The following is a 115,343-nucleotide window of genomic DNA, read 5'->3' on the forward strand; positions in this document are numbered from 1 at the left end:
GCAGATCAGTATGAGCCGCAAAGGGGATCCTTACGACAACGCGTGCATTGAATCTTTTCATGCCACCATCAAAAAAGAACTTGTGTATCGAAATAGGTTTTCCACACGGGCAGAAGCGCAGAAAGCCGTCGCAGTGTACATCGATTCCTTTTATAATCACCGCAGAAAACATTCCACCATGGACTACTGCACGCCAAACAAAATTGAACAGGAATACCGCATACTCCCCACAAAGAAAATCTCTTAATTTCCGCTCCTAAATGTAAACAGGCGATCTTCTTTTCCACGTCCTGTGTCAGAAAGCTCCACAAAATGAAAGGCGAGAAGAGAAAAGAGAAAGAATTTTTGAAAAGTAGTGTCCACTTTCTTGACTAAAGTCCAATTTTACTCCGCTCTGCCTATACTTTAATAAAACGCCTCGCTCCCCATACAAAAAAAGGACGCCCATTACAGGCGCCCTTTCCCACTATATTCAATTAGCTGAAGCTTTTACATTACTGAAAGGCAAGATGGCTTCATCGCGTTCACATGTTACCCACTCGTTGCGGATGGCATGCACCACGACTCCGGTGCGGTCCGTCACGCCAATGGAGCGGATCAGGTTACTGATATACCGCTTCACGGTTTTCACAGAGTAAAACAATTCTTCTGCCATTTCCGCTGTGCCTTTTCCGTCCAGCAGCAGCTGTAAAATAGCAAACTCTGCCTTTTTCAGCGGGACATTCACTTTTTCTTTATCAAGTACGAATCTTTTCACTGGCGACTGCCGCTGTTTTCTTTTTTTCACTTCTTCGGCAACTTTAAAATTAAGCACGGGTTCTAATATAAAGGAGTAATCCATCAGAGTTTCCATCGCTTTGCTGCCATGGGCCAGAAACTGCTCACAGGAAATTAACCCTGCCACTTCATATTCCAGTACCCCTGCAGCAAGCTCCAGATTTTTTTCCGGAACGATAAAAACAATTGCTTTCTTACTCCAGTCAACACTGGTCGGTCGTGTCTGCTGCTCTTGAACTGCATTCACAGGATCATCGCTGAAAATAAAGAGGGAATCAAAGGTAGAAACATATTCTTCATCTTCGTAGGTTATATAATCGTATTTAACGTCTTCCGGAGCTTTTACATTTCCCAAAACTTCCTTGTACGCTTCGTCCATACAGATTAATGCTATGCTTCGCTGGTTCGCATTTTTCATTCGCATTTACTTCACCCGCAATCAAATATCAGATACCCATTGTACAAGGGTTGTAACACCATTGTAAATCTTGTTGCAGTTAAACACCAGCTTATAATACTAAAATATATAGAGTTACATATTGTCGCAGGAAAATCAGCACCCATCTCATAAAATTCTCCTATATATCAGGATTTTAATGCCACTTTCTTACTCATTTTCTGGAAAACGCCTACGCAGGAGTTGACGAGCCCCTCAAATAGAACCTTCTTTCTCCCCCGCCCATCTTTTTCCCGGGAAGAAAGGAGGAGAAGCTCCTCTGCACCCAAATAAAAAAACCGCTCCCGGAGGAACGGCCTGTTTTTAACGATAATTTGTAAACTGCACCGGCACACTCAAGTCAGCTTCACGGATCGCTGCCATCGCCGCCTGCAGATCATCTTTGTTCTTACCGGTAACGCGAATCTGCTGATCCTGAATCTGTGTTTTCACTTTCATTTTTTGATCCTTAATCAGCTTGGTAATTTTTTTCGCGTTATCCTGGTCAATGCCCTGCACAAGCTTTGCGCGCTGGCGCACCGTACCGCCGGATGCACCTTCCAGCTTTCCGTAGTCCAGGCTTTTCAAAGATACTTCCTGCTTGATCAGCTTGCTCACGAGCACTTCTTTCAGCTGATCCATTTTAAATTCATTATCAGAAATAAGGACAAGCTCTTCTTTTTCAAGCTTTACTTCACTTTTGCTGCCTTTAAAATCATAGCGGTTCTGTATTTCTTTTTCCGTCATGACCACGGCGTTCTGAACTTTTGAAAAATCCACTTTGGAAACAACGTCAAATGAACTTTCTTTTGCCATATAAAACCCTCCTGCCAATCAATCTGCTTTTTATTATAAGGGAAACTTCCTTTAATTAAAACCTTAACGAGAGACAGCTGAGGCCGCCGTCCTGTTTTTGGAATTCACTCATTTCCAAAGGAATTACCTGATAGCCCGCTGCTTCGATTTTTTTCCTTGTATCTGAAAATCCTGCCGGGATGAGCACTTCATCATTTATCCGGACACAGTTCGCTGCATATTCTTCTTCTGGCAGTACAGTTATTTGTTCGTACTCCTGGAAGGCCGGATGATCAATGAATTCACCGGCTGCTAATACACGCCCCTCTCCCAGATAGGAAATTCCCGTTTTCAAATGGAAAAACTCTTTTACCTCCACCAGCGAAGCTGTATATCCTTCTTGTTTCAAAATTTCCTGCAGCTGTTCGGCTCCTTCTCTATTCGTGCGCGTGGAAAGACCTATGTAGAAGTGATTTTCCGCCTGGAGCACATCTCCCCCTTCCAGCGTCCCCGGCGCTTCAATATAATAAATTCTTTCATGAAATTCTTTCAGGACTTTTTCTATTGCTGTTGTTTCCCCTTTCCGCGAATCCGCACCCGGTCTTGTAATTACAGCAAAGCTGTTTGTCACTATTGCAGGATCTTCTACAAATACTGCATCAGGATAAGCTTCCTCTGCCGCTGATTCTTTTACTTTTACTCCTGCTGTTTTCAGCGCAGCAACATATTTATCATGCTGTTCAAGTGCTCTTGGGAAATCGGCTTTTCCGAGCGAAGCTGTCGTCAGTCCATTTACGTAGGATGAAGACGGTTTCTTTACAATTACCTGTGTAATATTCATTTTTCTCCTCCTTTTCTTTATATCGAAATTTATTTTTCTGTCTTCCTTCTATAGTACTTTATTTCTGAAAAAAATAACTACTATAGCAGTTCTTATTTTTGGAAACCGGGATTTTTCTTTGTTATAGTTAGGTAAAAGGACTCAACCATGGGGGTATTATATGTATGACTCTATTATCGATACACCTTTTTTCAAGCACGTTATTTCTCCAGATAACGAAGAAGAGATTGCATCGATAAGTAATTTAGTCACCTTTAAAAAAGGAGAAGTTCTCTATCGCGAAGGTGATGAGGGGAACTGTATGTATATCGTGCGTACAGGTGCCTTAAAAATTTATCGTGAGCATGAAGGACAGGAATTTATTTTAGGGCATCAGTTCCCGGGAGAAGCTATCGGAGAACTGGAAGTATTTCATTATGACAGTGCGCGCACCGCTACCGTAGCTGCAATAGAACGTGCTTCTTTGTGGAGAATTTATAAGGAAGATATGGTGAAGCTTGCGCTGCGGTATCCTAAACTGCTGCAGAAAACAATTTATATTCTGAGTGAGCGCCTTGCCCAGGCGGATCGACAAATTGAATACCTGGCGTTTCTAGATGTGTATGTCCGGGCAGCGAATCTGATTCTTGATCTTCACGCAAACTTTTCTCTTTCTACAGAAAAAGGAGATCTGATCCAGTGGAAAATTACCCAGCAGCATGCGGCAAATATGATCGGCGTTTCAAGAGAATCAGCGACCCGCGCCTTTCATGAACTGCAGCGCGAAAAAATTATCCGCTTTGAAAACAGATATATTTATGTGCTTGACCTGGAGCAGCTGAAGGAAATCAGCAAATCTGCTAAAAAAACCTCCTACCGTAAATGGCACAGTTCCAAAAAGTATTCGCTCGATTATTTGTAGCCTGTTTTTAAATTTTTACAAGCGTTCAGAGCGAGCGCTTTTTTTTTGAAATTTTTTTGATTACCTTGTGATCCGGTGACCTTCATCACATACTTTTGCACGCATTTGCTATATACTAGTAAACAGATATGTTTAATTAAAGCAGATAAAGGAGGGTCGGCTCTCCATGAGTTTCCTTGTGATTTTATTCAGTATACTGTTTCTTTCTGCCTGCTTTGATGCAGAAAATCAGACAGAGGCAAATACAGCTGGTTCCGCAGCCAGCAGTTCCGATGCTCCTTCTTACATAAAAGCGAATGAAACGTCCCGTACAGACGCTTCTTTCTCAGAATCTCTTACTGCCTATCACGCCAAAAATAATCATCCGCAGCATGAGGAATTTTCCAGAACGATGCACCATGAAGGAAAAAAATGGCGCTTGCTGCTGCATACAGATCACGATAACTTTGAAAACTGCCTTCATTTATACGATGACGCTGATACGCTTGTTGCTACACAATACCTGGAAGTGCAGGCAGAAGAAAAAGAGATAGGGTTAGCTCAAATAGAAATCATTCCTACGAGCCAGGGAGATTATGCTGCACTGATTTTTGGGGAGCGCTCCTATCAGGCGGATATTTATAAGTTGCAGAACCAGCAGTTAGAATACGTGCAGTCCTTTACTTCTATCGGAGAAATCCGGTTTCTGGATCCTGAAGAAAACGGAATGTACGAATATCTGAGTGTAGAATTTATTCACTATGACGGAACAGTCGAGAGTTACGGGGAATACTGGTTGACTGAAGATGAAAATAAGTGGGTGGAGGCAGAGAATCAGGGATAAAGCGTGATTACAATTTTAAAAAACGAAAAGCCGCAGGTTGCAGCTTTTCGTTTTTTTCCCTTTTTACATCCTGAATTCGTTAATTTGATCCTGCAGTTCCAATGCGATCTCACTCAGCTCTTCCGAAGTTTTCGCAACTTCGCTCATGGAAGCAAGCGACTCTTCAGAAGTGGCAGCTACGGTGGAAGTACTTTCCGTCATCTGCATGGCAAACGAAGAAAATTCATTCATCTTCAACTTCAGCACTTCGCCTTTCTCATTCAAATAAGAAACAATCTCCTCTACTTCTTCAATATGCCCGTCCACTTCTCCATTAATACTTTTTACATTTGCAAACAGCTCTTTCATGCGCTGGATAGAATCCACCCCGGCTGCTACATCTGTCGTAACAGTATCCATCGCTTTCACTGAATGATCGGTATCTCTCTGGATATCACAGATCATGTCATTAATCCGGTCTGCGGAATTTCCTGACTGCTCTGCAAGCTTTCTTACTTCCTCCGCTACGACAGCAAAACCTTTGCCATGTTCGCCGGCACGTGCTGCCTCAATAGAAGCGTTTAATGCAAGCAGATTTGTCTGATCGCTGATATCCGTCATCGTACGGATGATTTCATTGATTTCTTTCGAACGGCTTTCCAGCTTGCTGATCAGCTGCATTGTATCCTGCACAGAAGACGCTATCCCTTCCATCTGGCGGGAAGTCGACTCCACAGCTTCCGCACCTTCCGTAGAAACGGACACAGATTCATCTGATTTCTCTTTCAGCACAGCAGTTGCTTTTACGACTCGGGCTAAGCCCTGCTCCTGGTCCCCAACCGCCGTCATGCTTTCTTCCGTGCGCTGCTGGAGCTGTTCCGCTACATCGGAAACACCCTGGATTTCCGCTGCCGTATGCTCACTGGAAGAAGTGTTTTCCTGCGCGCTTGCTGTCAGCTCTTCAGAAGAAGCAGCAACCTGGCTTGATTTTTCCTGAATGCTTGTGATCATCCCCTGCAGCCGCTGCTGCATCGTGTTAATCGCAGTAGAAAGCAGTGCAATCTCTGTTTTTCCTGTTTCATTCAATGGTTCCCCGCACAAGTTTCCGGCTGCTACCTTTTCTGTAGCTTCCCGCACTTGATTAATCTGCCTGCTCATAAGATTAACGATAAAGAAAAGTGTGAGTGAAGCAAGCAAGGCTGCCACTGTGCCAATAATTATCGCGATCATCCCTATCGTATTCGCTGCCTCAAAAAACTCTTCGCTGTATGCCGCCAGGCCAAAATGCCAGCCCCACTCTTCAAACGTAGCCACATAAGCATTTTTTTCGCGCGCTGCAGTTTCCCCGGCATTCACCCACATATACGTATAGTAGCGATCTTCCGGATTCCCCTGCTGTGCCGCTTCAATAATCCCTCGGATCATATACGTCCCGTCATCATCCTGCAGATCAAACAAGTTCTGTCCTTCCCGTCCCATCGGATGAAGAACTGTGGTGCCGTCATCGAGGAAGCCGTAAAAATACCCTTCAGCTCCATAAGTAAAAGGACTCTCCTCAAAATTCCGGATAGGCGCCCCTTCCTCCGATTCATCTATCACCGGTCCCGCCAGCCTGACTCTTGCTTCCTCCTGCGCTTCTTCTAAAGTTAATTCCCCTGCTTCCACACGGTCGTGCAGTGCATCAAGCAGTTCTTCCGCCGCAGAAACCCGCGCTTGTAAATCCTCCTGCCCGGCTTCCGTTAAATGATGTTTCGCCAGTCCGTAGCTCGTTACTCCCAAAACAGCTACGGCCACTATAATGAACGAAACCGCAATCATAAATATCCGATTCGAAAGTTTGTTATACCACTTCATTAAAATCGCCCCCCTTATCACACACAAATTGTAAATACTTAAACCCATGCCTTTAGACTTATATTACCACAGCTAAAACTTTATGCCTATGTAAATTGCGAAAATTAAGAAAATTAGTAATAGGTCCTAATTTACTTACTTTATTAGGGGGATATTATGAACTATTCTCTGCGTAAAAAGAGAAATTCGTAAGCAGTTGAATACATTGGGGAATACATACAAGAAGACTTGCTGAGTCGGATACTCTTTTTTCTCTATGGTTCTTTTAAAGGCTGGTGCTGATATAAGAAAAGTACGCCTGCGGCTCTTTTTTCTTCGCTTGCCGCGGAGAAATCCTTCAGCTATCCCTTCCTTTCGTCCGGGATGATCTTCACGCTTTCTTTTTCCGCAGGCGTCTCGAAAAATCGCCTTGCCTTCTATATTCTTTTAAAAAAGAAAGAGTAACTTATAAAAGCTGCCTTCCTTCTGCTCATCAAATGTAAGACGAAGCGAAAACCGGCGGGAGCCTGTATTAGAGAGAGCATTGCTCCACTCGACCAACAGTGAAAGTTCACATCTCCTTTGGCAGAAGGAGGTCGGAAGATCCCGCAGGACATGAGTCCACCCGGATATCTCCTTCAAGACAGGTCAGTTGCAGCGGAGTCTTCTATTATTATCAATACTGAACATTAACAGAGACACTCATGCAAAATTTTTGCACCATGAAGTATGAAAATTAATACTGCTGTGTAACGAAGGAGAGGACACCCAAAGGATCAGCGCCGTTCGAGAATCCATTTTGGCGGACGTTCTTTCTGTCAAAATTAGTCGAGAACAAGCCCTTGGGTAAGCCGCTCCGAAAGTGAAGCAGCAGTATTACTTCTTTTTAGTGGAACTTTTATTTTCAAGGTAGCTTTCTCTATAAAAAATCGAAGGAGGCACTCCCCCTTCGATTTACTCTAAATTTGCATGACGGTTTTTCCAGCTGTCATGATTATCTTCTTGCTGCTTAGATAGATAGATAATAAATGCATCCAACAGCAGATGAAGACTTTGATCGAACTGATTTCCGAGCGGCTGAATGGTTGCAGGTTCATTCTCTCTTCTATACTTCGTAGCTGCCGGTACACGAATTACCTGATCACTTGAAGCTGCAATCGGGGAATCCGGATCTGTAGTGAAACTCACTACCTCCGCTCCTGTTTTCGCTGCAGTTGTTCCCATTGATGCGAGACTTCCTGTCGTCCCGGAACCTGAGAGGATAAAAAGTAAATCTCCTTTTTCAATACTTGGAGTGATCGTCTCTCCTGTTACATACACGTGATATCCTCCGTGCATCAGCCTCATTGCAATCATTTTTCCTACAAGTCCAGATCTGCCTTCTCCTGCAATAAAAATTCGTTTTGCCTGTGCTGTTCTTTCTGCCAGTTTTACAAAATCATTATTTTCCAGGGAACGCTCCACCACCTGTGCTACTTCTTTTATTACAGCTGAAGAAATTTCTTTCATTCTGAGAAAGCCTCCTTTATTTTTTCTGCCGCCTTTTTAGGATGCTGCACCCCGGTAATCGCACTTCCTACAATTACAGCTTCAGGCTGGTGCGGCCGCAGCAGTGGAATAGAATCCAGAGAAATACCGCCGGCTACTGCAGCTTTCATATGCGGATATGGAGCCAGAGGCTTAAAAATGTCTCCGCTGATACTTCTGCTACCCTGCTGATCTTTTCCTATATGAAGAGAAACAAGCCTGACTCCCAGTCCGTCCAGTTCCGCTATTCTTTCCTCCGGAGCGTTCAGCAGATCAATCATGACCCTGCCGTTAAGTTCCTCCGCCGTTTCTAGTGCGGTGCGAATACTGTTGTCGTCACTGAAAGCCATGACTGTGGTAATATCGGCTCCAGCTTCCAGTGCCTGTCTGGTTTCATGGGCGGCTGCATCGCAAGTTTTCATATCTGCAACAATAGTTTTCTCCGGATAGTCTTTTTTTATTTCACGAATGATTTCCATTCCATATTCCTTGATGACACCCGTTCCAATTTCAATCCAGTCGACTGCGTTTTTTGTTTCTGCAAGAATGTGCCGGCATTCTTCTTTGCTTAAACGATCCAGTGCAAGCTGTAAGTTCATTACGGTTACCTACCTTTCGATTTTTTCTTTTTCTCCAAGCGCCTCCGCTACTTCTTCGAGAAGCGGCAGTCCTTCATTATCACCAGAAACTGCGACTACCATGCTCCCTACCTGATTTGCAAACTGCAGGGTCTTTTCCAACGGCCAGTCCTGAAGAATTCCGTATAAAAATCCTGCATTAAACCCATCGCCGGCACCTACTGTATCCACGACTTTGGCTGCTTTTACAGAAGAAGCATAAACTACTTCCTCATCTGCTGTTTTACCGGCAGCACCTTTTTCTCCACGTTTTACAGCGACTGTCTCCACTCCATAACTTTGGAATTCCTGTATATGTGCTTCGAGCGTCTGATCTCCAAAAAGCTGTGCAGCTTCTTCTTCGCCGCTCAATACAATATCAACGTGAGGCAGAAAACTCAGTAATGCTTCCCTGGCGCTTTCCACAGACCACAGCTTTAAACGGATGTTCGGATCCAGCGCAATTTTCGCCCCGTTTTCTTTCGCTATACTTATTGCTTGATGCAGAAGGCTTACATTTTCCGGCCGCAGTGAAGGAAATACGCCGGACAGGTAGAAAATTTTCGCTTCTTTTATTTTGGAGTTCTGTAAGGTCTCTGCAGTAATCGTTTCTGTAGGAGACGGGAAGCGGTAATAATGTGTACTGCCTGATCCGTCCTCCCTGATTTCTTTAAAATTTAACGGCGTATTATATCCATCTTCCTTTACAACATCAGTAACATCTACACCTTCACCACGCATAAAATTAAGAATATACTGACCGAATTCATCGTTTCCCACACGGCTGATCCATCCGCTTGCAAGGCCAAGCCGCGCTGCTCCGACAGCAAGATTCAGTTCAGCTCCCCCCGCTTTTCTCTCAAACTCATTTGAAAAACGCAGCGGTCCTCTCGTTTTTGGATTCATCGTAATCATACCGTCTCCAATTGTTATAATGTCCAGCATATAAAAATCTCCTCCGGTCTATTCATGACACTTAAATTTAATTTAATAACATTGCCTTCACGTCTGTTGATTATCCATTTATTTGAAAAAACGCCCTCAAGTTACGGTAATGCAGTGTCTTCGGTTTCTATTTCTTCCCTAGTCGTGGAGAAAGCTTTTGGCTTTCTTAAAAGAAAGCATTGCCGACTTTTTCAAAAAAGAGCGGCGCGCAGCCGGTGACTCCAAGAGGAAATAGGACGATTCGAAGATCCGGCTGCCGAAGGCAGACTAGCTGAGAAAGTCCCCTCCGGAAAGCGTCCGGCGGAAGCAGAACGTCTTACCGCATTCCAGATAAGAAGCTCTTTCGTTTGTTTTCAGATAGGAAACTCGAAATATTATTTGGATAACATCAGCTAATCAACAGACGAGCATTGCCTTTATGAAATCTGGTTTTGATATAAGAAAGGTATGCTTCCGGCTCCTCCACCTCTCGAGGAAAAATCCAGCAGAGGCCTGTTTTAGCGGAAACTGGGTAGATCCCTCAGCAAAGTTTTTCTTATTAACAAAGCTTAAACATTAAAGGTATTCGGAAGCCACATGAAAATACCAGGTACAAACGCAATAATGATAATTACAAGAAGAATAATAATAATGTAAGGAATGGTGGAAAAGAATGACCTTCCAATCGGCAGATCCGCAATTTTACTCGCGAGAAGCAGACACAAGCCATAAGGAGGCGTGACTAGCCCAACTGCCAGACACATCATAATTACAATTCCAAAATGAATAGGATCGACACCGAGTGTCATCGCTGAAGGCAGTACAATCGGCACAAACAATATTATAGAAGGAACTGTATCCATAAACATTCCTACAAATAAGAAAAGCAGAATTACTGCAACGAGAAACATCCAGTCGAAAGGCAGTGCATTGTCGAAGAACCCGGCAATAATCGCAGGAACGTTATAGTAGCTGATCAAACGTCCAAGAGAGGTTGCAGTTGCCAGTGCAAAAAGTGTTAAAGAACTAAGCTTTAACGTATCGTAGACAATGGCTGGTAAGTGCTTGATTTTAATTGTTCTATAAAGAAAAAAGGAAATCAGAAATGCATACACACATGCAAGTACTGCTGCTTCTGTCGGTGTTACGAATCCACCGACGATTCCTCCTAAAATGATAACCGGAGTGAGCAGCGGCGGAATACTTTTTAACCCCTGTATCACAATATCTTTTAATTTCACTCTTTCATGACGCGGATATTGATGACGGTGGGAAATAAAAGCAACAAGCACCATTAATGAAGCACCGATTGCCAGCCCCGGAATAATTCCTCCAAGAAACATACGCCCTACCGAAACACCCGCAATGCTTGCGTAAATGACCATCGGTATACTCGGCGGTATAATCATTCCCATCGTAGAAGAAGCGGCAGTGACGGCTGCGGCTGTTCCTTTACTGTAATTTTCCTTTATCATGCTGGGGATTAATATTTTTCCTACTCCAGCAGTATCCGCTGTGGAAGCTCCTGAAATCCCTCCAAAAAACATGGACACTACAATGTTTGCCTGGGCAAGTCCACCACGAATATGCCCGACAAGGGAAACTGCAAATTGGATTAATTTCTCGGAAATCTGTCCCTGGTTCATAATATTAGCGGCAAGAATAAATAAAGGAACTGCAAGCAGAATAAACGATTCCAGTCCTGAAAACATTTGCTGCACGACGGCCTGCAGGGGAATAGCATCCAAAATGAAGAAACCTACGTAACTAACGATACCTATAACAAAAGCGATCGGAACTCCTAACAGCATGAGTCCTAAAAATAATAAAACTAAGAATATGCCAGTCATGCTGCTTCCCCCTTATCACCGGCTTTGTATTTCATGAAATCTTCCCACCAGTTGGCAAGTGCAAAAAGAATCATGCCCGCCCCTCCTACAGGAATCGCAAGCCATGCATATCCCTGCCGGATCTGCGGAAGGTTGTTTAATGTCCAGTCCCAGAACTGCTGGGTCAACCCATAGCCATCTACTATCATCACAATTCCGAACGCCACTATCAGTACGTGTGTAAGCGACTGTACAAGAAATAAAGTCAGTCCTTTTACATTGTCAATGACGAGTCCTACGGTAAAATGCCCTTTTTCTCTGATCATAACCGCCGCACCGACAAATATCATCCAGATAAAAGCATAGGTTGCTATTTCTCCCGCCCAGAGCACCCGTATCCCAGGAATGTAGCGGGAAGCTACCTGTAAGATTACACATATAAAAAATATGAGAAAGAAGAGCGCTGCTACTTTTAAAAATATATTTTCAATGAGTCCGACCGCTTTTTTCAATTGCATCTTCCACCTTTCTTTTCCTCACTTTTAAACAAGGAAAAGGGCTTCGTAAAGCCCTCTCTGTTATTCTGATCTCATTGATTCAACTTCTTCATACTCATCAACCATATTAAGTGCTTCAGCCGCTTCTTCCCGTACACTCTGCGTTCTTTCCACAAACGGTTCTTTGTCTACTTCATTAATTTCAATTCCTTCATCTTCCATTGCCTGCCTTGATTCATCTGCCAGCTCTCTATCTGACTCTCTTGCAGCAGCTGTTGCTTCTTCAGAAGCATTTTCTACCGCCTGCTGCTGTTCCTCCGTCAAACCTTCAAATGTTTCATCAGACATAAAGAAGAATCGAGTCGTATAATCGTGTTCTGTTAAAGAAATATTTTCCGTAACTTCGTGATGGCTTGCCTGATAAATATTTGTAAAGTCATTTTCAGCAGCATCTATTACTCTGTTTTGCAGCGCCTGATACATTTCATCCCACGCGACACTCGTTGGGTTTGCACCAAGCGTTTCCCAAGTATTTGTTACCACCGGGGAATCCTGCGTACGGATCTGCACGTTCTGCAGATCATCCGGAGTTTCAATCGGTTCGAAACCATAATAATTACGAACTCCTGCAGACCAGTATCCAAGAATTTTGAAACTTGTATTTTCTTCTACCTGACCAGCGACAGTATCTCCAATCTCTCCGTCTACTACCTGCTCCCAGTGCTCATTGCTTTCAAAGAGATAAGGCATTGCGAAAAAATCAACCGCATCTGTTGCCTGTGCCATAAAGCCCGGTGAAGCTACTACTACATCCACGGACCCTGTTTCCATATTCTGCACCAGTTCATCTTCATTTCCGCCGAGCGCCCCATCTGTATGGATTTCCACGGTCACCGCCCCGTCCGTTTCTTCTTCCAACACTTCTTTAAATCTTTCAAAACCAACAGCAAATGGACTTTCCGCATCAAGCTGGGTAGCTGCAATTAGATTTACCGTTTCCCCGGAGGCTTCTCCGCCGCCATTGTTCCCGGCGTTTCCATTGTTCCCTGCATTTCCCTCATTCGCATTGTTGTTTCCACCGTCATTTCCACAGGCTGTCATTAACGCTGCACTTGCAAGTACATAAAATGGTACGCTCCACTTTTTAATCATGATATATTCCTCCTCGAATTTTTGATGACTCTCTGATATTCAAATTACCTTCAAATTCATACAGCAGCTTCATATCTTCTGCTTTGTTTCCATTAATCTGCTCCAGGAGCACTTCTGCTGCTTTCTTTCCCATTGCAAAGGCCGGCTGTTCCATCGTCGTAATCCTCGGACTGTAAAGCTCTGCAAACTCTACTTCATCAATAGTCATTAATGACAGTGTTGGCGGTATCCCGTTATATTTCTTTTTCAAAAAGGATAAAATACGCATTAATGACCGATCATTACTTGCCATAATTGCCTCTGGTATTTCTTCTCCATCGAAAACTTTTTCTAAAAACATTTCTACATCTTCCAGCGAATCTGTATAAATCCATTGATTATTTACGGGCATCTTCAGTCTTTTCAATGCTGCTAACAACCCTTCGTATCTTTCTGAACGTGGACTGATTGTTAGATCTGAGCTCACATATGCAATCCGCTCACTTCCTTCTTCTTTTAGATGCTGAATCGAACGCTCCATGGCATCTTGATTGTCCAAACAAATGGTCGGCACTGGTAACGCTTTCACTTTTCGATCTAAAAAAACGAGTGGATAATTTTCATCCAGCAGTGATTTGTACATTTCTTCGTTCGATGCAGTAGGAAAAATAATAAATCCATCTACCTGCTTCGCTTTCAGCATTTCTATATACTGCTGTTCTTTCTGTGGATCATCGTCTGCATTACAGAGAATGACGTGATACCCTTGAGAATGAAAAAAATCTTCAATTGCCCGCGATGTCTGTGTGGAGAACCGATGCAGAATGTTTGCCATGATCACTCCGATCGTAGTAGTTTTTTTCTGTTTTAAACTTCTCGCAATAACATTCGGCTGGTATTTCAACTCTTTCACCGCTTTTTCAATCCGATGCTTCGTTTCTTCTCCCATATAGGTGAAACGGCCGTTTAAATATTGAGATACGGTGCTCTTGGAAACCGCTGCATGATCCGCCACATCCTGCAGCGTTACCTTCCTTCTCATATGCTTCCCCCTTTGATAAATCGGTTTACTAAATCGTTTTATCAAATTATATATGAAAGCGGATACAGGATGCAACCCCTAATTTGAAATTTCTTATTTTTTTGAGCTGAATTTCCTGAAAAAACAGGCCAGTGCTTGAGCAGCACTGGCCTGGCGTGTTTTTTTATAACAGAGAAGATAAATAAGTGAATATAGGGACGAGGCATAGATAAAGCACAGATGTCGCAAGTATAACGGTGATCGCCACCTGCACGTTTCCTTTATAACGTTCAATCAGTACCAGCCCCAATAGCAGCGAAGGCATCCCTGCCTGAATAATGATTACCTGCTTGATCGTCAGGGGAAGGTCGAAAAGTGGTACCACTGCAAATGCAAGCATCGGCAGTAAGATCACTTTTGTAGAAATGACTATTATCAAAAATCTGCTGTAGTGCTCTTTTACTTCGAGTAATGACTCTTTCTTCCAGCTTCCGAGGAGCAGCCCTATGTAAATCATCGCAAGCGGAGCGGATAATCCGGCAAAGATTTCACTTAAATCCATCACGAAATTTACAGGAGTGAGGTTAAGGTAAACCATACTGATGCTGACGAGAAGTGTTAAAAATGGAGCGTTCAGCAAAGCTTTCAATTGATTTTTTTGGAATTTCCCGCTCTGCAGCAGCATAATTCCTACCGTGAAGGTCAACGACATTGTAGCTGCGTCGTAGATAGAGGCGAATGCGCCGGCTTCGGCCCCAAGCATCAGTGCCAAAAAAGGAATCCCGATAAACCCGGTGTTTCCCAGTCCGGAAAGCACGGCTGCCTGCCGGGATACGAACGGCGGGTACCGAAAAGCACGCGTGAGACCGTAACCGATGGCGAGACCAATAAGATTTAAGGAAAAACCGGCGATAAACACAATACTGAGATATCTCCAGATCTGCGTGTCCAGCTGCAGACTAAATATACTTTGGATGACAACTCCCGGAAGCGCCAGGTTTATGACAATAAATGTTACAAACTGTTTCACTTCATTTGTTACCGAAATTCTTTTAGAAATAATAAATCCAGCAACCGCTATTGTAATGAGCAGCAGCACTGGATTTAATATAGCAGCTAAACTCAATGTTACCACCCGATTCATTATGATTTTCACAACTAGTTTCTATTATACAAGTGTTACAGAAGGATGTCTTTTTTAGAGATAGAATCAGCTGATTTGGATAAGTAGATGATGAAAGATAATGGGATTTAATGAAAAGAAGCCTGGGTCGAGTGCAGCATAGGCCGATCAGAGTTTAGTATAGACGGTTTGGAAGTTAGTATAGAGGAATTTCATGTTATTATAGCGGGTTCGGATGTTAATATAAGCAATTCGGAGTAAAATAGCGGGCGCGACAGTAAAATAAGCGGGCACGAACCTTAGTTACCTGCTCTATTTTGCACTTCCTATGGGAATGGGTTTAGTTGAAGAAGGTAATATGCTCTTCGGGTTGGTGTTGCAGTACATCCGGGAGGAGAGTTCAGCAGCGGGACCTTTCATTTCAGCATAGCCGGTTGGGAGTTAAATATAGGCAGGTTTCATTAAAGTATAGCGACTTTTTATGGCAGTATAGCGGGTTCGGATGTCAGTATAGGCGATTCGGAGTAAAATAGCGGTCGCGACAGTAAAATAAGCAGGCACGAACCTTAGTTACCTGTTCTACTTTGCATTTTCTATAGGGAGCGGTTTTAAATGAAGAAGGTAATATGCTCTTCGGGTTGGTGTTGCAGTTCATCCGGGAGGAGAGTTCAGCAGCGGGGAATTTCATTTCAATATAGCCGGTTCGGAGTTAAATATAGCCGGGTTTCATTAAAGTATAGCGACTTTTTATGTCAGTATAGCGGGTTTGGATGTCAGTATAGGCGATTCGGAGTAAAATAGCGGGCGCGACAGTAAAATAGCGCGCCCTCCCCCACTCCACTTATCCCGCACAAAAAAAGACATTCCGGCGGTTCCGGAATGTCTTTCTATTTCGTATATGAACTTACAGACGCTTTGCACCCATGTAAGTCTTGCTCCAGTAAGGGTTGCTCAGGCTGGAGATGGTAACCCCTGTAGAAGAACCGGAGTGAATGAACTGGTTGCCGCCGATGTAGATTCCCGCGTGGGATGGGCCGGAACGAGTTTCAAAGAACACCAGGTCGCCTGTAGACGGGCTGGATACGCTGGATCCTGCACTCCACATTTGAGAAACTGTACGTGGGATACTCTTGCCGTTTTGTGCAAATGCATACTGAATGAAGCCGCTGCAGTCAAATCCGCGTGGAGAAGTTCCTCCCCATACATATGGGCTGCCAACAAGGCTTCTTGCAGTGGAAATAACACCGCTGTTGCTGCTTGTTGTGCTTGTCCCTGCTACTGCAGTTGATTTAGAAGTGCTTGAGCTTGTGCTGGAAGAAGCAGTGCTTGTGCTTGATCCAGAGGAAGATAATCCAAGTGAGCTTAATGTTGCCGGTCCTGCGACACCGAAGAAGTTACCAGCCGGGCTGGAAATACCAGTAGAACGCTGGTACGACTGAACCGAACGAAGTGTCATTGGTCCGAATACGCCGTCGACGTTGGAAGCGCTGTTGTGTCCTTTAGAAGCTAATGTCTGCTGCAGCTCAGTTACACTTGCGCCGCGGTCTCCCATTTTTACTGTTGCTTCCGAAACTGTTGGTGCGACTAATAATGCCCCTGCAAGTGCGATACTCATGACTAATTTTTTCATTATGTGAACTCCCCTTTTTTCTTTATAAAGTATATGTGAAAATCTCTTTTTTTATATTTTTCTAACTCACAAGTGTAATAATAATTGAAAACGGGTATAGAAAGATACCCTTTTTTGAAACTGTAATAGAATGACAAAGTTTGTTAACGTTCTGTAACATTCTGTCTTATTACATCCATATTATGTAAAATAATACATATCCAAGGAAAATAACTTGATTTCATCGCAAAAAAACCTGCCGGGCATCTACTGCCGGCAGGCTTTATTACTTTTAATGTAACATATTATTACTCTGTTTCTTCCTCGCCCATAAACCTCTGTACTTCCAGCTCATCCCAGAAAGTGATATCTGCTTCATTAATAGAAGCATCTGCAATGGCATTAATTGCAGCTTCCATGGATATTACAGCCTGCTGGATCAGGTAGCCGTTGCTTTTTTGGCCGAGCACCTGGTTCGGATTCGAATGGTCAATCATGCCTCTCATCTCAAAGAGAAGCGTAGCAATGTCATATTCATAGGCAAGTCCGTTTCGCGCAATAGTGTTTGCCGATCCCCCGTTGTATTTACCGAGCAGACCAAATCCACGCTTTTCCACTGCATCATACATAACGGACCCAAGCTGTTTGGACATTTCGACAACCTCGGGATCTACTCCTTCATTTGTCGGATAAAGAATAGAGCCGGATACTAATTTCCCATCAATACCGGAGCGTGCACCCTGATGATGAAAATCTACTAAGTAATCAATGTCATATGCGCGAAGTACATTGTGGTGCAGCGCATAAGTTTCAGGTTCTGCGAGCGTATTATGATCACGGTTTAAATCTACATTATTTGCGTTTGTTCTTGTAGCTATCCCGCCTGCGACATGATCGGATAAGTCGAAATTCACATCTCCCACGGCACCGTCAGGATTTAAGCGGGGCACAAAAAATACATTCACTGCTTCTGCAAGCTCGCGGTTATGTTTGTTATTATTGGATAACCCTTTAATCACGTTTAGTGCACCTTCAGTAATCATCACTTCGTTTCCATGCTGCTGGGTTAGAAATAAAATCGTTGGATTGTCAGGGTTGTTGCCGAATTTCACCAGCGGAATATCTCTTCCCTTTACAGACTGGCCAATAATCTCAACTTCTATATTGTCTGAACGCTCTGCTGCCCGCTGTACATCAGCCAGAAGATCTTCGTTACTGGTCAATCGTTCTCCCTTAATTGTTTCATTTCCATTGTAGTTCGGTCCATTTCCTACCGCACCCGCCGGCAGCGCAAACATAGAAAGAGTCAGCACAAAAATGAGGGTCATAATCGTAATTTTTTTCATAGGACACATCCTTTTTCAAATTTTAGATGAATTTATTCCACCTAAATTAATGCTATATTGAAATTAAAAATCAAACAACAGACCTTATGAATGATTTTTTAAATTAGGAAAATCAGGATTATATTAGCATATAAAGAAAATAATTACTTACTACCCGGTACAAAACTTCCTAATTTCAATATTTATGGAAAGCAGGCCTATGACTAATTGAGATTTTTAATTCCCAAACGTTCTAAAAGAATCATTTTTGCAGTAAAAAAAGACACCCCGAAGTTCAGGGTGTCTTGAAATATTTTAATTACAGACGCTTAGCTCCTAGATAAGCGTTGCTCCAGTAAGAGCTTCCCATGTTGGAAATTGTTACTCCAGTAGAAGCACCAGCGTGGATAAACTGGTTTCCTCCCAGGTAGATACCTACGTGAGATGGACCTCTGCGAGTTTCAAAGAATACAAGATCTCCAACGGATGGACTGGATACACGTGTACCCGCGCTCCACATTTGTGCTACTGTACGAGGAGTGCTTTTTCCATTCTGTGCAAAAGTATATTGTACGAAACCACTGCAGTCAAAACCGCGTGGAGTAGTGCCGCCCCATACATACGGAGTTCCAATCTGGCTTCTCGCTGTAGAAATAATGCCGCTTGAACTGCTTGATGTGCTCGCTCCTGCTACTGCAGTAGAATTGCTTGAGCTGCTTGAGCTGCTTGATGCAGATAGACCAAGTGAGCTGAGTGTTGCAGGACCAGCTACTCCATAGAAGTTACCTGCCGGGCTTGAAATGCGGTGTGCAAGCTGGTAAGACTGAACAGCACGCAGTGTCATTGGACCAAATACACCGTCCACATTGGAAGAACTATTATGTCCTTTAGATGCTAAAGTCTGCTGAAGTTCTGTTACACTTGCTCCACGATCTCCCATTTTTACTGTTGCTTCTGAAACTGTTGGTGCTACCAGCAGCGCCCCTGCTAGTGCAATACTCATCATAAATTTTTTCATTTTCAAACTCTCTCCCTTATCCCATGTTTTTTGAATTATGTAATATTCTATTTTTTAAAGTGTTTTTCTCTTGAACAAGTTTTATATTAAATCAAATCGGGTATGTTGTGTACCCTTTTTTACATTTGTAATTAAACTAGCATTTCTATGTAACATTATTGTAATATACATTCATCAAATTGGTTATTACTGTATTTTTAATATTACTTATACCGGGGACTTATACCTTTTATAATTAAATTTCACTATAAAGTACAACGATGTTATTTCGATATATAGTTCTTTTATTGCGTAATGTTCTCTATGATGTATCTTTACGAAATGAGGGTTTGTAATATTAAAATACCGTACTCTTTTTTCGAGTACGGTAGCCCTTCTTAATTTTGCTGAATCCATTTTTTCGCCTCATCTTCTTTTTCCAGGGGAAACTGGCGTACATTCGTATCTGCAAATATATCGATTCCTTTTGACAATGCCTGCATCGTGTTCTGCTCCCCGACAACCGCAAATTTATCGACCTGCTCCAGATCATTCTCTTTTATAAACTGAATCCGGTCTTTCATGGTAGACAGCTCCACCCCTTCTAAATCGGATACTTTCAAGAAAACATTTATTTTCTTATATCGATCGAGCAGCTCCTCAATTTCCGCAGTTGCTTCTTTATATTCCTTCTCTTCAATCTTGCTGTCCACTTCAAAAGCAATCACATTCCCGCTGCTCCAATCCAGTTTTCCATTCATACAATCTGCCTCCTTCTATGGATGTTACTCATTTAATTTCCTATGAAGAGAAGGTTTAAACCAGGGGATGCCTTTTCTTGTTTAACAAACAGGATACCGTGCCCGCTTATTTTACTCCCGCGGCCGCTATTTTACTTTAAATCGGCTATGCTTTACTCCGATCCTTCTATGCTTTACTCAAAAGCCCCTATACTTTACTCCAAACACGCTATGCTGACATTCGACTGAGCTTTAATACACTGACTCCCTCTCCGACCAACCTGGGAAGAGCATATTACCTTCTTCATTTAACCCTCCTCCCCCATCGAAAATGGAAATAGAGATGCTAATTTACGTTCGTGCCCGCTTAATATACTGCCGCATCCGCTATTATCCTCCAAATCGGCTATGCTTTACTCCGATCCTTCTATGCTTTACTCAAAAGTCCCTATACTTAACTCCAAACACGCTATGCTGACATCCGACTGAGCTATAATACACTGACTCCCTCTCCTACCAACCTGGGAAGAGCATGTTACCTTTTTCATTTAAAACCCCTCCCCCATCGAAAATGGAAATGGAGATGCTAATTTACGTCCGTGCCCGCTTATTTTACTCCCGCGGCCGCTATTTTACTTCAAATCGGCTATGCTTTACTCTGATCCTGCTATGCTTTACTCAAAAGTCTCTATACTTTACTCCAAACACGCTATGCTGACATTCGACTCGGCTATCCTGTAATCACCTAATTATCGCTTTCCTTCTATAGTAAGATGTCTCACTTCTGCTTCTTTCATCCGCTTACAAAAAATAAGTGTTTCTTTCGCTTCTCGAAAAGGAATATAGAAAGAAAACCTGTTTTTTTCACAGCGCAATGGAGGCACTATATGAAATTACTTGATTACTGGATGTACCTTGCTCTTGCCATGGGCAAGTTATATATTTTCAGTTTATATACTGACACTGCATATCCCGCTTCTCTTTTCATACTTAATTTATCCGGCATGCTGCTCCTTTCGAGCTGGGTGCTCTTGCTTCGAAAAGAAAAGCGCCGCTGGTTTTTTATATTATTAATGCTTATGCACAGCACGCTCCTCATTTCCGATATGTGGTATTACCGCTATTTTGAAAACTTTCTTTCCATTGCGCTTATTTCTGAAATCCCCCAGATGACTTCCGTCGGCGGTGGATTTGCGGCAATTATTCAGTGGACTGACTTTTTCCTGTATGCGGATGTGCTGCTCTTTATACTTCTTATTTTCCTGCTTAGACATTTCTTTACAAATTCACCCCGCAGAACAAGAATGCAAACTGCCGGCACAGCGTTCGGAGCGGGGCTCGTCCTTTTCATCGCCGCCATCTCATTTCAGACAGCGACAGAAGATGACTGGCAGAGAAATCAGGCAATTACGAATATGCGTGAATACTACGCGCTCGGTTTCTGGGGCTACCACGGGGTGGATTTGTTAAAGGGTATCGGAATTACGGTTTATGACCGAGGAAAAGCCCCGCCGGAAGAAATGCTGGCACAGCAGTCAGAAAGCACGGATATGCCGGAGGAGCAGCCAAATGTCATTATTGTGCAGCTGGAGTCCTTTCAGACTTCTGTTATAAATACGGAGATCAACGGGCAGGAGCTGACGCCGCACCTGAATCAGCTTCAGGAGGAAATGCTGTATTTTCCAAATTTTTATCATCAGACACATGAAGGAAGAACTTCAGACGCAGAATTTATCGTTAACAGCTCGCTCTACCCGCTAAAATCAGGTTCCGTTTACCCGCAGCATCCGGAGAATAAGTTTGATGCGCTGCCGGAGGAACTTCGTGAACACGGCTATGACACCGCTGCGTTCCACGCTTATGAAAAAGAATTCTGGAACCGCAACGAAGTTTACGGCAGCCTGGGGTACAATTCTTTTTTCAGTGAAGAAGATTACCCGGACGGTGAAATTATTAATATCGCCTTAAACGATAAAGATTTTTTCGATACCTCCTTAGCGTATATGGAAACGATGGAAGAACCTTATTTTTCATTTCTTGTTGCTTTAACGAGCCATATCCCCTATGACTTTCCTGAAGAAAAACAGGTGCTCGATCTTTCCGGCTATGAGGATCCGCTCCTGCGCGGGTATTACCATACTGTGCATTACGTGGATGAAGCAGTTGGGAAACTCGTGGACGATTTAAAAGAGCAGGAGCTGTGGGAGGATTCCATTGTTGTTTTTTATGGAGACCATGACAGCGGCTTAACCGCACCTGAGGGAGAAATGGCACGGACGAATGAGGTACAAAATGAAGTGGATTTATTTAAACTGGACCGCGCAGTTCCACTTTTTATCAAGGTGCCAGGAGAAGCAGCAGGAGAAGTAGTTGAACAAAGCGGCGGGCAGATCGATCTTGCACCGACGATTCTGGATCTGCTCGATATAGATACCCCCTTCATGCTCGGGCAGTCTCTGCTTGATGAAGAAGATAATCTTACCGTCTTCCGGGATGGGTCCTTCCGCCATGGCGAGCTGTATTATGTACCTGATTTAACCGAGGCGCCGGGGAAAGGGACCTGCTACGCAATGTCTTCCGGCGATGAAGTGTCTCTCCAGGACTGCCTGGAACAGGAAGACAGGGCAATTAACGAGCTGCTTCTTTCTGATATGATAATAGAGGGAAATTTACTGGAAGAAGCACGCAATTAAGAAAGGAGTTTTCGTATGACTATGACAAACGAAGAAATTCAGCAGTGGACCAAGAAGTATCCACTCCTGCACCAGATTATGAATGTAACGCCGGTGACCTGGCTGAATCCGAATCTCCGTAATTTGATGGACACTGCGGATATGCCGGTAACGTATGAGGATATGATAGATGCCGCAGAGCGCTGGCAACGGTTCGCGCCCTATCTGGCGAAGGAATTTCCGGAAACGAGAGAAACGGAAGGAATTGTGGAATCTCCCTTAAAAGAGATTGCTTCGATGAAACATCAGTTAAACGATTATTACAAGGCAGACATTGCAGGAGCCCTGTACCTGAAGTGCGACAACGACCTCGCTATCGCGGGCTCAATTAAGGCGCGCGGCGGCGTATATGAGGTGCTGTATTACGCCGAGCAGCTTGCGCTCGATGCCGGTTTGATTACCTTAGGAGACAATTACGAAGTTTTTGCAGAACCGCAGATGAAAGAGTTCTTTTGCAATTACTCGATCGGCGTAGGCTCCACGGGCAATCTCGGCTTAAGCATCGGAATTATGAGCGCGAAGCTCGGCTTTGATGTCTCTGTATTTATGTCTGCGGATGCTAAACAGTGGAAAAAAGATCTTCTGCGGGAAAAAGGAGCGCACGTGCACGAGTTTGAGGGTGATTTCAGCGAAGCCATTACGACTGGACGTGAGATGACAGTGCAAAAGCCGAACGGCTATTTTGTCGATGATGAATCGTCAAAGCACCTCTTTCTCGGCTACAGCGTCGCAGCTTTCCGTCTGAAGGAACAGCTGAACACAGCCGGGGTAACTGTGGACAGTGAACATCCGCTCGTCGTGCACCTGCCGTGCGGCGTCGGCGGCTCGCCCGGCGGCATTGCATTTGGGCTGAAGCAGGTATTCGGGGACGCCGCGCACTGCTTTTTCGTGGAGCCGACCCACGCACCAGCAATGCTGCTCGGTCTCCTGACAGGAGAAAAAGAAAAAGTTTCCGTGCAGGATTTCGGGCTTGATAACTTAACAGAAGGCGACGGTCTCGCCGTCGGACGCCCGTCCAGCTTCGCCTCCTCCATCAGTGAACAGCTCGTAAGCGGCGTTTACACGATGGAAGACGCAGACATGTTCCGCCTGCTTGCACTGCTTGGAGACAGCGAGCAGATTTTCGTGGAACCCTCCGCGGCGACGGGACTGCTCGGACCCGGGAAAATAAAAGCCTCCGATTACCTGCAGCAAAAGGGACTGGATGAAGCACAAGCAACGCATATCGTCTGGTCTACCGGCGGCGCGCTCGTGCCGGAAGAGGATATGCAGGAGTTTTATGAGAAAGGGAAGAAGCTATTATAAAGGAACACCCCCATCAGCGTCTGATGGGGGTGTTTAATAAGTTTTCATTATAAGCTTAACGCTACTTCTTTTTAGAAGAAATATCCAGATATACCGCTAATATTAAAATAAGACCTTTTACGATATACTGCCAGAAAGGCGCTACATTCATCATACTCATGCCATTATCAATACTGGCCATAATAAGAGCGCCAAGGATCGAGCCGACAATTGTACCGACGCCACCCATGAGGCTTGTGCCCCCGATAACTACAGCAGCAATCGCATCTAATTCATACATCTGCCCTGCGCCTACGGTGCCTGCATTCAGTCTGCTTGTCAGAACGATACCGCCGATTGCGGCAAGTCCCCCCATAAGTATAAATACACTCATGACGTTTCTTTTACTGTTGATCCCGGAAAGTTTCGCAGCTTCCGAATTCCCTCCGATTGCGTAGATATGCCGGCCAAAAGTAGTATTTTTGGAAATGAATATGAAAACAGCAGCTACTACTAATAAAATAAGCAGCGGTACTGGAACGCCCTGATATCTGCTCAGCATGTATACTAAAAATAGTATGGCAAGGGACGAGGCGGCTGCTATGCCGTAATCAACGTAAACACTGTTTAGTGCCAAGTCCAGTTTTTTACGCTTTTGCCTCTTTTTGAATGCTGAAATAAAGGTAAATATTATAAAAGCTGCCACCAGCGCATACCCGATGACATAGGGAAGATATGCCTGGCCAATTACCCGGAAAGAGTCATTCATCGGAGCGATTGTCTGCCCGCCGCTTATCCCTAAAAGAATCCCCCGGAAGATCATCATCCCACCTAAAGTGACAATAAATGCTGGCACCCCTTTATAGGCGACCCACCAGCCCTGCCACATTCCTAAGAGAATTCCAGCCAGAATAGTGACCACGATGACAGGAAATGTCGACCAGCCATACCAGACTTGCAATATCGCTGCAATTCCTCCGGTCAACCCCAAAAGAGATCCTACTGATAAATCAATATGCCCGGCTACAATGATCAAAGTCATTCCTACTGCTAAAAGTCCAATGACTGTCATTTGACGAGAAAGGTTCGCCAGGTTTCTTGAAGATACAAAATCCCCATTTGTCATCAATGCAAATATCACAAATATTGCGATCAATGCAAAAATGAGTGTATATGCTCTTACGTCCATTTTGAAACTAAGCTTATTTTTCATTGATTTCCCCTCCAGTTGCCAACTTTAATATAGATTCCTGGTTAGCCTCTTCTCTCGTTAATTCACCTGTTATCCGATTTTCAGCCATTACAAGAATCCGGTCTGACATTCCAAGCAATTCCGGCAGCTCTGAAGAGATCATAATAATGGCTACACCCTGAGCAGTCAGCTCATTTATTAGTTTATAAATTTCCTGCTTCGCCCCTACGTCGATTCCACGGGTAGGTTCATCTAATATAAGTATTTTTGGCCCTGACATTAACCATTTGCTCAGCACTACTTTCTGCTGGTTTCCCCCGCTCAGTGTCAGCACCTTGGTTTCTAAGGAAGGAGTTTTCACCCTCATTTTGCTGTTATAATTTTCCGTTTCGATAATCTCTTTTTCATGATTAAGGAAGGACAAACTGGAAACTTGATTGAGCGAAGCCATCGTCGTGTTTTTCGTAACATCCATTCCGAGCACCAGTCCAAATTTCTTTCTGTCCTCTGATACATACGCAAGTCCGGCTTTTATCGCTTCTTTCGGTCCTTTAATAGAGTAATCTTTTCCGTCAATCGAGATACTGCCCTTCATAGTTCCTTCGTAGCCGCCAAACAGGCTCATTGCCAGCTCCGTTCTTCCAGCTCCCATTAATCCACCGATGCCCAGCACTTCTCCTTTTTTTAACTCAAAGTTAATCCCAGAGGTTACTTCTTTCTTTGCCTGTTGGAGAATAAATGAGAAGTCTTTTACTTCCATCACTTTTTCTTCTATTATATTGTTGACGTAAGGGAACAAATCATTTAACTCACGGCCCACCATAAGAGAAATAATATCGTTTTCTGTGATTTCTTTAATATCTTTTGTAGCAATACTTTCTCCATCACGCAGCACCGTTACTTTATCTGAAATTCTCATGACTTCTTTCAGCTTGTGAGAAATATATATAACCGTAATTCCATCTTCACGGAGCTGCTCCAGGATCTCGATTAAAATTTCTACTTCCCCTTCCGCGAGAGCGGCTGTAGGTTCATCCATGATAATAATTTCTGCATTTTTAGCTAAGGCCTTCGCTATTTCCACCAGTTGCTGCTGCCCCACACCGAGCGAAGATATTTTTAAATTCGATTCAATATGAAGTCCTATCTTAGTGAGCCATTGATTTGCTTCTTTATACATTTCTTCCCAATTAATAATACCCGCTTTTTTCGGTTCATTATTTAGGAAAATGTTTTCTGCGATTGACATCTCCTGTACTAAAGCAAGTTCCTGATAAATAATAGTGACCCCTGCTAATTCAGAATCTTTAATTTCTGCAAACTGCTGTTCTTTTCCTTCGATTAAAATATCCCCTTCATAAGTACCGTGGGGATATACACCACTTAAAACTTTCATTAACGTGGACTTCCCAGCACCATTTTCCCCGCACAGAGAATGTATTTCTCCTCTTTCTACTTTAAACGTAACGTTGTTTAGTGCCTTTACTCCTGGAAATTCCTTTGTAATGTTTTTCATTTCTAAAATTGCCATCTGTTCCACCACCTTATAAAAGAAGAAGGAAGGTTGTCCTTCCTTCTTCTGAGTACTTATATATTTTATTCTTCCGGCTGTTCTGGACGATCTTCTTCAGGCACCCCGCTGTATACGTCTTCAAAATCCTGGAATCCATCTGCGATTACAGTATCTACCATGTTATCTCCATCTACAGATACAGGATCAAGGAAAATGGAAGGAATTTCTCCAACTTCATTTTCAATGGTGTCATCGAAATCAACGTCTTCCCCATTCCCTAAACTTACTGCTAATTCAGCTGCTTCTGAAGCAATAAGATGGATAGGTTTGTACACAGTCATTGACTGCGTGCCTTGTACTACCCGCTGTGTTCCAGCTAAGTCAGCATCCTGCCCTGAAATAGCAACATCCCCGGCCATGTTTTCCGCTTCCAGTGCCTGGATCGCTCCACCTGCAGTATTATCGTTGGAAGCTACTACAGCATCAATTTCATTATTATTCGCAGTTAAGGCATTTTCCATGATAGTTAAAGCTTCACTTGCAGACCAGTCATCCGCCCACTGATCCCCGACAATTTCAATATCTCCACTTTCCACCAGCGGATCGAGAATATTCATTTGTCCTTCTCTAAACATATAAGCGTTATTATCAGTTGGCGCTCCGCCAATTAAATAGTAATTTCCTTCCGGCACCTGATCAACTAAGTATTCGGCCTGCATCTCACCTACACGAATATTATCAAAAGAAATATATGCATCTATTTCTGCGTTATTTATTAAACGGTCATAAGCGATAACGGGAATTCCTTCATCCACCGCCTGCTGTGCAACAGCACTGATGCTGTCAGAGTTATGTGGAATAATTACCAGTACATCTATGCCCTGTGTCAGCATATTTTCCACCTGGCTGCTCTGCTCTGCTTCATCCCCATCGGCCGATTGCACCAGCACTTCAGCGCCATGTTCTTCTGCTGTTTCCACGAAAATATCTCTGTCATTCTGCCATCTTTCCAGTGTTAAATCCGCAACAGCTAAACCGATGGTCAGCCCCTCTTCGCCATTTTCCCCGCTTGCTTCATTATTATTTTCCAAATCCTGCCCACAAGCTGTAAGCGCTACCAAAGCAGCACTAAAAAATAAGCAATTTTTTACTTTTTTCATAAATAAGTCCCCCTTTTTTGTAATATTTAAAATATAGCACTAGAACTTAGTTAGTGCAATAGACGAACTAAGTTTTCTTTATTTATTTTTTTCTTCACTTTATATTGGTACCAGACCTAAGTATAATGGTATTTAATCTTGCAAAATAAATGTGAATTGAAGTGGTGATAAATTGAACATTACAGGTGACCAGACTTATATTAAAGGAATGAATAAAAATCTGGTACTTAACATTATTCGCAGTAAAGCGCCTTTATCCAGAGCGGATCTCTCTCAACTGACCGGTTTGAATAAAGGGACAGTTTCCAGTCTCGTAGGTGAATTGATAATAGAAAACTTTGTGTATGAAATAGGACCTGGCGAATCCAGTGGAGGAAGAAAACCTGTACTATTAATGTTTAAGCAGCAAGCAGCTTATGCAATCGGCCTGGACATCGGCGTAAATTATTTGTTCGGTGCCCTTACAGATTTAACTGGAGAAATAATAGAAACCATACACCTCCCTTCCAGCAACAGAAGTGAGGAAATTTCCACAAAAGTTCAGGAAGTTATTAATCAGCTGACAGTAAAAACTCCCAGTTCTCCCTATGGAATTATCGGTATCGGCATCGGCTTTCCGGGACTTGTAAATGAATCCGGGACTGTATTGTTTGCCCCTAATCTTTCAGGTGATTTTTCTAACCTAAAAGAGCAGCTGGAAGAAAACTATAATTTACCTGTGTATATTGAAAATGAAGCAAATTGTGGCGCGTACGGAGAAAAGATAAAAGGCAGGGGGATCGATACCAGGGACTTGCTTTATATCAGTGTTGGTGGAGGCATCGGTGCTGGAGTTATCATAAATAATCAAGTTTTTAAAGGCTCCCAAGGATATTCCGGCGAAGCAGGGCATGCTGCGATGGAATTTAAAGGTCTTCCGTGCACTTGCGGGAATCAAGGCTGCTGGGAACTGTATGCTTCAGAACAGGCAGTTCTTCGTAAATCAAAGGAGAAATTCGGAGAAACACTGACATTTGAAGAATTAATCGTAAAAGCAGAAGAGCGAAATGAAGATGCAGTCCTAATTTTTAAGGAAATTGGAGAGTATCTGGGGCATGGCATTACTAATTTAGTTAATATCTTTAACCCTGAGCTGGTGGTGATTGGAAATCGTATGGCATCAGCCAGACAGTGGCTGGAAGAATCATTAAATAACACTGTTAATTCCACTGCTATTTCGTTTCACCGGGAAAATTTAAGGGTCGAGTTTTCAAATTTAAATGCTACAGGCACTGCCGTTGGGGCCTCGTACTTTATCATTGAAGATTTTTTTGAACGGATTATTTAAGACTATCACATAAAGAGTCCCCTCCTTTATTCTTTATTAAATAAAAAGGAGGGTCTTTTCATGAGTGAATGTTTAAAGCTGGATCGATCATTCAGCGAATAATTCTTTTGGCAAGCAAAATCCCGAAGGTTAGTACACTTCGAGTGCGGTTTTTGGAATGTCTGGATAAAAATTTAATTCATCGTTCCCATGTACCGCAGTGACTTCCTTGCTTCCAATTTTCTTTTACTCTCATTTAACACGATTTACTCCCTGCTAACTTGAATTTACTCATTTTTCACAAGCACATACTCTCGTGTAAGTCATTTACTCTCGCGCTGGAATACTTCACTCATTTTTAAACAGTGAAAAATGCATTAATTCATTTTTCTGACCCAGGAATTCATTTTTGCCAGCAAGCTGAAAATCCCTTCACTCACCAACACAAAAACCACCGCAAAATGCAGTGGCTTCCCTGACGTTTCTATTCAGCACCTGGCATAAATTTATCATCAACGTTTCCTGGAGCTTCTCCAAACCATTGAATAATTTTTCCGTGTGCCTTTTCCTTCGTTTCTTCACTGATATGGGTACCGATCTGATAAACTGCATAAACAATGACAGCAAGATCATCCGCGAAACCGATGACCGGGATCATATCAGGAATCAAATCAACCGGCAGGATCAAGTAACCAAGCGCACCGGCAATGGTCAGTTTTGCCTGCTTCGGAACCCCCGGATCATTCATAGAGTAAAACAGCAGGAGACTGAAGTAGACGAGCTTCGAACCCATTTTCTTTGAATAGCTTCGCAGCTTTTCCCAAAACTTGTTTTCTTCAAATTCGTCTGCGGATTTGTCTATCATTTTCTGTGGATCCATCTGCTTGAGTTTCTCCTGATAACTTTTATCCTTTTTATTAAACCATTTTGCCACGTCGGTTCCCTCCACAGTTTTCTTTTATCTCTATTATAGAGGAAAACCTCTGTGTACAGCTATTTTTCTTCCATTTCTTCCACAATCTTTTTCGCAAACTGGCCGAGTTCCCCTTTGGAATACGCACGTACTACCTCCGGCAGGACTGCGCGAAGCGCCTGTTCCGTATATACGGAAGCATATCCTTCTTCCTGCATTGTTTGTTCAAGTTTTCTTGCAGCTTTTACCGCATGCAGGGTCGTCAATTTGTTTACTTCTTCCACGACTGACTCGTTATCTTCCACCAGTTCTCCAATGGCAGCGAAAAGGTTCTCCGCTTCGCCCTCCTGCTTTTTCTCCGTCACAAAAAGCCCAGCACCATTCTGTCGCAGACTTTCCGCATGCCCGATCAGCTTGATTCCCTGCCACTGCAGCTGCGGAAATTTTTCTTTTAATTCCGTAGTCTGAAGCTTCGTGGCCATGTTAATGAGAAGGACGTTTTCCATATTCAGCCCTTCCGCCAAACATTCTTCGATAAAAGAAATGGTTTTATCTGCCGGCAGGACGAGCAGCAGGATATCCACCGAGGTGATGTCTTTTTTCCGCATCGCATACGCGTGGGCGAAGTTGGTTGCTTTATCCACTGTTTTCTCGTAATCCGGATGGTAAATACCTGTCTGCATGCGCTGCTTTTCAAACTGCGTCAGCAGGGCGGTGCCAAGCTTTCCGATACCGATTATTCCCCACTTCAATTTCTTGGCCATAAAAACCTCTCCTTCCTCACAGGCGATTTTCCTGAATATAATTCCACAAGCGGTCGCTCTGCGCCTGCTTCAGCGCGATCATAGTCTGGGCAAACATAAATTGGGACTGCGCTGCCTGCCGCATTTCCGGTGCGCTGAGCGGTGTTTTAAGAATATGAAACTGATCCAGCGGCGTAAAATATTCTTCTTCCGGATCTCCCCGGTATTCCTGCGTATCAAGTATACCGGAGCCGATGCCCACAGCAACAATCCCCGTACCGCTCTGATATAAAAAGACCCTGTCTCCCTCTTGAATCCGCTCTATTTTTTCTTTCCACGGCGAATAAAATGCTGCCGCTTTTCCTTCTCTGAGCATTGCTTCATGAGCCTCCGGGTTGTATTTAAAGTTGGTGTTTAATAAATAGCTGGATGACTGCTGTGCCATAACTGCCTCCTCTGGTTCACGATATAATTCTCTCAGTAAATATATACCTTTAATTACCTTGTCTTATGCATTTATTTAAGCAGTGTTTAGTCACGCTCATCAAATCAATCAATATTTTTTCATCGGAGGGGGATAACAGGTCAAAATAATATTATTACTCTGCATAATGTAAGGGGTTACAATAGAGGAAAGACGGAGAAACGTTTTAAACCTTCATGATTTAAGGAGCTGAACTTATCATTGAAAACATTTAAACTACCGATTGAATCCAATCCGCTGCAGACAAAAAAAGATCTTCAGGATGCTTTACTGCAGATCGTTCAACCTTTGAAGCCTTATTACAGTGAAGGAAAAGCCCATGTGCATATTTCCAACACCAGTGCAGCCTACGCAGATGAGATTGCTGAAATGGAAACCTTCTCCAGAGTACTATGGGGGATAGCACCTTTACTCGCAGGTGGTGCAGAAGATGCGCATTGGAAAACCTGCCTGGAAGGAATTAAAAACGGAACAAATCCATCCCATGAAGAATATTGGGGAGAAATTCATAATTTTGATCAGAGAATTGTGGAAATGGCTGTATATGGATACACACTGGTACTTGCACCAGAAAAGCTTTGGGAGCCTCTTGCTCCTCAGGAAAAAGAAAACCTGGCTTCCTGGCTTTCGCAGATTAATCACTGTAAAGTACACGACTGCAACTGGCTGTTTTTCCCCGTCTTAGTAAATTTGGGCCTAAAAAATATTAATCAGCCTTACGATGCGCAGCTGATTGAACAGAATTTAGATAGAATAGAACATTTTTATCTGCAAAATGGCTGGTATGCAGACGGGGTGAACGCCCACACCGATTATTATGTACCGTTTGCTTTGCATTTTTACGGCCTATTCTACGCAAAAGCTATGGAAAAAGAAGATCCGGACCGGGCTGCTGTCTATAAAGATAGAGCCGCAGTTTTTGCACAGGATTTTATTCACTGGTTTTCAGAGGATGGCTCAGCTGTTCCCTACGGCAGAAGTATGACCTATCGTTTTTCTCAGACTGCTTTTTGGAGCGCACTGGTGTATGCAGACGTAGACTGTTTTTCTTTAGGAGTTTTGAAAGGGCTGATTTTAAGACATTTCCGCTGGTGGTTTAAACAGCCTGTATTTACGAAAGATGGCTTATTAACGATCGGCTATGCCTATCCCAATATGATCATGGCTGAAAACTACAATTCACCCGGTTCTCCCTACTGGTCCCTGAAATCTTTTCTGGTTTTATCATTAGAAGACGAGCACCCTTTCTGGGAGGCAGAAGAGATGCCGCTGCCGGAGCTGAATGAAAAATCTGTGCAGCACGAAGCAAGTATGATTCTTCAGAGAGATAAAAATACAAATCATGTGCTCGCTTATAATGCCGGACACCAAGCTACAAATGATCATACGCATACCTCTGCGAAATATGAAAAATTCGTATATTCCAGCATTTTTGGTTTCAGTATCCCGCGTGCAGAGTGGAAGCTTGAGCAGGGAGCTTTTGATTCCATGCTTGCGCTAAGCGAAGAAGATAATATTTACCGCGTAAAAAGAACAAGTGAGGAATTCAGGATAGAAGCAGATAAAATATATATGAAGTGGAAACCGTGGGCAGACGTGGAAGTACAGACGTGGATCCTTCCGGGTGCCGCTTCCCACTTAAGGATCCACCGCATTCACAGCGAAAGAACATTGGACTATGCAGATGGCGGGTTTGCAATAGGAATGAAAAACGCACTGAACCAGGGAAGTGAAATAGAAGCCACTGAGCATGAGGATCTGGCTTTCATAAAGTTCCCCTGGGCAGAAAGCGGAATAGAACAAGTTTATGGAGACGGCCGTGCAGAAAGAGTGTATCCTCACTCCAATACAAATCTGATGCATTCCCGTACAATTATTCCTGCCTTGCGAGGAAAAATAAACAAAGGAACGACCTGGCTTGTCTCTTCCGTATACGGGACCCCGGGCAGTACCCATACCAATGAATGGATCAATAGCTGCACGGTGGAAAAAGATACTGACTTCATTACTGTGAAAAAGAAAGATACAAATGAAATAATATTTAAAAACCCAGTATAGTTTCTGATTATTGGCCTGAGAAATGCAGGCTGTAAAATAACTCTCTTATTTTACCTATGTCTCCACCGACTATATTAAAAACGACCCTTACCAATTATCAGGCGAGGGTCGTTTTTAGGCTTGTGGAAAATCTTTTCTGTATCAGCATAGGTGTTTGTGTGTGCGTTTCCGAAGGACGTTTTCCAGTGGTGAGTCATTCAGTTTTGTTTAATAAGTTCCTGCGGACGCAGTTCCGGGGCTGCAGAAAGTTTGTCTTTAATATCATTTATCTTTTTCAGATTCACACCCATCATGCAATATGCAAGTGCGCTGATGCTGAAGAAAAAGAGTGCTCCCGGGATAAAGATGAACAGCAGGGTGAAGAGAAAGATTACTACAAGAATTGCAAATGTGATGTGCGGGCTGGTAATTCCCATCATCATGGCAAGCTTCACTTTTTGAAAGAGGTTCATTTCAAAATGCACATAGATAGGGAAAATAAATAAGAGCAGCAGAGCTAAAGCAGCAGCAACGAAAATATTGATAAAAAATAACACATACATAATGATGTGGCTCTCTACAACTAATGCCGCAACCTGGAAATTAATAAACAGAAGATACATAATAAAGGAGATCCCCGCTCCCAAGAGGTTACTTTTGAAGAACTCTTTTTTATACACTTCGATAAATTTTTTGTGAAAAATAAGCGTATCGTCTTTTAACAACCAGCTTCTGATAATACTGAACAAGGCAATAGTAGCAGGCATAATGCCGAGTACTACTGCTCCTGTCAGCACTCCCAGCAGCCAGAGGAGGTTCAAATAAGCTAATTTCATCATTACGTCACTTATCTTGTATATACCGCCCATCACTCCACCTAATTGCATAGAAATCACTCTCTCTGTAATTTTCTCTGAGTAACTTTACCAAAAGCGAACAAAATTCCCTTTCAATTTCGCAATCGATTCTACGAAAAAATAGTCCCCGTAGATTAATGGATTATTTAAAAACTTCTGTTCTGGGTAATGACTGGTCCCATGTAAAATAATTCCCTCTTCCTCCTCGTCATGAAAAGAAGAATAATTTTCATATAAAGACTTAAGTATGTTTAAACCATTCCTATGATAGATCTCTTTTTCATGTTCTGATACTTTTTCAGATAACAGAAGGAGGCCGGCAGCTGCGATGGCTCCAGCAGAAGAATCTGTATACGCTTCTACATCGGCAGGAATACGGAAATCCCAGGCAGGAATATGATCATCATTTAAATTCACAATGAAAAAGTGCGCGACTTTTTTCGCAGCCTCTAAGTAAGCTGTGTCTCCAGTATAATCAAAGCATAAAGCAAGCCCATAAACAGCCCAGGCAGTGCCTCTCGACCATGCGGAATGCGCAGCATAACCCTGCCCGCCGATATACTCCACTCTTTCCCCTGTTTCAGGATCAAAATTTACAATATGGTGCACGGAGCCATCCTCTTCCAGAAAATGCTTCAGCACAGTATCTGCATGTTTAACGGCAGCATGTTTGAACCTGGGATCCTCTGTTTCTTCTGATGCCCAGAAAAGAAGCGATAAATTCATTGTGCAGTCGATAATTGCGTATCCTCTGTTCTCATCACCTTCAAACCACGGATTCCATGCCCGAATATATTCTCCCTGCGCATTAAAACGGCCGAGTAATAAATTTGCTGCCAGAATACCCCTGGTTCTCGCGTCAGATTCTCCCAGCAATTTATAACGGGCAACACTTGTTAAGGACCACATAAAACCGATATCGTGATCCAGTTTTTCGATATTCTCAATTTCTTTATGAATTCTGTTTTCGCATTCAACTGCTATTTCTTTTACACTTTCATCTTTCGTATCGTTATATAAAAGCCACAGCTGGCCAGGCCAGAATCCAGCTGTCCACCAGTAAGGCGGTTCTTGTTTGTAGGAACCATTTTCACTCGCATGCGGGAAATTCGCACCTATTTTTCTGCTCGTCTGTTCCAGCTTTTTTGTTATATCTTCCCATGCTTGATCGACCCAGGCAGTATCCATATAATAACTCTCCTTTATTTCTCGTGTTTATACAAATTTATAGTTTTTGCGGTATTCCATGGGAGGAGTCGAAAAGTATTTTTTAAACAACTTAATATAATAGCTCGTGTTGTCATATCCCAGCTTAACGGCAATCTCATCAATTGTTAAATCAGTCTCAATCAAATACATCGTCGATTTTCCCACTTTTGTTTTCGTTACATATTCCGTGAACGTAATGCCGGTTTCCTTCTTAAACAACCGGCTGAAATAACTGGAGTTCATATACAAATATTTTGAAACGTCTTCCATTCGTATTTTCTGGTCAATATGCTGCTCCACATATTTCTTCGCTTTTAAAACCCCTTCATTCTGAGTAGCATTTTCAGATTTAATATAGCTGATAATATCCGTGATATATCTGCACATATACTTTTTCAGCTGGCAGATGCTTGTTCCGTTGCTTACTTTAGAATAAAGTTCTTTTGCACTTGAGGAATCACTTTGATAAATATACTGATGTTTTATGGAAATGTTTATTAACACATTATGAATCAGGCTGTTTACCTGGTTAGGATGATATTTCAATTTATCAAATAAACTGATCCATTCCTTTACCGTTTCTTCTATGGCATCTTCCTTCAAGTCTGAAATCAGCTGATCAATTTTTTCGTATATAGCCTGATATTCAGCAAAAATATTGGAAGAGGCAAAAGAATAATCTACCGCACTTACTGGCAAAATATCTTTCTCCTTAATATAGAACCACTCTGCCTGAATTTCTGTAAATTTCTGCAGAGACATTTTCAGATGCTTCAAATCACTGAGAGGCTTTTCTCCGTATATAAAGGAAATACTGGCACCTAAATATTTCAGCATAGCCTTTTCCATATTTCTTATCGTATTTTTCAGCATTTCGTACGGATTGCTTTTTATTAGGGATTCCACTTCAAAAAACCAAATCATGCCGAACTCGTCGCTTAAAAAACTGATCAGCTTCCCTTCTTCCCCTGCAATTTCGAGGCTTACATTTTCAATCGCAGACAAAAGCAGTTCTGAAGATTTAAATTCCTGCAGCAATTCTTCTTTGTTATTAATATGGCCGATAAAAGGAAGGTAATAGTGTTCCTTCAGCCTCAGCCCGCAGTCATGCAGCTGGGATATATATGCTTCTTTATCCTGCAGTGGGTTATCCATGATTCCTCTTAACAGCTGCTTTTTAAAACTTAGTTTGTTCTGATCAATATAGGACTTCAGCTGATCCATTTCTCCCCGGGATTTTTCTTTTTCCTGAAGTTTCGAAATCAGGCTTTCTACAGAAGCTAGCAGGCTGTCCGGCTCAAGCAGGTCTTTTAAAATATATTCACTTACATTTAATTTCATGGCGTCTTTCGCATATTCAAATTTATCGTGACAGGAAATAATCAATGATTCCATTTCCGGCTGGAGCAGAAGCATCCGGTCTATTAATTGGAGACCATTAATTTCCGGCATATCTATATCCGTAATTAATATATCCGGCTGAAATTCTTTTGCCTCATCCAGTGCCTCTTCTCCGGATTCACACAGCAAGATTTCCACACCTTTTTCTTCCCAGGGAATACAGTCTTTCATATAACTCAGCATTTGATAATTATCATCCACCAGCATCGCTTTCATCGTTTTTCCTCCTCCGTATAAAAACGAAAAATAACCGACACGCCCCTATCCAGCTCACTGTCAACTTCCATGCTGAATGCTTCACCATATGTTAAACGCATTCTTTCATATACGTTTTTTAATCCAATTCCAGATGCTTCTTCTATTTCGGAATTATAATCTGCAATCACATCTTCCTTGCTCGTCCTTACATCGGATTGCAGAAGCTGAAGCTTTTCTTTTTCTATACCGGTCCCATTATCTTTTACAGTTATTTTTATCTGCTCGTTCTCCATACCTGCATAAATGGAAATAACACCATTCCCATTTTTTATCCCGTGTTTCAATGAATTTTCAACAATAGGCTGAATACAGAACCTCGGTACCACTTTATTTAACGTTTCCGGTGCAATATCAATTTCCAGTTTTACCGGAGTTTTCCTCATCGAATTCATTAAGTATACATAATTCTCCGCATGATTAATTTCTTCTTCCAGCGCAATATATTCGTCTCCTTTGTAAATCATCCTTAAAAATTTATTGAACGATAATATTAGTTCAGAAGATTGTTTATCTCCATTTTGATAAGACTGAATGCGAATGGTATTTAACACGTTAAAAATAAAATGAGGCTTGATTTTATCCTGCAGGTGAGCAATTTCTGCTTTCCGCTTTATTTCCTGTTCGGCTTTCAAAGTTTTGAACATTCCCTGAATGCGGTCCAGCATCAAATCAAACGCCTGGCTTAAACGGCCGATTTCATCATCTTTCTTAAAGTTTGACCTTATCTGCAGGTTGCCGGCTTCTATCTCCCGCGCAGCGTTTGCCAGACTTGTAATTGGCTGCGTGTAGCGGTTTACAATAAAGAGCAATATAATAATAAGCAGTATTAAAGCGATGGTAAATATAAGGATCACCTGGGTGAATGCATTATCAAGCTCGTTCATTGCCTCATTGTATGGAGTATAGCTTACCAGCGTCCAGCCTTGAAACGGAAAGGGGTGGTGTAAATACAAATAATCCTCTCCGTCCTGAGATACGCTCATAAAATCCTGCGTATCATCAATTTGTTCGAAATGAGGAAGGCTCAAACCGATATTCGATTCATTCTGGTCGTAAAGAATAAATCCATTCTCATCCACCAGCGCCAGATTCCGCGAAGATTGAAACTGATTTTCCAAATACTCTACATTCAAATTACTTAGCCCCGCAAAAATATAAGCAGTTGTTTCTCCCGTATAATTTGTGAGTCTCTTACCCAGCACAAGGGATAATTCGTTATTATTCAACAGATGCCCTTCAGAATTTCCCCGGCTGATTTCTTCTGCATTAAATCCATATACTTGAAAAGTTGATATGTTTTCCAGACTCTCCAGCCAATCAGTGATATTTTCTTTAACTATCGGACCATGAAAGTTGTAATTAGAGAAAAAGCGGTCTCCCACCGCTGGAATAACAGCAACGGAAATATCACTGTTTCTTGTTAACTGGTCCAATGTGGAATTTATATCTACAAATGCACGGGGAGGTATCGGCTCATTTCTGCTTCTGTTCAGCGTACTGCGGATCTCCTGATCAAAATGAATGTAATTCATCATTTGGATCATATCATCCACGTCGTTTGATAACGCCAGATTCGCCAGTTCCAGGTTATATCGTTCGCTCTGAATCGTCTGCTCTTCTACAATATCCAGACTGGTATACATAATATGACCCATGCTGATTAAAATGGGAACAGCAGTGCACGCGATAATAGTAAAGAGAAGCTTATTTCTTATCGTGTTCATCTTTATAAGATTCAATAGTTTCTCTTTTATACTCTGCATGAAGTCACTTCCCATAGCCCCCAACAGTACAAATAATCTTTCTAACTTCTTAATTTTATAATTAAGAAGTTAGAAAGGATTGATATGATCTGTCAAACTTGTAATTTTAATTACTCTGCATTTTGGTCAATTACATTTTGTACAGCTTCATGTGCATTTTCAATGGTAGTATCTAAATCCTGATCCCCTAAGAGAAAACTTTCCACTTCGTTTTCATAAGCGCTTTCTGCTTCACCAATGTATGCCGGCGGAATGTTAAGCGCTGCAGGCTCCTGCGTTTCGAGCGTATGAATTAGCGAATCTACATTGACGCCCTCCTGGTCAAGATCGTCTGCTTCCTCCAGCAGGTTGTTAACCACTTCTTCTATATCAACAGCCTGCGGATCTGGCAGATATTTGCCCTGCATAGTGATTCCCTCTGTTGTGTACCATCTGATAAATTCATAGGCTTCTTCTTTGTAGTCTGATCCTGAATAAATTGCCAGGAAGTCTGCTCCTGACGGAGAAGTACTATCGTCCCCTTCTGCCGCTTTAGGATATGGAGCATATGCCAGGTTAAACGGCGGATATTCATCCGTTCCCGACGTATCATTTATCATCCAAGTTCCTGTCATAATCATGGCCGCACTTTCACCGAAAAACTGATCTCTGTAATTAAGATCCAGTGAAATCGTATCAGCATACGGAGTAGCTGAGTTGTCTTCATGCCCACGCTCTCTGATTTCCAGTGATTTGCGGATATGTTCGCTGTCTATGTTAGAAGTTACACCGTCGTCTTTAATAATATTGCTGTCTTCCGGCTGATTGAAGACTGCCAGTTTCATATAATCCAGCCAAGTATGGAAGAATGTACCGTATCTTCTATCTGCACCTTCTCCTTCAGAAAGCTGTTCTGCGTAATCCATATACTCATCCCAGGTCCATTCTTCAGGAACTTCCAGCCCAGCTTCGTCCAGTGCATCTTCATTCAGCATGACGAAGAATCCGTTGAACTTACCAGGGAGAGCATAGTAGTCTCCATCGACAGCTGTATTTACGCTGTACTCATCTTCATATTCATAGCCATCTTCTTCTATGAAGCCATTCAGGGGTTCAAACATTCCCTGCCCGACCCGCTGCGAATAATCCTGCGCATTATTAATCATCATTACATCCAGTTGATCTCCGGAAGCTGCCGCTAAATCCATCTGCTGGACTGTTTCATTAGCATCATTATTTTCTGGTGAATTCATTTCAATATTGATATGAGGATGCTCTTCTTCAAATGCAGCTACTACTTCATTCCAATTGTCTTGTTCAATATTATACCAGTGGTGAAGACGAATTGTAACCGCTTCCTCTTCTGCCTCTGCACCAGCATTATTTACTTCACTGCCCTCCGCAGTATCATTTAATGTATTATCATTGTTATCGCTTCCCCCACACCCGGCAATAACTCCTACCAACGCCACTCCTAAAATTGAGCTTAGAAACTTTTTCTTCTTCATACAAATCCCCTCCATTATTTTATTTATCCTTTGACTCCGCCTAATGCTATTCCTTCAAGAACATATTTCTGTCCTATGAAAAAAATAATCAGCAGCGGAAGAATAGCCGACATGGTACCTGCCATAATTAAACTGTAAATTTCTCCACTCATTGAGGTGAATCTGGCAATTCCCACTTGAATGGTCGAAAGATGATCCGACCGCAGGAAAATGAGCGGCCCCTGATAATCATTCCAGGTCCAGATAAACCTTAAAATTGCGTACGTTGAAATTGCTGGCAGCACCAAAGGTACTGCAACTTTCCTGAATATAGTGAACTGCCCCGCTCCATCTATCTTTGCAGAGGCAATATAATCATCATGAATCCCTACAAAAAATTGCCTTAACATAAACGTTCCTAATACACTGAAGCTGTTTAAAAGGATTAATCCTAAATGCGTATCAAATAAGTCTAAGTACATATAAAGCATAAACTGCGGTACAAGAATTGCCTGTGCAGGAATCATAAAAGTGGCAAGTACGAGAAGGAAGATAATATTCCTGCCGGTGAACTGAATTTTGGAAAAGCCATAGGCTGCCATAGTGGAAACTGTTACTGATATAAAGGTGGTAGCTAAAGTTACTTTAATGGAATTCCAATAATACAGCGGGAAATCTCCACTCCAGACCTGAGCGTAATTATCCCATCTCCATTCATTTGGGATCCATTGTATAGGATATGCGAAAACTTCAATTTCTGATTTCAACGAAGCCGAAAGCATCCACAGAAATGGCATGAGAAACACAAGACCGATAATAAACATAATTACTGTAATAGTTATTTTTGTTAATTTCTCCTTCAAGATTAAACCTCCTTTACTAGTAATTCACCCATTTTTTCTGGCCGTACCATTGAATCGCCGTAATAATAAACAGCATTAGCAGCAATACGATTGATATGGCAGAAGAATAACCTGATCTTAAGTATTCAAATGCCTGCTCGTAGAGATAGTACACAATTACGGAAGTTGAATATCCCGGTCCGCCGCTTGTTAACACTACAATCAGCTCAAAAGATTTAAAGCTGTAGACAATCCCCGTGATTAGAAGGAAAAATGTAGTCGGCGAGACCAGGGGAACCGTGATGTGCCTGAACTTCTTGAAAATATTTGCCCCGTCCATGTCAGCTGCTTCATAAAGTTCTAAAGAAATATTCTGCAGCGCTGCCAGGTAAATAATTAAGTTAAAACCAATCGAGGTCCAGATAGTAATAATAATGACGGATACTAATGCCCAGCTGGAATCTGCCAGCCAGCGCGGTGGATTTTCAATCCCTATGGTCATTAAAACTTCATTAATTGGCCCATAAGAAGGATGGAAAAGCAGCTGAAAAACGATTGCTATCGCTACAATACTGGATATATACGGTAAAAAGTATACGATCTTGAAAAATGACTTCATGTATACATGTTTGTTGATAATAATGGCCAGGATTAATGAGAAAAACATGGTCACCGGCACCGCTGCTATTAACCAGGCATTATTTCTAACTGACCGGAGAAATATATCATCACTGAGAAGCCTTTGATAGTTGTCAAGACCAACGAAGCTCATTTCTCCTATTCCTTGAATAAATACCCAGTCGGTAAAACTTACGATAATCGCCATCAGGATCGGGATAATTACTAACACTGTCGTACCGATAACCATTGGACTGATGAATAAATACCCTGCCCATGTTTCTTTTGTCTGCATTTTCATTGATCTCTTTTTTTTCTTTGGCGGCTCCTCAGGTTCCGGACTTTGAGAGGGCTGCACGTAATTCTCATTATTTTCTTTTCTCAGTTCCAATCGTTCTCACTCCTTTTACGAAAAATTCATTTTCATTTGTTGGTTATCGGCTGCTGAATCATTTATGTCTTTTGTGTTACGTTCATCTTATCTGAGTATGTATCCGCTTACATGGAATTTTTTTGTCCACTAATGAAAAAATTTTTACTTTTGAAAAAATTCTGTCATATAGTTAATAATGATATTTCATCACTTTTCAAAAATACAACCTCGCTTTTTTTAAGAACGATGAACAAAAGATTTATATTATTTTCAGCGGGGGTTACTCTCAAAGGTTCGGCCGGTAAGCGGAGGAGAACCTTATACGTATCTAATTATAAATATTAGAAATTCCTTACTTTATAACCATGCTGAAAAGCGGACACGGCAATTCAGCCGTGTCCGCTTTTCTTAGTGATGTTTTCAGTTCACTTCCTGAAGCTGTGCCAGAGCTTCCCGCAGCTGAGTTTCTGCTTCCTCTACTTTATCCTGTGAAGACTGTGGATTTTTCAATACAGACTTTGTATTCTGCATAGCGGAATGGAATGGTTTCCAGCTTTCTTTCGTATAGTCTTTGCGATTCTTATCCTGCTGCTCTTCATAAAGTTCCTGCAGGGAATCCTTATTTACGCTTGTTAAACCTTCCACTGCTGCTTCCAATGCAGTTTTCGCTGTATTTATCTCCTGCTCAGAAGATTGTGGATTTTTCAAGACCGCTTTGGCATCCTGCATCGCAGTATGGAACGGTTTCCAGCTTTCTTTTGTGTAATCTTTATGATTCTTGCTCTTATGCTCATCGTAAAGCTCCTGCAGCGTAGTTTCGTCTGCATCTGCATTACTTTCTCCTTTAATAATATCCATACCGTCAATCGTAAAGGTGCCGCCTTTCACTACAATCTCTGCAGTGTGCGCCGTATCATCCAGCCCCCATAGATAATAGGAAGTCTGCCTGTCGCCTTTTGCGTACACTCTGTAATCCTGATGAATCAGCTGGTCATCAACATACACGTCAATTAACGCATCCGGTGTCGCCCCATGCAGATTGAAGCCGGTTCCTTCAAACTTGAATATCAGGCTGTTCCCTGCTTCTTCTGTCTCCGGCGAACCGTAAATGTTCACCCCGCGGTAATCCATGAAATCTTCTAATTTTTCATTATCCTGAAGTGAGACTTTTAAGGTGTGTCTTCCTTCTTCCAGATCTTTTACCGCATACCTTATTCCGGTGCTGGTATCTACCGTATGGTTTCCTGCATCTTCCCCATTCAATTCAAAGTGGTATGCAGTCTGATCACCTGTTCCGGAGAGATATTCAATTCCCGTTCCTGTAAAGTGAATCAGAATATAAGGGTTATCGTTGAAATTTGCCCAGGCGTTGGAACTGCTCGAGCCCCATTCCAGTCCATTCTCACGATACGCATACACTGTATTTTCTTCTTCTCCTATTTCTGCTTCATCTGAAATTGCGATGAAATCATTTGGTGCAATAGTAGTAACTGCTTCTCTGACAATCTCTTCATCTGTTTCAATTTCTGCTCTCGTAAAGCTGGCGAAACTGTCTGTCGCTTCTACTCTCAGCGTGTGTTCCTGCTCTTCCAGACCATCTGCAGACCAGACCATCTGCTCAATACTGCTGTTGTTCCGGTAGTTTGCTTCAGCGACCAATTCATCATTTAAATAAATGTCCGCTGTCCCGTTCGACGTGTTTGTTTCGCCATAAAGCCTGATCGCATTTCCTGAAAATGTGATTTCAAAAGAGGCATCATTGGAGGCGCTTCCCCACGCATTCCTGCTGTTTGATCCCCACTGGCCGGAATAATATACTTTGTTGAGTGTGCCGCGTTCTTCTGTCGTATCCTGGTGCCCGACAGTGACGCCATTCCATACTGGGAAATCTGTACTTGCAGTCATCTGCGTCCGGTTATGATGCGCGTATCCTGCCTGCGTATAATTCCAGTCGCCAACGTATCCAAGCGGATTCCAAGGATCATTATTGTTCAGCGCTTCTTCTCGGGAAGCATACTTCTTTCCCTGGGCACTATCGAATTTCTCTGATGTATACGTGTGCCCTTCGATAGGATCGACGCGGAAATTATCATAAAGCGTTTCATAATATCCTGATCCAATTGCTACTCTGCCTGCCATCACTGTGGAATCCTCATCCGTATAGCTGGCAACTTCTTCCCCATTTAAATACATGGTAAAAGTATTCTCCTTTGCTTCCAGTGCCAGGTTATGCCAGACTTCGCTGTCAAAGTTCTCTACCTGCCCTTCTTCTACCACGCTGCCAAGTTTCAGTATTTCATAGCTTCCGTCCTGATAGATGCGTGCGTTGTAAGGTGCGTAGGAATCTCCGCCTTCTGCTTTCACCTGCCGCACGCCAATTAAGGCATAATTACTTCTTCCTTCTGCTTCTTCTGTATGATTATCCAAAAGGAAGTCATAAGAAGCTTTGTAATTTACCCAGCGGTAATCGCCCAGTTTCGTATGTGGATTGTCATTACTCTCCGCTCCATCTCTTCCTCTCCATACTGCCCATTCTGCTCCGATAATATCAGGCGTCATGATCTGCTGAAGCATATTCCCGCGTTCCTCTGCTTCAGGAATATCTCTTGAATTCCGTTCAAAACTGCCGGATGCAGCCGGTTCTGTTGCTTCTCTTACAACTTCAAAAGCTCCGCGCTGATCGGTAGTATAACGAGGCGTGCCTCCGCGGCGCTCCACATAATCTCTGCCTTTTTCATCCTCCGGATATTCTGCATATTCAAAATCATCTGTGTAAGGCAGAGGCAGAATGGTATCTTCTGCTAAGTCAATCGGATCTGACTCATATGCGAAATTTTCCACTTCCGCTTCTTTATCCAGTGTGGAAATAGTAACAAGTGAATAAGGGTTTACTTCAATTTCATATTTTCCATCTTCCGGCGTTACCTTGTTAATATTTTTAAACCAGTTGGCATCGTAATCCTGCCCATCCTCCGGTCCGCGTGTTTCCCAGACAAATACTTCCGCATTTTCTTTACCGCTGAGATTTTTGGCATCGATCTCATAATGCCTTGTATCCCGTGTATTATTTGCGATAACAGTCGTATAGTCGTCCGTCTGCGGATCTTTTAAAGTCATATAGTTATGTGTACCCGAATCAACATCTACTCCGCCGTCCATGAAGCTTCCGTCACTATACGTTGCATCTTTAATATACTGCCAGCGTTCATTTTCATCAGTAGAAAGATCATTATGTCCTACGAAATTCATTACATGACGAACTCCCTGCACTCCTCCGTCTGCTTCATAAAATCCCGACCATGGAGTAAATGCATTGATCAAATGCTTCGGGCTGTAACCCGATCCCTGATAAAATGCTCCTACTGCAGGCTGGAAATCAAACGAGACAGCATTAAGAGGGTGATCTCCTGCTCCTTCCCAGGAATACATGGAAATAATACGTGAAGAAACATCTACAATTCCGTAGCGTCCTCCAAGCCCTTCATATGCTGGCTCCATATTTAAGCGGTACCGTGCGTTTATCATTGGAGAAACACCTTCAGAAGACCATACTTCTTTCGGCTCTTTCCCCGCTTCTATCAGTGTATTCTGCAGTTCAGTCAGTTCCGGGGAACCAGACAGTCCGTAATGCGTCGCAATGACGTCAATTTCATCAATCAGATCTTCATTCTCCAGTAATGTTCTGGCAATTGTCTGTGTATCTCTGTAGCCGTCCCCGCCGACAAGCTTAATACTTTCATAGTCAGCTTCGTAATTCGGCTCTTCTTTAATCGCAGTAGTGAAATATTTCAGCCATTCCACTTCACTTCTTCCATTATTGTTCTGCGCTCTTTCATTTTGGGAAACACCTACATAATCCAGTTTAAAACCGTATTCTTCCTGTACAGCATCGATTGTCTGTTTATACCACTGGTAGCGGCTTTCATAGTTTTGACCTGCTGCATCCTCCCAGGTCCAGCGCGGCTCTCCCCACCGCAGAAATTCAGTGGTGATGTTCTCATTAATTTTTTTTGCATCAGCAGCAAACTGGAAGCCAGCTCCTCTGGCTACGTTCGCCGGCTCATCCTCATATCGCATCGTAGCCGGTTCTGTTCCGGAAGACGAATCTACATCGGCACCCAGCTCCACTTTCACGTGAATAAGACCCGCCCCTGTGTCCGGATGGAATAATTTATTCATAATTTCCCAGTAAGCTTCCGGGTCTTCTTCCTTATAATCGATCATCAAGCGGGAGGTGTTGTTTGCAGACACTGTCCCGTATCCTTTAAAACGATGATATTCATCGACGTCTGTCCCGTCTATCGAAATCGTTTCTCTATGATCTTCCCCCTGCGTTACATTTCCTTCTACGAAAATGACCGACCCAAAGAGTAAGAAAGCAATAAACCAGAGACAAATATTTTTTGCCGGTTTAGAAAAATTTTGTTTCATTTATACCGCAGTCCTTTCTGCTTGTAGAATAGTGTGAAATTGTTTATTCTCCGCGTACTGCTGAATATCTGAAAAAGCAGTCAAAACTTATGTACAGCCTCCTTTCCGTAGAATGATCTCTTGAACAATCCACCTCCCTTTCCACATTCGTTCAATAATAGTACGAGGTACAGAGATAATACTAATCAATTATGTATGCGCTTACATGAAACTTTTTTGCTCAATCATGAAAGTATTTTTACTTTTCAAACTTTTCCGAACTTAAATTTTCAGTGTTGTGAAATACTTAGTATGAAGTAATTTTGTCTTTTTCCAGCGCCGGCTTACTCAGGGAAGTACTAACACTCTATTTATAAAGGATGTGTACAGATGTCTTTTGAAGAAAGAAAAAATGAAATAATAACTGAAGCATCAGAACAGGCATTACGTTTCTCTTTTCAAAAAGAACACTTATGGTACCTGGACGATCTTAGAAATAATTTTTACTTTGCGATGCATTTATACGCCGGTGCCCATAATAAACAAATAAAATTATCTGCAGAAAACGCTGATGCTGAAAATCTGGCTGAAAAAGTAATACTGAGGGGACTAAGAATGCAGGAGCGCGATCCCGAAAGTAGTGTTTACGGACATTGGCCGCTGAATCTGGAAGGACCGGAAGCAGAAATTTCAGCGCATCCTCTTCCAGCAGAGCTCCTTACCAGCTTGTTTTTAACGTTTTACTCAACATACAAAGATACGTTTTCACCTGCGCTGCTGAAGGAATTTCATCAGTCTTTTAAACATCTTTATACCAGTGATTTTTTACATCGCGAACCAGATATTTTCAGTCATCACGAAGCAAAGCTTTTTTGCAATCAGCTTATGCTCGGCCAGCACTTCCATGATAATGCGCTTTATGAAAAAGGCTTTACGAATATGGAAGCTCTTTTTCAGCATCTGAAAACGAATGGCTTCCGGGAATATGGGGCATTGCCCTGGGTATGGCACTGGATCCAGGCTGTGTCTTTTGCGAAGGATTTTATCAGCGGCAGCCGTGCAAAAACTTTACTGGAGAATGTATTAAATTATCTGTGGGAAGAACGTGCGGAATATTATTTAAAAGGAACCTGGATCGGCGCTCACTCGCGAAACTGGTCGCATGATATTTCGGAAGACCGCAATAATGTGATTGATTATATTCAGTTTGGTGATTTCGATTCCCCGAAGCATTTTCCAAGACTCGAAGGAGCCGGCTTCCTCACCCATCAGGTCGCAGCAGCTGTTTACAAAGAAGCTGTCTCCCCTGATATACCGAAGGAAATAAAAAAGAAAATTTTTAATAAAACTGACCCGGATAATAACCCCGAAGTGTTTCATCATTACATTTATAAAACCGCTGATTTTGCACTGGGCGGATTGTGGGAAAGAGCGGAAGAGTTTGATAATGAGCAGCACCGCTGGGATGTGACGCTCCCGCTTCCTCAGGAAGGGGTAAACCAGGCTTATTTCTTTCAGCCGGGAGAAGGATTCAGTATGGAAGATCCGAGGCACGAGAGTCCGGGAAGCGATGTACTGTTTTATAAAAATACCGCAGCAGCAATCTTTGATTTAACAAATTCAGAGTATGGTTTTATTATCGGTGTATTGCCGAAAGGCGAGTGGCTGACTGAGGACAATCGTTTATACGGAAAAGCAGGTACCTGCTTCTTTTTCGTACAGTTACTGCATCCTTTCTCGATCGAAGAAAAACATAATCGCATGCAGGTGAAAAGCAGCGGCGCCCGTAATGCAATCATTATGGAAGTATTCACTACCAGTCAGGCTGCAGAAAGAAACATTCACTCCGTGCAACAATGGAAAGCACAAATGGAAAAGACGAGTTCTCCTTTTCATATAGAAGAGAACACCGCTGTTACGGTTAACTACAAAACATTCTTTGAGGATGCTCTTTATTTAAAGAGTTATCTGGATCAAATAACACCGCCTGAACACACGATTAACAATAGCAATGTTGATTTTTATAATTATTATATTTAGCTGTTCTCATAATTATGAAAAAGCGATCTCATTTTCTTAATTCTATAAATAAAGGCTGCACAAAGAAGATTCTTCTCCTTGGTGCAGCCCTCTTTTTATGGAGAAAGCTTGATAATAAAAGTTTCATATAAAATTAGACTTTCCCAATGGCTTGAAGATATTAAGCAGGGAGAGATAGCGGGGAGTTCGAAGCCTTCATCATCAATCTAAACAGGAGTGACGTACAACCATTGGATTGTTTATACTAAGGGTAATCACTATACCCAGAGCGTGTTTAGGAAAGTGAGGGGACCATCCATGGATCCATTAAAGGATGTTCGATGGAAGCAGAGATTTGAGAACTTTGAGAAATCATATTTGCTGCTCGAAAAATATGCACAGCAGAATCTTCAGAACGAACTTGAAAGAGCCGGTGTGATTCAATTTTTCGAAATGACATTTGAACTGTCCTTGAAAATATTAAAGGATTATTTAGAGATGGAGGGCTATCTGGTGCAAAGCCCGCGCCAGGCCATTAAACAGGCATTTCAAATTGAATTAATTCAGGACGGCCATGTGTGGCTGGATGCTTTAAGCAAAAGAAACTTAATTACGCACACCTATAACGATGCGCTTGCTGAAAAATTAACGAAGGAAATTAAAGAGATCTATCTACCGGAGCTTCGTATATTGTACAAAGCATTATCTGAACGAAAGGAGTGAGATCGATGTTTGGTTTACAAAAAACAGATATAGAAGTAATTCAGCGGATGCTGGAACAATTCAATGAAATTGAAAAAGCTTTTATTTTCGGCAGCCGGGCGATAGGGAATTTTAAAAAAGGTTCAGATATTGATATTGCCGTCAGCGGGAAAAATATAAACGAAAACACACTAACAAAACTTTTCACATTATTAAATGAAGAATCTCCTCTCCCCTATTTCTTTGATCTGCTGCATTATGAAGAAATTTCAAACAGCGAATTAAAAATGCATATCGATAACTTCGGGGTGGAAATATACAACAATAAGACTTCGATCGTTTAGGAATATTCATCCTTTGAAGTAAATTTTGGCTACGCAATCCTATTTCAGTAGAAAAAGAACGAACCATCAATGAAATGACAGTTCGCCCTAAAATCCAGCTATAAAATTCCAACAGTTACTTTAAATTCTCCACGGCAGCTCTTTCAACTGCCAGGCCGCTCTTATATCGTTCCATGTACTCTTCAAATCCGGTGACGTCTTCCTGCTTCGGTTTTACGCGCAGGATTTCTGCTTCAGAGAATACTTCCTTATTTAAGAAGTCTTCCAGAGAGGTTTCTCCTGAACGATTCGCCATATACGAAGCCAGCAGTGCCGCGCCCCATGCGCCGCCTTCATCCGCTGTTTTCATGACGGATACAGGCGTGTTGAGTGCGCCGGCAAGAATGCTTGCTGCGACACCTTCTGTTTTGAAAATACCGCCGTGTGCGAGGATTTCATCCAGCTCCACTTTTTCTTCTTTGATCAAGATATCCATACCGATTTTCATTGCCGCAAACGCGGTGAAAATATGCGTGCGCATGAAGTTCGCTAGGCTCAGATTGCTGTCGGAGGATCGAGCAAACAGCGGGCGCCCCTCTTCAAAGTGCGTCACGTGCTCTCCGGATAAGTAGCCGTAGGAAAGCAGTCCGCCGGCATCACGGTCTCCCTGCAGCGCCTGCTCAAATAACAGCGAATAAATTTCATTGTCATCTTTCTCCACGCCCAGCTGCTGCGTAAACTCTTTAAACAGGCTGACCCACGCATTGATATCGGAAGTACAGTTATTGGAGTGTGCCATCGCGACCGGTGCACCTGCCGGCGTAGCTACCGGATCTATTTCCGGATGCACTTCGGACAGTTCTTTTTCCATTACGACCATGGCGAATGCAGAAGTTCCTGCGGACACGTTTCCTTTCCGCGTGGCAACACTGTTTGTCGCAACCATGCCTGTCCCTGCATCCCCTTCCGGCGGACATAACGCGACACCGGCTGCAAGTTTTCCTTCCGGATCCAGGAGCTTTGCTCCTTCATCAGTTAGAGACCCTGCCTGTTCTCCTGCAGTAAGAATTTCCGGCAGAATGTTTTCCAGCTTCCAGCCGTAGGATTTTTCTTCAATTAACTGTGAAAACGTTGCAGTCATCTGCTTATTATATGTTTTTGCCTTGGAATCGATCGGGAACACGCCGGATGCTTCGCCGACACCCAGTACCTTCTGTCCTGTCAGCTTCCAGTGAATATATCCTGCAAGCGTCGTCAGATAATCAATATCTTTCACATGCGCTTCATCGTTTAATATCGCCTGATACAAATGTGCAATGCTCCAGCGCTGTGGAATGTTAAAAGAGAACTTCTCCGTTAATGCTTCGGAAGCCTGGCCGGTAAAGTTATTTCTCCATGTTCTGAAAGGAACGAGCATTTCCCCTGACTTGTCAAACACCAGGTAGCCGTGCATCATGCCGCTTAATCCAATTGCTTTCAGGCTTTCAATTTTAAAGCCGAAGGTCTCTTCCACTTTCCTGTTTAAATTCTGGTAACTGGATTGTATGCCTTCCCAAATTTCCTTTTCACTGTATGTCCATGTGTTATTTATGTAGCTGTTCTCCCAGTTGTGATTTCCCGCAAGTATTACATCGTTATTCTCATCGATCAGTACAGCTTTAATGCGGGTGGAACCGAGTTCGATCCCCAGCACTGCATTTCCCTGCTGAATTGTCTGTACAGTTTTTGTATTGTCCATTTCCCTTCACCATCCTAAGAAAGTTTATATTGCTTAAACGAGTAAAATTCATTGATCCTTCTGAGAGCGTTCATTCAATCAGCTTAGTTGCACCCATCATCTTTGATAACGTTTACATTTTCAATAAGTACTTTTTATCTAATGTTCACTATTTCCTAATAACTAAAATCAATTTCCTATCCTGGAAGGTTTTTCGCCTTCGGCTCTCTCTTTAAAATTATAACATAAAAAAATTTTGACTTGTACGTATATATTATCAATTTTATAAAATATTATGTTATGTAATAGAACAAGTTATTATAATGATTAAAACCCTGCTTTAATTACAGAAACCGGAAGCTTGTGCCCTGCCTCCAGACGTTCGATTGTATATGGGAACTTAAGGGTTCTTCACTTTTCTTATTCCGCTAAAGCTTTTTAATCTGTATTCAGTGTGAGTGCGGGATCTCTTGTTCTCAATCTGCTTACTGAGCAAACCATCCGCCGGCTGCAAACTGGCAGGTAATCATGTTAACCTTAGAAATAAGAACAATACATAGTTAATTAATAAGGAGGATATGATGCAGGGCATAGAATGGGGATTAGGAATTTTACTGGCAATATTTGTTAGCTGCTTAATATTTAGTTCTATAAGATTTATATTGAAACCCTTAAATAAGAAGACTTCACATAAAATCAATAGGTTATTAAGCAAAAATATAATCTTCGATGATTGGAAATAACATTAAAACTCTCTTTCACCATTGGAAAAGACGAATCCCAAAGGAATTCGTCCACGAGTTGTTCCGCTAATAAGATGCATTTTAATACAGTTCTATATAGATAAAAGCATCAATACAAACCTTCTCTTTCACCTGCCGCAGATGGGGAGATACCTCACTTAAAAGAGGGAAACGGATCTAAAAAGCTGCGATATCACCGTATCAAGGACAGTGATTGAATTTATGACTGAAATAATAGCTAACCCAATTGCAGTTACGATGATCCCATAAAATTGCTCTATTCCTTTTCCGTCTTAAAAATTCCGTGAAACATCTATTCATTCATATCTGTCTGTTACTTTCCACTTAACTGCTGCTGGCAGCTTTTCCCTGAAGTACTTTTTTTCTGCAATTTACTCCAGGAAAACAGCTGATATTAATCTACAGCGTTACCGTCTTCCTTTCTTTTGCTGCCAAACCTTCTCCAGACGAAAAACCCTCCAACCGCTACAAATACGGCTCCTCCAGCCATGGCAAAAACGGATCCACTGCCGTTCGTTTGATACGTAATTGTTATTGGCCCCCGCGCCATAATATATGCCTCATTGCCTTCATAGTGAACGTTAGAAGAAGCAGCAACAATTTCTCCGGGAGCTTCAATCGTAACGTCAATTGTTTCGTCGTACATTTCAGCAGCTACGATATTAATATATCTATCATCCTCAAGATCAATATCTTCATTTGGAATCATAAGATCATTTTCATCTGTTTCCATTTCTCTTGCCGGAATCATATACAAATCGCCTTCAAATATATCCATAGAAGAAAATGCTACATCCATGTAAATATAATCTTCATCAGATGTCACGCTGAAATCTGTGATAACTTCGTCTTCCTCAAAGGAAGATCTGTCTAATTCACTTTGGAATTCTTCCTGAATTTCCTCTTCTGTCACAAAATCATTCGTAATTATCCGGTACTGCATATCTCCAGAACCGTCCTCGTTCAAGCTGATCCTTGCGTCACCACACGCAGATAAAACAATTAATAGTAAAATAACTCCTGTCAGTCTCCCAATTGCTTTCATAAATAAACACCCCTATTTTTAATTACAGAACCAGTATTGTATTAGTTTGGACCGGCCACCCCCCCCGGCTTCCTTACTGCCAAAAAAGTACACTCTCTTTCATGAAAATACCGTCCAAATTAAAATTTGAACGGTATTTCCTTCACTTACTCTCCTAAAAAGCAGTTTGCTGCTTATTTCCTGTAAAGAATTTCAGTGTGATAAATAACGTTAGCGCCGCAATTACAAATGCGCCAATAAATGTCTGGATCATCGGCGTCGCAATAACGAATGATCCTCCCGCCTGCATTCCAAGTGCTCCCGTTCCTCCATCTAAAACGAATCTGCTGAACAATGTGGAAATGGCTGCACTCAGCGCATATGCGGAAGAGAAAATAAGAATCAGCTTATTGTCACTCATGGAGACAGCCGAGCGGAACTTATAAGCAAAAAAAGCAATAACAGCTACCGGCACTAAGAAACTTAATGATAATAGAAACGGAAATCCGGTAAAGAAAAATTCATCAAAAAGCGGCCCTCCGGAAGAAGCAAACAGCCATAATGAACCGTTTACCGGCAGTTCACTTAATTCAGGCCCCACTATTCCATATAGAAAATCCGGGAGATTTAATTGGAAGTTTAATGCACCAAAGTGGGCAATGGAAGTAAAGTAAGCTCCGAACTGCATAGAGAGAAAATTAATCAGCGTTGCTGATTCAGGTTCTTCAAACAATAAAGACTTTGTAAAAGAAGTATTTCTCACATAGATATAACCAATAACCGTTAATATAAGATAGTTTACTGCGAATGCACCAAGCCCCCAGTGCACTGCCTGAAATTCCGGAAGCTGCGGGGAAGAGACCTTTGAAGGCAGAAGCGCTCCAAGTGAGCCTGCATAAGTAAAGATAGTAAACAGCAGAAAGCTGAAGAACAGCACAGTGAAAAATGGATAAGAAACGGAGGCCGAAATTTCCGGAATATCCATTCCCATTCCTCCCATTCCACCAAATCCCGAACTTTCCCGGGAAAATAAAGCAAAAACACTTACAACAATTGCGTACATCAGTCCGCCTGCTACAGCAGTCTGCAGCATGGTCAGATGGTTAGACGTTCCTAAATACTTAGCAAACAAGTAACCGCCCAGAGCAAAAGCGATACCTAAAAGCAACGGCAGGAAAAATAATCCGAATTTCAATGAAAAATCCATTCCAAAACCAAATGCTTCAGGTGCCCCTGCTGATATACTCGGAAAAACCATATGTAATGCCAGCAATACTTTCACTACAGAAACGTTCATCATTTCCATAAATATTGCAGCTTCCGTTCCTGCAGCTGCAGAGCGAATTAGATTTTCTAAAACTAATTTCACAATAAAACTCACTGCAAATGCCAGCACGAGTGAAATCCCTGCCAGCATCGCTCCCGGTTTCACTTTGTCTATCCATGCGTTCTTATTTGTAAAAGCAGCGATCGTATCTTCTTCATACGCGCTTCCCACGCTCCGGCCTTGAGCGGCTGGGCGGCTTTTAGCCAGCTTTATCGCAGGTGCAGCAGAAGAAGTTCCGCAGCTGCCGCAGTAATTCGCTCCTCCAGTCACAGCGTCACCACAGCTGCGGCAATGCTTTGCCAGTTCTGCCACTGCAGAAAAATTCGTATGTTTTCTTAAACTGAATCCATCTTCCGGACAATACTGAACTGCCCCGCCGTACTCATTTCCACATTCTACACAATACATTCTTTTCTCCCCCTTTCTGTCTATGCACTAATTACTTTTACAAAATGCTGTCCGCAGCAAATACAGTAATCGTTCTCTGTTTTATTTTCTGTACTGCAGGTTTCACAGGATTTGACTTCAGTTAATACATCCTTTTCGATAATTTCCACTTTCGCTCCACAGCTTCCACAGAATTTATCAGAGCTGCTTACCGGAGCGCCGCAGGAACATTTTGTCTCCACATCCGCCTGCAGTTCCTCCATTTTCAATCCTAGTTCATAAAGCTCCTGATCGGCTTCTATAAGAATTTCAGTCATTTCCTGGTATTCCTCCACAACGTCAGGGCTTCTTCGAATATCCCGGTAGCACGCCTCCCCGAGTTTAATTAACTGTTCTGCTTTCGTCTGCGTAAGCACCTGCTGCTTTTTCTTCAGCTGCTGGACCTGCTTTGATACCTCTAAATTATTTTGAAACTTTGAAAAACCTTCTCCTACTTTTGCTTGAATATCTGCCATGTTCTGTCATCCTCTCTTTTTTACTTTTTAATAAATTCTTTCTTCTACAGACTCCGGTTTCCAATCTTCTATTTCTTCCTGCCCTGCGATCCACCAGGTGTCATCCTCATATATGACGTGATAAGTCCACTGCGCACTGCTGTTGCTTTTACCAGCGGTACCCCGGCTCCTGCCCTCTTTGTGGTACCCCGAATAAAAATTCATTTCCACATCAATTTCCCCAGCGTAGGAATCCCCGGTTTCAATTAAATTGAAAGAACCTTCGTCCAGCACAACGGAAGTAAGCTCCCCGGTATAAAACCATCCTTCACTCCTCTGGTCCGCAAAATTCTTTTCGACACGATCAAAATATTCATCTTCGTAAGAAGTGTGCACCATAGTGAACTTTGATTCGTCCAGCTGGTTATAAGCCTCAATATATTGAGATGCATGATCATTTACTGCGTCAAACATCAGATCCCGCAGAGCTTCTTCATCTGTATCAAACTCCGCCTGGTAATGAGTTTCTTCTGCAGTAATTACCTGAGGAGCAGATCTTTCCGTCCCCCATAAAGTTTCCCATTCTCCGTACACTTCCATCGAACCGTCAAATGCTACCGGTCCATATTCTAATTCTTCTCCCTCATAAGTACCCACATATTCGTTATTTACATACAGAGAGCTTCCCATTTCTTCTGCACTGAGCGTGATGAATTCCCCTTGATACTCACTATGGATCTCATAAAAATAACCATCCCACTCTGCAGCGTTCAGTTCATATTGTTCTTCGTATGCCCCCTCTGCACCGTCGTAAATAATATCAATCACAAAATTTTCATAGGGCAGATTTACCAGTTCAATGCGGGTAGAAGCACTATCCAATACGCCCATGTCCTGCCCGTTCAAATAAACTTCTGTTCCAGCATGCGTGCCGGTTATGTGAATTTCATACGGCTGGTATTCCAGTTCATGATCCTGAAAAAAATAAAATTTATCCGCTCCTGGCTTTACGTGCACCGGCCACTGTGATACATATTCTCCTCCTGCAAGCACCTCAAGAGATTCTCTTTCAAAATCAGCAAATAAATCAGCGTCATCATCAAAATAGTCAATCAGTGCTTCTGCATGACGATCAGCTAAGCTGTTGCTGCTGGCTTCCACAAAATATTCTTTGTCGGCAGCCTCCACCGCTTCATGAAATGACGCCAAATATGCAGGAGAAGAATAATAATCTGAAACATAATAGTATGTACCAGCTCCAGCAGATACGAATAGAAAAGGAATGATTAATGCAGCAGCTGTTTTTTTATTGATTCTTTTCTTTTTCCCGCTTTCTCCATTGGCCGGAAGAACATCTTCTCCTTGCTCTCCACCGCATCCCCCGCAGAATTTAGCATCGCTGTTAATAGTTTTGCTGCAGTGTCTGCAGACAGAAAGTTGCTCCCTATCTTCACTTTCCTTCGCAAACAACTCCCCGCAGGAGACACAGAAGGCACTGTTTCCTTTCCTCTGCGCACCGCACGTAGAACATTCCATTACAAACCTCCTTAATACCCATGAAAGAATGGTTCTTTTTGTTTATGTTACACTAAATTAAAGTAATTTTCTATGTAATTTACATTTTTTTATATCTAAAGTCTTAATAAAATTTATTTCTATCTGAAGGAATTCTTTCCTATCGTGACAAAATCTCATTTGCAGCTATAAAAGAAATCGGGATTTCTGAAGATAAATCCTGTAAAATCACAAGTTGCAACTCATATTTTTACATATTATACTATTTTATCTGTAATATAAAGAAATTTTTGGATTTTATTATTTCTTTATATCTATATGCAGCTGAAAATTACATACGTATATTTACCTGAATAAAACCAAATGCATTTCCATATACTCATAAAAATTCAGGCTTAAAGGTACATTCTACATAGTTATTTTTCGTCGGAAGCAGATGCTGGCGGTAAAAACATGAAATGAAAAGCTGATTTTCTATATTGTTTTTTGTATGTCATGCATATTTTTCGCTTTATGACAGGGTTTTCATCACCTTAATTATATAAATTTTTAAATTAACATGACATAAGTATCGGTATATTTTCTTTTTATTCCATTTTTTCATTGAAACTGAAACTATTATATTAGATAATAGAAACATAATTCTATTTACCTAGTATATTGTTTTACTTTTCCTGCAGCTGTGAGCGTTTTTAGTTTATGCAATGGAAGCAACGATAACAACTTTCCCATCAGGCTGCGCGAAATGCGTAATCCCGGAGCAGGTTTTCAGCGGTCAGCAGGTGGAACTTTTTCCAGTTCTGCGTGAGCCTTTTGAAGGTATCCCGTTTGTAATACAACGAATCACTGGTAAAACTTATGAAATTGTTTCACCTATCTTAATTCTAAGGAGCGTAACGAATATGTCATTTTGTAATAATTGTGGAGAAAAAAGAACAGCAGGAGAAACACAATGTGCGAATTGTGGAAAGGAAGTGCAATCCTCTTCAGCGAAAGCCAGGTCGAAAGCGACCAAAAAACAGAAGGTAATATTATTTTCTTCTGCTGCTTCTGTATTAGTGCTGGGTGGACTTTACTTTACCGGCAGCACGCTGGCGGATGGCAGCCGCACTTTAAATCATGTACAGAAAGCGATTCTTGAAGAAGACAGTGAGACGTTGTATACATACATGAGTTCGAGCGATCCTGTAAAAGAGGTAACGGAGAAACATGCAGAGGATATTATCAGCTTTTATCACAGCTCTTCTTACACACAGAAGGATATGGATGAATATTTCTCCTACCGCGCTGATCTGCTCCGCACGGGGGACAATCCAATATTTGCTGAAGAAAATCAGGGTACAGAAATCCCATGGGTTTCCTTTGAAAAATCAGGAAGTAAATACTTATTCTTTGATAATTATGATTTAGTGATTAATTCTTTTCCGCTTTATGTCACTTCCAATCAGAACGATATCAGTTTTCAGGTAGATGGAGAAACTGTGTCCCACGATGTAGATGGAATGGGATATTTCTACTTAGGCGATTTCCTTCCGGGTGTTTATGAAGTAACCGCTTCTCTCGAAAGTGATTTCCTGGATCTTGATGTATCTTCCACACATCAGCACCTGCAGGAAGGAAATACGAGCGAACTCCTATTTGATGTAGATGAGATCGAAGTGACTTCTTCTATGGAGAATACTGCCCTCTTTGTGGATGGAGAAGACAGTGGTATGACTGTAGGTACATCATCAGTTACGATCGGGCCAGTGCTGATGAATGGTGAGATGGAGCTGCACGCAGAAAAAGAGTCACCTTTCGGGACCCTCCAGTCTGATGTCATTTCACCTGAAAGCTGGGATGTTCATTTTGAATTTCTTTTAGAGGAAGAGATGAAAGAAACAATTGTGAACGACATGCAGAATATGTTTGAAAATCCTGATTTTTTATATGAGGGCTACTCCAACAGCCTGCGGGTGTTAGAAGAAATGGAATGGTTTACAGAAATGGCGGAGGTTTATGAATTCGAAGGGAAATTAGCTGTTTCCATTCCTGTCACTGAACATTGGCAGCATAATGTTTCATGGAACGATGAAGAACTGGATATGAGACCTGCGGAAGAAAATAGAAGATACACGCTTGTCTACCAGGAAGATAACGAAGAGTGGGAAATAGACGCCTATACTTCCGACTATGGAGAACGCACCGGACTGCCTGAAACTCTCACATTCGATGCTGATTCCCAGGTGGAAAATGCGATAGAGCAGCAGAAAGAAAACACGCTTGAAGCATATCGTGAAAATGCAGATTCCAATCTTGACAGCTTATTCCGCAACTTTATTCATGGAAGCCTGAATTTATCGAATTCCGGCAACGAAGGCGTATTTGATTATATAGATGAAGATGCGGAAGAATACCGTGATTCCATTATTGAATATACGGAATATCTGGAAGACAAAGAAATATCCAGAACACTTTCCAACTATGAAGTAGACAGCTATGACACTTCTGATGATGAATTCTATACTGTGAACACTGTGGAGGAGTACCGGATTTATTACGGAGAAAGCGATGAAACAAAGATGAAGGAATATGAATCTACCTATCGTGTCAGATTAACGGAAGATGGATTTAAAGTAACGGAACTGGAAGAAACGAATGAAATTAACAGTGAGGATCTTTAATAATTCTTAACTGAAGAAAACTTTAATGCTGCTTTTTAAAGGTTGCTGCCAGTATTTTCTTCTGTAGCAGCCTTCTTCTATTAATAAAATTCACTGGAACTTAACGTGAATGGTAACTCACATGAAATACGATTTATAGCTTGTGAGTTCAGTTAGAAATCATTTACAATTAAGTGAGAAAACTGCAAAGGGGATGTCTTTTTGTCTGATTGGAAAAAAACGCTGAAAGCTTGGCATTTAATAGAAATGCTCGATATTCCGGTTTTGCCAGACAGTAATGTTGAATATTTAAGGGAAGGTGCTGACCACACACACCTTCCTGGAAATGAAACAAATAACAATTCATCACCCTGTCGAATTTATATCGGACTATGTTCTACACAGAAGACCTTAGAATATATTCGTGATGCCTTTCATTCCGAAGAAAAGTTCTATCAAATGTCCACCGAAAAAACTTTCTTGGCTGCTTTAAATGTTAATGAAGCGGGCTATTACGAGCCGGACAGTCTGGAAATCCCTTATTTCACAGCTTTCATTGGTCAGCTGAAGAAAGATAATGATGAAGTAAATTACAGTGCGTTCACAGATTTTTATAAAAAAATGAATAATGATCTTCAGCTTAAGCTGACAAGCGATTACAAAGGCAGAGTTATTGGCGAATCTGAATTGTATAAGATTCAGTCTCTACTAATAAAGGAATTAAACTTTCCTTCCCTATTGCTTACGAGCAAAGACTCTGATTTGATTCTTGTAAATGCTATTGAAAAATTCAATCCAAACCAGCCCCTTCCCCCTCTAATGAACAGTTTTTATATTGAGGACCTGGAAATGCTGATGCAAAAAGATCAATTGTCTTCTGCACTGAATCAGTATATAACAGGAACCACCCAAAAAACGGATATTGATGAGAATGAAGAAGAGCTGATGAAATGGCTCGCCCCTTCTAAACTTCCCAAAGCAAGGTGGCCTGCACCCGCGCATCATAAGCTTTCTTTGATGCAACAGGCAGCGGTTAATATTGCAGTGGATCCCTCCACTCAGCTTAATAGTGTGAACGGTCCCCCGGGAACAGGAAAAACCACTTTGTTAAAAGATATTATTGCTTCCTATTATTTTGAAAGAGCTAAACAAATGTGCAAATTTCAACACCCTACTGAAGCTTTTTCTGATGAAGAAGCCCCACCAGAGCTAAAGAATAAAGGATTTCAAAATCGCTTCCATCATTTAGATCCTTCGTTGAAATCCTTCAGCATGGTCGTTGCTTCTTCCAACAATGGCGCAGTAGAAAATATTTCAAAAGAATTACCTCGGACGGAAGAGTTAATTCGCGACTGCTCTTTAGAAAAAGATCCGGAAATTAAAAAACGTGAACAGGAAATCAAGGATCTTACAGAAAACCTAAATTACTTCCGCTCCCATGCAGATGCTCTTTTAATCGAAGAAGATTTAGAAATTAAAGAACCTTTCCAATCATGGGGACTATTTTCTGCAGCTTTAGGTAATTCAAAAAATAAAACGAAATTTGCCAACACTCTTTGGTTTAGCAACATAGATGGTGTAGACAAACTAAATAATCTTCTTAAAAATAATAAAACTACGATAGATGACTGGAAGCAAGCGCAAAAAGAATTTGCTGACTTGGAAAAGCAAATAGATAATAGAATATCTTTTTTAAATCAACTGCATGAGGAACTCTATGAACTTAAAAAGAATCAGTTAGAGATTAAAAAGCTTAACAATTCCATTGCTGCTTATGAAAAACAATTAGCCTCATTGAACCAAAAAGCAGAGATCCAAAAAATAAAAGTTGATAAATATACAGAAATTTTAGAGGCGTCCAATGAGGAATCTTTACTTTGGTGGCTGACTAAAGAAGGGCGAACGCATCATAAGTTACTTCTTGAAAGTAAAATTAAACGAGCGGAAGCAATGAAAGTGCTCATGAATATAGAAGAAGAACAAAATGCAATCTCTCAATCCATAGAAAAGAAATCTGTACCTCTTCAAAAAATGCAGGTGCAGATCTTAAAATTCGAGTCTCAATTAGATGAGTTAAAACAGAAAGACATTACCATCCCAGATCAGTATTTCTGGAATGGAGAATATGATATAAGACAAAAAAGCTGTCCCTGGGTAGACGCAGAATTGAACCATCTCCGTTCGAAAGCTTTTTTGCAGGCAGTTAAAATACACAAATTATTTGTATTTCTGGCGTCTAAAAAAGTGCGAAATAATTTAGGAATTTATTTTAACAGTGCGAACTTCTCTCCTAATCATGAAATAGTAAAAAGAGCAAAGAAAGAAGCTTGGCAGACATTATTTTTAATTATACCCGTAGTTTCTACCACATTTGCGTCTGCGAGCAGATTGTTAACAGACTTTGATTTGGAAGAAATAGGATGCTTATTTATTGATGAAGCAGGACAGGCAGTTCCCCAGGCAGCAGCAGGGTCAATGTACCGAGCCAAAAATGTAGTTGCTGTAGGAGATCCACTGCAAATTGAACCAGTTGTTACAATGCCGGAATCAATACTGCACGATATCCATAGAAAATTCAAGGTTGACGCAGCCCTCTGCTCTTTGGAAGCCTCTATACAAACAGTCGCAGACCGCGGAAATCCACTTGGTTCTTTGCAAAAAAACGGATGGATCGGCATTCCACTATGGGTGCACCGGCGTTGTCAGCGTCCCATGTTTGATATTTCCAATGAAATAGCTTATGACAACAAAATGGTATTGGCGGCAGAAGGCACATCTCAATATAGCTTTTGGGAAGATTCAACTGGGAAATCAATTAATTACCAGTATGTGGAAGAGCATGGAAAGTCAGCAGCAGTGCTAATTTTAAGTTTGTTTGAAGAAGAAAAAACAATTGCTGATGTATTTTTAATCACTCCGTTTAAAGCAGTCGCGGAACAGCTGAAGACAGAATTAAAGAAGCAGGCAGATTTTCTGGCAAGCATCTCCAACACAAATAAAAAAGAAGTCATCCGCTGGATAAATAGAAATACTGGCACTGTGCACACCTTTCAAGGAAAAGAAGCAAGGACTGTTTTGTTCATCGTTGGTACAGACGAGAATCAACAAGGGGCAGCCCAGTGGATCGTTTCAAAACCGAACATTTTGAACGTAGCAGTTACTCGTGCGAAAAAGAACTTCATTTTAATAGGCGACCATAACCGTTTAAAACAAATGTCCTACTTTAAAGAAATAAACCATAGTTTGGAAAAAAAATATTTGGAGACTTTATTAAAGTAATAAAACACTTTATTATTAAAGCTGTCTCAGTACTGCTTAGATGATATTTACAGTTTGTATTCTGATTTATTTGAAAATGATCCCATAAGATAAAATCTTATGGGATCATTTTCTGTACTCAATCGCTATTGAAGCTATGAAATTATATTTAATCAAACAGGCTTAATTCATAATATTCCCCATATATATTCGTTCTTTTTATGCTAATACCTTTTTCAATACTCTAGAAAAAGGGTTTGATTTTTGTGGAACTTTCTCCGGAGAAGCTTCCAGAACAGCCCAGCTGAAAAGGTTAATACCATCCAGTGCGTTAGGATGAATATGATCTGTAAGCCACTTCCGCGGATTACGTGTTTGATACTTATCATATATTATTTTGTTCGGATCAATAAACAGCGCTTTATTCGAGCTGCAATAGGTTTCCAGTGCTTTACTGTATTCTTCCAGCATAGCAAATCGTTCCGGTTTTTTCAGCTTCGACACTGGGTCGTGATTGTCTGTGGTCCAAGGGGCAATAAACACAAAGGAAGCATCTTTTTTCACTTCCCGGATGCCGGACACAAACTGATCAATGTTTGCAGTGTATTCTTCCGGAGTCATTGCACATCGCTTAGGATCACGGTAACGGACATCGTTTGTTCCTAATGCGACTACATACAAATCACTTTTACTTTCCACTATTTCTTTTTTGTTTTTCTCTAAAAGTGATGTCGTTCCCCCATCTATGGAGAATTGGACAACTTCCAAATTGGGCATCCCGGCAGTAATAGGTTCATACCAACCGTACCCTCCATTTTGAGTTCCTTCAGTAATGGAATCTCCAATAAAGCAAACCTTTTCAGTCTCTTTAAGCAACTGATAAAATGCTTTATTTTTCCAAGCCCCTTTCTTTTCAAGCGGAATTACTTGGTTACGAACATATCCTTTTGATTTCCCCTCTGCTCTATCTGCAAATAAATAATATTTTTCCTGCAATTGATCAATAGGGAGACTTTCTCCGAGCATAGTACCGGTAATAAGTTCGTGCACTACCTTAACCCTGTCATATTCCATGGTGGAAAATGTTTTTCGCAGTTCAGGATTATGAATAATATCAAAGATAGGCAATGACTTATAGTTTTTATCCAGGTAAGAATGTGCATAAAGCGGTATACATGCTGCAGCGAAAGGTTTCCCTGTTTTCGGATCAAGATATAAGTGACTGAAGGCCGAGGCATCTCCATCTTTCGCAGTATAGGAATTCACGAAGTTTCCAGGACAATGCAGAATAAGTACGTCTGTATTTTCTATAGGATTTTTCCGCCATTCGTAAGGTTGTACTGCCTGAGGATGATCACTTAAAATAAGGTCAGCACCTTCTTCCACAAAAATATCACACCATACAGTCTGCATACTATCCGGTGAGTGCCTAAATTGTTGTCCCATATGAGGGAGTACTACAATACAATCAGGTTTTCCCCTTTTGATTCTTTCAAAATCTTCCTTTACATCCCTTCTAACCTGCTCAAAGTTTTCATCATTTGGTGAGACAAGCAGAGAAGTAAGATGCTTGTTTTCTTTCTTTAAAAAGAAATTGTTATCATATCCATTACTTTTATGAGTATAAGCGAGAATAGCAACTTTCAAACCCTTAATTTCATAAATAGGTAACTTCTCTTTTTCTGCCTGATTTCTATAGCCGCCTCGATGTTTTAAACCTACTTCATCTAAAATATCGAATGTTCTCATAGCTCCATCCTCTCCGCAATCAAGAAGATGATTATGTGCAGTAGTTACAAAATCAAAACCAGCCTGTTTAACCTCTCTTGCATAACTGTCTGGAAAGTTCAGTGTCAGCGGCAGAGCATCTCCATAGCAGCTGGTGCTGTATTCATATTTTTCGCCGGCAGTCGGTCCTTCGAAAACACCCATAGCAAAGTCAGACTCTGCAAGATGTTTCTTCACATATGTGAACATCGGACTAAATTCATATGTCTTGGTAGCTGGGTCGTATGCATTTAAAACTTGATCTCTGAAAAGAATTAAACTTCCTACAAAGGAAAGACAGACCCCTTCCTCCAGCCGTTTCTTTTCGCTTTTCTTAATAATCGGGTGCATCTCCGGACTAGATTTTTTCTGCTTGGAATCACTTTTAATTTGTCTGGTAACTTTTTTTTGATACGAGGCTGCCAGCTCACGGACTATCTCTTGAGAAGCTCGCTCTGAAGATAAGAGTGCTTCTATATTTTCAATAGCATGTGCAAGCTTTCCACTTTTCACTCTTTTTCTTGCTTTGTCTAAATGCCAATCAAGTATTTTTTCTTTATCAATAATATATTCAATTTTGGTGTTTTGAAAAAAGTTCACTGCAACTTGCTTCAATTCTCCCGATTCAAGTAAAGCTCTTGCAGTGTAATGACCAGCGTTATCCAATGCATGATATTCTGCATCAGGATAAGCAACTTTAATAAAAAAGTCTACATAGTACCGATCAATATAATTTTTTTCATCGAAAAACACACAGACACGTTTCTCAGTTATTGCTGACTGATGAAGCTCTTTATGTTTAAATCCTTTATTTTTGAAACGCGAGTCCATAAGCTTGTTTATAACAGGATGAGCAGGAATACGCGGACTCATAGCAAGTATATTAGCATTTACTGCTCCCCCGAAATAAAGCGCACCATATGCTCCCAGACTTGAGCCATATGTATACACTTCTTTACCAGCAATACTTCCTTCTACAATAGCAGAAAACTTATCTGCCGAAAGAAACTGATATTGGGTAGTACGTTTTTGCGCCACATATATATAATCATATCCTTGATTATATATTAATTTATCACCGAATCCCGTTTCTTCCAGGTTAGAATCTATCTCACCAAAAGTTATGATTACTTTCTCGCTTCTTTTTTCCACATTTTTGTGATACGTAATTTTATAATTTTTTTGTGAAGTCAACACGTTTGTTTCGTATTTCATAATATCTCCTTTATAATTTCAATATTCATTTATAACAATCGATTATAACTAACCGGATTATCTAAATGATAAAAACAATTTAGATTATTAAATGTTGAATTCCCTTTATACAGAATCACTTTATTAATTTACCGCAGCTTCTCCCATTTCATGTCTGTAAAACAAGGACCCACAAGAGCTTCGTGATATTTTATCCCCGGATATGCGGCATTCCATTCAATGATCTTTACGTCTCCATGTTCCGTAATTGCTAAGTCCCAGCCGACAATGGTGAACTGCGGAAGTTTCCGATGAATATTCTCACATTCTTTTACTGCTCTACTAAAGTGAGGCACACTTGCTCCTGCAAATTTCACTTTTGAATCAGGGTGCTCGTAATGCTTTTTCCACTGATGATCAATACCGAATTCTCCTAAATCTCCGTTCTGATTAACGATAGGTACACTTACAGCATCTGAGCTTTCTACAAATTGCGAATCCTTTCTCCCAAGCCGGAGCGTAGCTGCACGCATTCTGATAGAATGATCAAGCCCCTTCACTGTAGTTATTCTGATGGTAGCTACACTCCCCGTAATAAACTCATTAAACCATGCCGCCTGTTTTATTGGAGTTTGTACTACGCAGTCTCCCATCTGCTTCATTTCCGATAAATTAAAACTCTGCTTATTAACTTTAATAACACCTTTTCCTTTATTCGTAAGATCTCGTTTAATATAAAGCTCTTCATCCGTTTCAAACAATTTCTTTTGAATATCCTTATCCCGAATTAAGTCATACTCCGCAGTATACAGCGCATTATCTATCCAATAAAATTTATCAGGCAGCAGTTCGCTTCCAATTATTTTTTTGCTCAACGTTTTAACATTTGCTATTTTGCCTATTCCTTTATTTACTTTTGGTGCTACTACATAACCAAAAAAATTATCAGGTATCCATCCTTCGATAAACTCTTCATTATAAGCTGTATAAACATACAGCCAGTAGGCATAAGCAGCAGAGCCAAAAGTGGCTTTCGAATATTCATCTATTTCAGATTTTTGCTTTTTTGAAAGAACATAGTTTGAATTGTTTTCAATGTGGTTTAAAGCTTCCAGCGCTTGTTTTTTGTGTCTAAGATTCGCTTGATCTTTGGCCGAATTTTTATAAGATGGACGAAGTCGCTTTATTATTGCTTTCATTTGCATTCTCCTTTCACTTGCACTAATTTCGATAAATAAGAAAATCTTATACTCTGTTAATTATTCGCAGCAAGATAGCAGCAGAGTTTTTTATGCTGATCTGCTTCTTTTCATATTAACAGAATTTCAGATTGATTTTATTAACTATAGGTTTCTTTATAAAAAAAGAAGGTTTTTCCATAAATCCCTCATCGGTATAATAAAGGAAATAATATATCATATAAAACAGCCTTCATACTATACTCTCAGTACAAAGGCTGCTTAATATTCGACTGTGCAATTTCGATATAATCTTTTTTATTATCTATACTTTTTGGGAACTGCCCATATCAGGTCAAACAACCGCACCTTAGAATAATATCCATTCGATTGAAAAACAATTACCCTGCTTTTTTTCTCTCCTTAATCCTGCAAGTTCTGATACATTCATATCACCTTTTTCGTTTAAGTAATCTTCTTATTAATGTTATTACACACATGCAGTTATAAAGAATCAATTTTTCCACTTATATGTACATAAATGAATAAAATTTAGTCTTTAAACCTGCATAAACCAGTGTTTTATTAGGTGTGCTGGTTTTTGTTTTTTTATTTAGTTAACGAAAAATATCGGTAGATGCAGGTGCAGAAAGTGCCTGAAACATTTCCTCCAGTACTTTTATGTAATCGTCGCGGAAGAAATGCTGTTACACATTGATTCCCATGCCGCGGTTCAGAATACCGTTTTTAAAATGTTCCACTTACTCTTTTACAGAACCTGAAGTAAGTCCTGCAACAATACGACGCTGAAAGATCAGCACTATAACTACGATAGGAATCGTCACTAGCACAGTTGCTGCAGTTATATCTCCCCATGGGATCGTGTATTGGGACTGATACATTGATAACCCTACCGGAATGGTCCGCCAGTTATCGTCTGAGTTAATGGTTAACGCAAAGAGATATTCATTCCATGCTGCAATAAACACCAGAATCGCGGTCGTAAATACCCCCGGTGCGGCAAGCGGAAAAATAATTTTCCGGAATGTCTGGAACGGTGTTGCCCCATCCAGCTTCGCGGATTCCTCCAGCTCGAAAGGAATCTTTTTGAAAAATGTTGCTAAAATCCAGATCGCAAGCGGCAGGCTGATTGTAATATACGGAATCACGAGACCCATATAGCTGTTTCGCAGTCCAAGACCCTGAATCAAATTAAAAATTGGGGAGATAATAGCTATCTGCGGGAACATTGCGGCCGCAAGTACGATTCCCAGAATTGTTCCTTTGAATTTAATCGGCAGACGAGTTATAGAATAAGCTGAAAGCGAAGCAACCGAAATTGCAATTACTGTTGTCAACGTGGACACTGCAATACTATTCCACATATACCGGAATAATGGACGAGTTTCAATTGCGTTTATATATGATTGGAAAGTAGGGTCTGTGGTAAACCAGCTGTATCCGCCGAAAATTTCCCCCTGAGGTTTGATGGATGTTAAGAACACCCATAAAAATGGGAACATCGTTACGAAAATAAAAATACTGAGAAAGATATAAAATGGTAATCCGGCTTTTTTCCTCATATTGGCTGCCTCCTTTTAGCTTTTTCCTTTTTTATCTTCAAATAAGTCTGAACCGATCAGCTTAATGAAGAGAATACTGATGATCGCTACAGAGAGGAACATAATCACGGAAAGAACGGAACCTTCCCCAAAATTCTGCTGCGCAAAGAGTACCTGATAGGCATAAACAGATACAGATTCGGTGCTGTTTGCAGGTCCCCCGCCTGTTAATACATAAATCAAGTCGAATACCCGGAAGGCATCCAGTGTTCTGAACAGGAGTGCTACAAGAATCGCTGATTTCAGCATTGGCAGCGTAATATAGAGGAACTGCTGGAATTTGCCAGCGCCGTCCACTTCCGCTGCTTCGTACAGTGATTCTGAAATCGTCTGCAGTCCTGCGAGTAAAAGCAGCGCCATGTATGGCATCGTCTTCCATACGTCCGCTAATATAACGGAAAACATCGCTCCGGACCCTGTACTCAACAGAATGGAAGAGTCGGAAATCAAACCGAGCTGATGAAAGTAATGCGCCACGATCCCAAACTGTCCATCGTACAAATAGCTCCACATCATCGCACTTACAGCCGTAGGGATGGCCCAGGGGATAAGAACTGCTGCCCGGACAGCGCCACGACCGATAAAGGCACGATTTATAACAATTGCTACCGCCAGCCCGATAATTAATTCAAAAAATACGGATACTACCGTGAAAAATATGGTATTCCACATTGCATCCCATGTACGTCCCTCAGTTAAGTATTTACCATAGTTGGACAAACCGATAAAATTCGGCCGGATTAACGCCCGGTCCAGCTGGTCTATCGTATTGCCGGCACTGGCCAGCTGTTCTCCCAGCTCTTCATCATCTGTCGCCATTTGAAATTCACTGATGTCTTCCGTCGCGCTTTCAAGAATCTCTGTATACTCTTCCGAAAAATTGTTGCTGATTTCTCCATAGCGCAGATCGTTATCATTTACAGGCTCGAAATTTGTTACCATTTCATCAACGATGGCGTACTGTTCCGCCAGGTTATCTGAAGTCACGATCTGCTGATGATACTCATCAATCTGTGTTTGAATCTCTGCAATTCTATCTTCCATTTCGGTACCTTCTACCTCTGAAAGAAGAGATTCTATATCCCTTTCATAAAAAAAGTAGTTGTCGGCATATCGTTCCATATCAATCTGATAGCTGAGGGTTGTCTGGTTTCTCGTCGGATCATTCAGGCGGTAGTCGAACATACTGTTATAAAACGACTGGGCCACCGGCCAAAGTGTAATCGCAAATATTAAAATCAGGGCCGGGAGCACCATTAGATAACCCAGCTGTTTTTCGTTTAACTGAAAACCTTTTTTCTTATCACCCATATGTATTTCCTCCTTTACGTCTAAAAATTACAGCAGCTCGTGATATCGATTTCAACAGTAATTAAAGAAACACAACAAATTACGTCAATAGACGTAAAATTATTTGATTGGAAGTGTTTTTTCTTATAGGCTGTCTTGAAAATAAAAGTTTTGCTAAAAAATAAGGAAGTGAACAGAGTGTCCACTCCCTACAAGAACTATTTTTATTCATCCAGTGCTGATTCAATTTCCTGTTCCATATTTTCAATTGCTTCTTCTGCAGAAATATCACCAGCAAGAGCTCGGGAAAGTTCAATCTGCATAATATCTGAGATCTGTGGATAAATTGGTGTGACTGGTCTTGGGATTGCATTTTCCAATGTTTCTACAAATTCTTCATCCGCAAACAATGGTGCAGCCTCCTGCACTTCTTCATCATCATATAAAGCACGGATTGTTGGAGCTCGTCCACCTTCGACAGCAGAAATTTTCTGTCCTTCTTCTCCCGTTTTAAATTTCACAAACTCCCAGGCTGCTTCAACGTTTTGCGAGTTACGATTGATCATTGTCATCCAGCCACCCAGACCAGCGGCACTTCCCTCATCTCCCGCGGGTAAAAGAGAAAAGCCGACATTTCCAGTTACTTCTGAAATCTCTTCATTCTGGGCATTTGCCTGCATATAAGGCCAGTTTCGAGCAAAGATGGCTTGTCCATTGATGAATGCATTTTCAGTTGCCGGTTCATCAAAATTAAGAATATCTCCTGGTACAAAGTCAGACGCTACAATTTCGATCATTTTTTCCAAAGCAGTCACCGCTTCAGGTGAATTAATGGTTACGTTTTGGTCTTCATCAATTACCTCCGCTCCATAAGCACCAAAGAATTCAATCGCGTTTACGACTAGACCTTCATACTGATTGGCCTGCATCAAATAACCGAAATCAGTTCCTTCTTCTCCTTGAAGCTCCTGAGACATTTCAATCAGTTCATCCCAGGTTTCCGGAGGAGAATCTACAATATCCGTGCGGTAGTATAGAAGCCCTGCATCTGTGTAAGTTGGCATGGCCCACATGCGGCCGTCAAAGTTGCCGGAGTCAACAGTTCCCTCAAAGTAGTCATCCAGATTGATATCATCTGCTTCAATAAAACGGTCGAGTTCCAGTGCATACCCTGCCTGGGCAAATTCTGCCGGCCAGATTACATCTGCATCAAATACGTCTATTGTATCGTCTCCCCCGCTGAATTCCGTAACGTACTGGTCATGTGACTGACCAGTATCGGCAGTCATTTCTCTGACTTCTACGGTAATATTTGGATTTTGCTCTTCAAACGCCTCTACAAGCGCGTCGGTAGCATTTGTAGTGTCCTGTCCCGATGCGTAAGTAATCGTAATTTCTTCCCCGTCATTCTCATTTACATTGCTTGATTCATTTACAGTATTATTTCCCTCTACGTCTGTATTATCAACTTCTCCGTCGCCTGCATTTATATTTCCATTGTTAGCAGTGCCTGCACCATTTTCATTATTGTCCGCTTCTCCATTATTCCCGCAGGCTGCAAGAACCCCTGCCATTGACAAAGCCAGAATACTTTTTAATACTTTTGTTTTAATCTTCACAATGATCCTCCTAAATGATTTAAGGTTATAAAATAACGATTTCAGATGTTTTAATAATAGAAAATTATTCAAAAATAACCTCTGATAAATTCTCTCTATTGTTAACCCAAATAAATGATACCGCTTTCATAACTTGGTATTTTTTATAAAGATACATTCAATACATTTATTGATTTTTTACTTTAAGTAAGGTTTTACCTGATAATATCAAATATTTTACTAAAGAAAATTTAAAGCATTTCATACTTCTTTACTCTTAAAGTAGCTTGCTTTTTGTGACCCATAAAGCCCTCAAGTTCACATAATCGCTCAGCATACTTGCCTATCTCAGCACTTGCAGATTCTGTCAGCCGCTGGTAGGTGCAATTTTTCAGGAATTTACCAACCCATAGGCCTCCCGTGTACCTCGCCGCCTGCTGTGTAGGTAACGTATGATTTGTGCCAACTACTTTATCACCATAAGCAACATTTGTTTCCGGGCCGAGGAAGAGCCCCCCATAGTTTGTAAGATTTCTTAAAAAGTAGTCAGGATCAGCAGTCAATACTTCTACATGTTCATAAGCGAGCTTGTCCGCTTCCACAACGGCTTCCTGAAGATCCTCTACCAATATAATTGAACCATAGTCCCTCCATGACACTTCTGCTACATCAGCAGTCGGAAGCGTTTCTAATTGACGGGAAACTTCTTCTTCGATTGATTCAGCAAGCGTCCGGGAAGTGGTAATTACCGCTCCTGGAGAAGTGGGTCCATGCTCCCCCTGCCCGAGAATGTCTGTGACTACCATTTCTACGTCTGCTGTGTGATCTGCAATAACAAGTGTTTCGGTGGGACCTGCCAAAAGATCGATACCTACTTTACCGAACAACTGCCTTTTTGCTTCCGCTACAAAAGCGTTGCCCGGCCCTACAATCATATCGACCTTGTCTATTGATTCGGTTCCAATAGCCATTGCAGTCAGTGCCTGCACTCCTCCAAGAATGTATATTTCATCCGCTCCTGCCAAATGCATGGCGGCTACCGTTGCTTTCGGAATTTCTCCATTTATAGGCGGTGTGCAAGCAATCACCCGTTTTACACCAGCAACCTTTGCCGTAAGTATACTCATATGGGAAGAAGCCACCATCGGATAACGTCCTCCTGGAATATAACAGCCCACATTGTTTACAGGAATGTTTTTATGTCCCAGAATTACTCCGGGTCTTGTTTCTACTTCCAAATCGTGAATTGAATTTAATTGATGTTCCGCGAAATTTTTAATCTGTTCCTGTGCAAATTTAATATCATTAATTACCTGATCAGGTAACTCTTTAATTATTTCTTCAGCCTCCTCCTTCTTCAGAAGGAAACTTTCGGGCTCCCACTTATCGAATTGTTGAGAGAGTTCTTTTACTGCCCCATCTCCTTCAAGTTCAATTTTTTGAATAATATCTCTTACAGCAGTTTCTACTTTCATGCTCGCTTCTTTTGTATTGCTGGAGAGAGCTCCAGACTTTATAAAAGTTGCCATTACTTCGTATCCTCCTTTTATTTCATTCTGCTCCGCGGAGTACTTCATCAAAGTTTTTTTTCAACATAGCTGTTGTGACTACCGAAACAAAGGAAGCACCCTTTTCGAAAGCTGATGCCAGATCTTCCTTTGAGGTAGCAATCGTACCCATATGAATTCCTGACTTTTTGCTTTTTGTGTATAGGGAATTTATCACTTCCTGCACCTCAGGGTGACCGGCACCATCTTTATACCCCATGTTCACAGATAAATCCGTAGGTCCTATAAAAGCAATATCAATTCCGGGTACACTTACGATTTCTTCAAAGTTTTTCACCGCTTCCGGCGTTTCGATATGGACAGATATTAATATATTGTCATCAGATTTATCCATAAAAGATTTACCAGAGTCATAACCATATCCGGCTGCCCTCATTGAAAATGCGGTTCCTCTTCTTCCTGCCGGAGGATATTTTGCTCTCTGCACTACAAGTTCAGCATCTTCTTTTGTGTTTACCATAGGTATTTGTATACCGTAAGCTCCTCTGTCCAAAACTTTTTGAATACTGGAAGGATTATAGTCGGTCCTTACTATAGGTATTAAATCCACCAGGCGGGCTGTTCGTATCATATCTTCAAGTTCAGACCAGCTGTACGCTCCATGTTCGTCATCAATAATAATAAAATCATATCCGGCGTGCCCGAGCATTTCTACGATAGCTGGAGAATAAATTCCCATGATGGCGCCTGCTGTATTTTCTCCCGCCTTTAATTTTTCTTTTACTTTATTACTTTCGATCAACTAATTTCCTCCTCTCTATATCTTTATCCAATATTCCATTACTGCTGTTACTGCTTCCGGCTGGTCCAGCGTACTTAAATGGCCACAGTTTTCAATCATGATAAGAGTTGCAGAAGGTATTAATTCTGACATTTCTTCCTGGATTTTTTCAGTACAAACCTTATCTTGCTTTCCCCCTACAATCAGGGTGGGGCATACGATACCGGGCAGTACTTCCCTTCCGTTTGGCCTATTCGCATTAGCTCTCAATTGATTAATAAAGCCTTTTTCACCAATATTTCTGCACATTTGGTAAACGTCAGAAATTAACTGTTCATTAAGTTTTTCTGCATAAAGCATAGGAGGAATAAACTGGTTTTGAATTACTTCGTGAAATTGATTGTTTAATGTTAATACTTCCTGCTCTTTCCACGTTTCTTTCTGTGAAGAGCTGGCTGGTGATGGATTTGAATTCAGCAGCGCTAGTTTCAACACTCTTTCCGGTGCTATATTCATTATTTCTATAGCCACAATCCCTCCCAGAGACAACCCTGCTAAAATAAACCTTTCCGGTGCATTGTCTAAAATGTTTCTGGCCATCTTGTGGATAGAATCTTCATTTGAAATATCAGCAATAATTACATCTGTCCATTCGCTGAATTTGCTTTTTTGATGCTGCCAGAGCATATCATCACAAAGAGTACCTGGAATTAACACGATTGGATCCATCCGCTGCCTCCTGACCTTACCCTTTATTTTTCAATCGCAGCTCTGCAGAGAGTTGATGTCCTTCCAAACCTTCGATGCTTGATTGCTGCACTGCATGATCTGCTAAATACGCTACACCTTTCCCTTTAATTTCCTGGTGTGTTGCTACTCGTACATAGCTTCCTACCCATAGTCCCCCTGTATAGCGGGCACCCCGCTGCGTCGGCAGCGTGTGATTCGTTCCCGAAACCTTATCAGAAAACACGACAGAGCTGTCTTCGTTGATAAATAAAGAACCGTAATGATGTAACTGCGGCATTGCCCCACGGCTGTCTTTCAAGTGCAGATGCAGATGCTCAATGGCAAGGTCATTACAAATTTTTATACCTTCTTCCAGAGACTCTGCGATAATGACCTCCCCCATATTTTCCCAGGAATCATGTGCAGGAGAAGTTTCGGAAAAATCTTTCAGGTAACTTTCTACTTCCTGCAGCGTTTCCTCTGCTTTTTGTTTGGAGGTCGATACAAGAATTGCACGTGCATAGGGATCATGTTCCGCCTGGGCAAGTAAATCAGCAGCACAGACAAAAGCATCTGCAGTTTCGTCGATCAAGAGTAAGACTTCACTCGGGCCTGCAATTAAATCGATACCCACTTTCCCGAACACTTGTCTTTTTGCTTCTGCTACGAAGCGATTTCCCGGCCCGCTGATTATATCGACTGCCGGGATCGATTCTGTTCCCAGCGCCATTGCCCCGATGGCCTGTGCTCCTCCAATTGCGAATATGTCTGTAGCTCCTGAATACTGAAGTCCATATAACACAGCAGGGTGAATCCCCCCGTGATAGTTCGCCGGACTGCAGGCTACTATCTGCTTTGCTCCTGCTACTTTTGCCGGGGCTACCACCATAGGCCCTGACGATAACAGCGGGAATCTTCCTCCTGGTACATAAGCTCCTACTTTTTCAATTGGGAGAATCCGATGTCCCATAACAATCCCTTCCCCAAACTCTTCCTCCATTGGAGTGAGACACTTCAGCTGGGCTTCTGCAAACTTAGACACTCTGTCTACAATTCGTTCGATCAGTTCCTTTACTTCCTCGGAAAGTGTCTCATTACTTTTCGCTATTTCTTCTTCTGAAACTCTTACTTCACGCACAGAGTCTCCAAACATTTTTTCATATTTTTTAACTCCAGCATCTCCCTCTTTTTTAATGTCACTAATAATGTTTTTCACCTTGTCTTCCACATCTATTGCAGATGCTTCCTCAAGCGCTTTTGCTTGTTTTAAATATTCCATATTACTCCTCCTCAAGCTTTTATTTCAAACCGCCGGAACTCATTCCCAACACAAACTGTTTACGCACAATCAGCATAAAAACAATCGTCGGAATAACATAGATCATTCCAGCAGCAGCCATCTCGTTCCAAATGACACCGTCCTGGCCGACAAAATAAGATAATGCGACAGGAAGCGTAACAGCATCCTGATTCGTAAGAATTAACGCAAACATATATTCATTCCATGTAATAACAAAACAGAAGACGGTTGCAGTGATGATTCCCGGTCTCGCCATCGGCAGAAGGATATGCCAGATTACTTCGAACCTGTTTGCACCATCCATTAAGCCTGCTTCTTCTATCCCTATTGGGATGTTGTCGATAAACCCTTTGATCAGCCAAATTGCATAAGGGATGGTAGCACCCAGATTAACAATTATCAGGGCAAGTGTAGTGTCTAAAATTCCCCAGTTTCTGAAAATCATGAAAAACGGGATTACGTTTACGATTAATGGAATAAATTGTGTCGCCAATATAGCAAACATAAACAGCTGCTTTCCCGGCATGTTAAAACGGGATATGCTGTAAGCTGCAAGTACACTTACAGGAATAGCGATAGCAAGTGTCACCACCACTACAATCGTACTGTTTGCATAAAATCTTCCGAAATTATAGTTGGTTCCGAATACCTGCCTGAAATTATCCAGCGTCGGTTCGAAAAACACACTTAATGTATACACTTCATTAGCCGGTTTAAAAGCGGTGAGAAACATCCAAAAGATCGGTAAAAAAAGAAAGATCACGATTAACAGCACACCTATATTTTCAAAAACAGCGCTGGCAACTTTCATTACTGCTCTTCTATTCGAAGATTTATCTCGGTTTACATCATCCATTAGTTCCATTCCCCACCTTTCACAAGCTTCCTCATGTACAGAAGAACAAAACCAACGGTCATGATCGCCAGTATATACCCTAAGGCTGCCCCGTATCCCATATCAAAGTACCGGAAGGAGGTATTGTAAATCATGAAGTTCAATACTTCAGTTGAATTCCCGGGACCACCTGAAGTTAATGTAACGATAGGGTCAAATTGTTTAATGGCAAACATAGTCATCAGAATGGACGCAATCAGGATAATCGGCTGGAGCATAGGAATGGTAATGCGGAACAGTGTTTGTACAGCGTTCGCCCCGTCAATTTTTGCCGCTTCAAAAACTTCTTTCGGCATTCCCATTAATCCACTGATGAACATCAGGCTCATAAACGGAAGCCATATCCAGACAGCTACTGATACTAGCGCAGCCATCGCCGTGGTCGGATGGCCGAGCCAGACAACATCTGCTAAAGGAGGAATTAAAAAACCAATGATATTAGCAAATAAACCGTAATCCGGATTCAGCATAAACCTCCAGGAATAACCGACCAATGCCGGACTTAATGCAAAGGGGATAATCAGCACCGCACGAAGATAGGAAAGATGTAATTTATCCTTACTCAGCAGGATCGCAACGGCTATACCAGCAGAAATTGTAATGACCACGGTACTAAGCGTGAAAATCAACGTTACCTGCACACTGTTCCAAAATACTGCATCAGAAAATGCCTGTACGTAATTATCCAAAGCTACAAACTCTCCGAGCTCTACTGACTGTGTTAAGTTCCAGTCATGAAGACTGATCCAAAAAGAGCGGATCAGAGGCAATAAAGTAGTGACACCAACAATAATGAGAGCAGGGGCTAATAGTAAATATTTAAAATACTTGCCTTCCATTAAGTTACCCCCTAAGACATCTGTATTATTTTCCTCTATAAAAGTGTTACACCTTCCCCCTGCCAAACAGGCAGGGAAAAGAGTTGGTTTTTACTCATAGTAACCGTTGTCTTCCATCAGACTTTCCACTTCCTCCGCTGCTTCCGTTAACCGTTCTTCCACAGAGGCGCCGGTAGCCATATCAGAAATTGCTCTGCTTATTGCATCAGAGACCTGCGGCCAATGCTCGAACTGCGGCAATGTCTGCGCTTCTTCGAATCCTTCCGCACCGGTAAGGAAGAAGTCGTCCAGCAGATCATTTAACTCTTCATCTCGTAAATTTTCTGTCTGAGAAATGTCAGTAGAGAATTGATCAGATGGACTTTCTTCTCTCAACGCATCTCCTACTACGCTTTTTTCCAGTTCAGGATCAGTCAGCCATTTTAAAAATTCCCAGGCTGCATCTTTATTTTGTGAACCTTCCATCATTCCAATTGGGAAAGAAGAAACATTGGAACTGCCGCCTTTACCTTCCCACATAGGAACAGTGGCGAAGTTCACATTCCCTGAAACTTCTTCCGCGGCTGCTTCTGGATTATTAAACTCGGAATATACCCACCACCAGCCGATCCACATCGCAGAATTTCCCTGCCTGAAATGTGTTCGTGCATCCTGCTCTCCAAAAGTGACGGAGCCGTCCGGCGCAAGATCTTCTTCCAGCAGATTAATATATCTTTCTGTTGCTTCAATTCCCTCTTCACTATCAAACACTGGCCTCATATCCTCATCAAAAATATCTCCGCCGTTGCTCCATAGATAAGAAGTCCACATATAAAGGTTCTGGCCGTTATTTCCTACCTGATAATACGGCGTAATCGCACTAAGTTCAGTATTTTCAGTTATTTCTCTGCCTGCTTCTTCCACATCCTCCCACGATTCAGGAGTATCCAGGTTTAAATCTTCAAACACGTCTTCCCGGTAAAACATCATCTGCACATTCGCTCTTGCCGGCAGACTGATCACATTATCATTAAAGGTAGATAAATTCATCGTGGAGTCAGGGAACCGTTCAAAATCATAATCATCTCTTTCCGCATATTCGTTCAGCGGTTCAAGAAACTGGCTGATGGAAGGCCCCATAATATCCAGATACGTAACAAGGTCAAATGTTCCATCGCCTGAAATTCCTTCTGCAGTAATTCTGTCGAGCAGATTTTCATAAGGAATCCCTATGAATTCCACTTCGATTCCTGTTTCCTCTGTAAATTCATCGCTTCTGGCTTCCCATGCATTAAACTGGCCGATATCTCCTTCCGTTACTGCCACGGTAATCGTTTCCCCTTCAAGATCTCCTGCCTCTACATCCGTTTCCCCCGGGTTTTCATTTGCATCTCCGTTACCTCCGCAGCCGGCTAATACAACACTGAAAGCCATGAGGGAAAAACCGTAACAACTTTTTTTAATTTTCTTCATAATAAGGGCTCCTTTTTCCTTAGAATTATTAATCGCTGTTAATCTATGACATGCATCTAACTAGTGCACGTCATGCCCAATGAATGAATGCAGCTTCTTTGTACGCATCTGATAAAATTCTTCTAAGAAATGCTTTTCATAAGCCAGTGCAGCATGAATAATCCTTTCTTCCTGGAAATAATCACCAATCAGCTGCAGCCCGACAGGTAATTCTTCTTCAGTAAAAGCACACGGAATTGATATCGCAGGGTTGCCGCTGAGATTAAAAACACTTGTAAAGCGAATCATCGTATCATTTATGTCTTCTGTTACAGAGCCAAAACTAAGATTTTTCACACTTTTGTGAAAAGGCAGGTTGGGAATCGTCGGAGTTGCGATAATGTCTACCGTTTCAAAGATATGCGCTAATGAGTGTTTCATTTTTTTCCTTGTCTCCAGTGCGTGAAAATATTCATGTGCAGAAATTATCCCGCTTTTCCTAAAGACTGCTTTTGCTCCTTCACTGTATTTATCCAGCAGTGTTTTCGCCTGTTCCTTATGCACATAACCTACTTCGGAGGTAGCTATTGTTTTCGCAGTTTCTATCGAGCCTGCCGCAAAGGTTCCATCAATTTCTATCAGAGAAGCTCCGAGTGATTCCAGTTTTCTTAAAGCTTCCAGATAGAAATGATTTACTTCTTCATTAATATTTTCGGTGAAATAGGAACTCGGGACCCCAACTTTCACTTTGCTCAGCGGCAGCTGTTTTGTTTCTTGAAGTTTCGTAAATACATTCATTATTTCTGCCAGGTCTTCCACATTATGCGTAAGGACCCCGGAATGATCGAGGGACCAGGAGAGAGGATAGATCCCCTGCATATCTATCAATCCATAGGTCGGCTTTAAGCCGACGGTACCGGTACATGAAGCCGGGACTCTCACTGAACCAGCAGTATCCGTACCGATAGAAGCGGAACAGAAGCCCGCAGCTACTGCTGCAGCGGCACCACTGCTGGATCCTCCTGCTGTTAATCCTTCACCCCACAGGTTAGTTACATCCCCATAATAGGGATTACTTGATGTGATCCCGAAGGCGTATTCATATAAATTTGTTTTTCCGATTGTTACCGTTCCTGCATGCTGCAGTCTGTTTACAACTTCTGCGTTTTCCAACGGTATATTATGCTCCTGAATAGGAGAACCATTTGTAGTTTTTATATTTTTCGTATTAATATTGTCTTTGTAACTGACTGGTACACCCTCAAGTTTCCGAGCTTTTTGCTTCATAAAATTTTTTTCGGCGAGTTCTGCCTGAGCCAGAATTTCTGCTTCCGGCAATGTAATAAATGATTGAAGCAGCGGATCGTATTTTTTGATTCTTTCTATATATGCTTTGGCAGTTTCCATGGGAGAGAATTGTTTATTTTGATAGCCTGCTATCAGCTCATTTATTTTCGTATATTCCATTATCCTCCTCCCTCCTGAAGGTCGAGTACTTAAGAAACTCCTGTGAAATTCCCGTCATCTGAAGAAAAATCACCGTCGTCTGCTTCTTCTTCACTTTCATCAAATGAATGAATTTGTCTTAATACTTCCATTCCATCAAACAGCATCCATTCTTCCGCTATTTTTTGATTTTTAACTTTAAAATGGTTCATACCATTTATTTCTATCGCTCTTCCGCTAGGATAGCCAAAATATCCTATGCCCCCATGGATGCCCTGGATTCTCCAACGTACTGCTACATCGTATTCATCTCCGGAGGCACTCTTATTGCAAGTAACTCTGTCGAGAAGAACCTTTGCATTTGGTACGGAAGCAAATAAACTGATGAACATTCCCTGAATTTCGCTGTGACCGACCACATCTTTATTGCAGACATAGTGGATGACTGCGTTATCTTCATAGAAGTCTTTTACACGGTTAAATGAACGGTGTTCCCACACTTTATTAAACATGTTCAGAATAAAGTCTCCTATTTCAAAGCTGTCGAACTTCGGCACATAATTTTTAGGAGGGAGGCCTGCTTCTGCAGTTTCAGAAGATCCAAATTTTAATGGGGGTGCAAGTTTTTCTGTCTGCTTCGCAAGCCTCTTTGCTATTTCCACCGGATCGAATCCCAGCTGCTGTACTAAGTGGTAAGTATCCATAACTAACCACTCTTCATAAATCTTGTTTTCATGGATTAAACAGTCTGCGGTTGTCCGGAATACCACTCTCTTTCCAGTAGCCGGTCCATAAAGCGTGTCTCCCAGATTTGTTGCTACGGACCTGCCTCTGTGGGAAGTGAAGAAACCGTCCTTATCATTTCCTGACCAGACGACACTCCAGCCGAGTCCTGTTCTATCTGGAAAAGCCTGCAGTGTCTGCAGCGTTCCTGCTATTACTTCATTCACTCCGTGACTGTTAATTAATCCGCGGTGAATCTGCACCCCATAGCTGTAGGTATCATAAATTAAGCCAATATCTTTTTCTTTCCAGATCTGCCGGGTGATTTTTACAATATAATCAATAATATTGTGGTAATCCCCGAAGCCTTCCATACTTTGTTTTTTCCACTGGTGGTCTTGAATCCGCATATAACCGTCGTCGTCTTTTGTGTCTATGGAATTAACCTCACTATTGTCTGCATAATATACAAAATTGTTATCAAGCTTTTTAGTGCTCATTTTCATCCCCGTTTCGCTGGATTGATTTGTTGTTTCGACTGTTTTTTCCGGGTTCTTTTTTTCTTCCTCCTTGCCTTTCATCCTCTGCCTCCTTCATTTTTCATGACTGTAAAAATTGTACGTTGATTGGGCACTCAGTATTTTTACTGAGTTCGTTCTTTATTATTCTCCCATTTTCAGTTTTTCTGCAATTTCTTTTTCCAGTTCTTTAAAGTTTTTCGGGGGAATCATTTTTCCAGTGTCATCTGCATGAAATCCATATTCCTCTGCTTTTTTCATTACTTCCGGGGCCCAATAAGGATCTTTTCCTTCAAATACTTCATGCTGTTCCAGCACTGCGAATAACCATGCTTCTTCTTCGCCTACATTTTCCAGTCCCCGGTATAACCCTGGAGGAAGTGTAATAAGATCCCATGGCTCTAATATAACTTCTCCTTCTACTTCATCCGGTTCATTTCCCCAGTAGAATCTCCATTTTCCGCTCAGAGGTACAAAAGCTTCGATATAATCATGCGTATGATAGGCAGGACCATTCCCCGGCAGAGCTTTCACCATACCTATCTGGAATCCATGCGGCTCTGTAATAAGTGGATTATAATCTGGATTTTCGCTTGCAGTATCTCCTATGACTGCATAATTAATTCTTTGGTGCCCTGGAAGAATACTATCAATAAACATGAGTGGAATCCCCTGAGATTTCATTTCGTCAAATCTGATGACTCTTTTCTTCATATCCTCATTTGTTATTTTCGGATGTGCATTCATTATTTTTCCCCTTCCTGTTTTTAAGAATTTATTTTTTACCAGACTGTCCAGCCTCCGTCAACGTAAATTGTCTGGCCGGTAACCATGCTGGAGGAATCTGAACTAAGAAATAAAGCAGCCCCATATAAATCTTCTATTTTCGCAAGACGCCCGAGTGGTATTCTATTAAGTATTTGTTCATGGAACTCTTTATCTTTAAACATATTCTCTGTCATGGGAGTTTCTATAAAAGTCGGCGCAATAGCATTAACATTTATTTGGCTCGAAGCCCATTCAATTGCCAGCGCTTTTGTTAACTGCGTAATGCCTCCTTTACTTGCACAGTATGGCGTCCTGCCAAAATATCCTACCTGCGCCATTTGAGAGGACATATTAATAATTTTGCCGGACCCTTGTACTTTCATATGCTTTCCTGCTTCCTTACTTAAAAAAAAGACACTTTTCAAATTCAGGTCCAGCATCATATCCCAATCCTGTTCGGTTACATCCTCCGGAGGCTTCGGTAAATTAATACCTGCATTGTTTAACAGGATATCAATGCTGCCAAATACTGCTAAAATATCATCTATTAATTTCGGTATCTTATTCGTATTTAATAAATCAAAAGGAAACACAGCGATACGATTTTTTTCGAGTGACAGGTCCTCTGCAACTGTGTTTAACTGAGCTTCGTCTCTTGCAACAAGTGCTACATTTGCGCCGGCAGCAGCCATTAACCCAGCTAACTCTTTACCGATTCCTTTGCTTGCTCCAGTAATGACAGCTGTTTTCCCTCTTAAACTAAATAATTCCTCTATTTTCAAGATTCTCACCCCCCTCTTTGTATACGTATTCAAAAATGTATACGTATTCAATAAAAGTTACAGTTTCAAAGCTATCACATTATTTGAATTTTGTAAATATTCTTTTTTATTAGATTTGTAAGCGCATTCTTTTTTGGAATTAATAAACCTTATCACTTTATTTTAATTTTGTAAATATTCAATTATTATTAACGTTATTTCTCTAACTGCTTTTATTTTGTTATTTGATTGCTGGCAGAAAATGTGCTACGTTTTATAGAAATTATAATTGAATGCGTATTCATAAATTAAAAAGGTGGGTCTTACATATGAAAGAGAGGGTTAATTCGAAGGATGTTGCAAAAAAAGCAGGAGTATCTCAAGCAACCGTTTCCCGTGTAATAAATAAGTACCCGCATATTAGAGATACGACAAAAGAAAAAGTGTTAAATGCAATCAATGAATTGGGTTTTACTGTCGATCAGGTCGCGAGAAGTTTAAACACTAGAAAAACATCCACTATCGGCTTACTTGTCGGGGACATTTCAAATTCTTTCTTTGCAGAAACTTCAAAAGAAATCATCAGCATTGCAAGAAGTCTCGGATATGATGTAATGCTTTCCAACACTGATCACCAAAGTGATAACCTTAAAACGTCTCTTGCAACATTAATAGGCAAGAGAGTCGATGGTATCATCGTTGGTTCTGTCGAAAGATTTGATGAGCAGATTCAGACACTGCACGATTCCAAATTCCCGGTAATTCTTTATAATACCAGATTAGCTTCCGGAAACTGTAACGCTGTAGTGATAGATAATTTTAAAGGAGCAAGAATAGCAACAGAACACCTTATCAGTTTACACCACAAAAAAATAGCCTATGTCACCCTTCCATTAAATTATTCCACACTGTACGAACGTATGGAGGGCTATAAGCAAGCCTTGGCAGACAGCGATATACCTTACGATCCTGCTTCAGTTTATATAGGAGAAATTTCCACACAGGCAATAGAAAACTTTATAGATATAATAATGTCCTCACCCGAAAAATGTACAGCTGTTTTTGCAGCATCAGATCAAATTGCCATAAAAATAATGGAAATCTGCAAATCAAAAAAAATCAAAGTTCCAGAAGATATCTCTATTATCGGGTTTGATAATATTGATTTATCAAGAAGTCCCTTTATCGACTTAACGACGATTTCCCAGCAGCATATTAAAATGTCCGAAATTGCAGTCCATAATTTAGTGAATATGATTGAAAATAAAGATATGGAAGAGGAGAACCAAAATGCGAGCAGTGTGCTTGAACCGCAATTAATAATACGCGGGTCGACGAAAGTATTGGACAAATAACATCGGAGGTTACAAATTTCATTTTTGAGTGGCGAAGCCGATTAACTTTTTTAGAGTAATAGCATATTCGATATGAGGCTGGGTCAGAATCATAATCTCAGCCTTATAAACCAAATAATAAGATGTCTAAGAACCCTATTAAAACAAATAAACCGAACTCTCATGAAACTCTGATGAGAGTGCCAAAAGATAGTTCGGTTTTATTCATGTGATAAAAAGCTTTTGCCCCATCCTCTGCTCCATTTCATTAAGTCTGTAAATCGTTGTTTCCGTTAATTCTACTTCATGCTTGTCACTTTCCTGATATAATAAGAAATGCATTATCCCCCATACTTTTTATAGCATTTTTCTTTCATTCAGTTGACCTATATCAGGTACCCCCTCTTTTAATAAGGAATTTTCTCTTAGTTAATTTAATGGCTGGTATACACTTTATTCTTTTCATAAAAGAAGCTAACGTCATTACAAACTCTGCATTCGAAAAAATTCTATTTATTCTGTATTGAAATATTGTTCAGCTATACATCAATTCCTTTCTTTACCACTACTTTTACAGTGCTTTTTATCTTAGCAGCTTTTACAATTCCCTACTAAAAAGATCAGCTTAAAGGAGTACCTTTAACTGATCTTTTGGTTATGCCCACTTTTTATAGAGTTCTCGTAAAGTCAATGCTGCTTCCTTATATTTGCCGTATAAGTTCCTGTATTTTTCTGTTTTTACCAATTCAGGATGGTATTTCTCAGTAGTTTTTACTACGGTCCGGCTTGCAGTTACGATATCATCAAACCACCCCGCAGTAACTGAAGCCAGCAGTGCTGCTCCGAGAGGCGAAGCGTCATGATTTCCCAATTTACCTACAGGGAGATTACAAATATTACTGATCATTTGGCACCACGCCCTATTATTGCTGCCTCCGGCGCCGATGACAATCGTTTCAATCGGAATATCAATAGATTGATACAGCTCTATGCTTTCATAAATATGAAAACTGATGCCTTCTAACACTGCATGAAACATCTCTGCTTTCGTATGGGAAGCTCGCAAACCTAAAAATGTACCATTCTCATAGGACTGAAAGTGAGGAGAGCCGCTCCCGGTAAGAAAGGGAAGAAAAATTAATCCATTGCTCCCCGGTGGTACATCCTGTATTTCCTTTTCAATTGCGGTCATTCTTTTTTTATCAATTCTCGTACTGTCTTCGCTTCCATAAATTAATTTATAGCCCCATTCTGCTCCAAATCCTCCACTGAAAACCGTGCCCATTGCATAGACTTCCCCACCCACAACACTTGGGTGATGTGTTACTTTTCCATACAGGCGGGCGTCCACTTCCTTTAATGACACAACAATTTGGGCAGAAGAACTTAAAGTTACTTGGAGGACCCCTTGTTGAATAGAGCCTGTCCCAGCCTGGCTGCAGGCAATGTCTGCTCCTCCGACTGCCACAGGCGTACCTTCCTTCACCCTCATTGCTTCAGCGACAGCAGCTGAGATTCTTCCTCCTTCTTCCATGGAAGATACGAGCGGAAGGAATTTCTCAGGATCAATATGGAAGTCTTCCATCAGACCTCTGTCCCACTGTTGGTCATGTATGTTATAAAGCATTGTATTACCGGCATCTGTTCTGTCACTTTTCAATTCTCCTGTCAGACGGAATCTTATAAAATCCTTCGGCGACATAATGTAAGCCGTTTTTGCAAGTATTTCCGGTTCGTACTCCTGCAGCCATAACAATTTCGGTAAAGAAAAAGCTTCAATAGGAGAATTTCCTGTTCTTTCTTCCAAATCTGCTTTTCTTGTCTCTCTCAATCTATTCGTAATTATTTCAGAGCGGGTGTCTGCCACCATCATGCTGTTTCTCAGCACTTGAAAATTTTTATCTAAATACACAAGTGCCGACATATTTCCAGAAAGACCTATCGCTTCTACTTTTTCTGCATCAATCTTTGTGCACAGCGTGTTCAGCCCTTTTTGAACTGCGGTCCACCAGTCTTCCGGGTTTTGTTCTATCCAGTGCTTATATGGATAGTGAGTAGCATACTCATAGGAAGCGGAAGCCGCAATTTGATAGCTTCCTTTCGCTAAAGCTGCACATTTTGTTGAGCTTGTCCCAATATCTATTGCAATAATATAGGAGTCTTCCACTGTGGATCCTCCTTACAAATGTTTTATTTTGCTGCGGTATTTTTCCAGATATTTTTCATTCTTTTCCATTCCTCCGGTTACGTTGCCGCTTACCAGGACTGGCACTTCTTTTTTCTGCTCCAGCAGCTGTTCTACAATCATCGTTACGAGTGTATTCATTAGAAACGAGCCAATAATCGTAGATCCGGGAGCCATGCCGATATTTCTTTCTTCGACTTCGACCAGCGCATCTCCTTTTGGAAGGGTATTATCTATCACCCAGTCTGCAATATCAATCAGCTTTTTGCCTGACTGATGTTTTGATTCTTCCTCCCCGTAATTACTGCTCGTTAAAGCAATCACACGGAGCCCTCTTTCTTTTGCTGTCAGCGCCATTTCTATTGGTACATTATTCGTGCCGGAATTAGATACGATTACAATAAATTCCCCTTCCCGCACATGATAATTATCTAAAATGGGAGAAGCATATCCTTTCATTTTTTCCATTTTTGAGCTTTTAATCGCACCTTCATGCAGCATCAGGCTCGTTTCCAGAATAGGACTGACCGGCACAAGGCCCCCTGCTCTGTAAAACAGCTCTTCTGTAATCATATGCGAATGCCCACAGCCAAACATATGAAGCACCTGATCTTCATTAATCGAGAGAGCAATTTCTTTGGAAAGATTCCACAATTCCGTTTTATTCATCTCAAACGCTTTCGTAATATGTTCCTGAATAAGCTTGTAATACTTCTCTGCAAACATGATGTCCCTCCCTCACAAAATATTCTCAGGTACACCCAGCTGTTGAAATAGCATATTTGCTTCTTCAATATGAGAAGACCCATTTTTTAACACAGGCATATTGTGACCTGGAAGCAGCTCATCCACGTGCATAAAGCTTAACTTTTGGATACTCTGTTTTAACTTCTGCAAATCAAAATCATGCGTGGACAACATGGAAATTTTCCCTTGGCCGAACACTGTATCGCCGGAAAACAACCGCTTTCTTCCCTCTGCACTTTCTATATAAAAAGAACTGCAATGCTTTGAATGCCCCGGAGTGGAAATTATTTTGATTGAATAGGGACCTATATCTATTTCTTGGCCATCCTGAAAAGAAACATCCGGGGAAATGCCGGGAAACGAGTAATCCTCCGGATAAAATCCAAATTTTCGTGCAGCATTTAAATCAATTGCTGTTTCATCACCGCGTATCAGTATTTCTTTTGCGGAAGCCGGTGCGTATAACAGAGCATTGGATGCCTCCTTTATTTTAGCTGCCCCCCCGGCATGATCGGCATGCACGTGTGTGAGCAGCACATGGGTAATATTCTTAAGAGAAGTTCCGCACCACAGCAGCTGTTCTTCCCACAGATGAAAGTCCAGCCCGGTTCCTGTATCTATAAGAATCTGTATGTCTTCATGTATCATCAAATAACCATTACAATCTGCCGCGTGTGTAAGATGTGCTCCCATTCTGCCGCTGCCAACTAAGAAAAGATCCTCTGCCAGCTTCATGATACTTCTTCCTTCACCTGAAAAATCATTTCCAGTTCTACACACGCATTAAAGGGAAGTTCACTCGTGCCTAATGCTGCTCTGGCATGTTTTCCTTTTTCTCCAAAGATTTCGATCAGCAGCTCCGACGCAGCATTAATTACGATCGGCTGTTCACCAAAATCTTCTCCTGACCTGACGTATCCAATCACCCGGACAACTCTTTCCACTCTGTTCAGGGAGCCAAGCACACTGCGGACTTCACCAAGACAGTTTAAGCAGGCAAGCCTGGCTCCTTTCTGAGCCTCTTCTACACTTATTGTAGTTCCCACCCGGCCAGTATATATCATTTCTGTCCCTTTCTCCGGTGTCTGACCGGAGATATACAGCAGATCGTTTACTACTACGCCGGGCAGAAAATTGAACCGTGGCTCTACTGCGGGTATATCAATATGCAGTGACTTTACTTTTTCTTCAGGAGTCATTTGTTTCCTCCCTTGTGATAATCTGTTTTGTTTTTCCAGATGCAATGATTGCCTCCGCCAGATAAAAAGATGCACATGCCTGTTCCAGCGGCATCCAGTCAAAGTTTTTATTCTGCAGCAGACATTCACAAAAATATTCCAGCTCCCGTTTCAACGCCCCGCCTGGTCCGTGAATACCCGGCGGCCACAGGCGGGTATCCGGTTCACCTGCCTCCTTTTCCGTCCAGACCTGAAAACCAGCGTTCGGCTGCTGGTATTTCGCTGTTCCCTTCGTTCCAATCAGCTCTATATATTCTTTAATCGTGCCTTGTAAATCCAAAGTTCCCAACTCATTTAGTGTAGGCGGTGCTCCTTCCGGCAGCATCCAGGAAGACATAATGACGGCCTGCAGACCATTTTCAAACTCAATTAATGCCTGGAATGAATCCGGTGACGTTTCTCCGACGGCATGAGACTCCATCGCATACACAGTCTTCCACTGTGCGTCTGCGTACCAGATAATTAAATCCAGATCGTGAATTCCTGACTCGAATACAGGATGCACTCTATGACCAAACCCTTGGAACCAGCTGCGGTTAAAGTCTCTGATTGCCCTTATCTGTGACAGCTTTCCCAACACTCCTTCTTCCAGTGCTTTTTTTATGGAAATCTGCTCCTGGCTGAACCTGCTGATGTGCCCTGTCATGATCTGCCCCGCCCGTGCTGTTTTTCGAATTTTGTTTATTTCCTCTCTCGAAGTAGCAAGCGGCTTTTCCACAAAAACCTTTTTATTGTGATGCAGTGCTTCCAGAATAATTGCGCCGTGCGTATCTTCATTTGAAGTAATATCTACCGCGTCCACTTCTAACTGCCACAGTTCCTCCACTGATGAAAACCCATGGGGAATATGATACTTTTCCTGCACTTCTTTTAGTCTTTGCGGGTCTGGCTCCACTACTGCCAGCACGTTTACTTCCGCGATTGTCTGCAGGATTTCAATATGAAGACTTCCAAACCTGCCAGCACCAATTACAGCAAGTTGTATCAAATAGGATCCCACCTTACTATTACGTTTTTACCGCGCCGGACGCCAATCCTCTGACAAAGTATCTGCCGACGAAGGCAAAGAATATGAGAACAGGAATCACAGTTAACACTGCTCCTGCAGTCGTCCAACCCCACCGTACGGTATACTGCCCCATAATCGCGTTCATTCCGGTAGTCAGCACCCGCTGAGAATCTTCGGTAATTAAGATCGAAGCAAACGTAAATTCTGTCCAGGCAAGTACAAAGGCATAGATTGCAATTGTCGCAATTCCCGGCTTGATCAACGGTATGATGATTAAAAACAACGTTTTCATCGGTCCCGCTCCATCGATAGAAGCAGCCTCATCCAGTTCAGTCGGAATCGCGTCGAAGAACCCCCGCATGAGCCATACTGCAAAAGGTGCTGCAAACGTAACGTTAATAATGACGAGACTCCACAAAGAATTTACAAGTCCCAGATCCGACATCAGCTGATAAACGGGCACTAACAGCAGGACACCGGGGAAAATATAGGATGCAAGAATTAATCGAAAAAGAAAATTCCTTCCGATAAATTGAAACCGGAAAATCCCGTAGGCAGCAGGAATTACGATTAACACCGTAAAAACCATCGTCATCCCTGCCACAAACACACTGTTAAACAAGTTTGTTAAATAAGGTGTCTGCTCCAGCAGCTCTACGTAATGTACGAGTGTAAAAGTTTCCGGCCATAAATCCGGGCTTAAAATCTGGTCAGATGGTTTAAACGAGGAAATTAATACCCAGTAGAAAGGGAAAGCAATTAAAATGATTAAAAACGTTCCAACGAAAATACGGATCAACTTATTCATCTTTTCTCTCCCTCCCTCTTATTCTTTTGGTGCTGCAAATTTAATAAACAGCGTAGCAAAAATAACTAAAATTAACGCGGTAATCACCGACATCGCCGAAGCTGATCCTACCGCATACTGTCGGAAAGCAGTCTGATAAATCTGTACGGGCAGCGTGGTGGAGTACCCAGCCGGTCCGCCTTCTGTAAGCACCCAGATTAAATCAAAAATATTGAACATCCAGAGGGTTCCGACAAGTCCGATGGCAAAAGTCACCGGTGCAATTGAAGGAATAGTAATAAATCGGAACGTCTGAATACGATTCGCCCCGTCTACTGCCGAAGCTTCATAAAGTTCCTCCGGAATATTCGCTAAAGCAGCCAATAAAACTACTGCCAAGAAGGGAAACCAGTTCCAGGAATTAATGAAAATAATAATTGGCAGCGTCAGGGAAGGATTTCCTAAAAAATTGATCGAGGAATCAATCAGCCCTGTATTAATTAATATTGCATTTAAAATTCCGTAGGAACCATTAAAAATCCACTGCCAGAAGATCGCAACAACAATCGTCGGTACAATCCACGGAATTACCATCCACGTCCTGGCTATATTCGAAATTTTCCTGTTGTTATTCAGCAGCAGTGCAATGGAAAAAGCAAGCACTGTCTGCAGCAGGCCATTTCCCAGCACCCAGATCAGGCTTCTGCCGGAAGAAGACCAAAAAGCAGAAGATGTGAGTACATTTATATAATTTGTCAGTCCAATAAATTCCCCCGCAGATCCTGCAAATCCGGTGTCATAAAAACTTTCTCTTACGACGCTTATGAGCGGGATGAAGATGGTGACTAGAATCCAGAAGACGATAGGGAAAACAAGCAGGTACGGAAATATCGTTTTCCATATCATCCATTTCGGTTTGGACGGCATAGGTTCACTTGCTGCTTTTGAAGCTTTTACGGTAGAGTTATCGGCATTCATTTATTATCACACCCTAATAAGAAAATAGAGGCTCTCATAATTTCAGGAAGACTTTCCACAGCAAAAGGTATTTTCCTCTTTAAAATGAAGTCGCTGAATTAAGAGAAGCCTCATGTAAGGAAGCTTATTTTATTCCTGCACTGCTTCCTCCATTTGTTCCTGCCCCCACTCTACTGCTTCTTCCGGCGTCATATCGTTTATAATAATCTGCTGCAATGTTTCAGCAATATAGTTCGGCCCGGCAATCTGCCCAATCCTTGAGGCAACTCCGTCTGTAAACCCGAACAGCTGTCCATGCTGAGAGTAATCAATAAGAAAATCAACATGTTCTCTGTACTGTTCTACTACCGGATCTTCATAGAAGCTTCCGTCCGTTCCATCCTCCGTTACGGGCAGGAAGAGTCCAGGGTCTGCGTTTAAGAAGTCTCCATAGTTGTCAGGATCAAACATAAATTCGAAAAATGCTTCAATACCTGCCTGCTTCTCTTCTTCATCCGTCAGCATCATTACCGCATTGGAATAATAAATACTTCCCTCTTCTCCGTTAGGTCCCTGGGGAATCGGAGCTACTCCAAGGCTTTCTGCCGGCTGGCCGGATTCGTCTTCAAACGGTGCAAGATACTGTCCTTTTTCAATTGCCATGGAAGCATTGCCGGAGTTAAACTGTGCCTGCGGTTCCCCCCACCCGTAAGACGTGCTGTCGGAAGGAGAATATTCCAGTAAATCCGCATAAAGTTCATAGGAATCTACAGTTTCCTGCGTATTAAAATTCACATTGTTGTCGGAATCTATAATGTCTTTTGCCCCACCAGAAACCATAATACTGTAGAGCACCTGATCTGTTGCCATCGTGCTGGAGGCAGGAAGTGCAATTCCATTGCGGTCGCCGTCATTTAATGTTTCGGCCGCTGCAAGGAGGTCCTCCCAAGTTTCCGGAACTTCCAGACCAGCTTCCTCAAAGTGATCTGCCCGGTACCATAATGCCTGTACCATTCCGTACAGCGGAACTGCCCATGTATGATCTTCATACTGATAAGGAACTAATGCAGTTTCAATAAATCCATGGTCTGCATCTATCTGCTCCACAATATCTTCTACCGGCTGCAGCACATCCAGATCCTGAATTAATGCTGTATAGTCGGGGATAGTGAAAAGAAGATCCGGTCCTTCTCCCGCTTGTATCGCAGAAGGAAACTGTACATAGGCATCATCCCAATTCTGGACCTGACTGTTAATCACATAATCATCCTGCGATTCGTTGAACCGGTCAAACACCTCATTAAATCGTTCTACTCGGTGTGGCGGTTCTTCCATGTGCCAAAGCGTAATTTCTACTGCTTCCCCAGATCCTTCCGCCTCATTTTCTGCATTATTCCCCCCATTTCCTGTGTTGCCTGCATTTGCTTCTTCTCCATTTTCTTCTGCACCGCCGCAGGCTGCCAAGGTTACGGTAAAGCCGCCAATAAGAGTACTCCATAAAACCTTTTGATAGATTTTCACTATTCCCACTCCCTCTATTTAGTAATAGATAAATCCTTTAACCCATGCCCGGTTCCCACACTGATTACAATATCTTTTTCCTGCAGGCTGCCTCTGATTTTTTTAACCGCTGTCACAGCTGCTGCGGCAGATATTTCTAACAGAATCCCTTCTTTACTCGCGATATCTTTTCTTTCCTGCAGAAGCTCTTTTTCACAGATCCTTACCGCAGTTCCTTCTGATTCTCTAATAACAGACAGCGTTCTGGTACCATCTTCAGGATAGTTTGTTAAAGGATCTGCAATACCAACAGCACTTGTTCCTGTTCCTTTATCCCAGCCGCTTACTTTTGCCGATCCTTCCCGGTATGCCTGCACAATAGGAGAGACATTTTCTGCCTGTACGCCTACCATTCTTGGAAGTTTCTTGGTTAAGCCTAACTGCTTCAATTCCTGAAACCCTTTATACACTCCTATTAGGAGAGGCCCCGCCCCAATCGGTACAACAATCCAGTCCGGCACCTGTTTTTGCAGCTGATACCATAATTCATAAGCTACTGTTTTATTTCCCTCGATCGCAATCGGGTTAATAAACGTTGAAGTAACATTAAATAACTGTGTTTTCACCGCTTCTTCTTTCACGATATGGTAGGCTTCACTGAAGTTCCCTTCGATCGGAACCACATCTGCCCCATAAACATGCATTAACTGCAGTTTTTCAGAGGAAGCAGTCTGCGGCACGTAGATTTTACAATACATACCACTCTTTGCAGCATAGGCACTTGCCGCCACTGCAGTGTTACCTGTAGAAGCAGTAATGATCCCTTTCAGCTGATGCTCTTTTGCAAAAGAAACAGCAACAGCTAACGGCCGATCTTTAAATGCTCCTGTAGGCTGTATAGATTCATTTTTTAAAAACCAATTTGAAAGGTTTTCTTCCTTCCTTGAATAATCGAGAGAGAGAAGAGGCGTGCCACCTTCTCCCATAGTGACAGAATATTCAGTCTTCACAGGCAGCAGCTCATCAAATTCCCATATCGAAGTGCTGACGGGGAATTTTTTAGACTGAAGTTTTTCTGCAAGAGACGATGGGAGGTCATATTCCACATTTAAAATCCCATTACATTCAGGACAGCGATAGAGCACTTTCATTTCATAATTTTGCTTACAGGATAAGCACTGCAGTTCGTAATATGTTTTTTCAATATGCGTCACCTCCCTGCGTAATAAATGCAAGCAGTATATCGAAACACTGGCTCAGCTGCTCTATTTCAATCCATTCTTCCGACGAATGTGCCTGTGCAATGCTCCCCGGACCAAATACCACTGCCGGTAAATGCGGGTGGTGCGTCTGGGCAAGAGCTGCATCTGTCCAAAAAGGCAGCCCTCCTATATGCGGAGTTTTATTCACGGAAGTATGTACTGCTTCAGCCAGACGCACTACATACTTATTACTGCTGTCAGTTGAAAGTGGTCCGTGGGGGACACCTTTAAAATTATCCATTTCTTTAATATCTATCTGCAGATTCATTCGGGCACTGCTGACGTTCTCAGTCAGCTGCTCAAGTTCATGCAGCACTGAGCTTGCTGTCTCTCCCGGAAGCAGTCTTCTTTCGAGAAGTACCTGACAGCTTTCTGGAACGGTGACCGGTCTTACACCTCCCTGAATCTGCCCTATGTTCACCGTCGCTTCACCGAGAACTTTGTGTGTTTTCTGCATAAGTTCTTTTTGATATACTGCTTCTACTTCTGCGATCCAGGCAGCAGCATCATAGATTGCATTCTGCCCCTCTGATGGAACACTTCCGTGGGCGGACTTCCCGTGAAATACAGCCTCTATCCATGTGACACCTTTATGCGCTATTCCTATCTCCAGCGAAGTAGGCTCTCCCACAATTAAAAAATCTGCTTCTTTCAGATGGGGTGCTAACGAATCCATCCCAGGACTGTAGGACTCTTCACCGATCGTCCAGGCAGCTTTTATTTTCCCCTGAAACTTGGCCGGATTTTCCTGAAGATGTACGAGTAAGTCCATTACTACCGCAATGAACCCTTTCATATCTACAGCGCCGCGCCCATATAATCTGCCCTCTCTGCAGAAAGGCGTGAAAGCATTATGCATATCTCCGGGAGGCACCGTATCTAAATGACCGTTAAAAACGAAAACAGGACCTTCCTTCTGAGAATCTATCTCGATAATAATGTTCGACCTGTCACCTATTACCCGCTGCACTGTTACCTGCAGCCCATGAGATTCTGCGTATTGTTTAAGAAGTAACCCTGCTTCTTTTTCCTGTTCCGGATATTCCTCATGGCTTTCAATGAAAATCAATTGTTCTGCAAGGGACAGCCAGTGTTCCATTCTGCTTGCTCCCACTGCCGTCATTTACTTTCCCCAGCCGTGTTCTTCTAAAAATTCTTTCGCTTCTTCTGCCACCCGATCAAAATCAGCTAAAGAAATTGCAGAAGGCTCGCCCACACCATAAAGGCCCCCAGCCTGCCACGCTTCCCATTCCACTGAATTATAGCCTTTGAAATTCACGCTTTTTAATGCATCTGACATTTCCACAAAGTCTACAAACCCGCCGCCAAACCATACATGCTGTGACTGCATAATATTCGGAAAGCCTACTTCATCTTTTACGTGCACGACTTTGATCCTGTCTCCCAGCAGACTGATCGCTTTTGGAATCGGCATTCTCGGTTTTACTGTAGTATAGAACGTTCCGACATCTACACAGATGTACACGTTGCTCCGATCTACTTCTTCCAGTAATTTCATTGCTGACTCCACCGTATTGATAATAGTGCCCTGAATAAGCTCAATACATACGTCGACCCCTTTTTTCTTTCCGTAGTCTGCCACTTCTACCGTTGCATCCACTACCTGTTTCCATGCTTCTTTTCTGGTAATAAGCGTATATAACGGTGGATCATAGTAGCCATCTCCAATGAGGGTCACTACTGATTCACAGCCCATGTCCGAAGCCGCATCAATAGCTCTTTTGAATTTTTCTATTCCTGCTTCTCTGTCGAAATGCCGTGGTGTTACAAAGGTGGTATGACAGCCGATAGAAGAAAAGGCAAGACCTGTTTTTTCGGCAGTCTTCTTTACTTTCTCTACCCCATCCTTGTACTCGTGCGAACGCCACTCCTGAATTTTTGGATAAATAACATCAAAGCCTTCGTAGCCATAGGAAGCAATCTGCTCTACACACCATTCCAGCGGTTTGTCTCCCCAGGAATTCCAGGCAGGCCCTGCAATTTCAAGTCTTCCCCAAGGCATGTTCGGCCAGATTTCAAAAGACAGTTTAAGATGATCCATACAATCCCTCCTAATATAGTGCTCTCTTTAACTGGTTGTCTTGTGGTCTATACCATTAATAATGTTATAACACACCAAATAAAGTAACTCAAGAGTTTTTTGAAAATTCTAATATAAATTACTGTAAGATTATTTACCTTTTCATTTGCGTGACAAATTTATACTTGTCTCCTCGATAGACAGAAGTAACATATTCAAAATGATGGCCGCTCGCTAAATAGCTGACTCGCTTCATCAGCAGCACCGGGGCACCTACTTCAATATTTAATAATTCCGCTTCATGTTCTCTCGCTAATGAAGGCTCAATTGTCTGGGACGCTCCTTCGATCTTCATTCCCTTCGACTCTACGTATTGGTAGAAAGAAGATTTAAGGTTGTTCAGCTCAATTTCCGGAAACAAGTAAGCTGGCAGAGTCATTACTTCATATGCAATCGGTTCCTCATCCGCTAACCGAATACGGGAGAGCTCATATCCTTTGGAGCCTTCCTCCACTTGCAGATGTCTGCTTTTCTGCAGGGAAATCCCCACCTCTTTAAAGTCAATCAGCTTTACTCCCGGTGTGAGGCCCCTCCAGAGCATATCTTCGGAAAAACTTGTTAAATCCATTAACGGCTGTTCAAATCTTTTTATATTTACAAACGTTCCTTTTCCTTTCTCTTTATACAGGAGCCCTTCTGATACCAAGTTGGATATCGCCTGACGGATCGTCATTCTGCTTACATTAAAATCATAGGCAAGTTCACGCTCGGAAGGAATCATTTCCTCCTCTGCAAGTTCACCTTTTTCAATTTGGCTGCGCAAAATTTCTTCAATCTGATAATAAATTGGAATAGGAGATTGTTTATTAATCATTTAGGGACCACCTTTACTCTTTTTTTAAATATTTTATCATTATCCTCTCTACAGGTCTATACCAGTTCACCGAATGAAGTAACTGTTTTTTGTTTATTTTTAACAATTAATTCGATTTCATTGAGAAGGGCAGATGTTGACCATAATAGACATCTCATTCAATTTTATGAGTTTCTATATTAACGCTTCAAACTATCTTATTCTTTTGGACCCTTCAATTTTAAACGACAGTGGGCTGGTTCAATAGATTTTTAATATTCACCTTACTATCCATCATTTCTTATTATTTTAGTTTTCTTTAATACCCGTACTCCAATTATGAATGCCAAGTGCAATAACGTAAGCGTTAAAAATCCGCACCTAGGATTTTAGGTGCGGATTTTTAACGCTTACTTCTCATCATGCGGTCTTTCATTGAAAAACTCCTTAAAGCTGCATAAGAATCTGCACGCAGCGATGGAGGCAGCGAATTTAGAATTTTTGCTTGCACTTCCAATAACAAAGCCGGGAGTGGCCATAATAGCGATATTCAATGTCATTACTAATTAGAGTGAGTTTTGTTTGCTGAATTATCGATTGTTCCAACACCAACTCCTTCTGTTATTTATATTCTTCAAACAAATAAACAGAAGGAGCAGCTTCAGAATCTGTAAAGTAAATTAGAGGTGGCATTAAATTACACTGAGGCATAAAAGCTCATGGGTGTACCTACCGCTTTTTAATGATTTACTTTTTTTACCTATATAATATACATCTCTTTGTTTTCTCTAAAAGGCGATATTATCACCGGGGTAATCTTATTACTTATATTCTTATTTAACTTCCGTCTCTGAACGTACGATCAACACATCACAGGAGGCATGCCGGGTAATATGCTGCGATACACTTCCAATGAGAAAGCGTTCCACGGCGTTTAACCCGGTAGCTCCGGTGACGATTAAATCCACGTTATGCTTTTGGGCTACATCTTTTGCAATTTTCACTTTTGGGGAACCATAGTCGAGAACCACCGTGACGTTGCTTGCCCCTTCCTTCTCAGCAAGCTCCTTATACTCATCCAACATGCCGATTGCATACTGCTCAGCTTCGGGGAAAGTAGTCTGGTTATGAGGGCCCGCAGGTCCCACGACAGCAGTGGAACGGGGCTCGAAGATGTGAACCAAGATCAATTTAGCACCATGGTCTTTTGATAATAGGACTGCTTTTCTAAATGCACGTTTGGCTTCGTCCGATCCGTCTACCGCAACAAGGATAGTACTATAACGAAATGTCATATTAATCTCCTCCTCGTGAGTGCAGATTAAGTGCCAAATAGCAGTTAAGATACCTTATACTATCGATTATCTCATGTTTTTCATGTTAAAACCATACAGATCTCCCCGTGAGAATTTACAGTTGAATAAGTGGATCAGATAGATCCCATGATAATATATAATTTCTTTCACGAAGATGGTCATATTTATGTTTCAAACCAGGAGCATACCTGATACTAAAGGAAAAAATCAGGTGCTGCAGATTGCAATTCTGCTTTTTCACTCAACAATTCATTAATTAACTCATCCTATTCTTTTCTATTTTGTTCAAGATTTTTTAGTTCTGTCGCTTCAATCATCTGCACACTTTCACAATTTTATTATCAGTTTTTAAAACGTTTGTTTTGTAATTTGAAGAGTTTGAGATAAATTCGACTCCGGTACTTATTTTTCATTTACCTTCCTCACCAAAACATATGATAAAGTATAAACTAACTATTTTTCGGAAGGAGGAGGCAGGTGTGGCGCTCCGCAATAAATTTCAGACGTTGGTAATTTTCCTGGTGATTCTGCCTCTTCTCATCGTCGGCTGGCTTACATATGATCTGGGTTCTTCTATATACCGCGATCAGATAAATGAACATATGCAGGATACATTGAATGCGATTGACCTTAACATCCGCACAACGATGAACGAAGTGGATTCATTTTCTGATTACGTCGTTACTTCCGGTCCGGTTATGAATCATTTAACCGTGGATACCTGGGCGAACCCCCAGCAGGAGGTGCAGAATGAAAATATGATCTCCCAATTATCCTTCAGCAGTGATCTTACCTATGATTTTTCCCTTATCCCTAACACGGGAGAAGCCTTATATTTTATTGCTCCTCCGGAAGAGCGGTTTGTGCAGCTGGAGGACTCCTCCCTTGCAGATGCAATTATTGAAAAAAGAGGCCGCACCCACTGGACCGGCCCCTCGAGTGAAGAGATGGAAGAAGGATTTTCTCCCGTATTCACCGTAGGGCGGAGTGTCATTCATCCGCAGACACTTGAGCAGCTGGGGCTATTCTTTTTATTTGTGAATCCAGACCTGCTGCAGTCCGCAGATTCTCTCGGTGCCAACAGTGAAACCTCCTGGAGCATTTTAAATGAAAACGGGGAAACGGTGTATAATACTTCGCCGGATCTGCTGGGAGCTGAAATAGATAACAGTGTTTTGCAGCAGACAGAAGGAACTTATACTTATGAGGATCAGGAATTTTTTTATACTTCTACGGAAACAGCCCAGGACTGGACGCTCGTATCTTTTATCAATGTACAGAACATGAGTACAATTCTGGTGCCTGCGAGAATTTTTATTGCAGGTATTATCGCCTCACTCCTGCTGCTGCTTTTTCTTTTTCATAAGCTCTTTTCCCAAAGGCTTCTTCAGTTTATTCAACGGTTTAACGAAGGAATGACAGAAGCGGCGGAAGGAAATCTTCAGGTGAAAATGGAGCATTATAAAGAAGAAGAATTCCAGACACTCGGCACAAGCTTTAACTACATGGTTCAGGAGCTGAAAACTACGATTAAGCAGGTAGAAGAAGAACAGCAGCAAAAGCAGCGTGCCGAATTTAAAGTATTACAGCATCAGATTAATCCGCACTTTTTATACAATACGCTTGAATCTGTGAATGCGTTAGCCAGCTTAAATAAAACAGAAGAAGTGCAGCATATGGTGACAAATCTGGGAAAACTGCTGCGCATCAGCTTAAAAGGCCCTTATGAAATCTCTCTTGCTGAAGAAATTAAGCACGTTTCAAGTTATCTGGAAATTCAAAGGGTGCGTCACTCCTATACTTTTGATTATGAAGTTCAAATGGAGCCGGAATTAAAAACACAGCACGTGCTAAAACTGATACTTCAGCCAATTGTAGAGAACGCCATTGAACATGGGATGGCATCCACGGCATTTAATGTGATCAAGATTCAAGCATTCCTTTCTGAAAACAGCCTCGCCCTGCGGGTAACTGATAATGGACCCGGCTTCCCGGAAACAGTGTTGAAAGAATTAAATCAAAGAACGCAATTAACTGCATTTGAAGGCCACGGCGTATTGAATGTACATGACCGTATACAGCTTTATTACCTAAAGCACAGCGGTTTACTTATCTGCTCTGAGCCTGGACTTACTATCGTGCAGTTAAGGATCCCTTTAGAAGAGAAGGAGGAAGAAAATGTATAGTGTGCTTCTTGTGGATGATGAAAAACTGATTCTGGAAAGTCTGGAGAAAACCTTCCCGTGGGAAGAGCTTGACTGCAGCATAGTCGGCACCGCTTCAAATGGCCAGGAAGCGCTGCGTAAATATCAAGCACTCCTCCCCAATATAGTTATTACTGATATAAAGATGCCTGATATGACCGGCATTGAATTTTTAGAAACAATCTTTTCCCAACGGGAGGTCGACGAAGTAATTGTACTGAGCGGTTATGACGACTTTGAATATGTAAGAAGCGCACTTCAGTTCCGGGCCTTTCATTATTTACTCAAGCCGCTCGACAGGGCTGAACTGAAAGAAGTCCTGCTGGATGCAAAAAAGCAAATTAACAAGAAAAAAGAGGCACAGATTGCTGCTTGGAAAACACAGCTGTATGAAGCAATTTTTACAAAAAAGCAGCACACAACTCTGCCTTTTTCAAACTATACATTGATGGTAATTGAACACACAGATCCAGCTGACTGGCAGGAATTGTATTTTACAGCTGAATATATATTTGCATACCCTCTTTCTGCAGATACAGTGCTCCTGGCAGGTACAGGCGAACAGGCGCCGGAACAAATGAAAAAGCAGTTTCTCACAGTATCAGCAGAGCAGCCTTCTTTAAAAGCCGCCATCAGCCCGATGATTGATACACCAGAAGAATTAAATGAAGCCTTCAAGTCAGCACAAGAATATCTGGATAAACAATCTTTCATTGCTGCTTCCCTCATTACAAGTGATTTGTATGAAGAGTATGTCAGCCAGGAATCTGTGACACATAAATATATCTATGAAGCAAAAGAATATGTTACGCGGCATTGCCATGACCACCTCCGCAGCGAAGATGTAGCAAAAAAGTTCGGCTTCAGCACAAGCTATTTCAGTACATTGTACAAACAGGCACACGGTATTTCCTTTTCTGATCATATTAAAACAGAACGTTTAAAAAAGGCGCAGCAGCTCTTAACAGAAACAAATAAACCTGCCTATGAAGTAGCTGAAATTGTAGGATATGAAGACCAGCGCTATTTCAGCCAGGTATTTAAAAAGGAGTTCGGTTTTACACCGAGTGACTATAGAAAAAAACATACGAAGCTCCGCTGAATCTGTATACAGACTCAGCTTTCCAGAAGGATCATGGCAGCATTCCCCCCATGATCTTTTTTAGATCAAAGCAATCACTGAAAATCAAATCGTTTATTTTTTTTCGAAAAATATTCTACATAAATCAAATCATCACCTCATTCCGAAAGCGCTTACTTTCATTTAAGCTAAGAACCAAGGAGGCGAAATCATATGAAAAAATCATTTTATTTACTAGCTTCAAGCGCCGTATTACTAGCACTGGCGGCATGCGGGAATAACGAAGAAAGTGCCAGCGGGTCCAACGCAGAAAACGAAGAAAGAACGACAGTTGAATTTTTCCAGGTGAAAGCAGAAGCTGTGGATACGTTCAATGTCTTAATTGAACAGTTTGAAGAAGAAAATCCTGATATTGAAATTGATCAAAATACGGTGCCAGACGGAATGACCGTTCTGACTACCCGATTTTCTACAGGCGACATTCCTGACTTATTTATTACTTATCCAGTAGAAGAAGATTACGTCCTGCGGGTCAATAACGATTACTTAATGGATATTACGGACGAAGGTTTCATCGATGATATCAACCCTGAAATTCAGGACCGGTACATAGAAAATGGCAGGATGTATGGTGCTGCCCTTTCGCTGAATGCGAATGGCGTGCTTTACAACAAGGAAATTTTCGAGTCGAACAATATAGAGACTCCGGAAACCTGGGATGAGTTTACTGCTATTTTTGAAGAATTGGAAGCAGCTGGAGAAACACCTTTAATCATGGGGAATCAAAATGTAGATCAGACTTCTATTTTTAACTTGAACTTTATTGCCCAAAAATTTGATGCCGATTTTTGGGAACGCTTTAACGAAGGAGAAATAGATATAACCGAGGATGAAGAGTGGCGGGAAGCTTCAGAAAAAATGCTGGAAATACTTCAGTATGCGCAATCTGACCATATGGGCACAAACTATGACCAGGGAAATGAAATGTTCGCAGGCGGAGAAGGTGCGATGTACTTTATGGGTGCATGGGTGCTTCCTACCCTCCGTGAAATGAATCCGGACTTCAATGAAAATTTCGGCTACTTCCCTTTTCCACAGACGAATAATCCGGAGGAAAATGTCACTATCTCTGGAGTCGATGTCGGTTTATCCATAGCGGAAGATACAGAACATCCTGAAGAAACATTGAAGTTTGTCGAGTTTTTAATTGAGGAAGCACAGCAGTTTGCAAATATGGATGGTTCTTTCAGCGCAGTAGAAGGCGTGGAAGTGCAGGACGAGGTGCTTGAAGGACTTTCTCCACATGTAGAAAATAACCAGGTGGCAAACTGGCCTAACCATTACTGGGCTGGCGGCACGGCAGCAGAGGCGGATTTCCGCTCCCACACGCAGAACTTCTTTAACCATGAAGATATAGACCAGTATTTAGCAGATTTAGAAAGTATGTTCAGCAGCTATCGTTAATAGAAATCCCTTATACACTGACTGATTATTATATCAGCTGCCGCAAAAGATATTCCTTTTTGGGGCAGCTTTTTTCTACCCTTTATTATTGGAGAGGATACTGATGAATAATAATGCCTATAAAAGCTTAAGCAAAGGGTACATGATGTTTCTTCTGCCCGGGCTGCTGCTTTTATCCATTTTCTACATTTACCCAGTACTAAGCGCCGTTTATATGAGCATGACAAACTGGGACGGAGTCAGCCGTACCCATGATTTCGTCGGCTTCAGCAATTATTTAACAGCTGCGACTGACGGCAGATTTTTAAATGCACTTTCTTTCACCCTGCAGTACGCCTTTGTTTCGACAGTACTATCTAACATCATTGCCCTCAGTGTCGCGCTGGCATTGGTGAAGAAAATTAAATTCAGAAATACCTTCCGCGCAATTTATTTTTTCCCCGCGGTATTAAGTATGCTGATTATCGGGTATATCTGGCAGCAGATTTTCTATAACGTAATACCTTACATCGGGGAAAGAATCAACGTGGAAGCATTACAGACAAATATGCTCGGAAATCAGGACCTTGCTTTCTGGGCACTGGTGATAGTCACAGTATGGCAGGCTTCTGCAATTCTCGTGGTAATCTACATGGCAGGCCTGCAGACTGTTCCGGAAGACGTATATGAATCAGCTGCAATTGACGGCGCAAGCGGCTGGAAGCAGTTTTTCAAAATCACACTGCCCCTGATTGTTCCATCTATCACAATTTGTTTTATTCTCGCAATGAAGCAGCACTTAATGGTGTACGATTATATTGTTGCTTTAACAGGAGGCGGCCCGGGATTTGCTACTGAATCAGTAACACTGCTTATTTACAATCTCGGGTTTTTAAATAATCGCTTTGGCTATGGTACAGCTGTGGCGCTCATGTTATTCGTGTTTATCATTATTGTTTCTATCATTCAGATCAGTTACTTAAGGAAAAAGGAGGTGCAGCTGTAATGGAGCATCCGCTTAAGAAATTCAGCCTGTACGCGTTTATTATTGCCGGCGCCTTATTTATCTTATTTCCACTTTATTTAACAGTGGTGACCGCCTTTAAAACACCTTCTGAATCCGCCGAATCCCTGCTTGGGCTGCCAAGCAGTATCCAGTTCACCAACTTTATTCAGGCTGCAGAAATGAGTAATTATTTCAGTGCCTTTTATAATTCTTTTTTCATCACTGTGCTGTCCGTAATAATTATTATTTTGCTCGGTTCTATCGCTTCTTTCTCTATTGCGAGAAATCAGCATAAACGATTTTACCGGGTAATGTACTACTTTTTCGTCAGCGGGCTGTTTGTGCCTTTCCAAGTAATGATGCTGCCATTAGTACAGCAGCTGAGTGCACTGGGGATGCTGAACAAATGGGGGCTTATTATGCTTTACGCCACCTATGGTCTGTTTCAGTGTGTATTCCTTTATGTAGCATATTTCCGGTCGATCCCCAGGGAAATTGAAGATGCAGCATTAATTGATGGGTGCGGCGTCTTTCGAATGTTCTGGTATATTATTTTTCCGATGCTGAAACCAATGACAGTTACTTTAATTGTCTTAAATATTATCTGGATCTGGAACGACTTCTTAATGCCACTTGTGATATTAAGCAGTGCTGACGACTGGACCTTGCCTCTGATGCAGTATGTATTTGAATCGCAGTACGCAGCAAACTACAATCTTGCATTCGCTTCCTACTTAATGGTGCTTACGCCTGTAATTATCGTGTACCTGTTTTTACAGCGGCATATTATCGGCGGCGTCTCTGATGGAGCTGTAAAATAAATTTTTAGAAAGCAGGGATTTATTATGAATACGATTGTTACAAACTACACGACAGAGAAAGCAGATACATTCATCCGGGAGAAGCTCCCCCTTCTTCCAAACAGCATATATCGCCCTTCCTATCATATCACTGCTCCTGTCGGCTGGATCAATGATCCGAATGGGCTTGTTTATTTCAAGGGAGAATATCATGCATTTTATCAGTATTATCCTTATGGCACAGAATGGGGACCTATGCATTGGGGGCATGTGAAAAGCAAGGATCTGTTGATCTGGGAACACCTTCCTGTTGCACTTGCTCCAGAATACGAGTATGAAAAAGGGGGCTGTTTCTCAGGGAGCGCGGTGGTGCATCATGATAAACTGTATTTAATTTACACCGGCCACAATGAAGAAAAAAGCCCAAAAGAAGTGCAGTGCGCAGCAGTGTCTGAAGACGGGATCCATTTTGATAAGTTTCCAGCACCAATCATTCCTTCTCTTCCAGCACAGGCTTCCGAAGATTTCCGGGACCCGAAAGTGACATGGAGAAACGGAAAATGGTATCTCTTTATAGGCACCTCTTATAACAACCGCGGCAGACTCGTCTATTATACTTCAGAAAATCTAACGAACTGGAGCTACCAAGGAATAGTTTTGGAAGGGGGGGCTCATCAGGGGACAATGTGGGAATGTGTAGACCTTTTTTCTTTGGAAGACAAAGACGTCTTGATTTATTCACCTATGGGATTGATGGACTCTAAAACACGTTACATTGTCGGCAATTGGAACAAGGACGGTTTTGAAACGCTGACAGAAGGGGAAATCGACCATGGCACGGATTTTTATGCCCCGCAGACATTTGAAGATGCCAAAGGAAGAAGAATCCTTATTGGCTGGATGAACATGTGGGAAAAAGCAATGGAAGAAAAGAAAGAAGGCTGGGCAGGTGCCCTCACTCTCCCGAGAGAACTTTCCCTACTAGATAATCATCTAGTAATGACACCCGTTGCGGAATGGAAAGACGCTGTTTTAAAGAAGCATCCTGTTGCAGTAAAACAGGAGAACCCACAGGTAAACCTGGAATTCACTCATCTTTTTTTCCATTATAAAGGCCGCAGTGATCAAGATGTGGAATGGAGTGTAACGTCCGGGCAAGGGGATGCTTTTACCCTGCATGTTGATTCATCCAAAAAACACATTATGCTGAATCGTACCGGAATGCTTGCTGGAGAGAAAGATTGTTTAACAGTTCCATTACCAGAGGAAGCAGATCAAATCGAACTGGAAGCCTTTATTGATCATTCTGCCTTCGAGCTTTTTATCAATCATCAGCTGACAGTCTCTCTAAGGATTTACTTCCAGGAAACAAACGTTGTTTTTGAACAGCTTTCTCCAGACAATGAAACACTGATTTACAGCTATGAATAATTCCCTGAGTTAAAGTCTTCCGCGGAGAAACCCAATTGAGGTTTTCTCCGCGAAAATGTTTTTATAAGCTCGTCTATCAAAACTTTTTTCCCCTTAGAATTCCAAGTTATAAAAACTAAGGGTAACAGGACAGTTTTATCCTTCGGGTTTTAATATCCATTAACGGCTTCAAGTATTTATTAGTAATCCCCTGCTTTGAAGCCTTTTACCTTTTTCACTTCTCATACAACTCAATCGGCAGCTCATCCGGATCCGAGAAGAAAGTAAACAGCTTGGAAGTGTGCGGATCCACCCGCACTTCCTCGACTGCAATTCCTTCCTGCGTTAACTCCGCTACTGCTTCCTCCAGATAGTCTACTTCAAAAGCTAAATGGCGCAGCCCTCTCGCTTCGGGAAAGCTAGGCCTTTCAGGAGCGCCCTGAAAGGAAAACAGCTCTATCTGGTACTCTCCATCTACTGCAAGATCCAGCTTATAGGAATCACGCTCTTCTCGGTACACTTCCTGCAGAGGCTCCAGTCCCAGGACACGTATATAAAAGTCTTTTGATTTTTCGTAGTCGGCGCAGATGATTGCGATATGGTGGATTTTATTGAGTTTCATTTTTCGGTCCCCTATTGAAACAAAGCAGCTGCTGTGATTCGTGATTTCTGCTGTTCGCTTGTTTCGTTTAATTTCTTCAATGCATTTTTTACATCTTGTAAGGAAAAAGCTGCTTCTTTATTTGCCTCCAGATGCTCATTCAGAATCTCTGCAAAAGTCTCTTCCTTTAATGTGGAAGGCACCGTTACAATTTGCTCCAGCAAAAGGAAAAATTTATCCTTCATACGGAGCTGTCCCTGATTTTTTTCAGGATGCAGCAAGTCTTTAAACAGCTTACGGACTTCAGCTTGAAAATACTCATTCTGCAGTCCCCGCTCGTCAAATGTATACTTCACCAGCTGAATAAAAGCATATTCTTCTGCTTTTTTTATAGTATCATCTCTACTGTACTTTCTCTGTTCCATCCTGGTTGTATACACCGCATCCATATAATACTTTCTCAGATAGGAAAGGAATTTATATCGGAAGATGACTGCCGGGTCCCCAAATAGATTGATATGTGTCATTACACGCGTAATATTATATAAACGAATTGGTGCAAATCTATCTTTTTCTTTCCGCTCCCCGCCGAATAAACGCAGGATCTCCAATGTCCATTTATCCTGATGCTCCACGGAACGAAAAAGCTGAAAGTATTCGTAGGATATATCTTTTATGTTTCCTTCTCTTCTGTATTGATAAGGAAGTTTGCCTCCAAAGTTCTTTTTCATATACCTGCTGATTTTACGAGGGTGATAAATCATAGACTCCGGACCAAAAATGTCTTCAAATGCCTTCTGTGAATCTGCGTTATATGTATTAAAATAGTCAATTACATTATTAGAAAGCTTTTTCTCTGTCCTGGAGCCTCCGCTCATCTTCGTAATTACATCTGCCTCCTGGTGATCCAGGCTTTCACTTTCATAATAGAGGCCAACTAATTCATCCCGGTAAATCTGATTCCGCACGCGGGAATTTTCGGCAATAATGTAGGAGAAAAAATAGTATATAGCAAAGATTAAGCTGCAAACTAAAAACAGAAAGCTTGCCAGACGAAAGACCGGGTGCTCTATAAACATTAGAAAAAGAGAGAGGATATTTACAACAGCAAACAGCACCAGCAAATGGTAGATCCTTATTATGTACAGCAGTTTGAATTTACGTACGAGAAACTTCCCGTAGTCCACCCCCACTACCCGCTTTGTTTCCGCGAGTGATGTTAAGCCGATAATGGTCATATTAATTGCAATAATAGCCAGTATCAGGCTGTTATCATAAATCATGTCCTGAAATGCAACCATTCCGATACCTCACTTTCAGTGAATTAATTACGCAGCGTTAAAAACAGCCTCCAACAGTTTCCATCACCGTCGAAGGCTGCAGTCATTTATCAATCCGCATTGAACAAATCACGCGTATATACTTTATCTTTTACATCGAGTAAGTCTTCCGACAGGCGGTTCGCCACGATGACGTCCGCTTCTTCCTTGAATTCCTCAAAGTCATGCATTACTTTAGAGCCGTAGAATTCTGCTTCATCAAGCGCAGGCTCGTAGACTACTACTTCCACACCTTTTGCTTTAATCCGCTTCATGACGCCCTGAATCGCGGACTGGCGGAAGTTGTCGGAGTCGGTTTTCATTGTCAGGCGGAAGATTCCTACTTTTTCCGGTTTCCGCTCCAGGATCATCTGGGCAATGTGGTCCTTTCTTGTACGGTTCGCATCGACAATTGCGGCCATAATGTTGTTCGGCACGTCCTCATAGTTTGCGAGGAGCTGCTTCGTGTCTTTCGGCAGGCAGTAGCCCCCGTAGCCGAAGGAAGGGTTATTGTAATGCGTGCCGATCCGCGGATCAAGGCTTACCCCGTCAATAATCTGCTGGGGATCCAGCCCGCGTACTTCTGCATAGGAATCGAGTTCATTAAAGAAAGCTACCCGCATGGCAAGGTAGGTATTCGCAAACAGCTTGATTGCTTCCGCCTCCGAAGAATTTGTCATCAGTACGTCGATGTCTTCTTTGATTGCTCCCTGCACCAGCAGATCTGCAAAAGTTTTAGCTCTTTCCGACTGTTCTCCCACCACAATGCGGGATGGATACAGGTTGTCATAGAGAGCCTTTCCTTCCCGCAGGAATTCGGGAGAGAAAATAATGTTTTCTGTGTTGTACTTTTCTTTCAGTTCTGCAGTATAGCCTACAGGAATGGTGGATTTAATAACCATTACTGCCTCTGGATTAATTTCCAGTACTTTCGTAATTACTGCTTCTACAGAAGAAGTATCAAAATAATTCGTTTCCGGATCATAGTTTGTCGGCGTGGAGATAATCACAAAATCCGTATTCTTAAATGCCTGCTTTGCATCAAGCGTCGCAAGTAGGTTTAACTCCCTTTTTTCCAGGTACTCGGCCATGAGATCATCAAAAATGGGCAGCTTTTTATTATTAATCATGTTTACTTTCTCTTCTACAATATCCAACGCTACCACTTCATTATGCTGTGCTAATAAAATGGAGTTGGATAACCCCACATACCCCGTACCGGCTACTGCTATTTTCATTCATTGACACTCCTTCATGTATTATCCATGCAGCTTTTCCACTGCGTTCACTAGAATATATGTACTTTCATTTCCTTCCTCATTTTATCTTATTCTCGAGGGAATTACCATTCTATAGTAAAAACAATGCTTCTTATTATGTACCATCTTTAAAAATTAATATAACTTCTTCTGTTATTATTTGGTAAGATAGATCTAGAAGAATCTAGACAGATCCACCTATTACTCCCTAAAAGAAAGAAGGTTCCTTTTATGGTATTTACAGAAGGTATGATAAAAAGTATGAAGCGTGATAAAAAGCGGATACAGACCGTGGTGGAAATGAGCGCTGTAATCTCCAGCGTCAGTGAGACGATAAAAGAAACTTTTTATGTTCATATTATCATGAACCGCACTGGCACTGAACCGGAAATAGTTATTATTAATGGCCTCGATATGCTTTCTCCTGTAGAAGATGAAATTACGCCGGAAGAAATGAATGCTTATTTTAATGCGTTCGAAGTTTATAAAGAGTTTATGCCGCAGATACAGGAGTTTTATGATGGTGGAGGAAGTTATTTTTTACGGAGACAGTGGCTGCTGTAGTGATATTTTGCTGCCTTATAGATTAACCCTTTTTCATGTCCGATGCTCGCCGGACATTTTCTTCTACTTGTAGTAAACAATAACCTCAATCAAATCCTTTCTTATAAATTTAATAACTGACTTTCATTTTTTCCTCAGTAATTATTTTGAAAATTTTATACATTTAGCCGATTTAGTTCACAGCCAGCCTTTACCCACGTGGTTCCCTGTGACTGCTAGACTAAAGTGGTTCATGCGTAGTTTTGGGGAGACTATCATTGAATATTATCGAGAAATAGAAACAAAAAGGAGTGTTTTCCATGCATACACTGCCTAATTTCTATGAACCAATCGAAGGAATGGATATTGTCGCTTGGCAGGAAAGCTCGGAAAAAATAGAAGTGGTGGCTGTTTCATCAAAGAAAACAGGCAGCTGCCCACAATGCCACTGTTCTAACCACAAAAAACATAGCCGCTATGTGCGAATGTTGCGAGACCTGCCGGTCTCCGGGAAACAGGTCACGCTCCTGCTTCAAACGAATAAATGGTTTTGCTTGCAATCCCTATGTCATGTAAAGATATTTACAGAACGACTCCCAGGGATTTCCCCTTCCAAACGAAATACGGACCGACTGCAGCTGTTATTGCAGGAACTGGCTTTTTCTATGAGTGCCAAGGCTGCAGAGCGCTGCAGCAAAGCCATGGGTATCCCCCTCAGTCATGATGCTTTTTTATACTTGATCCGTGCGACGCCGGAATCATCATCGAAAGAAACTCCCTTTCGTCGCAATAGATGATTTTGCTCTGCGAAAAAGGTTTCACTATGGAACAATTGTGGTTGATTTACTTACGCACAGACCGATTGATTTATTCCCAGGGCGTACGGAAGAACAAGTGAAGCATTGGCTCCTCCATCATCCTTCCATTCAAACGGTCAGTCGGGATGGCTCGAGAGCCTATCAAACCGCGATTACAGAAACATCGCCTCATATTATTCAGGTCACTGACCGCTGGCATATTTTAAAAGGTTTGTTCGAATCCGCCAAGGAAGAAGTCTATCATTACTTCCCTGCGAAACGAAAGGATCCACCGATCATTCCCAAATCTCCAACCTCTTCCTCCAAAAGGAAAAGTGACCGAAAACGGGAAGAAAGGGAAGAGAAGCATTGGCAGAGGATCCAGCAGGTGCAATTACGCCATGAACAAGGAGAATCTGTTGCGGGATTAGCCCGCGCCTTTCACCTGGCACGCGGGACGATTTATCATTACTTAACCGTGCAAACACCACCAAGCCATAAACGGGGTTCTCCCTACGATTCCTATCGTTCTCTTATCCATGCATTGATCCAGCAAGGAAAGAAGGGAGATGAGATTGAGGTGGTATGCAGGCAATCCGGCTATCAGGGTGCTCGTTCTACTCTCAATACGATGATTGCCCAAGAGAGACAACAACTTCTTCCTCCAGCCTCGGTGATTAAACCCAGTGAAGTGTTCAAAACGCTGTGGAGCATGTCTCATCCGAAGCAGCCAACTGGAGAAATAAAGGAAGAATGGGAGGCCTGATGGCCTCCGCTCCAGCAACTACTATCCTTTTTAGTTACTTTTCGTCAAATGTTTGTGCAGAAAGACGATACTCTTTTTGATTCTTTTCTTCAGATAAAAGAATGGGCTGCTTTCCCTGCGATCCAACGTTTTCTTCGAAGAGTCAACAAAGATTCTCTGGGGATTCGCCATGCTGTTCTTCTGCCTTGGAGTAATGGCGTAGTTGAGGGGCATGTGCATCGATTGAAAGTGCAAAAAGCGATCATGTATGGCAGAGCTTCCTTTGACCTGTTACGAAAACGTGTATTATATCGTTCTGTTATTTTATAAACAAACGCCTCATTGTTATTGTGAAAAAAGAAAAACAAATAGGAACGCTAGAAGAGGGAGCAGTTCCCCAAAACTACGCATGAACCATTTCTACTTGACCGTTACATTCCCTCTATACCTCGACAATATGGGTGGAAAGTAAGGCCCCTTCATGATATCGAACATAATTCTAACCTAGTTTTAGAGCATCCAAAGCCACCCCTATTTGCAACAACTGCTTATAATGAAGTACCTGCTTACTAATTTTATTCTTTAAAAGAATATGGGTTCTTAATGAAAAAGAAAGACGTTGAAAAAGAGTTTTTCTCTTCTTCAATGTCTCAAACAAGCTACTTACTGCTTAAACTTTTTTGAATAAAATAAATTAAAAGTCGTCAACATTAAAAATATAACAACTTTATTAATACTATACTCTTAGTAACAAGTTCCACAATAGAAGCTAAAATTAATACGTAAGACGCTCCTTCTAACCCATAGGAGGGTATTAATAAATACCCCCCTATTAAACTTGCACTTACATACACTCCACCTATTAAGGGCTGAATTTTAAAAGAACGTGTGGCAGTAATTCCATACCCTAAAAATGAAGCTACATATTTAATTACTCCTGCTATCATAATTAATATAAAAACATATGAATAATTAGCATAATCTTCTTGGTATAATATTGTTAATATTTCCTCCCCCATTATTATCGCTCCCATTAGAGCTAAACTACCTACTAACAATCCAATTAAAATTAATTTATAAATTAATTTCCTGAAACTATATGTATTCCCGCTTGCATAATATTTTGCTAACCTCGGTGTAGCTGATTGACCTAAAGCACTAATAACAGTATTACCAGCTATTATAAGGTATGCCAAAGCCGCGAAATACCCTAATGCTTCTTGACCAATATAATATTCTAAAAAATATTTAGGTGTATTAGTATTTAAAGATCCCATCATTAGAACAACACCTAAAGGTAAAGAAAGAATAACAATATTCTTCATCTTAGCAAAATTGAAAGTAGGCTTGAATTTTGCAAATCGCTTAGCATTATATACATCAAAAAGTATTAAAACCATTCCCCATGTTATTACTAAAGATAAGCTCCCATAAATGATACTATTAGTAATCCAAAGTATAGTTCCAAAAGTAACCAGAGATAAAATTCCTTTTATTATTTTTGATATAGCAATATAATCCATAAATTCATTCTTTTGCATTAAACCAAAAGAGATATCACTAATAGATTCAACAATTTTAGCTACACTTATAATCAATATGACCAGCATAGTTTCAAAAGAATAGTTAGTAAGTAAAATGATAAGACATATTATTAAAAGAGCAATAAAAGACATAAGCGACCTTAGCCCTAGATAATCATTAAAAGTATATCTTTCCACTGTATCGGTCGCTTGTATAGCTCTCAATTGTAGGTTAGTCAACATCATAACAGGAGCAGTTATTGCTAGAGCCAATGCAAATATTCCTACCATTTCTGGCGTTCCTAATTTCGCTAAAACTACTAACATCCCCCATTGACATGCTGCGTACACAAGATTGCCTGCAAGAGTCCAAGACATATTCTTTCTAAGAGAAAGTGGCTTTAAAAAATCTTTATTATTTGTTTTACTAAAATTCAACATGGACCTTCCTCATCTCTTATATAATGAAAAGTAATACATCTAGAATTTAATATATAGGTAGTATCAATAAGTTGATGCAAGGTACTTAGGGTATCGCTTCAAAGTAGAATTTGCCCAGTTTCTCCTCTGATTCTTTTGTAACGAATTCGAAACCTCTCCTATAGCACCGGTTAAACCGTTGTGGAATCTGCGTTCATCGTTTGTTATAATCTCCTCCTCTTATAGTTTACATTATTTACACTGTCATTTTTTTGGAAAGTAAGAAACACATTTAGATCCTATACCCAAGATTGGAAGACTTCCGAATATCTTTCCAGAATTTCTTTGTAAGCTTGAGTAATAGCTCTATTTTTATACCCGAGTGTAGCAAATTGGCTGTAAGTTTTAACCTAAGACGTATCGGACAATTATTTTACATAGTTCAGTGTATTTTACATACTATATAACGTAATGTTGGAAAACCGATTTTGAATAGTCTTCCGCAATTTCTTTTTACAATCTAAGAAGTTCATTAAAAATATGAATAAGAAAGTTCTTAAAATTTTTAGGTTTAGCAACTAACTAAATTCTATTTGAACTTCATAAAGTACTTCTTTGATTTTATGAAAGAATTTCTTTAAAACAACTTTCGTAATCTTTAACTATTTTTTTTGCATCAAAAAATTTTGCTCTTTTCCCTCCTTCAATTAAATACTTTCTTCTCATTTCATTGTTTTTTAATAGTTCAATTGATTCACTTGCTAGAATTCCTATATTACTAACTGGTACTAAGACTCCATATCTATTTTCTTCGATTATCTCGTCTGGCCCTGATTTACAGTTAGTAGAAATCACAGGTACTTCTGAGGCCATTGCTTCAACTATTACATGACCAAAACCTTCCCACTTAGAACTCAATATAAACAAATCAGCTAACCTCATATATTTATATGGATTACTTTTAAACCCAAGAAAAACAACTCTATCTTCAATATTTAAATCAACACACAGGTCTTTTAAACTTTTTTCTAAAGGTCCTATGCCAAGAATTAAAAGTCTTACATTAACTTCTTTGTTTATAATTTCAAATGCTTTCAATAGAGTTTGATAATCTTTTTGCTCAGCTAACCTCCCTACAGCTATCATTAATTTCTCTTTATCTTTTCTCTCAAAATCCTCTACTGTGTCTAAACTTAATTTGTAGACTTGGTCTACTTCAACTGGATTATAAATAACTTTTATTTTATTTTCTTTGATTTTAAAATTATTTACTAAATCTAATTTCACTCCTTCAGATAAAGTAATAACTTGATTAGATATAAAATTATATGTTATGTAAGTGAATATTTTATTTATTGGAGTGACCTTTCCTGACTGAGTTCTGTTATTAGCTTCTCTAACAATTGTGGGAATTTTAGAAAACGATAATAATTTAGCTAATAATAAAATAATATTATTCCCATTAATTGTACTAAATAATAAGTCGGGTTTTTCTAAAATGATACATCTACGTAATTTAAAAATACTCCCTCTTAGTCTATCTCCATTCAGTATTATCACAGATACATGTTTCGACAACAAATCTAAATATACATTATTTTCTTTTTTTACAAGTACTATAACTGCCTCATACTTTTCTTTATTTAAATTATTAATAATATTTACAACTGTCCGTTCTGCACCGCCTCCCGATAACGAATACATAAAGAAGAGAATCTTAATTTTCACTTATATTTCCTCCAATTTATTCTTTGATTTCAAATAAAATATTTTCGTAAGGAATCATAAACATTCCTCTATGAGAATCCCCAAAATATGCAAAATAACTATATATTATACAATAAATAATAAACAAAATCAGAAAAAGAAATTTCATAGCATAATCTTTATTAACTTTTATAGTTGCTGCCATTAAAAAAATGAAACTAATATTTACATACCAAATCATTCTACCTATTCCTATAATTGGAGAAAACATATCAGTTGTAACATAAATTATAAATAATGCAAAATAGAAGTTATAGAACTTATTATGCTGAAATTTATTATAGTGCAATAAAAATAATATCAGAAAAGGTATAATTGTTATAAAGCCAACATTAATTATTCCTATTGTTTCTATGTAGTTTTGATACCTACTTGCTGTTATAAAAGGGT

At 41.4% G+C, this 115,343-nt stretch carries 92 protein-coding genes and 1 pseudogene (1 of these 93 running past the window's edge); 23 read left to right on the plus strand and 70 right to left on the minus strand.

The features are described from left to right. On the plus strand, positions 1-247 hold a 247-nt coding region (locus BLP92_RS10485), incomplete at its 5' end, for an integrase core domain-containing protein (RefSeq protein ID WP_139148946.1). Positions 248-472: 225 nt separating this feature from the next. On the opposite strand, the gene BLP92_RS10490 is transcribed toward BLP92_RS10485, so the two are convergent. The 3 genes from BLP92_RS10490 to BLP92_RS10500 form a co-directional block, all read right to left on the minus strand. Next, positions 473-1,201: a response regulator transcription factor gene (locus BLP92_RS10490; RefSeq protein ID WP_090842917.1), complete on the minus strand. Its 729-nt coding sequence runs from the start codon at positions 1,199-1,201 to the stop codon at positions 473-475. A 336-nt stretch (positions 1,202-1,537) separates the two neighbouring features. Further along, positions 1,538-2,029, minus strand: coding sequence for a YajQ family cyclic di-GMP-binding protein (locus tag BLP92_RS10495; RefSeq protein ID WP_090842918.1), 492 nt, complete (start codon positions 2,027-2,029; stop codon positions 1,538-1,540). A gap of 55 nt (positions 2,030-2,084) precedes the next feature. Then, the gene (locus BLP92_RS10500; RefSeq protein ID WP_090842919.1) at positions 2,085-2,849 is read right to left on the minus strand and encodes a dimethylarginine dimethylaminohydrolase family protein; all 765 of its coding nucleotides are present in this window, start codon (positions 2,847-2,849) and stop codon (positions 2,085-2,087) included. 160 nt (positions 2,850-3,009) lie between these two features. Here BLP92_RS10500 and BLP92_RS10505 point away from each other — a divergent pair, with 160 nt between their 5' ends. Together BLP92_RS10505 and BLP92_RS10510 are read left to right on the plus strand one after the other, a co-directional pair. Beyond that, a complete protein-coding gene (locus tag BLP92_RS10505; protein ID WP_090842920.1) occupies positions 3,010-3,750 on the plus strand; it encodes a Crp/Fnr family transcriptional regulator in 741 nt (246 codons plus the stop codon). Positions 3,751-3,916: 166 nt separating this feature from the next. Then, the gene (locus BLP92_RS10510; protein ID WP_090842921.1) at positions 3,917-4,573 is read left to right on the plus strand and encodes a hypothetical protein; all 657 of its coding nucleotides are present in this window, start codon (positions 3,917-3,919) and stop codon (positions 4,571-4,573) included. A gap of 63 nt (positions 4,574-4,636) precedes the next feature. On the opposite strand, the gene BLP92_RS10515 is transcribed toward BLP92_RS10510, so the two are convergent. The 13 genes from BLP92_RS10515 to BLP92_RS10575 all read right to left on the minus strand — a co-directional run bounded on the left by BLP92_RS10515 (position 4,637) and on the right by BLP92_RS10575 (position 19,746). After that, entirely contained in the window at positions 4,637-6,406 is a 1,770-nt protein-coding gene (locus BLP92_RS10515; protein ID WP_175444251.1) for a methyl-accepting chemotaxis protein, read from the minus strand. A gap of 933 nt (positions 6,407-7,339) precedes the next feature. Continuing rightward, positions 7,340-7,894, minus strand: coding sequence for a 6-phospho-3-hexuloisomerase (gene hxlB, locus BLP92_RS10520; RefSeq protein WP_090842923.1), 555 nt, complete (start codon positions 7,892-7,894; stop codon positions 7,340-7,342). Further along, on the minus strand, positions 7,891-8,511 hold the full coding sequence (hxlA, locus tag BLP92_RS10525) for a 3-hexulose-6-phosphate synthase (protein WP_090842924.1): 621 nt from the start codon (positions 8,509-8,511) through the stop codon (positions 7,891-7,893). Before hxlA ends, hxlB begins: the two co-directional genes overlap by 4 nt. 9 nt (positions 8,512-8,520) lie before the next feature. Next, positions 8,521-9,474: a sugar kinase gene (locus BLP92_RS10530; protein WP_090842925.1), complete on the minus strand. Its 954-nt coding sequence runs from the start codon at positions 9,472-9,474 to the stop codon at positions 8,521-8,523. A 548-nt stretch (positions 9,475-10,022) separates the two neighbouring features. Further along, positions 10,023-11,303, minus strand: a complete 1,281-nt coding sequence (locus BLP92_RS10535) for a TRAP transporter large permease (protein ID WP_090842926.1) — start codon at positions 11,301-11,303, stop codon at positions 10,023-10,025. Then, positions 11,300-11,794, minus strand: a complete 495-nt coding sequence (locus BLP92_RS10540) for a TRAP transporter small permease (protein ID WP_175444252.1) — start codon at positions 11,792-11,794, stop codon at positions 11,300-11,302. Before BLP92_RS10540 ends, BLP92_RS10535 begins: the two co-directional genes overlap by 4 nt. A 66-nt stretch (positions 11,795-11,860) precedes the next feature. Continuing rightward, positions 11,861-12,931, minus strand: a complete 1,071-nt coding sequence (locus BLP92_RS10545; protein ID WP_090842928.1) for a TRAP transporter substrate-binding protein — start codon at positions 12,929-12,931, stop codon at positions 11,861-11,863. After that, complete coding sequence (locus BLP92_RS10550; protein ID WP_090842929.1) at positions 12,924-13,952, minus strand: LacI family DNA-binding transcriptional regulator; 1,029 nt, start codon at positions 13,950-13,952, stop codon at positions 12,924-12,926. The genes BLP92_RS10545 and BLP92_RS10550 overlap by 8 nt, the downstream gene beginning before the upstream one ends. A 163-nt stretch (positions 13,953-14,115) precedes the next feature. Further along, positions 14,116-15,057, minus strand: a complete 942-nt coding sequence (locus BLP92_RS10555; protein ID WP_175444253.1) for an AEC family transporter — start codon at positions 15,055-15,057, stop codon at positions 14,116-14,118. A gap of 901 nt (positions 15,058-15,958) precedes the next feature. After that, on the minus strand, positions 15,959-16,684 hold the full coding sequence (locus BLP92_RS10560; RefSeq protein WP_090842931.1) for a C40 family peptidase: 726 nt from the start codon (positions 16,682-16,684) through the stop codon (positions 15,959-15,961). Between the two features lie 287 nt (positions 16,685-16,971). After that, the gene (locus tag BLP92_RS10565; protein ID WP_090842932.1) at positions 16,972-18,009 is read right to left on the minus strand and encodes a M14 family zinc carboxypeptidase; all 1,038 of its coding nucleotides are present in this window, start codon (positions 18,007-18,009) and stop codon (positions 16,972-16,974) included. 298 nt (positions 18,010-18,307) lie between these two features. After that, positions 18,308-19,006 (minus strand): C40 family peptidase, encoded by a 699-nt coding sequence (locus tag BLP92_RS10570; protein ID WP_090842933.1) that lies wholly within the window; start codon positions 19,004-19,006, stop codon positions 18,308-18,310. A gap of 377 nt (positions 19,007-19,383) precedes the next feature. Further along, complete coding sequence (locus BLP92_RS10575) at positions 19,384-19,746, minus strand: SpoIIAA family protein (protein ID WP_090842934.1); 363 nt, start codon at positions 19,744-19,746, stop codon at positions 19,384-19,386. An 866-nt stretch (positions 19,747-20,612) separates the two neighbouring features. Here BLP92_RS10575 and BLP92_RS10580 point away from each other — a divergent pair. Together BLP92_RS10580 and BLP92_RS10585 are read left to right on the plus strand one after the other, a co-directional pair. Then, complete coding sequence (locus tag BLP92_RS10580) at positions 20,613-22,418, plus strand: LTA synthase family protein (RefSeq protein ID WP_090842935.1); 1,806 nt, start codon at positions 20,613-20,615, stop codon at positions 22,416-22,418. A gap of 15 nt (positions 22,419-22,433) precedes the next feature. Then, the gene (locus BLP92_RS10585; protein WP_090842936.1) at positions 22,434-23,762 is read left to right on the plus strand and encodes a D-serine ammonia-lyase; all 1,329 of its coding nucleotides are present in this window, start codon (positions 22,434-22,436) and stop codon (positions 23,760-23,762) included. 61 nt (positions 23,763-23,823) lie between these two features. Here BLP92_RS10585 and BLP92_RS10590 read toward each other — a convergent pair whose 3' ends face one another. The 3 genes from BLP92_RS10590 to xylF all read right to left on the minus strand — a co-directional run bounded on the left by BLP92_RS10590 (position 23,824) and on the right by xylF (position 27,606). After that, positions 23,824-24,954 (minus strand): sugar ABC transporter permease, encoded by a 1,131-nt coding sequence (locus BLP92_RS10590; protein ID WP_090842937.1) that lies wholly within the window; start codon positions 24,952-24,954, stop codon positions 23,824-23,826. Beyond that, entirely contained in the window at positions 24,944-26,464 is a 1,521-nt protein-coding gene (locus BLP92_RS10595) for a xylose ABC transporter ATP-binding protein (protein WP_090842938.1), read from the minus strand. Before BLP92_RS10595 ends, BLP92_RS10590 begins: the two co-directional genes overlap by 11 nt. A gap of 65 nt (positions 26,465-26,529) precedes the next feature. Then, entirely contained in the window at positions 26,530-27,606 is a 1,077-nt protein-coding gene (gene xylF, locus BLP92_RS10600) for a D-xylose ABC transporter substrate-binding protein (protein WP_090842939.1), read from the minus strand. Positions 27,607-27,778: 172 nt separating this feature from the next. On the opposite strand from xylF, the gene BLP92_RS10605 reads away from it, so the two are divergent. Then, positions 27,779-28,933 carry an ROK family transcriptional regulator gene (locus BLP92_RS10605; protein WP_244516778.1) on the plus strand — a complete coding sequence of 385 codons (1,155 nt, stop codon included), beginning with the start codon at positions 27,779-27,781 and terminating at the stop codon, positions 28,931-28,933. A gap of 463 nt (positions 28,934-29,396) precedes the next feature. On the opposite strand, the gene BLP92_RS10610 is transcribed toward BLP92_RS10605, so the two are convergent. The 3 genes from BLP92_RS10610 to BLP92_RS10620 are packed head-to-tail and all read right to left on the minus strand — an operon-like array spanning position 29,397 to position 31,013. Beyond that, positions 29,397-29,846: a YkvA family protein gene (locus tag BLP92_RS10610; RefSeq protein WP_244516780.1), complete on the minus strand. Its 450-nt coding sequence runs from the start codon at positions 29,844-29,846 to the stop codon at positions 29,397-29,399. A 59-nt stretch (positions 29,847-29,905) separates the two neighbouring features. Then, positions 29,906-30,589, minus strand: a complete 684-nt coding sequence (locus BLP92_RS10615) for an NAD(P)-binding domain-containing protein (RefSeq protein ID WP_090842940.1) — start codon at positions 30,587-30,589, stop codon at positions 29,906-29,908. Between the two features lie 16 nt (positions 30,590-30,605). Next, entirely contained in the window at positions 30,606-31,013 is a 408-nt protein-coding gene (locus BLP92_RS10620; protein ID WP_090842941.1) for an EVE domain-containing protein, read from the minus strand. A gap of 240 nt (positions 31,014-31,253) precedes the next feature. On the opposite strand from BLP92_RS10620, the gene BLP92_RS10625 reads away from it, so the two are divergent. Further along, on the plus strand, positions 31,254-33,110 hold the full coding sequence (locus BLP92_RS10625) for a DUF2264 domain-containing protein (protein ID WP_175444254.1): 1,857 nt from the start codon (positions 31,254-31,256) through the stop codon (positions 33,108-33,110). A gap of 197 nt (positions 33,111-33,307) precedes the next feature. Here BLP92_RS10625 and BLP92_RS10630 read toward each other — a convergent pair whose 3' ends face one another. From BLP92_RS10630 to BLP92_RS10665, 8 genes are all read right to left on the minus strand, one after another. Further along, entirely contained in the window at positions 33,308-33,976 is a 669-nt protein-coding gene (locus BLP92_RS10630; protein ID WP_090842943.1) for a YesL family protein, read from the minus strand. A gap of 36 nt (positions 33,977-34,012) precedes the next feature. Then, complete coding sequence (locus BLP92_RS10635; RefSeq protein WP_090842944.1) at positions 34,013-35,134, minus strand: glycoside hydrolase family 88 protein; 1,122 nt, start codon at positions 35,132-35,134, stop codon at positions 34,013-34,015. A gap of 27 nt (positions 35,135-35,161) precedes the next feature. Continuing rightward, positions 35,162-36,772: a response regulator transcription factor gene (locus BLP92_RS10640; protein ID WP_090842945.1), complete on the minus strand. Its 1,611-nt coding sequence runs from the start codon at positions 36,770-36,772 to the stop codon at positions 35,162-35,164. Beyond that, on the minus strand, positions 36,769-38,577 hold the full coding sequence (locus BLP92_RS10645; RefSeq protein ID WP_175444255.1) for a sensor histidine kinase: 1,809 nt from the start codon (positions 38,575-38,577) through the stop codon (positions 36,769-36,771). The genes BLP92_RS10640 and BLP92_RS10645 overlap by 4 nt, the downstream gene beginning before the upstream one ends. A 110-nt stretch (positions 38,578-38,687) precedes the next feature. Next, positions 38,688-40,064, minus strand: coding sequence for an ABC transporter substrate-binding protein (locus tag BLP92_RS10650; protein WP_175444256.1), 1,377 nt, complete (start codon positions 40,062-40,064; stop codon positions 38,688-38,690). Between the two features lie 23 nt (positions 40,065-40,087). Further along, a complete protein-coding gene (locus BLP92_RS10655; protein WP_090843062.1) occupies positions 40,088-40,867 on the minus strand; it encodes a carbohydrate ABC transporter permease in 780 nt (259 codons plus the stop codon). 55 nt (positions 40,868-40,922) lie between these two features. Then, positions 40,923-41,894 (minus strand): carbohydrate ABC transporter permease, encoded by a 972-nt coding sequence (locus BLP92_RS10660; RefSeq protein WP_244516782.1) that lies wholly within the window; start codon positions 41,892-41,894, stop codon positions 40,923-40,925. Positions 41,895-42,296: 402 nt separating this feature from the next. Beyond that, positions 42,297-46,307 (minus strand): FIVAR domain-containing protein, encoded by a 4,011-nt coding sequence (locus tag BLP92_RS10665; protein WP_090842948.1) that lies wholly within the window; start codon positions 46,305-46,307, stop codon positions 42,297-42,299. A 369-nt stretch (positions 46,308-46,676) separates the two neighbouring features. On the opposite strand from BLP92_RS10665, the gene BLP92_RS10670 reads away from it, so the two are divergent. The 3 genes from BLP92_RS10670 to BLP92_RS10680 all read left to right on the plus strand — a co-directional run bounded on the left by BLP92_RS10670 (position 46,677) and on the right by BLP92_RS10680 (position 49,351). Next, positions 46,677-48,326: a hypothetical protein gene (locus BLP92_RS10670; protein ID WP_090842949.1), complete on the plus strand. Its 1,650-nt coding sequence runs from the start codon at positions 46,677-46,679 to the stop codon at positions 48,324-48,326. Positions 48,327-48,623: 297 nt separating this feature from the next. Beyond that, the gene (locus tag BLP92_RS10675; RefSeq protein WP_090842950.1) at positions 48,624-49,028 is read left to right on the plus strand and encodes a nucleotidyltransferase substrate binding protein; all 405 of its coding nucleotides are present in this window, start codon (positions 48,624-48,626) and stop codon (positions 49,026-49,028) included. A 5-nt stretch (positions 49,029-49,033) separates the two neighbouring features. Then, positions 49,034-49,351, plus strand: a complete 318-nt coding sequence (locus tag BLP92_RS10680; RefSeq protein WP_090842951.1) for a nucleotidyltransferase family protein — start codon at positions 49,034-49,036, stop codon at positions 49,349-49,351. Between the two features lie 115 nt (positions 49,352-49,466). Here BLP92_RS10680 and BLP92_RS10685 read toward each other — a convergent pair whose 3' ends face one another. The 5 genes from BLP92_RS10685 to BLP92_RS10705 all read right to left on the minus strand — a co-directional run bounded on the left by BLP92_RS10685 (position 49,467) and on the right by BLP92_RS10705 (position 56,579). Next, on the minus strand, positions 49,467-51,068 hold the full coding sequence (locus BLP92_RS10685; protein ID WP_090842952.1) for a xylulokinase: 1,602 nt from the start codon (positions 51,066-51,068) through the stop codon (positions 49,467-49,469). Between the two features lie 1,137 nt (positions 51,069-52,205). Beyond that, entirely contained in the window at positions 52,206-52,856 is a 651-nt protein-coding gene (locus BLP92_RS10690; RefSeq protein ID WP_090842953.1) for a hypothetical protein, read from the minus strand. Positions 52,857-53,010: 154 nt separating this feature from the next. Then, on the minus strand, positions 53,011-54,570 hold the full coding sequence (locus BLP92_RS10695) for a 4Fe-4S dicluster domain-containing protein (protein ID WP_090842954.1): 1,560 nt from the start codon (positions 54,568-54,570) through the stop codon (positions 53,011-53,013). Positions 54,571-54,590: 20 nt separating this feature from the next. Beyond that, positions 54,591-55,064, minus strand: coding sequence for a zinc ribbon domain-containing protein (locus tag BLP92_RS10700; protein WP_090842955.1), 474 nt, complete (start codon positions 55,062-55,064; stop codon positions 54,591-54,593). A 27-nt stretch (positions 55,065-55,091) separates the two neighbouring features. Further along, positions 55,092-56,579, minus strand: coding sequence for a TcaA 3rd/4th domain-containing protein (locus BLP92_RS10705; RefSeq protein WP_090842956.1), 1,488 nt, complete (start codon positions 56,577-56,579; stop codon positions 55,092-55,094). A gap of 881 nt (positions 56,580-57,460) precedes the next feature. Here BLP92_RS10705 and BLP92_RS10710 point away from each other — a divergent pair. Together BLP92_RS10710 and BLP92_RS10715 are read left to right on the plus strand one after the other, a co-directional pair. Beyond that, positions 57,461-59,221, plus strand: coding sequence for a TcaA 3rd/4th domain-containing protein (locus tag BLP92_RS10710; protein WP_090842957.1), 1,761 nt, complete (start codon positions 57,461-57,463; stop codon positions 59,219-59,221). A 201-nt stretch (positions 59,222-59,422) separates the two neighbouring features. Then, positions 59,423-62,479: a DEAD/DEAH box helicase gene (locus tag BLP92_RS10715; RefSeq protein WP_090842958.1), complete on the plus strand. Its 3,057-nt coding sequence runs from the start codon at positions 59,423-59,425 to the stop codon at positions 62,477-62,479. Positions 62,480-62,677: 198 nt separating this feature from the next. Here the strand turns inward: BLP92_RS10715 and BLP92_RS10720 are convergent, their stop codons facing one another. From BLP92_RS10720 to BLP92_RS10795, 16 genes are all read right to left on the minus strand, one after another. Further along, on the minus strand, positions 62,678-65,440 hold the full coding sequence (locus BLP92_RS10720; RefSeq protein WP_090842959.1) for a CapA family protein: 2,763 nt from the start codon (positions 65,438-65,440) through the stop codon (positions 62,678-62,680). Between the two features lie 128 nt (positions 65,441-65,568). Then, on the minus strand, positions 65,569-66,618 hold the full coding sequence (locus BLP92_RS10725) for a sugar-transfer associated ATP-grasp domain-containing protein (protein ID WP_175444257.1): 1,050 nt from the start codon (positions 66,616-66,618) through the stop codon (positions 65,569-65,571). 740 nt (positions 66,619-67,358) lie between these two features. Beyond that, positions 67,359-68,180, minus strand: a complete 822-nt coding sequence (locus BLP92_RS10730) for a carbohydrate ABC transporter permease (protein ID WP_090842961.1) — start codon at positions 68,178-68,180, stop codon at positions 67,359-67,361. Positions 68,181-68,195: 15 nt separating this feature from the next. After that, a complete protein-coding gene (locus BLP92_RS10735) occupies positions 68,196-69,530 on the minus strand; it encodes a carbohydrate ABC transporter permease (RefSeq protein WP_090842962.1) in 1,335 nt (444 codons plus the stop codon). Positions 69,531-69,733: 203 nt separating this feature from the next. Then, positions 69,734-71,128 carry an ABC transporter substrate-binding protein gene (locus tag BLP92_RS10740; protein WP_244516784.1) on the minus strand — a complete coding sequence of 465 codons (1,395 nt, stop codon included), beginning with the start codon at positions 71,126-71,128 and terminating at the stop codon, positions 69,734-69,736. 230 nt (positions 71,129-71,358) lie between these two features. After that, positions 71,359-72,636, minus strand: coding sequence for a histidinol dehydrogenase (gene hisD, locus BLP92_RS10745; RefSeq protein WP_090842963.1), 1,278 nt, complete (start codon positions 72,634-72,636; stop codon positions 71,359-71,361). A gap of 22 nt (positions 72,637-72,658) precedes the next feature. Beyond that, positions 72,659-73,417 (minus strand): HpcH/HpaI aldolase family protein, encoded by a 759-nt coding sequence (locus tag BLP92_RS10750; protein ID WP_244516785.1) that lies wholly within the window; start codon positions 73,415-73,417, stop codon positions 72,659-72,661. A gap of 15 nt (positions 73,418-73,432) precedes the next feature. After that, the gene (locus BLP92_RS10755) at positions 73,433-74,125 is read right to left on the minus strand and encodes an alpha/beta fold hydrolase (RefSeq protein WP_090842964.1); all 693 of its coding nucleotides are present in this window, start codon (positions 74,123-74,125) and stop codon (positions 73,433-73,435) included. Positions 74,126-74,141: 16 nt separating this feature from the next. After that, complete coding sequence (hisD, locus tag BLP92_RS10760; RefSeq protein WP_090842965.1) at positions 74,142-75,404, minus strand: histidinol dehydrogenase; 1,263 nt, start codon at positions 75,402-75,404, stop codon at positions 74,142-74,144. A gap of 19 nt (positions 75,405-75,423) precedes the next feature. Continuing rightward, positions 75,424-76,290: a carbohydrate ABC transporter permease gene (locus BLP92_RS10765; protein ID WP_244516787.1), complete on the minus strand. Its 867-nt coding sequence runs from the start codon at positions 76,288-76,290 to the stop codon at positions 75,424-75,426. Continuing rightward, a complete protein-coding gene (locus tag BLP92_RS10770) occupies positions 76,281-77,159 on the minus strand; it encodes a carbohydrate ABC transporter permease (RefSeq protein WP_090842966.1) in 879 nt (292 codons plus the stop codon). The genes BLP92_RS10765 and BLP92_RS10770 overlap by 10 nt, the downstream gene beginning before the upstream one ends. Positions 77,160-77,249: 90 nt before the next feature. After that, the gene (locus BLP92_RS10775; RefSeq protein WP_244516789.1) at positions 77,250-78,611 is read right to left on the minus strand and encodes an ABC transporter substrate-binding protein; all 1,362 of its coding nucleotides are present in this window, start codon (positions 78,609-78,611) and stop codon (positions 77,250-77,252) included. A 60-nt stretch (positions 78,612-78,671) separates the two neighbouring features. Further along, positions 78,672-80,057 carry an amidase gene (locus BLP92_RS10780; protein WP_090842967.1) on the minus strand — a complete coding sequence of 462 codons (1,386 nt, stop codon included), beginning with the start codon at positions 80,055-80,057 and terminating at the stop codon, positions 78,672-78,674. Positions 80,058-80,086: 29 nt separating this feature from the next. Beyond that, entirely contained in the window at positions 80,087-81,340 is a 1,254-nt protein-coding gene (locus tag BLP92_RS10785) for an ester cyclase (RefSeq protein ID WP_090842968.1), read from the minus strand. A gap of 81 nt (positions 81,341-81,421) precedes the next feature. Further along, a complete protein-coding gene (locus tag BLP92_RS10790) occupies positions 81,422-82,024 on the minus strand; it encodes a cupin domain-containing protein (RefSeq protein WP_090842969.1) in 603 nt (200 codons plus the stop codon). Between the two features lie 35 nt (positions 82,025-82,059). Then, positions 82,060-82,827, minus strand: coding sequence for an SDR family NAD(P)-dependent oxidoreductase (locus BLP92_RS10795; RefSeq protein WP_090842970.1), 768 nt, complete (start codon positions 82,825-82,827; stop codon positions 82,060-82,062). Between the two features lie 308 nt (positions 82,828-83,135). On the opposite strand from BLP92_RS10795, the gene BLP92_RS10800 reads away from it, so the two are divergent. Further along, positions 83,136-84,161 (plus strand): LacI family DNA-binding transcriptional regulator, encoded by a 1,026-nt coding sequence (locus BLP92_RS10800; protein WP_175444258.1) that lies wholly within the window; start codon positions 83,136-83,138, stop codon positions 84,159-84,161. Between the two features lie 634 nt (positions 84,162-84,795). Here the strand turns inward: BLP92_RS10800 and BLP92_RS10805 are convergent. From BLP92_RS10805 to BLP92_RS10865, 13 genes are all read right to left on the minus strand, one after another. Continuing rightward, positions 84,796-86,307 (minus strand): xylulokinase, encoded by a 1,512-nt coding sequence (locus BLP92_RS10805; RefSeq protein ID WP_090842972.1) that lies wholly within the window; start codon positions 86,305-86,307, stop codon positions 84,796-84,798. Positions 86,308-86,319: 12 nt separating this feature from the next. Then, positions 86,320-87,051, minus strand: coding sequence for a sugar isomerase domain-containing protein (locus BLP92_RS10810; RefSeq protein ID WP_090842973.1), 732 nt, complete (start codon positions 87,049-87,051; stop codon positions 86,320-86,322). Positions 87,052-87,063: 12 nt separating this feature from the next. After that, positions 87,064-87,807, minus strand: a complete 744-nt coding sequence (locus BLP92_RS10815; protein ID WP_090842974.1) for an MBL fold metallo-hydrolase — start codon at positions 87,805-87,807, stop codon at positions 87,064-87,066. Next, positions 87,804-88,271 (minus strand): RidA family protein, encoded by a 468-nt coding sequence (locus BLP92_RS10820; RefSeq protein WP_090842975.1) that lies wholly within the window; start codon positions 88,269-88,271, stop codon positions 87,804-87,806. Before BLP92_RS10820 ends, BLP92_RS10815 begins: the two co-directional genes overlap by 4 nt. Next, positions 88,261-89,298 carry a Gfo/Idh/MocA family protein gene (locus BLP92_RS10825; RefSeq protein WP_175444259.1) on the minus strand — a complete coding sequence of 346 codons (1,038 nt, stop codon included), beginning with the start codon at positions 89,296-89,298 and terminating at the stop codon, positions 88,261-88,263. The genes BLP92_RS10820 and BLP92_RS10825 overlap by 11 nt, the downstream gene beginning before the upstream one ends. A gap of 19 nt (positions 89,299-89,317) precedes the next feature. Further along, entirely contained in the window at positions 89,318-90,127 is an 810-nt protein-coding gene (locus tag BLP92_RS10830; protein ID WP_090842977.1) for a carbohydrate ABC transporter permease, read from the minus strand. Positions 90,128-90,145: 18 nt separating this feature from the next. Continuing rightward, positions 90,146-91,084 carry a carbohydrate ABC transporter permease gene (locus BLP92_RS10835; RefSeq protein WP_090842978.1) on the minus strand — a complete coding sequence of 313 codons (939 nt, stop codon included), beginning with the start codon at positions 91,082-91,084 and terminating at the stop codon, positions 90,146-90,148. A gap of 129 nt (positions 91,085-91,213) precedes the next feature. After that, positions 91,214-92,584 (minus strand): ABC transporter substrate-binding protein, encoded by a 1,371-nt coding sequence (locus BLP92_RS10840; protein ID WP_090842979.1) that lies wholly within the window; start codon positions 92,582-92,584, stop codon positions 91,214-91,216. Positions 92,585-92,598: 14 nt separating this feature from the next. Next, positions 92,599-93,714 (minus strand): threonine synthase, encoded by a 1,116-nt coding sequence (gene thrC, locus BLP92_RS10845; protein ID WP_139148947.1) that lies wholly within the window; start codon positions 93,712-93,714, stop codon positions 92,599-92,601. Positions 93,715-93,763: 49 nt separating this feature from the next. After that, positions 93,764-94,924, minus strand: coding sequence for a M20 family metallopeptidase (locus tag BLP92_RS10850; protein WP_175444260.1), 1,161 nt, complete (start codon positions 94,922-94,924; stop codon positions 93,764-93,766). Between the two features lie 24 nt (positions 94,925-94,948). Next, the gene (locus BLP92_RS10855) at positions 94,949-95,887 is read right to left on the minus strand and encodes a sugar phosphate isomerase/epimerase family protein (protein ID WP_090842982.1); all 939 of its coding nucleotides are present in this window, start codon (positions 95,885-95,887) and stop codon (positions 94,949-94,951) included. 133 nt (positions 95,888-96,020) lie between these two features. Beyond that, the gene (locus BLP92_RS10860; RefSeq protein WP_090842983.1) at positions 96,021-96,740 is read right to left on the minus strand and encodes a GntR family transcriptional regulator; all 720 of its coding nucleotides are present in this window, start codon (positions 96,738-96,740) and stop codon (positions 96,021-96,023) included. 812 nt (positions 96,741-97,552) lie between these two features. Further along, a complete protein-coding gene (locus BLP92_RS10865; RefSeq protein ID WP_090842984.1) occupies positions 97,553-98,014 on the minus strand; it encodes a universal stress protein in 462 nt (153 codons plus the stop codon). A gap of 500 nt (positions 98,015-98,514) precedes the next feature. Here BLP92_RS10865 and BLP92_RS10870 point away from each other — a divergent pair, with 500 nt between their 5' ends. The 6 genes from BLP92_RS10870 to BLP92_RS10895 all read left to right on the plus strand — a co-directional run bounded on the left by BLP92_RS10870 (position 98,515) and on the right by BLP92_RS10895 (position 106,000). Beyond that, positions 98,515-100,221, plus strand: a complete 1,707-nt coding sequence (locus BLP92_RS10870) for a sensor histidine kinase (RefSeq protein WP_175444261.1) — start codon at positions 98,515-98,517, stop codon at positions 100,219-100,221. Continuing rightward, the gene (locus BLP92_RS10875; protein ID WP_090842986.1) at positions 100,214-101,341 is read left to right on the plus strand and encodes a response regulator transcription factor; all 1,128 of its coding nucleotides are present in this window, start codon (positions 100,214-100,216) and stop codon (positions 101,339-101,341) included. Before BLP92_RS10870 ends, BLP92_RS10875 begins: the two co-directional genes overlap by 8 nt. A gap of 192 nt (positions 101,342-101,533) precedes the next feature. Continuing rightward, the gene (locus BLP92_RS10880) at positions 101,534-102,784 is read left to right on the plus strand and encodes an ABC transporter substrate-binding protein (protein ID WP_090842987.1); all 1,251 of its coding nucleotides are present in this window, start codon (positions 101,534-101,536) and stop codon (positions 102,782-102,784) included. A gap of 103 nt (positions 102,785-102,887) precedes the next feature. Continuing rightward, positions 102,888-103,769, plus strand: coding sequence for a carbohydrate ABC transporter permease (locus BLP92_RS10885; RefSeq protein ID WP_244516791.1), 882 nt, complete (start codon positions 102,888-102,890; stop codon positions 103,767-103,769). Then, positions 103,769-104,590, plus strand: a complete 822-nt coding sequence (locus BLP92_RS10890) for a carbohydrate ABC transporter permease (RefSeq protein ID WP_090842988.1) — start codon at positions 103,769-103,771, stop codon at positions 104,588-104,590. Before BLP92_RS10885 ends, BLP92_RS10890 begins: the two co-directional genes overlap by 1 nt. A 24-nt stretch (positions 104,591-104,614) precedes the next feature. After that, complete coding sequence (locus tag BLP92_RS10895) at positions 104,615-106,000, plus strand: glycoside hydrolase family 32 protein (protein ID WP_090842989.1); 1,386 nt, start codon at positions 104,615-104,617, stop codon at positions 105,998-106,000. Positions 106,001-106,214: 214 nt separating this feature from the next. On the opposite strand, the gene gloA2 is transcribed toward BLP92_RS10895, so the two are convergent. The 3 genes from gloA2 to BLP92_RS10910 all read right to left on the minus strand — a co-directional run bounded on the left by gloA2 (position 106,215) and on the right by BLP92_RS10910 (position 109,137). After that, on the minus strand, positions 106,215-106,601 hold the full coding sequence (gene gloA2 / locus BLP92_RS10900; RefSeq protein WP_090842990.1) for an SMU1112c/YaeR family gloxylase I-like metalloprotein: 387 nt from the start codon (positions 106,599-106,601) through the stop codon (positions 106,215-106,217). A gap of 11 nt (positions 106,602-106,612) precedes the next feature. After that, entirely contained in the window at positions 106,613-107,881 is a 1,269-nt protein-coding gene (locus tag BLP92_RS10905; protein WP_090842991.1) for a hypothetical protein, read from the minus strand. Between the two features lie 89 nt (positions 107,882-107,970). Next, positions 107,971-109,137: a nucleotide sugar dehydrogenase gene (locus tag BLP92_RS10910; protein WP_090842992.1), complete on the minus strand. Its 1,167-nt coding sequence runs from the start codon at positions 109,135-109,137 to the stop codon at positions 107,971-107,973. A gap of 252 nt (positions 109,138-109,389) precedes the next feature. Between BLP92_RS10910 and BLP92_RS10915 the strand changes: the two genes are divergently transcribed. From BLP92_RS10915 to BLP92_RS18345, 4 genes and pseudogenes are all read left to right on the plus strand, one after another. Next, complete coding sequence (locus tag BLP92_RS10915; protein WP_090842993.1) at positions 109,390-109,722, plus strand: hypothetical protein; 333 nt, start codon at positions 109,390-109,392, stop codon at positions 109,720-109,722. A gap of 299 nt (positions 109,723-110,021) precedes the next feature. Beyond that, a complete protein-coding gene (locus tag BLP92_RS10920) occupies positions 110,022-110,498 on the plus strand; it encodes a transposase family protein (RefSeq protein ID WP_090842994.1) in 477 nt (158 codons plus the stop codon). 37 nt (positions 110,499-110,535) lie between these two features. Continuing rightward, positions 110,536-111,264, plus strand: coding sequence for a transposase (locus tag BLP92_RS10925; protein WP_244516793.1), 729 nt, complete (start codon positions 110,536-110,538; stop codon positions 111,262-111,264). Between the two features lie 39 nt (positions 111,265-111,303). After that, positions 111,304-111,573 (plus strand): annotated as a pseudogene (locus BLP92_RS18345) (transposase); the annotation flags it as partial. Positions 111,574-111,953: 380 nt separating this feature from the next. Here BLP92_RS18345 and BLP92_RS10930 read toward each other — a convergent pair. The 3 genes from BLP92_RS10930 to BLP92_RS10940 all read right to left on the minus strand — a co-directional run. Next, complete coding sequence (locus BLP92_RS10930; RefSeq protein WP_090842996.1) at positions 111,954-113,207, minus strand: oligosaccharide flippase family protein; 1,254 nt, start codon at positions 113,205-113,207, stop codon at positions 111,954-111,956. A 600-nt stretch (positions 113,208-113,807) separates the two neighbouring features. Then, complete coding sequence (locus tag BLP92_RS10935) at positions 113,808-114,914, minus strand: glycosyltransferase (protein ID WP_090842997.1); 1,107 nt, start codon at positions 114,912-114,914, stop codon at positions 113,808-113,810. A 16-nt stretch (positions 114,915-114,930) separates the two neighbouring features. Then, positions 114,931-115,343 carry the 3' portion of an EpsG family protein gene (locus BLP92_RS10940; protein WP_090842998.1) on the minus strand. It continues 688 nt past the right edge of the window, so only the last 413 of its 1,101 coding nucleotides appear in the window; its start codon lies off the right edge, out of view — the gene reads right to left on this strand; its stop codon occupies positions 114,931-114,933.

Origin of the sequence: Alkalicoccus daliensis (assembly GCF_900103955.1) — a bacterium.
Lineage (GTDB): Bacteria > Bacillota > Bacilli > Bacillales > Salisediminibacteriaceae > Alkalicoccus > Alkalicoccus daliensis.

Excerpts from the sequence above, each read along its gene's own strand:
- BLP92_RS10490 (WP_090842917.1), bottom strand. The coding sequence starts at position 1,201 with ATGCGAATGAAAAATGCGAACCAGCGAAGCATAGCATTAATCTGTATG.
- BLP92_RS10495 (WP_090842918.1), bottom strand. The coding sequence starts at position 2,029 with ATGGCAAAAGAAAGTTCATTTGACGTTGTTTCCAAAGTGGATTTTTCA.
- BLP92_RS10500 (WP_090842919.1), bottom strand. The coding sequence starts at position 2,849 with ATGAATATTACACAGGTAATTGTAAAGAAACCGTCTTCATCCTACGTA.
- BLP92_RS10505 (WP_090842920.1), top strand. The coding sequence starts at position 3,010 with ATGTATGACTCTATTATCGATACACCTTTTTTCAAGCACGTTATTTCT.
- BLP92_RS10510 (WP_090842921.1), top strand. The coding sequence starts at position 3,917 with ATGAGTTTCCTTGTGATTTTATTCAGTATACTGTTTCTTTCTGCCTGC.
- BLP92_RS10515 (WP_175444251.1), bottom strand. The coding sequence starts at position 6,406 with ATGAAGTGGTATAACAAACTTTCGAATCGGATATTTATGATTGCGGTT.
- hxlB (WP_090842923.1), bottom strand. The coding sequence starts at position 7,894 with ATGAAAGAAATTTCTTCAGCTGTAATAAAAGAAGTAGCACAGGTGGTG.
- hxlA (WP_090842924.1), bottom strand. The coding sequence starts at position 8,511 with ATGAACTTACAGCTTGCACTGGATCGTTTAAGCAAAGAAGAATGCCGG.
- BLP92_RS10530 (WP_090842925.1), bottom strand. The coding sequence starts at position 9,474 with ATGCTGGACATTATAACAATTGGAGACGGTATGATTACGATGAATCCA.
- BLP92_RS10535 (WP_090842926.1), bottom strand. The coding sequence starts at position 11,303 with ATGACTGGCATATTCTTAGTTTTATTATTTTTAGGACTCATGCTGTTA.
- BLP92_RS10545 (WP_090842928.1), bottom strand. The coding sequence starts at position 12,931 with ATGATTAAAAAGTGGAGCGTACCATTTTATGTACTTGCAAGTGCAGCG.
- BLP92_RS10550 (WP_090842929.1), bottom strand. The coding sequence starts at position 13,952 with ATGAGAAGGAAGGTAACGCTGCAGGATGTGGCGGATCATGCAGCGGTT.
- BLP92_RS10560 (WP_090842931.1), bottom strand. The coding sequence starts at position 16,684 with ATGAAAAAATTAGTCATGAGTATCGCACTTGCAGGGGCATTATTAGTC.
- BLP92_RS10565 (WP_090842932.1), bottom strand. The coding sequence starts at position 18,009 with ATGAAAAAAATTACGATTATGACCCTCATTTTTGTGCTGACTCTTTCT.
- BLP92_RS10570 (WP_090842933.1), bottom strand. The coding sequence starts at position 19,006 with ATGAAAAAATTTATGATGAGTATTGCACTAGCAGGGGCGCTGCTGGTA.
- BLP92_RS10575 (WP_090842934.1), bottom strand. The coding sequence starts at position 19,746 with ATGAATGGAAAACTGGATTGGAGCAGCGGGAATGTGATTGCTTTTGAA.
- BLP92_RS10580 (WP_090842935.1), top strand. The coding sequence starts at position 20,613 with ATGAAATTACTTGATTACTGGATGTACCTTGCTCTTGCCATGGGCAAG.
- BLP92_RS10585 (WP_090842936.1), top strand. The coding sequence starts at position 22,434 with ATGACTATGACAAACGAAGAAATTCAGCAGTGGACCAAGAAGTATCCA.
- BLP92_RS10590 (WP_090842937.1), bottom strand. The coding sequence starts at position 24,954 with ATGAAAAATAAGCTTAGTTTCAAAATGGACGTAAGAGCATATACACTC.
- BLP92_RS10595 (WP_090842938.1), bottom strand. The coding sequence starts at position 26,464 with ATGGCAATTTTAGAAATGAAAAACATTACAAAGGAATTTCCAGGAGTA.
- xylF (WP_090842939.1), bottom strand. The coding sequence starts at position 27,606 with ATGAAAAAAGTAAAAAATTGCTTATTTTTTAGTGCTGCTTTGGTAGCG.
- BLP92_RS10615 (WP_090842940.1), bottom strand. The coding sequence starts at position 30,589 with ATGGCCAAGAAATTGAAGTGGGGAATAATCGGTATCGGAAAGCTTGGC.
- BLP92_RS10620 (WP_090842941.1), bottom strand. The coding sequence starts at position 31,013 with ATGGCACAGCAGTCATCCAGCTATTTATTAAACACCAACTTTAAATAC.
- BLP92_RS10630 (WP_090842943.1), bottom strand. The coding sequence starts at position 33,976 with ATGCAATTAGGTGGAGTGATGGGCGGTATATACAAGATAAGTGACGTA.
- BLP92_RS10635 (WP_090842944.1), bottom strand. The coding sequence starts at position 35,134 with ATGGATACTGCCTGGGTCGATCAAGCATGGGAAGATATAACAAAAAAG.
- BLP92_RS10640 (WP_090842945.1), bottom strand. The coding sequence starts at position 36,772 with ATGAAAGCGATGCTGGTGGATGATAATTATCAAATGCTGAGTTATATG.
- BLP92_RS10645 (WP_175444255.1), bottom strand. The coding sequence starts at position 38,577 with ATGCAGAGTATAAAAGAGAAACTATTGAATCTTATAAAGATGAACACG.
- BLP92_RS10650 (WP_175444256.1), bottom strand. The coding sequence starts at position 40,064 with ATGAAGAAGAAAAAGTTTCTAAGCTCAATTTTAGGAGTGGCGTTGGTA.
- BLP92_RS10655 (WP_090843062.1), bottom strand. The coding sequence starts at position 40,867 with ATGTTTATTATCGGTCTTGTGTTTCTCATGCCATTTCTGTGGATGCTT.
- BLP92_RS10665 (WP_090842948.1), bottom strand. The coding sequence starts at position 46,307 with ATGAAACAAAATTTTTCTAAACCGGCAAAAAATATTTGTCTCTGGTTT.
- BLP92_RS10670 (WP_090842949.1), top strand. The coding sequence starts at position 46,677 with ATGTCTTTTGAAGAAAGAAAAAATGAAATAATAACTGAAGCATCAGAA.
- BLP92_RS10675 (WP_090842950.1), top strand. The coding sequence starts at position 48,624 with ATGGATCCATTAAAGGATGTTCGATGGAAGCAGAGATTTGAGAACTTT.
- BLP92_RS10680 (WP_090842951.1), top strand. The coding sequence starts at position 49,034 with ATGTTTGGTTTACAAAAAACAGATATAGAAGTAATTCAGCGGATGCTG.
- BLP92_RS10685 (WP_090842952.1), bottom strand. The coding sequence starts at position 51,068 with ATGGACAATACAAAAACTGTACAGACAATTCAGCAGGGAAATGCAGTG.
- BLP92_RS10690 (WP_090842953.1), bottom strand. The coding sequence starts at position 52,856 with ATGAAAGCAATTGGGAGACTGACAGGAGTTATTTTACTATTAATTGTT.
- BLP92_RS10695 (WP_090842954.1), bottom strand. The coding sequence starts at position 54,570 with ATGTATTGTGTAGAATGTGGAAATGAGTACGGCGGGGCAGTTCAGTAT.
- BLP92_RS10700 (WP_090842955.1), bottom strand. The coding sequence starts at position 55,064 with ATGGCAGATATTCAAGCAAAAGTAGGAGAAGGTTTTTCAAAGTTTCAA.
- BLP92_RS10705 (WP_090842956.1), bottom strand. The coding sequence starts at position 56,579 with ATGGAATGTTCTACGTGCGGTGCGCAGAGGAAAGGAAACAGTGCCTTC.
- BLP92_RS10710 (WP_090842957.1), top strand. The coding sequence starts at position 57,461 with ATGTCATTTTGTAATAATTGTGGAGAAAAAAGAACAGCAGGAGAAACA.
- BLP92_RS10720 (WP_090842959.1), bottom strand. The coding sequence starts at position 65,440 with ATGAAATACGAAACAAACGTGTTGACTTCACAAAAAAATTATAAAATT.
- BLP92_RS10725 (WP_175444257.1), bottom strand. The coding sequence starts at position 66,618 with ATGAAAGCAATAATAAAGCGACTTCGTCCATCTTATAAAAATTCGGCC.
- BLP92_RS10730 (WP_090842961.1), bottom strand. The coding sequence starts at position 68,180 with ATGAGGAAAAAAGCCGGATTACCATTTTATATCTTTCTCAGTATTTTT.
- BLP92_RS10735 (WP_090842962.1), bottom strand. The coding sequence starts at position 69,530 with ATGGGTGATAAGAAAAAAGGTTTTCAGTTAAACGAAAAACAGCTGGGT.
- hisD (WP_090842963.1), bottom strand. The coding sequence starts at position 72,636 with ATGGCAACTTTTATAAAGTCTGGAGCTCTCTCCAGCAATACAAAAGAA.
- BLP92_RS10755 (WP_090842964.1), bottom strand. The coding sequence starts at position 74,125 with ATGGATCCAATCGTGTTAATTCCAGGTACTCTTTGTGATGATATGCTC.
- hisD (WP_090842965.1), bottom strand. The coding sequence starts at position 75,404 with ATGGAATATTTAAAACAAGCAAAAGCGCTTGAGGAAGCATCTGCAATA.
- BLP92_RS10765 (WP_244516787.1), bottom strand. The coding sequence starts at position 76,290 with ATGGAACTAATGGATGATGTAAACCGAGATAAATCTTCGAATAGAAGA.
- BLP92_RS10770 (WP_090842966.1), bottom strand. The coding sequence starts at position 77,159 with ATGGAAGGCAAGTATTTTAAATATTTACTATTAGCCCCTGCTCTCATT.
- BLP92_RS10775 (WP_244516789.1), bottom strand. The coding sequence starts at position 78,611 with ATGAAGAAAATTAAAAAAAGTTGTTACGGTTTTTCCCTCATGGCTTTC.
- BLP92_RS10780 (WP_090842967.1), bottom strand. The coding sequence starts at position 80,057 with ATGGAATATACGAAAATAAATGAGCTGATAGCAGGCTATCAAAATAAA.
- BLP92_RS10785 (WP_090842968.1), bottom strand. The coding sequence starts at position 81,340 with ATGAAAGGCAAGGAGGAAGAAAAAAAGAACCCGGAAAAAACAGTCGAA.
- BLP92_RS10790 (WP_090842969.1), bottom strand. The coding sequence starts at position 82,024 with ATGAATGCACATCCGAAAATAACAAATGAGGATATGAAGAAAAGAGTC.
- BLP92_RS10800 (WP_175444258.1), top strand. The coding sequence starts at position 83,136 with ATGAAAGAGAGGGTTAATTCGAAGGATGTTGCAAAAAAAGCAGGAGTA.
- BLP92_RS10810 (WP_090842973.1), bottom strand. The coding sequence starts at position 87,051 with ATGTTTGCAGAGAAGTATTACAAGCTTATTCAGGAACATATTACGAAA.
- BLP92_RS10815 (WP_090842974.1), bottom strand. The coding sequence starts at position 87,807 with ATGAAGCTGGCAGAGGATCTTTTCTTAGTTGGCAGCGGCAGAATGGGA.
- BLP92_RS10820 (WP_090842975.1), bottom strand. The coding sequence starts at position 88,271 with ATGACTCCTGAAGAAAAAGTAAAGTCACTGCATATTGATATACCCGCA.
- BLP92_RS10830 (WP_090842977.1), bottom strand. The coding sequence starts at position 90,127 with ATGAATAAGTTGATCCGTATTTTCGTTGGAACGTTTTTAATCATTTTA.
- BLP92_RS10835 (WP_090842978.1), bottom strand. The coding sequence starts at position 91,084 with ATGAATGCCGATAACTCTACCGTAAAAGCTTCAAAAGCAGCAAGTGAA.
- thrC (WP_139148947.1), bottom strand. The coding sequence starts at position 93,714 with ATGAAAGTGCTCTATCGCTGTCCTGAATGTAATGGGATTTTAAATGTG.
- BLP92_RS10850 (WP_175444260.1), bottom strand. The coding sequence starts at position 94,924 with ATGGAACACTGGCTGTCCCTTGCAGAACAATTGATTTTCATTGAAAGC.
- BLP92_RS10855 (WP_090842982.1), bottom strand. The coding sequence starts at position 95,887 with ATGGATCATCTTAAACTGTCTTTTGAAATCTGGCCGAACATGCCTTGG.
- BLP92_RS10860 (WP_090842983.1), bottom strand. The coding sequence starts at position 96,740 with ATGATTAATAAACAATCTCCTATTCCAATTTATTATCAGATTGAAGAA.
- BLP92_RS10865 (WP_090842984.1), bottom strand. The coding sequence starts at position 98,014 with ATGACATTTCGTTATAGTACTATCCTTGTTGCGGTAGACGGATCGGAC.
- BLP92_RS10875 (WP_090842986.1), top strand. The coding sequence starts at position 100,214 with ATGTATAGTGTGCTTCTTGTGGATGATGAAAAACTGATTCTGGAAAGT.
- BLP92_RS10880 (WP_090842987.1), top strand. The coding sequence starts at position 101,534 with ATGAAAAAATCATTTTATTTACTAGCTTCAAGCGCCGTATTACTAGCA.
- BLP92_RS10885 (WP_244516791.1), top strand. The coding sequence starts at position 102,888 with ATGAATAATAATGCCTATAAAAGCTTAAGCAAAGGGTACATGATGTTT.
- BLP92_RS10890 (WP_090842988.1), top strand. The coding sequence starts at position 103,769 with ATGGAGCATCCGCTTAAGAAATTCAGCCTGTACGCGTTTATTATTGCC.
- BLP92_RS10895 (WP_090842989.1), top strand. The coding sequence starts at position 104,615 with ATGAATACGATTGTTACAAACTACACGACAGAGAAAGCAGATACATTC.
- gloA2 (WP_090842990.1), bottom strand. The coding sequence starts at position 106,601 with ATGAAACTCAATAAAATCCACCATATCGCAATCATCTGCGCCGACTAC.
- BLP92_RS10905 (WP_090842991.1), bottom strand. The coding sequence starts at position 107,881 with ATGGTTGCATTTCAGGACATGATTTATGATAACAGCCTGATACTGGCT.
- BLP92_RS10910 (WP_090842992.1), bottom strand. The coding sequence starts at position 109,137 with ATGAAAATAGCAGTAGCCGGTACGGGGTATGTGGGGTTATCCAACTCC.
- BLP92_RS10915 (WP_090842993.1), top strand. The coding sequence starts at position 109,390 with ATGGTATTTACAGAAGGTATGATAAAAAGTATGAAGCGTGATAAAAAG.
- BLP92_RS10920 (WP_090842994.1), top strand. The coding sequence starts at position 110,022 with ATGCATACACTGCCTAATTTCTATGAACCAATCGAAGGAATGGATATT.
- BLP92_RS10930 (WP_090842996.1), bottom strand. The coding sequence starts at position 113,207 with ATGTTGAATTTTAGTAAAACAAATAATAAAGATTTTTTAAAGCCACTT.